This window comes from Luteibacter sp. SVR4-7G (assembly GCF_056755555.1).
The window spans coordinates 55484-160844 of record NZ_JBPGXO010000003.1 but is presented as its reverse complement, the minus strand read 5'-3'; the positions used below and the strand labels follow the sequence as shown (position 1 = coordinate 160844).

86 protein-coding genes and 1 other RNA gene (1 of these 87 only partly in view) are annotated in these 105361 nt (G+C 66.4%); 53 read left to right on the top strand and 34 right to left on the bottom strand.

All coding sequences use genetic code 11. From position 1 onward, the window contains the following. Positions 1–23 precede the first annotated feature (23 nt). Genes ACR9ZH_RS02375 through ACR9ZH_RS02365 form a run of 3 tightly spaced genes read left to right on the top strand, consistent with a single transcriptional unit; the run spans position 24 to position 3768 of the window. The gene (locus ACR9ZH_RS02375; protein WP_481289162.1) at positions 24–1535 is read left to right on the top strand and encodes a B12-binding domain-containing radical SAM protein; all 1512 of its coding nucleotides are present in this window, start codon (positions 24–26) and stop codon (positions 1533–1535) included. A gap of 23 nt (positions 1536–1558) precedes the next feature. Then, entirely contained in the window at positions 1559–2668 is a 1110-nt protein-coding gene (locus ACR9ZH_RS02370; protein WP_481289161.1) for a glycosyltransferase family 4 protein, read from the top strand. Beyond that, entirely contained in the window at positions 2665–3768 is a 1104-nt protein-coding gene (locus ACR9ZH_RS02365; RefSeq protein WP_481289159.1) for a glycosyltransferase family 4 protein, read from the top strand. The genes ACR9ZH_RS02370 and ACR9ZH_RS02365 overlap by 4 nt, the downstream gene beginning before the upstream one ends. A gap of 9 nt (positions 3769–3777) precedes the next feature. Here the strand turns inward: ACR9ZH_RS02365 and ACR9ZH_RS02360 are convergent, their stop codons facing one another. From ACR9ZH_RS02360 to ACR9ZH_RS02350, 3 genes are all read right to left on the bottom strand, one after another. Then, a complete protein-coding gene (locus ACR9ZH_RS02360) occupies positions 3778–4545 on the bottom strand; it encodes a bestrophin-like domain (protein ID WP_481289158.1) in 768 nt (255 codons plus the stop codon). Between the two features lie 88 nt (positions 4546–4633). After that, positions 4634–5857 carry a nucleotidyltransferase family protein gene (locus tag ACR9ZH_RS02355; protein ID WP_481289157.1) on the bottom strand — a complete coding sequence of 408 codons (1224 nt, stop codon included), beginning with the start codon at positions 5855–5857 and terminating at the stop codon, positions 4634–4636. 8 nt (positions 5858–5865) lie between these two features. After that, a complete protein-coding gene (locus tag ACR9ZH_RS02350; RefSeq protein WP_481289156.1) occupies positions 5866–7338 on the bottom strand; it encodes a B12-binding domain-containing radical SAM protein in 1473 nt (490 codons plus the stop codon). A 260-nt stretch (positions 7339–7598) separates the two neighbouring features. On the opposite strand from ACR9ZH_RS02350, the gene ACR9ZH_RS02345 reads away from it, so the two are divergent. The 7 genes from ACR9ZH_RS02345 to ACR9ZH_RS02315 are packed head-to-tail and all read left to right on the top strand — an operon-like array spanning position 7599 to position 16606. Next, positions 7599–8561, top strand: coding sequence for a phosphoenolpyruvate carboxykinase (ATP) (locus tag ACR9ZH_RS02345; protein ID WP_481289155.1), 963 nt, complete (start codon positions 7599–7601; stop codon positions 8559–8561). Position 8562: 1 nt separating this feature from the next. Then, positions 8563–10293: an ATP-binding cassette domain-containing protein gene (locus ACR9ZH_RS02340; protein ID WP_481289154.1), complete on the top strand. Its 1731-nt coding sequence runs from the start codon at positions 8563–8565 to the stop codon at positions 10291–10293. Positions 10294–10330: 37 nt separating this feature from the next. Continuing rightward, entirely contained in the window at positions 10331–12931 is a 2601-nt protein-coding gene (locus ACR9ZH_RS02335) for a glycoside hydrolase family 31 protein (RefSeq protein WP_481289153.1), read from the top strand. Then, the gene (locus ACR9ZH_RS02330) at positions 12932–13837 is read left to right on the top strand and encodes a glycine betaine ABC transporter substrate-binding protein (RefSeq protein ID WP_481289152.1); all 906 of its coding nucleotides are present in this window, start codon (positions 12932–12934) and stop codon (positions 13835–13837) included. Further along, positions 13837–14970, top strand: a complete 1134-nt coding sequence (locus ACR9ZH_RS02325; protein ID WP_481289151.1) for an ABC transporter permease — start codon at positions 13837–13839, stop codon at positions 14968–14970. The genes ACR9ZH_RS02330 and ACR9ZH_RS02325 overlap by 1 nt, the downstream gene beginning before the upstream one ends. After that, positions 14967–15896, top strand: coding sequence for an ABC transporter ATP-binding protein (locus ACR9ZH_RS02320; RefSeq protein ID WP_481289150.1), 930 nt, complete (start codon positions 14967–14969; stop codon positions 15894–15896). Before ACR9ZH_RS02325 ends, ACR9ZH_RS02320 begins: the two co-directional genes overlap by 4 nt. Next, positions 15893–16606, top strand: coding sequence for an ABC transporter permease (locus ACR9ZH_RS02315; RefSeq protein ID WP_481289149.1), 714 nt, complete (start codon positions 15893–15895; stop codon positions 16604–16606). Before ACR9ZH_RS02320 ends, ACR9ZH_RS02315 begins: the two co-directional genes overlap by 4 nt. 193 nt (positions 16607–16799) lie before the next feature. Here ACR9ZH_RS02315 and ACR9ZH_RS02310 read toward each other — a convergent pair whose 3' ends face one another. Next, a complete protein-coding gene (locus tag ACR9ZH_RS02310) occupies positions 16800–18851 on the bottom strand; it encodes a M13 family metallopeptidase (protein WP_481289148.1) in 2052 nt (683 codons plus the stop codon). A gap of 221 nt (positions 18852–19072) precedes the next feature. Between ACR9ZH_RS02310 and ACR9ZH_RS02305 the strand changes: the two genes are divergently transcribed. The 3 genes from ACR9ZH_RS02305 (at position 19073) to ACR9ZH_RS02295 (ending at position 23435) form a co-directional block, all read left to right on the top strand. Then, positions 19073–19849 carry an iron-containing redox enzyme family protein gene (locus ACR9ZH_RS02305; protein WP_481289147.1) on the top strand — a complete coding sequence of 259 codons (777 nt, stop codon included), beginning with the start codon at positions 19073–19075 and terminating at the stop codon, positions 19847–19849. A 59-nt stretch (positions 19850–19908) separates the two neighbouring features. After that, complete coding sequence (locus ACR9ZH_RS02300) at positions 19909–22644, top strand: putative bifunctional diguanylate cyclase/phosphodiesterase (RefSeq protein WP_481289146.1); 2736 nt, start codon at positions 19909–19911, stop codon at positions 22642–22644. A 113-nt stretch (positions 22645–22757) separates the two neighbouring features. After that, the gene (locus ACR9ZH_RS02295; protein WP_481289145.1) at positions 22758–23435 is read left to right on the top strand and encodes an HAD family hydrolase; all 678 of its coding nucleotides are present in this window, start codon (positions 22758–22760) and stop codon (positions 23433–23435) included. Between the two features lie 88 nt (positions 23436–23523). Here the strand turns inward: ACR9ZH_RS02295 and ACR9ZH_RS02290 are convergent, their stop codons facing one another. The 3 genes from ACR9ZH_RS02290 to rsmI all read right to left on the bottom strand — a co-directional run bounded on the left by ACR9ZH_RS02290 (position 23524) and on the right by rsmI (position 26763). Next, complete coding sequence (locus ACR9ZH_RS02290) at positions 23524–23898, bottom strand: YraN family protein (protein ID WP_481289144.1); 375 nt, start codon at positions 23896–23898, stop codon at positions 23524–23526. 29 nt (positions 23899–23927) lie between these two features. Then, complete coding sequence (locus ACR9ZH_RS02285; protein ID WP_481289143.1) at positions 23928–25727, bottom strand: penicillin-binding protein activator; 1800 nt, start codon at positions 25725–25727, stop codon at positions 23928–23930. 190 nt (positions 25728–25917) lie between these two features. Next, a complete protein-coding gene (rsmI, locus tag ACR9ZH_RS02280; protein ID WP_481289142.1) occupies positions 25918–26763 on the bottom strand; it encodes a 16S rRNA (cytidine(1402)-2'-O)-methyltransferase in 846 nt (281 codons plus the stop codon). A 170-nt stretch (positions 26764–26933) separates the two neighbouring features. Between rsmI and rnpB the strand changes: the two genes are divergently transcribed. The 16 genes from rnpB to lpxC all read left to right on the top strand — a co-directional run bounded on the left by rnpB (position 26934) and on the right by lpxC (position 44269). Next, an RNA gene (rnpB, locus tag ACR9ZH_RS02275) (RNase P RNA component class A) lies at positions 26934–27299 on the top strand. A 306-nt stretch (positions 27300–27605) separates the two neighbouring features. Beyond that, positions 27606–28052: a division/cell wall cluster transcriptional repressor MraZ gene (mraZ, locus tag ACR9ZH_RS02270; protein ID WP_481289141.1), complete on the top strand. Its 447-nt coding sequence runs from the start codon at positions 27606–27608 to the stop codon at positions 28050–28052. 63 nt (positions 28053–28115) lie between these two features. Then, positions 28116–29024, top strand: a complete 909-nt coding sequence (rsmH, locus tag ACR9ZH_RS02265) for a 16S rRNA (cytosine(1402)-N(4))-methyltransferase RsmH (RefSeq protein WP_481289140.1) — start codon at positions 28116–28118, stop codon at positions 29022–29024. Next, complete coding sequence (gene ftsL / locus ACR9ZH_RS02260) at positions 29021–29293, top strand: cell division protein FtsL (RefSeq protein WP_481289139.1); 273 nt, start codon at positions 29021–29023, stop codon at positions 29291–29293. The genes rsmH and ftsL overlap by 4 nt, the downstream gene beginning before the upstream one ends. Continuing rightward, entirely contained in the window at positions 29290–31098 is a 1809-nt protein-coding gene (locus ACR9ZH_RS02255) for a peptidoglycan D,D-transpeptidase FtsI family protein (protein WP_481289138.1), read from the top strand. Before ftsL ends, ACR9ZH_RS02255 begins: the two co-directional genes overlap by 4 nt. Beyond that, the gene (locus ACR9ZH_RS02250) at positions 31095–32588 is read left to right on the top strand and encodes a UDP-N-acetylmuramoyl-L-alanyl-D-glutamate--2,6-diaminopimelate ligase (RefSeq protein WP_481289137.1); all 1494 of its coding nucleotides are present in this window, start codon (positions 31095–31097) and stop codon (positions 32586–32588) included. The genes ACR9ZH_RS02255 and ACR9ZH_RS02250 overlap by 4 nt, the downstream gene beginning before the upstream one ends. Next, positions 32585–33949: a UDP-N-acetylmuramoyl-tripeptide--D-alanyl-D-alanine ligase gene (locus tag ACR9ZH_RS02245; protein ID WP_481289136.1), complete on the top strand. Its 1365-nt coding sequence runs from the start codon at positions 32585–32587 to the stop codon at positions 33947–33949. The genes ACR9ZH_RS02250 and ACR9ZH_RS02245 overlap by 4 nt, the downstream gene beginning before the upstream one ends. Then, complete coding sequence (gene mraY, locus ACR9ZH_RS02240) at positions 33939–35021, top strand: phospho-N-acetylmuramoyl-pentapeptide-transferase (protein WP_481289135.1); 1083 nt, start codon at positions 33939–33941, stop codon at positions 35019–35021. The genes ACR9ZH_RS02245 and mraY overlap by 11 nt, the downstream gene beginning before the upstream one ends. Positions 35022–35027: 6 nt before the next feature. After that, positions 35028–36251, top strand: coding sequence for a putative lipid II flippase FtsW (gene ftsW, locus ACR9ZH_RS02235; protein ID WP_481289134.1), 1224 nt, complete (start codon positions 35028–35030; stop codon positions 36249–36251). Further along, on the top strand, positions 36248–37333 hold the full coding sequence (gene murG / locus ACR9ZH_RS02230; protein WP_481289133.1) for an undecaprenyldiphospho-muramoylpentapeptide beta-N-acetylglucosaminyltransferase: 1086 nt from the start codon (positions 36248–36250) through the stop codon (positions 37331–37333). Before ftsW ends, murG begins: the two co-directional genes overlap by 4 nt. Further along, complete coding sequence (murC, locus tag ACR9ZH_RS02225) at positions 37330–38769, top strand: UDP-N-acetylmuramate--L-alanine ligase (RefSeq protein WP_481289132.1); 1440 nt, start codon at positions 37330–37332, stop codon at positions 38767–38769. The genes murG and murC overlap by 4 nt, the downstream gene beginning before the upstream one ends. Then, entirely contained in the window at positions 38769–39743 is a 975-nt protein-coding gene (locus tag ACR9ZH_RS02220) for a D-alanine--D-alanine ligase (RefSeq protein WP_481289131.1), read from the top strand. The genes murC and ACR9ZH_RS02220 overlap by 1 nt, the downstream gene beginning before the upstream one ends. Then, positions 39740–40480 carry a cell division protein FtsQ/DivIB gene (locus ACR9ZH_RS02215; protein WP_481289130.1) on the top strand — a complete coding sequence of 247 codons (741 nt, stop codon included), beginning with the start codon at positions 39740–39742 and terminating at the stop codon, positions 40478–40480. The genes ACR9ZH_RS02220 and ACR9ZH_RS02215 overlap by 4 nt, the downstream gene beginning before the upstream one ends. 7 nt (positions 40481–40487) lie before the next feature. After that, the gene (gene ftsA, locus ACR9ZH_RS02210; RefSeq protein ID WP_331545133.1) at positions 40488–41723 is read left to right on the top strand and encodes a cell division protein FtsA; all 1236 of its coding nucleotides are present in this window, start codon (positions 40488–40490) and stop codon (positions 41721–41723) included. A gap of 128 nt (positions 41724–41851) precedes the next feature. Further along, a complete protein-coding gene (ftsZ, locus tag ACR9ZH_RS02205; RefSeq protein WP_481289129.1) occupies positions 41852–43033 on the top strand; it encodes a cell division protein FtsZ in 1182 nt (393 codons plus the stop codon). 324 nt (positions 43034–43357) lie between these two features. Beyond that, positions 43358–44269, top strand: a complete 912-nt coding sequence (gene lpxC / locus ACR9ZH_RS02200; protein WP_306850862.1) for a UDP-3-O-acyl-N-acetylglucosamine deacetylase — start codon at positions 43358–43360, stop codon at positions 44267–44269. A 224-nt stretch (positions 44270–44493) separates the two neighbouring features. Here lpxC and ACR9ZH_RS02195 read toward each other — a convergent pair whose 3' ends face one another. Next, positions 44494–44952 carry a DciA family protein gene (locus ACR9ZH_RS02195; protein ID WP_481289128.1) on the bottom strand — a complete coding sequence of 153 codons (459 nt, stop codon included), beginning with the start codon at positions 44950–44952 and terminating at the stop codon, positions 44494–44496. A 31-nt stretch (positions 44953–44983) separates the two neighbouring features. Here ACR9ZH_RS02195 and ACR9ZH_RS02190 point away from each other — a divergent pair, with 31 nt between their 5' ends. Beyond that, positions 44984–45916: a M23 family metallopeptidase gene (locus tag ACR9ZH_RS02190; protein ID WP_481289127.1), complete on the top strand. Its 933-nt coding sequence runs from the start codon at positions 44984–44986 to the stop codon at positions 45914–45916. 156 nt (positions 45917–46072) lie between these two features. Next, positions 46073–48787 carry a preprotein translocase subunit SecA gene (gene secA, locus ACR9ZH_RS02185; RefSeq protein WP_481289126.1) on the top strand — a complete coding sequence of 905 codons (2715 nt, stop codon included), beginning with the start codon at positions 46073–46075 and terminating at the stop codon, positions 48785–48787. 231 nt (positions 48788–49018) lie between these two features. On the opposite strand, the gene ACR9ZH_RS02180 is transcribed toward secA, so the two are convergent. From ACR9ZH_RS02180 to ACR9ZH_RS02150, 7 genes are all read right to left on the bottom strand, one after another. Continuing rightward, positions 49019–49870, bottom strand: a complete 852-nt coding sequence (locus tag ACR9ZH_RS02180) for a symmetrical bis(5'-nucleosyl)-tetraphosphatase (protein ID WP_481289125.1) — start codon at positions 49868–49870, stop codon at positions 49019–49021. A gap of 72 nt (positions 49871–49942) precedes the next feature. Beyond that, positions 49943–50326 carry a Co2+/Mg2+ efflux protein ApaG gene (gene apaG / locus ACR9ZH_RS02175; RefSeq protein ID WP_481289124.1) on the bottom strand — a complete coding sequence of 128 codons (384 nt, stop codon included), beginning with the start codon at positions 50324–50326 and terminating at the stop codon, positions 49943–49945. Positions 50327–50379: 53 nt separating this feature from the next. Next, positions 50380–51159, bottom strand: coding sequence for a 16S rRNA (adenine(1518)-N(6)/adenine(1519)-N(6))-dimethyltransferase RsmA (gene rsmA, locus ACR9ZH_RS02170; RefSeq protein ID WP_481289123.1), 780 nt, complete (start codon positions 51157–51159; stop codon positions 50380–50382). Next, positions 51156–52151: a 4-hydroxythreonine-4-phosphate dehydrogenase PdxA gene (gene pdxA / locus ACR9ZH_RS02165; RefSeq protein ID WP_481289122.1), complete on the bottom strand. Its 996-nt coding sequence runs from the start codon at positions 52149–52151 to the stop codon at positions 51156–51158. The genes rsmA and pdxA overlap by 4 nt, the downstream gene beginning before the upstream one ends. A gap of 6 nt (positions 52152–52157) precedes the next feature. After that, positions 52158–53528, bottom strand: a complete 1371-nt coding sequence (locus ACR9ZH_RS02160; RefSeq protein ID WP_481289121.1) for a peptidylprolyl isomerase — start codon at positions 53526–53528, stop codon at positions 52158–52160. A 29-nt stretch (positions 53529–53557) separates the two neighbouring features. Then, positions 53558–56080, bottom strand: a complete 2523-nt coding sequence (locus ACR9ZH_RS02155) for an LPS-assembly protein LptD (protein WP_481289120.1) — start codon at positions 56078–56080, stop codon at positions 53558–53560. Positions 56081–56214: 134 nt separating this feature from the next. Beyond that, positions 56215–56775, bottom strand: coding sequence for a cob(I)yrinic acid a,c-diamide adenosyltransferase (locus ACR9ZH_RS02150; protein ID WP_481289119.1), 561 nt, complete (start codon positions 56773–56775; stop codon positions 56215–56217). Between the two features lie 36 nt (positions 56776–56811). Between ACR9ZH_RS02150 and ubiH the strand changes: the two genes are divergently transcribed. From ubiH to ACR9ZH_RS02135, 3 genes are all read left to right on the top strand, one after another. Continuing rightward, a complete protein-coding gene (gene ubiH / locus ACR9ZH_RS02145; protein ID WP_481289118.1) occupies positions 56812–58020 on the top strand; it encodes a 2-octaprenyl-6-methoxyphenyl hydroxylase in 1209 nt (402 codons plus the stop codon). After that, complete coding sequence (locus tag ACR9ZH_RS02140) at positions 58017–59201, top strand: FAD-dependent oxidoreductase (RefSeq protein WP_481289117.1); 1185 nt, start codon at positions 58017–58019, stop codon at positions 59199–59201. The genes ubiH and ACR9ZH_RS02140 overlap by 4 nt, the downstream gene beginning before the upstream one ends. A gap of 154 nt (positions 59202–59355) precedes the next feature. Next, positions 59356–60150 carry a dienelactone hydrolase family protein gene (locus tag ACR9ZH_RS02135; protein WP_481289116.1) on the top strand — a complete coding sequence of 265 codons (795 nt, stop codon included), beginning with the start codon at positions 59356–59358 and terminating at the stop codon, positions 60148–60150. A gap of 231 nt (positions 60151–60381) precedes the next feature. Here the strand turns inward: ACR9ZH_RS02135 and ACR9ZH_RS02130 are convergent, their stop codons facing one another. Continuing rightward, positions 60382–61380, bottom strand: a complete 999-nt coding sequence (locus ACR9ZH_RS02130) for a polyprenyl synthetase family protein (RefSeq protein ID WP_481289115.1) — start codon at positions 61378–61380, stop codon at positions 60382–60384. A 265-nt stretch (positions 61381–61645) separates the two neighbouring features. On the opposite strand from ACR9ZH_RS02130, the gene ACR9ZH_RS02125 reads away from it, so the two are divergent. The 10 genes from ACR9ZH_RS02125 to ACR9ZH_RS02080 all read left to right on the top strand — a co-directional run bounded on the left by ACR9ZH_RS02125 (position 61646) and on the right by ACR9ZH_RS02080 (position 76798). After that, entirely contained in the window at positions 61646–62200 is a 555-nt protein-coding gene (locus ACR9ZH_RS02125; RefSeq protein WP_481289114.1) for a fimbrial protein, read from the top strand. Positions 62201–62267: 67 nt separating this feature from the next. Then, positions 62268–62984: a fimbrial biogenesis chaperone gene (locus ACR9ZH_RS02120; protein ID WP_481289113.1), complete on the top strand. Its 717-nt coding sequence runs from the start codon at positions 62268–62270 to the stop codon at positions 62982–62984. Between the two features lie 76 nt (positions 62985–63060). Then, positions 63061–65367, top strand: a complete 2307-nt coding sequence (locus ACR9ZH_RS02115; protein ID WP_481289112.1) for a fimbria/pilus outer membrane usher protein — start codon at positions 63061–63063, stop codon at positions 65365–65367. 5 nt (positions 65368–65372) lie between these two features. Beyond that, the gene (locus ACR9ZH_RS02110) at positions 65373–65858 is read left to right on the top strand and encodes a fimbrial protein (protein WP_481289111.1); all 486 of its coding nucleotides are present in this window, start codon (positions 65373–65375) and stop codon (positions 65856–65858) included. Positions 65859–65975: 117 nt separating this feature from the next. Next, positions 65976–66554 carry a single-stranded DNA-binding protein gene (ssb, locus tag ACR9ZH_RS02105; RefSeq protein ID WP_481289110.1) on the top strand — a complete coding sequence of 193 codons (579 nt, stop codon included), beginning with the start codon at positions 65976–65978 and terminating at the stop codon, positions 66552–66554. A gap of 197 nt (positions 66555–66751) precedes the next feature. After that, positions 66752–69223 (top strand): EcoAI/FtnUII family type I restriction enzme subunit R, encoded by a 2472-nt coding sequence (hsdR, locus tag ACR9ZH_RS02100; protein ID WP_481289109.1) that lies wholly within the window; start codon positions 66752–66754, stop codon positions 69221–69223. A 3-nt stretch (positions 69224–69226) separates the two neighbouring features. Beyond that, a complete protein-coding gene (locus ACR9ZH_RS02095) occupies positions 69227–70684 on the top strand; it encodes a class I SAM-dependent DNA methyltransferase (RefSeq protein WP_481289108.1) in 1458 nt (485 codons plus the stop codon). Next, entirely contained in the window at positions 70681–72966 is a 2286-nt protein-coding gene (locus tag ACR9ZH_RS02090) for a restriction endonuclease subunit S (protein ID WP_481289107.1), read from the top strand. Before ACR9ZH_RS02095 ends, ACR9ZH_RS02090 begins: the two co-directional genes overlap by 4 nt. A gap of 3 nt (positions 72967–72969) precedes the next feature. Then, complete coding sequence (locus ACR9ZH_RS02085) at positions 72970–75498, top strand: AAA family ATPase (protein WP_481289106.1); 2529 nt, start codon at positions 72970–72972, stop codon at positions 75496–75498. A 4-nt stretch (positions 75499–75502) separates the two neighbouring features. After that, positions 75503–76798: an McrC family protein gene (locus ACR9ZH_RS02080; RefSeq protein ID WP_481289105.1), complete on the top strand. Its 1296-nt coding sequence runs from the start codon at positions 75503–75505 to the stop codon at positions 76796–76798. 200 nt (positions 76799–76998) lie between these two features. Here ACR9ZH_RS02080 and ACR9ZH_RS02075 read toward each other — a convergent pair whose 3' ends face one another. Beyond that, positions 76999–77460 carry a PA2169 family four-helix-bundle protein gene (locus tag ACR9ZH_RS02075; RefSeq protein ID WP_481289104.1) on the bottom strand — a complete coding sequence of 154 codons (462 nt, stop codon included), beginning with the start codon at positions 77458–77460 and terminating at the stop codon, positions 76999–77001. 175 nt (positions 77461–77635) lie between these two features. Between ACR9ZH_RS02075 and ACR9ZH_RS02070 the strand changes: the two genes are divergently transcribed. After that, positions 77636–78448, top strand: a complete 813-nt coding sequence (locus ACR9ZH_RS02070; RefSeq protein ID WP_481289103.1) for an SDR family NAD(P)-dependent oxidoreductase — start codon at positions 77636–77638, stop codon at positions 78446–78448. Positions 78449–78552: 104 nt separating this feature from the next. Further along, on the top strand, positions 78553–80892 hold the full coding sequence (locus tag ACR9ZH_RS02065; RefSeq protein WP_481289102.1) for a S9 family peptidase: 2340 nt from the start codon (positions 78553–78555) through the stop codon (positions 80890–80892). A 363-nt stretch (positions 80893–81255) separates the two neighbouring features. Here ACR9ZH_RS02065 and ACR9ZH_RS02060 read toward each other — a convergent pair whose 3' ends face one another. Beyond that, positions 81256–81996, bottom strand: a complete 741-nt coding sequence (locus ACR9ZH_RS02060; RefSeq protein ID WP_481289101.1) for an SDR family NAD(P)-dependent oxidoreductase — start codon at positions 81994–81996, stop codon at positions 81256–81258. 185 nt (positions 81997–82181) lie between these two features. On the opposite strand from ACR9ZH_RS02060, the gene ACR9ZH_RS02055 reads away from it, so the two are divergent. Then, complete coding sequence (locus ACR9ZH_RS02055) at positions 82182–82757, top strand: TetR/AcrR family transcriptional regulator (RefSeq protein ID WP_481289100.1); 576 nt, start codon at positions 82182–82184, stop codon at positions 82755–82757. A 152-nt stretch (positions 82758–82909) separates the two neighbouring features. Here ACR9ZH_RS02055 and msrB read toward each other — a convergent pair whose 3' ends face one another. The 5 genes from msrB to ACR9ZH_RS02030 form a co-directional block, all read right to left on the bottom strand. Next, positions 82910–83497: a peptide-methionine (R)-S-oxide reductase MsrB gene (gene msrB / locus ACR9ZH_RS02050; RefSeq protein WP_481289099.1), complete on the bottom strand. Its 588-nt coding sequence runs from the start codon at positions 83495–83497 to the stop codon at positions 82910–82912. Positions 83498–83583: 86 nt separating this feature from the next. Next, complete coding sequence (locus ACR9ZH_RS02045; protein ID WP_481289098.1) at positions 83584–83931, bottom strand: glycine zipper 2TM domain-containing protein; 348 nt, start codon at positions 83929–83931, stop codon at positions 83584–83586. Further along, positions 83928–84845 carry a YihY/virulence factor BrkB family protein gene (locus ACR9ZH_RS02040; RefSeq protein WP_481289097.1) on the bottom strand — a complete coding sequence of 306 codons (918 nt, stop codon included), beginning with the start codon at positions 84843–84845 and terminating at the stop codon, positions 83928–83930. The genes ACR9ZH_RS02045 and ACR9ZH_RS02040 overlap by 4 nt, the downstream gene beginning before the upstream one ends. Positions 84846–84889: 44 nt before the next feature. Then, entirely contained in the window at positions 84890–85594 is a 705-nt protein-coding gene (locus ACR9ZH_RS02035; RefSeq protein WP_481289096.1) for an HAD family hydrolase, read from the bottom strand. 129 nt (positions 85595–85723) lie between these two features. Then, positions 85724–87037, bottom strand: coding sequence for a carbohydrate porin (locus ACR9ZH_RS02030; RefSeq protein WP_481289095.1), 1314 nt, complete (start codon positions 87035–87037; stop codon positions 85724–85726). Between the two features lie 382 nt (positions 87038–87419). Here ACR9ZH_RS02030 and ACR9ZH_RS02025 point away from each other — a divergent pair, with 382 nt between their 5' ends. Further along, complete coding sequence (locus ACR9ZH_RS02025) at positions 87420–87812, top strand: hypothetical protein (protein WP_481289094.1); 393 nt, start codon at positions 87420–87422, stop codon at positions 87810–87812. 9 nt (positions 87813–87821) lie between these two features. Here ACR9ZH_RS02025 and ACR9ZH_RS02020 read toward each other — a convergent pair whose 3' ends face one another. The 4 genes from ACR9ZH_RS02020 to ACR9ZH_RS02005 are packed head-to-tail and all read right to left on the bottom strand — an operon-like array spanning position 87822 to position 92064. Continuing rightward, positions 87822–88586: a carboxylesterase family protein gene (locus ACR9ZH_RS02020; RefSeq protein ID WP_481289093.1), complete on the bottom strand. Its 765-nt coding sequence runs from the start codon at positions 88584–88586 to the stop codon at positions 87822–87824. Between the two features lie 14 nt (positions 88587–88600). Then, complete coding sequence (cls, locus tag ACR9ZH_RS02015; protein WP_481289092.1) at positions 88601–90022, bottom strand: cardiolipin synthase; 1422 nt, start codon at positions 90020–90022, stop codon at positions 88601–88603. Positions 90023–90044: 22 nt separating this feature from the next. Next, positions 90045–91439, bottom strand: coding sequence for an FAD/NAD(P)-binding protein (locus tag ACR9ZH_RS02010; RefSeq protein WP_481289091.1), 1395 nt, complete (start codon positions 91437–91439; stop codon positions 90045–90047). A 46-nt stretch (positions 91440–91485) separates the two neighbouring features. Then, on the bottom strand, positions 91486–92064 hold the full coding sequence (locus ACR9ZH_RS02005) for a cysteine dioxygenase (protein WP_481289090.1): 579 nt from the start codon (positions 92062–92064) through the stop codon (positions 91486–91488). 165 nt (positions 92065–92229) lie between these two features. Here ACR9ZH_RS02005 and ACR9ZH_RS02000 point away from each other — a divergent pair, with 165 nt between their 5' ends. Next, entirely contained in the window at positions 92230–92514 is a 285-nt protein-coding gene (locus ACR9ZH_RS02000) for a hypothetical protein (RefSeq protein WP_481289089.1), read from the top strand. An 87-nt stretch (positions 92515–92601) separates the two neighbouring features. Here the strand turns inward: ACR9ZH_RS02000 and ACR9ZH_RS01995 are convergent, their stop codons facing one another. Together ACR9ZH_RS01995 and ACR9ZH_RS01990 are read right to left on the bottom strand one after the other, a co-directional pair. After that, positions 92602–93261 carry an energy transducer TonB gene (locus ACR9ZH_RS01995; RefSeq protein WP_481289088.1) on the bottom strand — a complete coding sequence of 220 codons (660 nt, stop codon included), beginning with the start codon at positions 93259–93261 and terminating at the stop codon, positions 92602–92604. Positions 93262–93391: 130 nt separating this feature from the next. Then, complete coding sequence (locus tag ACR9ZH_RS01990) at positions 93392–94255, bottom strand: universal stress protein (protein WP_481289087.1); 864 nt, start codon at positions 94253–94255, stop codon at positions 93392–93394. Positions 94256–94316: 61 nt separating this feature from the next. Between ACR9ZH_RS01990 and trhA the strand changes: the two genes are divergently transcribed. After that, complete coding sequence (trhA, locus tag ACR9ZH_RS01985) at positions 94317–94976, top strand: PAQR family membrane homeostasis protein TrhA (RefSeq protein WP_481289086.1); 660 nt, start codon at positions 94317–94319, stop codon at positions 94974–94976. Positions 94977–95102: 126 nt separating this feature from the next. Here trhA and ACR9ZH_RS01980 read toward each other — a convergent pair whose 3' ends face one another. From ACR9ZH_RS01980 to ACR9ZH_RS01970, 3 genes are all read right to left on the bottom strand, one after another. Next, a complete protein-coding gene (locus tag ACR9ZH_RS01980; RefSeq protein ID WP_481289085.1) occupies positions 95103–96866 on the bottom strand; it encodes a DUF885 domain-containing protein in 1764 nt (587 codons plus the stop codon). Positions 96867–96937: 71 nt separating this feature from the next. Further along, positions 96938–97420, bottom strand: a complete 483-nt coding sequence (locus ACR9ZH_RS01975; RefSeq protein ID WP_481289084.1) for a DUF456 domain-containing protein — start codon at positions 97418–97420, stop codon at positions 96938–96940. Beyond that, a complete protein-coding gene (locus ACR9ZH_RS01970) occupies positions 97420–98184 on the bottom strand; it encodes a DUF3298 and DUF4163 domain-containing protein (RefSeq protein ID WP_481289083.1) in 765 nt (254 codons plus the stop codon). The genes ACR9ZH_RS01975 and ACR9ZH_RS01970 overlap by 1 nt, the downstream gene beginning before the upstream one ends. 82 nt (positions 98185–98266) lie before the next feature. On the opposite strand from ACR9ZH_RS01970, the gene ACR9ZH_RS01965 reads away from it, so the two are divergent. Then, positions 98267–98929, top strand: a complete 663-nt coding sequence (locus tag ACR9ZH_RS01965; RefSeq protein ID WP_481289082.1) for an RIO1 family regulatory kinase/ATPase domain-containing protein — start codon at positions 98267–98269, stop codon at positions 98927–98929. A 679-nt stretch (positions 98930–99608) separates the two neighbouring features. On the opposite strand, the gene ACR9ZH_RS01960 is transcribed toward ACR9ZH_RS01965, so the two are convergent. Further along, the gene (locus ACR9ZH_RS01960; protein ID WP_481289160.1) at positions 99609–100385 is read right to left on the bottom strand and encodes a ferredoxin--NADP reductase; all 777 of its coding nucleotides are present in this window, start codon (positions 100383–100385) and stop codon (positions 99609–99611) included. A gap of 142 nt (positions 100386–100527) precedes the next feature. On the opposite strand from ACR9ZH_RS01960, the gene ACR9ZH_RS01955 reads away from it, so the two are divergent. Then, positions 100528–100920 carry a hypothetical protein gene (locus ACR9ZH_RS01955; RefSeq protein WP_481289081.1) on the top strand — a complete coding sequence of 131 codons (393 nt, stop codon included), beginning with the start codon at positions 100528–100530 and terminating at the stop codon, positions 100918–100920. A gap of 99 nt (positions 100921–101019) precedes the next feature. Here the strand turns inward: ACR9ZH_RS01955 and ACR9ZH_RS01950 are convergent, their stop codons facing one another. Beyond that, positions 101020–104046 (bottom strand): TonB-dependent receptor, encoded by a 3027-nt coding sequence (locus ACR9ZH_RS01950; RefSeq protein ID WP_481289080.1) that lies wholly within the window; start codon positions 104044–104046, stop codon positions 101020–101022. 467 nt (positions 104047–104513) lie between these two features. Between ACR9ZH_RS01950 and xth the strand changes: the two genes are divergently transcribed. Beyond that, positions 104514–105361: the 5' portion of an exodeoxyribonuclease III gene (gene xth / locus ACR9ZH_RS01945; protein WP_481289079.1), read on the top strand. 70 nt of this gene lie beyond the right edge of the window; only the first 848 of its 918 coding nucleotides appear in the window; it begins with the start codon at positions 104514–104516; the stop codon falls past the right edge of the window.

Here is a 105361-nt window from a genome sequence, read left to right as displayed (position 1 = left end):
AGATGTGTATAAGAGACAGCGCCATGACCCCGCCCCCGAATACCCTGCTGGTCAACCCGACCATTACCTCGCGTGCCAGCGCGAGGTTTCCGCTGTCGCTGCTGCATCTTTCCGCCGCGCTCGACCGTAGCGGTACCAGCCGCATCGTGGACGGCAACGTGGACCGCGATGTCGTGGGTGCCACGCTCCGGGCGCTGGAGGAAGAGCGTTTCGACGCGGTCGGCCTCAGCGTCATGGGTGGTCCGCAGATGGAGCCGTCGATCGCCGTCTCCAAGGCGATACGCGAGCGCCATCCCCAGCTTCCGATAGTCTGGGGAGGCTACTTCCCCACGCTGTACACCGATACCGCCTTGTCCGCGCCGTACGTCGACTACGCGATACGCGGGCAGGGCGAGGAGAGCCTGCCCGAACTGCTGGCGGCGCTGCGCCGTCCCGGGCGCGACGTGTCGCAGATCGGCGGACTTTCGTGGAAACACGACGGCGTCGCCGTGCACAACCCGAACCGGCGCTTCTCGCTCGGCGACAGCGGCATCGTGCTGCCTTACGACAAGCTCGGCGATCCGCGCCGTTACCTCGCGCGCACCTTCCTCGGCCGGCGCACCGCCGCCCACCAGGCGGCCATCGGCTGCCGTTTCCGCTGCACGTTCTGCGGCGTGGCGGCGATGTTCGGCGGCACGACGGCACTGCCCACGACGGCGCGCCTCGAGCGCGACCTCCGTTATCTCAAGTACGAACTCGGCGCCGATTCCATCCAATTCTTCGACCACAACTTCTTCGACCGCGAGGCGGACATGGTGCCGCTGCTCGAAATCATGGCGAAGCTGGAACTGCCCTGGTGGTGCTACGCGCGTTCCGACGCGCTGCTGAACCTTTCGGAGTCGACCTGGAAGCTGGTGCGCAAGAGCCGCCTGCGCATGGCCTACATTGGTGCCGAGTCGCCCAGCGGGGCGATGCTGAAGGAAATCCGCAAGGGCACGCGGCCGGACCAGACCCTGGAAGTGGCGGAACTGTGCCGGCGGAACGGCGTGATTCCGGAACTCTCCTTCATGGTCGCGCCTCCGGTGAACACCGAGGAAGAAACCGTGCATACCTTCGAGTTCATCCGCGAACTGAAGAAGATCAACCCGCAGTCGGAAATCATCGTCTACATCTACACACCGCTGCCGGAAAGCAGCAAGCACGAGAAGGATCGCGGCAAGCGCGCATCCATGCCGCTGCTGGACCTGAATGGCGAACCTGTGGAATTTCCCTCTTCGCCGGAGGAATGGACGGAGAAGCGCTGGGTCGACTATGCCTGCCATGCGGACGCGCCGTGGCTGAGCGACGACCTGCGCCGGCACATCCAGGATTTCGTCACGGTACTGCGCTGCCGCTTCCCCACGGTGCAGGACCTGCGCTCGCCGCCGTGGGCCAAGCGCGGCCTGAGCGCGATGGCCGCCTGGCGTTATCGCCGGCGCCGCTACGACAAGCCGTGGGAACTCAATCTCGCCAATCGCCTGGTGCGTCTGCGCCTGCCGCAGGTGTCGGGCCTCTGAGGACATGCCGCGTGCACGTCGCGATGGTCAACTTCATCTGCGTCCCGCCGGAGCTGTCCGTAGACGACGTCTTCGGGAACTGGCGCTCGTTGGCCGACATCGCAGACATCGTCGCCAGTGGCGGCCTCCGCGTATCCGTCGTGCAGATGGCGGGATTCGATGCGCGGGTGGAGCGGGCAGGGGTGGACTACCGGTTCGTCGATACGGGGGGTACGCGTAACGCGGGCGAACTGGGCGGTCGCGCCGCCCGGGCTGTCGCTTCGCTTGGCGCGGACATCGTGCACGTGCACGGCCTCGCCTACGCGCGCCATGCAGCGGCCATGGCCCGTGCCCTTCCCGCGCCGCCCATCGTTTTGCAGGATCACGCGGACGGCGCACCTCGCGGCTGGCGGCGTCTGCCTTGGCGGCATTGGTACCGGGTCGCCGCGGGCGTCGTCTTCACGTCGCCGGATCTGGCCGAGCCCTTCATGCGCCGGCGACTGTTCAGCCGCGACACGCGCCTCTTCGCCATACCGGAAAGCAGCAGCCGGTTCACGCCCGGCAACCGCGCGGAAGCCCGCGCAGCGACGGGACTGCATGGCGATCCCTGCGTGCTCTCGGTAGGCCACCTCGCGCCCGGCAAGGACCCCATGACGATGCTCGAAGGCGTGGCGCGTGCCGCCGAACGCCTGCCGGGCCTCCAGTTGTATTGCGCATTCGGCACGGCGCCGCTGATGGCCGAGGTGCAGCAACGGATCGGCAGGGACGCGCGCCTTGCCGGACGCGTGCACCTGCTGGGCAACCTGCCGCACGCGCGGATCGAAGCGCTGATGCGTGCCGCGGACATCTACGTGTCGGCGAGCCTTGCCGAAAGCGCGGGCTACGCGCCCATGGAAGCGATGGCCTGCGGCGCGTCCCCGGTGTTGACGGATATCCCGGCTTTCAGGGCGATCACCGGAAACGGCAGCGTCGGGAAACTGTGGCCGCGGCGCGATGCATCGGCACTGGCCGACGCACTTGTGGCTATCGCGAAGGAGGGCCGCGACCGGCGCGCCGTGCGCGGACATTTCGACAGGACTCTCTCCTTCGAGGCGCTGGGCGCGCGTTGGGCAGACGCCTACGCACAACTGCTCGCGGCCAGGACCTCGCCATGAAGATCGCCATGGTGCTTCCCGGCGGCGTGTCCCGTGACGGCGACGAGCGCGTGATTCCCGCGTTCCTCGCCTTGATCGAACGGCTCGCGCGTGGCCATGAGGTTCACGTGTTCGCGCTGCACCAGGAAGCGGAACCCGGGACCTGGCCGCTGCGCGGTGCCACTATTCACAACATCGGGGCGGGGCGCACCGTGTGGCGCGCCATCCAGGCCATTCGCGCGGAACACCGGCACAAGCCTTTCGACGTGGTGCAGTCGCTGTTTTCCGGGCATTGCGGCTTCATCGCCGTCGTTTCCGCAAAGTTCCTGGGTCGTCCCAGCCTCGTGCACATTGCCGGCGGCGAACTGGTGGCGCTGCATGCGATCGGCTATGGGGGGCGGCGGAAGTGGCGCGGCCGCCTGCGCGAAGCGCTCATGCTGCGCATGGCGGGCGCCGTCACCGCCGCGAGCGCCCCGATCATCCGTTCGCTGCATGCGCTTGGCATTCCGGCGCAACGCATACCCCTGGGCGTGGATACTGATGCCTGGATGCCGCTCGCGCCGCGCCCCCGAGGCACCGGGCCCGCGCGGCTCATCCACGTCGCGAGCCTGAACCGCGTCAAGGACCAGCCGACCCTGCTGCGCGCGATGGCGAAGCTCGCCAATGCCGGCATGGACTTCGAACTGACCGTCGTCGGCGTCGACACGCTGGACGGCGAAATCCAACGGCTGTCATGCGCGCTCGGCCTGGAGAAACGTGTGCGCTTCCTCGGCTTCCGCACCCAGCGCGAACTGCGTCCGCTCATGGCCGCGGCGGACCTGCTCGTCATGTCGTCGCTGCACGAGGCGGGGCCGCTGGTCCTCCTGGAGGCGGCGGTCGCGGGTGTTCCCACCGTCGGCACCGCGGTAGGACATGTCGCCGAATGGGCCGGCACGGCTGCCCTCGCCGTGCCGATGGGCGATGCGAACGCGCTAGCCGATGCAGTCGCCGAGGTCATCGACGACGAACCCTTGCGCCTGCGCCTCGCGGCAGAAGCCCAGCGCCTCGCGCTGGCGGAGAATGCGGATTACACGGTGGCGTCGTTCCAGATCCTCTACGACGAGCTGGTCCGGTCGCGCTAGCTCGCAACGTCAAGGCATCGCAAGCTCTTTCGCCGCCTGCAGCAAGGGCTCGCCCGATACGCGAAGCACGCCGGTATACGGCGCTTCCAGCTCCATGACGATGAAGATCGAGCCGGCGAAGGCCAGCGCCGCGCAGAACATCACCATGCGCACCGATTCGTTATGCATCGCGAAGGCACCCATGCCTGTGAAGATGAGCACGATCCATGCGGTGACCACGATGAGCAGGGCCGTGGGTTCCGATGCGCGCTCGTGCTCGGAGGTAAGGATGCGTCGCATGCTGAGTTCGGTGGTGACCTGGAGGGCGCGATGCTGGAACCATTCCTGTGTCCGTGTCTCCGGTTGCAGGGCGAGGATCGATTGCTGCAACTGCGTGAGCAGGCTCAGGCTGGTGTGCGGCAGGCGGAAAACGATCTCTTTCATTTCGCCGTCCGGGCTGACCCGGGCGGTGGCCCTGGCAAGGAAGGCGCGCAGATCCTTTCGGATGGGGGCCGTCTCCGGGCCGTATCCGGAGAGGGCGCGATCGAGCAGGAGGATCGACGTGGACACGCCGACGACGTCGTCGTTGGCGCGGTCGAAGGTCGCGCGCGCGGAGGTCACCATGAAACCGAGCACCAGCGCGGCGAGGGTCGCCATCATGCTGATGCCGAACTGGGCGGCCTTCTGCGCCTCGTAGACGCGATGATGTTCGGGCAGGCGGGAGGCGATCCAGCCGCCCAGGTAAAGGCTGCCGCATGCGAGCGCCAGCACGACCAGCGAGACGATGATCGGGAACACGGTGGGCCTCCTCCCCAGGGGTTGCGGGGCGGAGTTTGCCACGAGCGGCGCCTGGGTGCTTTCCGATTCGCAGGATGCGCGCGCGCCCTCACACGAAGCGGGTGAGCGGCGTCCCGTGTTCGAGCGCCTTGCGCACCACGTACAAGGTATCCATGCGTGGCACGGGGCGAGTGAGCCAGGTCAGCAACCGGCGCCGGTGGCCGAGGGTGACCCAGTCCTGGCCTTGCAGCCATGCCTGGGTGCGGACCATGTCGGCGCGCTCCTTGACGCTTTCCTGCGTGGGGCGGAGGCGGTTCTTCAGGTAGCGGGCGGCGTCTACGGGAGTGCGCGACCATTCGATGCCGGGAAGCGCATTCAGCCACAGGTTGGAGCAGGACAGGCTGGTGAGCGTCTGGCGCCCGGCGAAGGCGCGCAGGAGAGGCGGGCAGTCGCGTTCCAGGCGCGCGAGCACCGGCCTCGGCACCGCTTCCTGGTAGTAGCGCGCAACGAGCCGGAGCGGCGGCAAGGCCCACCATGGCGTGTTCCCGGCCCACAGCGGCGCCCAGTCGGCCGGAGTCATTCGCGTGGCCAGCAGCGCGATGTCGTTGAGGTGGATGAGGCGCAGGCTCCGGCCGCAAATATTGCCGGCGGCGTGCAGGAGCAGATGGCTCATCAGCGCGCCCATCGAGGGATAGGCGTTGATGCCCGGTTGTGCGCCGTTCGCCCGCACCTGCGCGGTGATGTCGACGGTGGCCACCGGCAGCCGCTCGTGGATGCGCGTATGCAGCTCGATATTGACCGGCGTGTCGCGATGCTCGCCGAGGCCCGTCACCGGCACGACACCGGCAGGCTTGAACACTCGGTGTTTCCACTGCGAGAAGGACTCTTCGTAACCGAGCGACGCCAGCAAGCCGGCGACCGCATCGGCATGCGCGTCGTCGACGAGCAGGTCGATATCGGCCATGGGCCGGTCGCCCGGCGCGTAGAGGCCGAGGGCATGCAACGCCGCGCCTTTCAGCGCCATGATCGGCAGTCCCGCGTCCCGCGCGCCCGCATCGATCCGCTGGAGCATCGCGGCGATCCGCTCATGCCGTTGCACGACATGGCCGCGTTGCTCCACGAGGAACTGCCGCCAGGCCGGCCGTTGCCAGGTAGAGAAGCGGCACAGCAGCGGCGAAATGCCGTGGGCGACCGCCGCGGCGGTCGCAAGGCGCCACTCCAGTTCGCTCCATTGCGGCATCTCGGTGCCGGGCAACGCGAGTGCGAGTTCCGCCGCCAGGATCTCGGTGGTGTCGTGGAGGCCGCGACGAACGAGCTTGAGCGGAGGAGACATGGGTGGCCTCACACGAAGGGCAGGGCGACGCTTTGCATCGCCATGGACGATGGCAGCGTGGGCTGTTCGCTACGGTGCGCGCGTTCGCTTGCGATCAGCGCGTCCCAGCGTTTGCGCAGCGCGGCTTCCGCGGTGCTGCCGGTGACGCCCTGGCGCAGCGTCACCTGTTCGTGCAGCAGGTCGCGGAAGCTTCTGTAGAAGTCGGAGTCGTACGCGCCGCGGAACATCATGGCCAGGTCGGCGCTGTCGTCCCAGTGCGTCTTGTCGCCCAGCTGTGCCTTCACTTCGTCGAAGAACTTCGTGCCGGGCAGCGGATAGGACACGCTGACGCCGATATCGTCCGGTGCGGCTTCCGCGACGAGTTCACGCGTGGCCAGCAGATCCTCGAGCTGTTCGCCGATGTAGCCGAGCTGGATGAAGAAGCCGACGCGGATGCCGTGCGCGCCGAGGCGCTGCCGGGCGCCGATGAGTTCGGGCACGCGGGTGCCCTTGGTCATGCGGTCGAGTACGCGCTGGCTGCCGCTTTCCGCGCCGATCCACGCTTCGGCGCAACCGGCCTTGGCCAGCGCGGCGCACATGCGTTCGCTGGCGAGGTCGGCGCGCGTCTGGATGGTGAAGGGAATGGACCCGTCTTCCTCGTGCAGGTACTGCGCGAATTCGCTCACCCAGTCGGCGCGGAAACCGAAGATGTCGTCGGCCATCCAGATATGGTCGGGTGCATAGGTCCGCTTGAGCCAGGTCATCTCGGCGGCGACTTCCTGGGCGGTCCGCTGGTTGTAGTGGTTGCCCCAGATGGGCTTCGCGCACCAGTTGCAGCGGAACGGGCAGCCGCGCGAGGCGGCCATGTTCAGGCTGAAATAGCCGTGGCGTTCGCGCCAGAACGTGCGATAGCGCTCGATGTCTAGCAGGTCCCACGCCGGTTGCCCCACCACGCGCGGGTCCGGTGGCTGCGGGCCGACGTGGCCCCTGCGGACGGTGCCGTCCACGATGGTGGCGACGCCCGGCAGGCCAGCCGTCCAGGCGTCGTCGTCGATGCCGGGATCGCGCTCGAGCCGCTCCACGAGCGCGGTCAATGCCGCGATGCCTTCGCCGACGAGGACCACGTCGGCACCGGCGGCAAGGAAGGGTTCGGGCTGGTCGGAGGCATCGGAACCGGCGACGATCACGCGGGCGCCGGCGGCGCGGGCCTCGGCGATCATGCGGCAGGCCGCCTCGCGCATGCGTCCCAGGCACATCTTCGTGAGGAAGTTGAAGTTGTCTTCGTAGAAGACGACGAGGTCGGGCGCCGCTTGCCGGAAGGCCGGCATATAGTCCTCGACGCCTTCGGACAGCATGGCGTCGAACAGCGAAAGCTCATGGCCCATGCGCCGCAGCAGCGCCGCGATCTGGATGGTCGCCAGCGGGGGGTAGGGCTTGCCGCGCTCCCATTGTTTCCTGTCATAGCGAAGGAAATAGGAGTGGCCTGCCTGGATCTTCAGCATCGGTTGGAAGCCTCGAACGAACCATCGGGACGCCGCGCGGGCGACGCTGCAATGGTCGTAAGTGCCGTACCCGTCCAGGGAGGTTGCCTCGGCGTGTCATCGGCTGATGCGACAACCATTCCGGTCGCGCGAGGCACCCACGGGTCCGTAGGCTTCGGCCAGAGGATGACCGACCGGCAATGATGTTTCCCAGCGATGTCTCCCTACGTGACGATCCGCTTTCCGATCCGTTCGGAGAGCGCCTGCGCCCGGCCATATGCATGAGCCGGGAAGTCCTCGGTGCCCGCTTCCGCTTCGAGAGTGACAGCATCGCCCTGCTCGAGCTGGTCGAGGCAGCCTACGGCGGCCTTCCCGCGCACCGTTTCCCCGGGCTCTCGCCGGAGTTCCACGTCGAACTGCGCGTGTTGCCGAGGGAGGCGGGAGAAGGTTTTGCCGAACCGCCGCCGGTGCGCATGCAAGGAGGCAGGGGCCTGCTCTGCGGTGTGGTCGACGCGTCGAACTACGTGGTCCTCGCGCCGGCCCAGCGCCGCGGGCTCATCGTCGTCTCCGAAGACATGCTCGCGTTCCCTTATCACGTGCGCTACGAGTTGCTGGAATTCGCCGTATTCCTCCTGGCCCCGCGCGTGCTGAACCTCGTGCCGCTGCATGCCGCGTGCGTCGGCAGGAACGGGCTCGGCGTGCTCCTGCTCGGAGCGAGCGGCGCAGGCAAGTCCACGCTGACGCTGCAAGGCCTGCTCGAGGGCATGGACCTGCTCGCGGAAGACAGCGTCTTCGTGCATCCGGAAAACTTGCTCGCCACCGGCGTGCCCAACTTCCTCCATGTGAAGCACGACACGCTGCGCTTCGTCGACGATCCCATGGCGCGGGAATGGATCGAACGCTCGCCGGTGATCCGCCGGCGCAGCGGCGTCGCCAAGTACGAGGCCGACCTGCGCGAGCGGCCGGGGTTTTCCGCGCAGGCGCCGTTGCACCTGGCCGCCGCGGTATTCGTCTCCAGCGAGTCCGCTGGCGGTCAGGACGACCTGCTCGAATCCGTTCCGTGGGAATTCGTCTCGACGATGCTGTCGGCCGACCAGGCATACGCGGCGGGGCACGCGGGCTGGGACCGTTTCGTACAGCGGATCACCCGGGCCGGCGTTTACCGGTTGCGCCGGGGTCTCCATCCGCGCGACGGGATCCGGGCCCTGGATCGTCTGCTCGATCGCTCCGGGGCGCCGGGCTGACATGGTCGCCGGCCGGACTGCTGGAACTCCGACACCGCTGCGTGCCCTGCTGGACACGCTGCCGCGAGGCGATCGTCCGCGGATCGCGATCTATGTCGCGCTTTCGCTCGGCTCGGCGCTCGCGGGCAGTGTCGCGGCGTTGCTGCTCGCGGCCCTGGTGCAGCCGGCGCACGAGCTCGCCTTGCCGCGCATCCTTCTCACCGCACCAGGCAGCGATGCACCGGCGGCCGTCTTCGCGCTCGCGACCGCGGTGTTCGCGCTGTTGCGCTGGCAGGCCGCGCGGCTCGGCGCGCGACTCACGGCAGGCTACGGCCTGGACCTGCGCCGGCGCGTGCAGGCGCGCCTGGTGGAAGCGTCACTGCCTGCGCTCGCGGATGCCACGTCGGCGGAAATCGCCAACGTGCTCACGCACAACACCGAGATCGCGGTGCAGGGGTTCAGCGCGTGGCAGCAACTGCTCATCGCGGGCACGACCGCCGCCGTGAACCTCGCCTTCGCCTTCTGGGTATCGCCGCCGCTGATGCTCGCCGTGCCGGCGTTCGCGGCGGCAGGCCTGCTGGCCTCGCGGGCCTTTGGCCGTGAGCAGGCCGAGGTGGCGAGAGCCTATGTCGCCGGCATGACGCGCCTGTTCTGGCACAGCGAGGACCTTCCACGCCGGCTGCGTCATGTTCGTTCGTTCGGCCGTGAGGCCGCGGAGAAGGCGAGCTACGGCGAGGTCGCCGCCGGGCTTTGCCACGGCTATGCGCGTCAGCTCGAACTGATCGCGTCCGGCCGGCTGGTGCTCGAGCTGGTATGTGCGGCCGGCATCGCCGGCCTGTTCATGCTTGCGCGGCGCTGGCATGGCATCGACGCCGCGTCGCTGGTGGCGGTGTGCCTGCTGCTGGGACGCCTGCTGCCTTATGTCGCGACCAGCCGGCAGAGCTTCCAGCAGTTACGCTCGGCCTTGCCGGCCATCGAACTGTGGCGACGGTACATGGATCTGGCGGTGGCGCAGCCCGGCCCGCGGAGCGCCATCGAACCGCCGGGCGCGGTGCCCGTCCACATCGAGTACATGCGCATCCGGCCACCGACGCGGGGGATCGAGGTGACGAATCTCGCGCTGCTGCCGGGGGAACTCACCCTTGTCCAGGGCGACTCCGGCATCGGCAAGACCAGTCTCGTCGACGTTCTCGCCGGAATGGCGCCGCCGGAAGCGTTCTCTGCGTATTCGGGCCAGGCCACTTTAGGCTTCGAGGCGTATCGCGCCCTGGTGCGCAAAGGCGCCTATGTCAGCCAGGGCGTCCGTCTCTGGCAGCACTCGGTACGCGAATGCCTGATGTGGGCGGCGCCGGATGCCGATGACGCGGCCTTGCGCAGGGCCCTCGCCGACGTGGGTCTGGATCGCCGCCTGGACGACAGCGCGGAAGGCCTCGATACCGCCCTGGCCGACGCGTCGAGCCGGCTTTCCGGCGGCGAGTTGCAGCGCCTGCTGCTGGCCCAGGTGATCCTGCGCCAGCCGCGGCTGGCCGTGCTGGACGAGGCGACCAGCGCCCTGGACGCGGACTCCGAACTGAACGTCCTGGCGGCGCTGAAGCGGCGCCTTCCCGGCACGATCCTGCTGGTGGTTTCCCACCGCCCCGGTGTCGCGGTCCTGGCGGACCAATCCATTGCCATCGACCGCGACCGCACGGTGGTTTCGCGGGCGCCGCTTAACCGGATGATCAAAGAATGGGGCATCCGGTCTGGGTCATAATGGCCAACCTCCGTTCGCGAAGAGGTGATGCCAGCCCATGGAAGCCACGACAGAGAGCCGGCCGGATACCGGCGCGGCTGCCCGGCCCGAGGCCATCGTCGAGCGCGGCGAGGTGCGCTTCACCGTGCTCACGCCGCGCCTCGTCCGCCTGGAATGGAGTGCCGAACAGGCATTCCGCGACGGCCGTACGCAAGTCGTCGTGCACCGGGCGCTGGATGTCCCGCCGTTCACCGTGGCCGAAGACGGGCACTTCATCGAAATCGACACCGGTCCGCTGCGGGTTCGTTACGACAAGGACAGCGGCCGCTTCAGCGCCGCCAACCTCGCCATCCTCGTCCGCCGCGAAGGCGAAGCGGTCACCTGGAATCCCGGCGACGCGCAGAAGGCGAACCTGGGCGGAACGTACCGGACGCTGGACCGTTACGAGGGCGATACCTGGCAGGACGGCAGCAAGCTGCCGCTGGAAGACGGCCTGATCGCGCGCGACGGCTGGCACGTGATCGACGATACGGACAGCTTCGGCATCGACGACGCCGGCTGGGTGACCGACCGGCCGCGAGGCGAGCGCCAGGACCTGTACTTCTTCGGTTACGGCCGCGACTACCTCGCGGGGCTGGCCGACTTCGCGTCGATCGCCGGTCCGCAACCGATTCCGCCACGCTTCGTGTTCGGCTACTGGTGGTCGCGCTATTGGAACTATTCCGATGAGGAACTGCGCACGCTGGCTGCGCGTTTCGACAAGGAGCGCATACCGCTCGACGTGCTGGTGCTGGACATGGACTGGCACACGACGCCGGGCCTGTCGTTGCGGCCGGGTCACGAGCATAAGGACGCTTTCGGCGAGCCGTCCGGCTGGACCGGTTACACCTTCAATCGCAGCCTCTTCCCGGACCCCAAGGCATTCATGCGCTGGGCGCACGGACAGAACCTGCGCATCACCCTCAACCTGCATCCCGCCTCCGGCGTGCTGCCGCACGAGGAGCGCTACGAAGCGATGGCGAAGGCGCTGTCGTGGGACACCTCGACCCAGGCACCGATACCGTTCGAGGCTGCCTCGCAGCCTTACATGCGCGCGCTGTTCGACGCCGTACTGCGACCGCTGGAAGCCGAGGGTGTCGATTTCTGGTGGCTGGACTGGCAGCAGTGGCCCGAATCGAAGGCCCGCCCCGGCCTCTCCAACACATGGTGGCTCAACCACGTGTTCTTCACCGAGATGCAGCGCGACGGCGACCGGCGCGGTCTCATCTATCATCGCTGGGGTGGGCTGGGCAATCACCGTTATCCGATCGGGTTTTCAGGCGACAGCGTGATCTCCTGGGCGTCGCTTGCCTATCAGCCGCACTTCACTTCGATGGCCTCCAATGTGCTCTACGGTTACTGGAGCCACGACATCGGCGGGCACACCTTCGACAAGAAGATTCCCCGGCCCGAGCGTCACCTGGAGCCCGAACTCTACGCGCGCTGGATGCAACTCGGCGTGTTCAGCCCCGTGCTGCGCACCCATTCGGCAAAGGAAGCGAGCCTGCACAAGGAGCCGTGGCATTTCGGACCGCCGTACGGCGATGCGATCTTCGCGGCGATCCGCCTGCGCTACCAGCTCGCCCCGTACATCTATGCCGCGGCACGCCATGCCTACGATACCGGCGTTTCCATCGTGCGGCCCATGTACTACCACTGGCCCGACCACGAGGAAGCGTATGCGTACCCGGGCCAGTACATGTTCGGCAACGACATCCTCGTCGCGCCGGTGACGGTACCTGCCGGTGCCGACGGCACCGCGCCGTTCCCCGTGTGGCTTCCGCCCGGCCTGTGGTACAGCCGCGACGGCGCCGAGTCCTTCGAGGGCGGCGGCGTGTTCCGGCGCTCGTACACGCTCGGCGAGATCCCTATCTTCGTTCGGCCCGGGAGCGTCGTGCCGCTGTATCCTGAGGGATTGCGCGACCTCGCCAGCGTGCCGGACACGCTGATCCTCCAGGTCTTCCCCGGCGCCGAAGGCTGCACGGCGTTGTACGACGACGACGGCACCAGCCAGGGCTACCAGCGCGGCGAATTCGCGCGTACCCGCGTGCGCAGCCGTCGCGCCGATCAGGTCCATCGCGTGCACATCGACGCCATGGACGGCACGTATCGCGGGCGCCCCGCGTCGCGCGCCTATGTCGTGGAATTCCTCGATGCCGGCATCCCCGAGAGCGTGGAAGTCAACGGCCAGGTCCTGCCATACAGTCCCACGCCGCAACCGCGTACGTGGCTGTTCGACGCGGCCTGGCTGTGTATCCGCGTGGACCTCGGTGCGGTTCCCGTGGACGACGCACAGGACGTCGTCGCCCGTTTCGCGCCCGAGCACGCGCCGCCGGACGGCCTGTTGCATCGCATGCGCCGCGCCGGCGATGCGGTGAAGTACCTCAAGCAGGTATGGAACGACATTTCCGCGCTGCCCGACGACGTCGACCTGGCCGGGCAGGCGGCCCGCGTACTGGCCTACGCCGTGGACGAAGGCGACGACGAGGGCAGGGCGGAACGCTTCGCCGCGGCGGTGAGGGCATTCGAGGCACGCTATGCCGCGTTGCCTGCGAGCGTCGCGGCGACGCCGATCGACGAGGTGTTCAAGCGCGGCTTCAACGACATGCTGGGGCGCTGAGTGCCGCGCCTCCTTGCCGGCGTCTTCCTCGTCCTCATCGCTTGTGCGGTCCAGGCGCAGGCGCCCGTGCGGGTGGGCTCCAAGGCGGACAACGAAGGAGCGTTCCTCGGCCAGGTGGTCCTGCAGGTGCTTCGCCACGAAGGCGTGCCCGTGGTCGATCGCACCCAGCTCGGACCGACGTCCATCGTCCGCCGCGCACTGATCAACGGCGACCTCGATGTCTATCCGGAGTACACCGGGAATGCGGCGTTCTTCTTCCATCGCGAAAGCGATCCAGCGTTCCGCGATGCAGGCAAGGCCTATACGCTCGCCGCTTCGCTGGACCTCGCCGCGAACCGGCTCGTCTGGCTGGCCCCCGCGCCTGCGGACAACCACTGGGCGATCGGCGTGCGCGGCGATGTGGCGAAACGCGAGGGCCTGCGTACGCTGCGCGATTTCGCCCGCTGGGTGGACGGCGGCGGCGACGTGCTGCTGGCCGGTTCCGCGGAATTCGTGGAGAGCGATGCCGCGTTGCCGGCGTTCCAGTCCGCGTATGGCTTCAACCTGCGCGGCGACCAGCTGCTGGTGCTGGCGGGGGGCGATACGTCGGCGACGATCAAGGCCGCGGCGGAAGGCATCTCCGGGGTGAATGCAAGCATGGTCTATTCCACCGACGGCGCGATCGCGGTCACCGGGCTCACGGTGCTGGACGATCCCGCGCACGTGGAGATGGTCTACCAGCCCGCGCCCGTGTTCCGCGACGAGGTGTTGAAGCGTTATCCCGGCGTGCGCGCGCCGCTCGAGGCGGCGTTCCGGCCGCTGACCGTGGACGTTTTGCGCCGGATCAACGCGCGAACGCAGATCGATGGCGAGGACGCCGCGAAGGTGGCGGCGGATTACCTTCGGTCGCGAGGGCTGCTGAAATGATGCCGCGAGCACCCTTCGCGGCGCTGCCCGTGTTCGTGCTGTCCATTGCCGGCGTCGTCGCAGCCTTCCTGCCGGCGTTCCTGCGCGTTGCGCCGAACCGTCTGCTGACCGGCGAGGCGTTCAATCCGCACGCATGGTCCTTGGCCGGCGCCTGGCTTTTCCTCGCCGCCTGTAACTCGTTCGCCTTCCCGGGAAGGCGTGCGTTCTCCGCCGTGCTCGCCTGGATCGGCCTGGTCGGCCTGCCGTTGCTTGCCGGCGCGGATGCTCGCCAGGTCCTCGCGCATGCAAGCCCGTTTACGCGGGTGCAACCCGGTGCGGGCTTCTGGCTCGGCTGGTTGGCCGCCGCGCTGCTCCTGCTCGATCGCCTGCGCGGCATGCACAAAGCCGCGCAGGCCGGGGCGTGGTTCGCCGCGTTCGCGGCCCTTGCCCTGGCATTCGCGGCCCGCGCGTTCGACAGCCTCTCGCTCGTGCGCGAATGGCAGGCCCAGCGCGCACCCTTCGCCGCCGCGGCGGGCGAGCACCTGCGCCTCGCCGCGATCACCCTCGTGCTGGCGCTTGCGATCGGCGCGCCGCTGGGCTGGTGGGTGTGGCGCACGCGTCGGGGCGATGGCGTGCTGGTCGGCATCCTGGCCTTTCTGCAGACGGTGCCATCGTTGGCCCTGTTCGCCTTGCTGATCGGTCCTTTCGCATGGCTGGCACACGCATGGCCCGCGCTCGGGGCGCTGGGCTTCGGCGGCACGGGAGCGGCACCGGCCGTGTTCGCCCTGCTGCTGTACGCACTGCTTCCCGTCGTGCGCTATACCGCCGCCGGACTGGATGCCGTGCCGGACGATGCGCGCGAAGCGGCACGCGGCCTCGGCATGAGCCGCGCGCAGTTGTTGTGGCGCGTGCAGCTGCCGCTCGGATGGCCGGTGCTGCTCGCGGGGCTGCGCATCGTCGCCGTGCAGACCATCGGACTTGCCGCCGTCGCCGCGCTGATCGGAGCGGGCGGGCTGGGCCGGTTCGTCTTCCTCGGCATCGGGCAGGGCGCCATGGACATGGTGATGCTGGGCACGCTCGCCATCATCGTCCTCGCCCTGGCGGTCGACTTTCTTTTCCAGGGGCTGCTGGCCCTGACGGAGCGCCGCGCATGATCGAGTTCGACCACGTCCACAAGCGTTTCGGCGAGCATGTGGTGATCGACGACCTGTCGCTGCGCGTCGAGGATGGCGAGTTCTTCGTGCTGGTCGGGCCGTCGGGTTCGGGCAAGTCGACGTTGCTGCGTACCGTCAACCGCCTCGTCCACGTCGATTCGGGCTGCGTGCGCGTGGATGGCGAGGACGTGGCCACGCGTGACGTCGAAACGCTGCGCCGCGGGATCGGTTACGCCATCCAGTCCGTCGGCTTGTTCCCGCACCGCACGGTGGCCGAAAACATCGCCACTGTCCCGCGCCTGCTGCGCTGGCCGGAAGCCGAAGTCCGCGCGCGGGTCGACGAGCTGATCGCGCTGTTGCGCCTCGACGAGCCCGGCATGGCGCAGCGCTATCCGCATACGCTGTCGGGCGGCCAGCAGCAGCGCGTCGGCGTCGCGCGTGCCCTGGCGGCGCGCCCGCGCATCGTGCTGATGGACGAGCCGTTCGGCGCTCTCGACCCGCTGACCCGCGAATCGCTGCAAGGCAGCCTCAAGGCGATCCAGCGCGACATGGGCACGACCATCCTGTTCGTCACGCACGACATGGACGAAGCCTTCGGCCTCGGCGATCGCGTGGGCTTGATGCTGGAAGGTGGCCTCGTGCAGGTGGGCAGACCGCTGGAGCTGCTCCACGATCCCGTCGACCAGCGCGTGCGCGATTTCGTCGGCGGCACGCGCGCCCGCCTGCGCGAACTCGCGGTGCGCACGGTCGGCGAAAACATGCGCCGTGGCGAGCTGGCGGAAGGCGAACCGGTGGACGCGGGCGCCACGCTGCAGGATGCGCTGGGAGCCATGCTGACGCAGGGACGCGACCGTCTGCCGGTGCACGAACATGGCCAGGCCGTCGGTGCGATCGTGCTCGTCGATCTCGTGGCGCGCGGCGCATGAGGGTTGTCGCGCCCTTCGCGGTGCTGCTCCTGCTGTTGCTGGGACTGCCGCACGCCGGCGGATGGTTCCACGCCTGGCAACCGGAGCTTTCGCATCCGCTGTACACGCGTACCTCGTTCGTCGCGCTGACGCTGGCGCATCTCGGCCTCGTCGCGGCCGCCACGTCGGTGGCGGTCGCCTTCGGCCTTGCTCTCGGCATCGTCGCCACGCGACCGGCGGGCCGCTCGCTGCTGCCCACCGTCCGCGCGGTGGCGGTCATCGGGCAGACCGTTCCGCCGGTGGCGGTGCTGGCGATCGCGGTGCCCCTGCTCGGATTCGGCGCCGCGCCGACCTTGCTGGCGCTGGCCCTCTACGGCGTACTGCCCGTGCTGGGCCAGACCGTGGCCGGGCTGGACCAGGTGCCGCCGGCCGCATTGCACGCGGCGGACGGCATGGGCTACGGACGCTGGCGCCGCCTGCTGGAGGTGGAACTGCCGCTGGCGGCCGGGCCGGTCATGGCCGGCGTGCGCCTCTCCGCGATCGTCGGCGTCGGCACGGCGACCATCGGCTCCGCGGTCGGCGCGACGACGCTCGGCTCGCCGATCGTCGAAGGCCTGGTCGGCAACAATCCCGCCTATGTCGTGCAGGGCGCGCTGCTGGTTGGCGCACTGGCGCTAACGGTGGACGCGGCACTGGCGGCAGTCGAACGCCGCTTGCGCCGCCAGCCCTGACAACACTGTAGGAGCGCGCCTTGCGCGCGACAGCTTTTCGCCACGGTCCCTGGGCTGGCGCGCCCTTATGTAGGAGCGCGCCCGGCGCGCGCCGATCTTTTTGCCCCAGTCCCCAAGCTGGCGCGCCAGCTCCATGTCACGGCCTCAAAAGATGTCGCGCGCAAAGGCGCGCTCCTACACCCCCGCCCTACCCTTACCAGATCCGCACGCGCTGCTTCGGGTCGAGATACAGCTTCTGCCCCGGCTTCGGCTGGAACGCGTCGTACCACGGGTCGAGGTTACGTACGGTCTGCGCGCGGAACTGGCCCGGTGCGTGGCCGTCGCCGATCACCTGCTGGCGCAGCGCGGCGTCGCGGGTCTTGGTGCGCCACGACTGCGCGAAGGCGAGGAAGAAGCGCTGGTCGCCCGTGAGGCCGTCGATCACCGGTGCCGGCTTCCCGCCCAGGCTTTCCTTGTAGGCCGCATAGGCGATGGCGAGGCCGGATACATCGGCGATGTTCTCGCCCAGGGTCTGCTGCCCATTGACGTGCAGGCCCGGCAACGCCTCGTACTGGTTGAACTGCTGGACCAGGCGCTGGCCGGCTTCCTTGAAGTGCTTCTCGTCCGCCGGGGTCCACCAGTTGGCGAGACGGCCCTGCGCGTCGAATTCGGCGCCGGTGTTGTCGAAGCTATGGCTGATCTCGTGGCCGATGACCGCGCCGATCGAACCGTAGTTCGCCGCCGGGTCAGCCTTCGGATCGAAGAACGGTGCCTCCAGGATCGCTGCCGGGAAGTTCAGCGCGTTCTGCAGGGGCAGGTTCACCGCGTTGACCGTCTGCGGGGTCATCCACCACTCGTCGCGGTCCACGGGCTTGCCCAGCTTGGCGACCTGATGCCGGTATTCGGCAAGTTCGGCGCGTTCGTGGTTGCCAAGGGGGTCGTCCGCGCGGATATCCAGCTTCGAGTAATCGCGCCAGGTATCCGGGTAGCCGACGCCGACCTTGATCGTGGCGATTTTCGCCTTGGCCTTCTGTTTCGTGGCGGGCGACATCCAGTCCAGGGTGTCCACGCGCTGGTCGAACGCCTTCAGGATGTTCTTCACCATGTCCTGCACTTCCGCGCGCGACGAGGCCGGGAAGTACTTCTTCACATAGATCTGGCCCACGGCGTCGCCCAGGTCGACGTTCACGCGGCTCAGGCCGCGCTTCCAGCGGTCGCGCTGCTTCGGCGTGCCGGTGAGCGTCTTGCCGTAGAAGCCGAAGTACAGGTCGTCGTACGCCTTGGGCAGCAGGCCGGAGGCGTTTTCATTGATGGTGTGGAAGCGCAGCCAGGCCTTCCAGGTATCCAGCGGTTCGCTGGCGACGAGGGCGGCAAACTTCGTCACGGTGGACGGCTGCCAGACGATGAAGGTGGGCTGGGCGTCGAGGCCGGCCGCCTTGAAGTACGCGTTCCAGTCGATACCCGGGGCCTTCGTGGCGAAGCTCGCCCGCGGCCAGGGGTTGTTGGCCTTGTGGATGTCCTCGCTTTCCACGATGGACAGCTGCGCCTGGGCCAGCTTGGTTTCCAGGGCCACGATGGCCTTCGCTTTGGCCGCCGCATCCGGCGTGCCGGCCTGGGCCAGGATGGCCTGGACGTAGGCGGCGTACTTCGTGCGCGCCTCGACCATGTCCTTGTCGTTCTTCAGGTAGTAGTCGCGGTTAGGCATGCCCAGGCCGCCCTGCAGCAGGTAAGGGACGTTTTTCGTCGGGTCTTCCAGCCCCTGCGCGACGAACAGGCCGAGCAGGTGCTCGGTATCGAGGTGGGTCGCATTGATCGGGTCCACGTCGGCGCGCAGCTGGGCGCCGAGGGCTGTCGATAGCTCGCCCTTGTCCTTGATGGCATCGATCCTGGCCAGGTCCGGCTCGATCGGCTTCAGCCCGGCCTTTTCGATGGCGGCCTCGTCCATGTACGCCTTGTAGTAATCGGCGATCAGGCGCTCGTTGCTGCCTGCCGCGGGATTGCCTTCGCCCGCGGCCTTGACCAGGTCCGCGTTGCGCTTCTCCGCCTTCTGGAACACCTCCAGGAACACGCCCGTGCTGGCGCGATCGGCGGGAATTTCCGCGGTCTTCTTCCAGGCGCCGTTGGCGTAGCCGTCGAAGTCGTCGCCGGGCTGGACCGAGTGGTCGATGCCCTTGAGATCGATGCCGGCGGGCTGGGCGGCGACCGCGCCGGTGGAAGCCAGACCGCAGGCGATCGAGACGGCGAGAAGCCGGTGAATGGTGGCCATGGAGGGACCCCTCGGTGATTGGTACGCCCACGATAGTCGCCGCCGTCGGACTTGTGTCCATGACCGATGGACTAGGCGCAAGGCCATCCCGGGCTTCCGCGAAGCCGCTTGGACGATGTGAGCTAATGGCCATCGGTCCCGCAACGGGGCCGTATCGGGGTGGGTCGCGGGTCGCCCGGGCCCGCCCGACCATCCTTGGCAGATCTTTAGGGAGATCTATGATGAACGCACGTTTCGAACTCACCGGTCCGCAGACCGATATCGCCAGCTATCCGATCTGGGCACAGGACATGGTCGCGTCCTGTGAGGATGCCCGTCGCGGTATCGTCAGTCATGAGATGTGGACGGCGATGTGTGCCGCCACGCTCGACCGGCAGACCACCCGCAACTTCATGGTCGGAGTGTGGCCCGTGATCGAGCGCTTCCCCGGCTACATGTCGCACAGCCTGCTGAAGACCCGCTACGGCCGCAGCCCGGGCGACGACCTCGCCCGGCGCTGGCTGGTCCGGAACATCCGGGTGGAGCAGAACCACGCCGAGTACTGGCTCAACTGGGCCGAAAGTGCCGGCGTATCCCGCGAGGAGGTGTTTGCCGCCGAGCCGCCGAAGGGCAGCCAGGCCCTGGCCGACTGGTGCGAGGAGGTGAGCCGCAACGACTCGCTGGCCGCGGGCATCGCCGCGACCAATTACGCGGTGGAGGGGGCGACCGGGGACTGGTCGCAGCTTGTCTACGAAAGCACGACCTATGCCGAAAGCCTGCCGGTTTCCGGCCGGAAAGCCGGTCTTCGCTGGCTCCAGCTTCACGCGGCCTATGACGATACCCATCCCTGGGAGGCCCTGGAAATCGTCTGCACGCTGCTCGGCGGGAACCCGCCGGTTGACCAGATCCAGCACATCAAGGAGTGCGTTCGCCGGAGTTACGTGAGCATGAGCATCACGCTCGACCGCTGCATGGATGCCGTGGGTTCCGTCCGCAAGTGGAACGAGGCGGCCGCGTGACTCGCAAGTTGGGCGCCAAGTAGCGCACTATCGGTCGGGTCCGGGAACCAGAGGATCCGATGCGCCTCGAGGCCAGCCACCAACAACTCCTGTCGCGGCGCCTTAGGCCCCTGGCCTATGCGCTCGTGGCGGTCGTTGGGCTGGTCCTTGCCCTGACATGGGTCGCACTTCAGACCCAGGTGACCCTCGCCGGTTTCCTCAACGGCGAGAGTCTCTGGTCCAAGGCGCAGAAGCAGGTGGTCATCGACCTGGACCGCTATGCCGCCCATGGCCGGCCCGGCGATCTTGCCGGCTTCCGGCGCAACTACGCCGTGCTCATGGCCGATCGCGAAGCCCGCGACGCCATCGCCAGCGGCGATTTCTCCCATGCCGCGGTCGAGGACGCCTTTGCGCGTGGCGGGGTCATCCGCGAAGCCATCCCGGGCATGGTCTTCATCTTCCAGTACTTTTCCGGCATGCCCTACGTGCGTGAGGCCGTGGCCGAATGGCGCTCGGTCGACACCAGTCTCATGGAACTGGCCGGCATCGCCGATCATCTCGAAACCGGGTATCGCTCGGGCACCCTGAAAGCCGGCGAGGCCGACGGCGAACGCGAGCGCATCGCCGCCCTCAACGATTACATCGAGCCCCGGGCCAAGGCGTTCTCGCTGGACATCGCCAACGGCGCGTCCTGGCTGGGCCGCGTGCTGTTCTTCACCGTGCTCGGCGTGGCCGCGCTGGCATCGCTCCTGTGGCTGCGCATGGCCCAGCGCATCCTCGCCGGCATACGCGGCACGGAGGAGCGCTACAGCCTGCTCTTCGACAGCGCGGCGGACGCCATCTTCATGGTCGACCGCGAAAGCGGCCGCATCCTCGACGCCAACGACCGCGCGGCCACCTGGCTGGGCTGCACGCGTGCCGAGCTGACCGGCGTGGAACTTGCCAGCCTGTTCGTGGAGGGATCGCCGGAATCCGGCGAGGGACAGCTGCGCAACCCCGACGGCGGCACCCGCCCGGTCGAGACCCAGAGCAGCCTCGTCGTCTGGGGCACCCGCCAGGTCTCGCAGGCCATCGTGCGCGACGTCTCCGACCGCGTGGCGATGGAGCAGGAACGCAAGATCGCGGCCGAGGCGCTGGCCAGCATCGCCGAGGGCGTCATCATCGCCGATGCCGACCGCCGGGTGACGACCGCCAACGCGGCGCACGCCAAGCTCACGGGCTTCCCCGCGCAGGCCCTGCGCCGCACCCGCTTCGATAGCACGCGCACGCTGCCCGATGGACGGCCGTTGCCGCAGACGCTGTGGGACGACATCGCCGCGGGCGACAACTGGCTGGGCGAGGTGGAGAGCCGCCGTGCCGACGGCACCACCTATCCGGAGCTGATGAGCATCAGCACCATCCGCGATCGCGACGGGCGCCCGCAGCATTACGTGGCCGTGGTATCCGACATCACGGCGCGCAAGGCGGATCGCCAGCGCCTGCAGCACCTGGCCACGCACGATCCGCTCACCGGGCTGGTCACGCGCTCCGAATTCGAACGGCGCTGCGCGGAAGCCATCACCCGCGCGGCACACGAACGCGGGGCGGTGGCCGTTCTCTTCGTCGACCTCGATGCGTTCAAGGTGGTCAACGACAGCTACAGCCACGCGATCGGCGACGCCCTGCTCATGCGCGTCGCCGAGCGCATCCGTGCCCAACTCGCGCCGCACGACGTGGCGGGCCGCATCGGCGGCGACGAGTTCACCGTGCTGCTCGCCGACCTGCGCTCGCGCGAGGAGGCGCTGCTCGTGGCCGAGGCGATGCTGGCCGCGCTGGCGCGCCCGTTCGATCTCGGCGACTACGAACTCTTCGTCAGCGCGAGCATCGGCATCGCAGGCTATCCGCTGGACGGCAACGACGCGGTGACCCTCATCGCCAACGCCGATGCCGCCATGTACGTGGCCAAGACCGAGGAGCGCAACGCGCTGCGCTTCTACACCCCGAAGATGCACGCGGACGCGCGGCGCCGCCTCAAGCTCGCCTCGGAACTGCGCCAGGCACTCGCGCGCAACGAATTCCACCTGGTCTACCAGCCCAGCGTGGAGATGAAGAGCGGCCGCATCGTCGCGGTCGAGGCGCTGATCCGCTGGCGCCATCCGGAGCGCGGGCAGATCGCACCGGATGAGTTCATCCCCATCGCCGAAGGCCTCGGCCTCATACGGCAGATCGACCAGTGGGTGCTCGAGAGCGCCTGCCGCCAGCTCATGGCCTGGGACAAGGCGCACCTGCCCGCGCTGCGCATGGCGGTGAACGTTTCCGCAGGTTCGTTCGGCCATCCAGACTTCCTCCATGGCATCAGCGAGGCGCTGCAAGCCAGCGGCGTGGTGCCGAAGCGTCTGCTCATCGAACTGACCGAGAGCGCGATCCTGCGCGTGGGCGAGGACACGCAGCGTGCGATGCAGGCCCTGCACAACCTCGGCGTGGCGGTGGCGATCGACGATTTCGGCACGGGGTATTCCTCGCTGGCCTACCTGAAGCTGCCGGCCGTGGCCTACCTGAAGATCGACCGTTCCTTCGTCACCGGCCTGCCGGCCAACGCGAACGACGTGGCGATCACGGAGGCGATGGTGGCGATTGCACGCAGCCTGGACCTGCACACGATCGCCGAAGGCATCGAGACCGAGGGGCAGCACGAATTCCTGCTCCGCGCGGGCTGCCAGGAAGGGCAGGGCTTCCTCTATTCCCGTCCGCTCCCTCCCGACGAGATCGAACGCCTGCTCGCGCCGAAGACCACGGGCGGCAAGCGCCTGTCACTGGTGCCCCCGAAGCGCGCCTGAAGGGAAAGCCGTGGGAAGCGCGCCGGCGCGCTTCCACAAGACAGACATGGCACCTGTAGATCAGGCTGGCCGCCCCCATCTGGCCTTCAATGCCTGCCATGCAAGGATCCATCGTGCCGACCCACGACTCCATCGTCTTCCTCTTCGACGTCGACAACACCCTGATCGACAACGACCGCTTCAGCGCGGACCTCGCCGCACGCCTGGAGCGCGAACTCGGCGCGGAAGGCCCGGCGCGCTATGCCGCCGCCGACAAGGAAATCCGCGCCGAGGTCGGTTACGCCGATTACCTCGGCGCCCTGCAGAGGTTGCGTGGGAAGGGCGGAGACCCGGCCTACATGCGGCTTTCGTTTTTCCTGCTCGACTATCCATTCGACGAACGCCGCTTCCCGGGCGTGCCGGAAACCATCGCGCACCTGCGCACGCTGGGGCGTCCGGTCATCCTGTCCGATGGCGACACGGTGTTCCAGCCGCGCAAGATCCGCCGGGCGGGTCTGTGGGACGTGTTCGAAAAAGACGTGCTCATCTACGTGCACAAGGAAGACATGCTCGACGACGTGCGCTCGCGGTATCCGGCGGACCATTACGTGATGGTCGACGACAAGCCGCGCATCCTCGTCGCGATGAAGAAGCTGCTGGGCGAGAAGGTGACGACCGTGTTCGTGAAGCAAGGCCACTACGCGGCTGCCGCGGGCAAGGAACTCGAGGAGACCCCGCCGGACATCACGGTGGCCACCGTGGCCGAACTGGCGAAGATGCGGCGCGAGGACTTCCTCGCCACAATCCTGTAGGAGCGCGCCTTGCGCGCGACAGCCTTTCGCGATCAGGCAGCGGGGCCAGTAGCTCCTCGCGAGAAACTGTCGCACGCAAGGCGCGCTCCTACAGGGTCTCGAACGCCGAGCGGACCCATTCCACGGCGTCGCCTTCGAACGCGAGCACGTCGAAGCGGCTCGGCCGTCGCGCGTCGCCGGGATGCCAGGCCATCCAGATGTGTGCGGCGCTGATCAGCTTGCGCCGCTTCGCCATCGTGACCGAGCCCAGGGCGCCGCCGAATGCGCCGCTGCGGCGGTAGCGCACCTCGACGAAGACGAGCGTCTCGCCATCGCGCATCACCAGGTCGATCTCGCCATGCCGGCAGAGGAAGTTGGCGCGCACGAGGCGCAGGCCGCGCGCTTCGAGGTATTCGCGGGCTGCGTCCTCGAAGCGGTTGCCGGTGGCGCGGAGTGGCGTGGTTTTCTTATCGTGCGGGGCCAAGCGAACCTTCCCTGTTCGCGCCCGCCGGATCAGCCGCCGCCGCTTTCGACGTCCGGAGCCGTGGCAGGCGCTTCGAGTTCGAGGCTACCCGCGACCGGGCGGGCCACGCCGTCGGCGAAGCGCGCCCAGATGAGTACGCGACGCACCCGGCCGAACTCGTCGGCAACCAGCTGGCCGGTGGCGCCGGGCAGATAGCTGCCCGGATGACCGCGCATCCAGTCGATGTACGGCACGAGGCCCCAGGCATCCATGCCGAAGGCGAACAGCCGCGCGGTCACGCCCTTGGTCGCCGGCAGCGCGTCGGCGAGCGAGGTGCGGCGAGGCAGGCCGGGCTGCGCATCGAACAGCCACGGCGCGTCGCAGAACTCCACGCCGTCGAGGTCGCGGTCCGCCGTGGGGTCGTCGCCGCCCGAGTACACGTGCGATGTCGCGAACACCGGCAGCGTGTTCTTCGCGAGGCGCAGCTGCGGAACCAGCAGGCGGGCCTGCTGGGGCTTCATGCTGATGAAGACGCCGCTGGTAGCCGGATCCTGGCCCACCGGCTCGGTGAGCTGCGAGGCGAAGTCGATGCTGCCCGAGTCGAGCGTGACCTGGTTCGCCAGCGTGCCGCCACGCGCCTGCCACTCGGCCTTGAACGCGTTGCCCGCGCGGCGGGCGAAGTCGTCGGTGGAAACGATCACCGTCGCCGTGCGCATGCCGCGGTCGGCCATGTGGTCGGCCACCTGCGCACCCTCGGTTTCCGGCAGCAGGCCGAACTCGTTGGCACCTGCGGGCGGCAGGTTCTTGTTGTCGTTCGGATAGTTCAGCGTGAGCATCGGCGCGGGCAGGGCGCCCTTGGCGAAGATGGCGGAGACGCCGTCGCGGTTGAGCGGGCCGACGACGAAACGCGCTCCTTCCGCGACCGCCTTGTCGTAGGCCGCAACCACGTGCTGCGCATCGTTGCCGGAGTCGTACACGGCGATTTCCGGGCGCGGCGCGCCGTTGTGCGCCGCTTCGAGGTAGTTGGCGAAGAAGCCGTCGCGGATCGCGGCGCCGGCGCCGGCAAGCGGGCCGGACAGCGGCAGCAGCAGGGCGACCTTGGTCGGCACCTTGTAGCCTTCGCGCACACCCTTGTCGCCGGTGACGGTACCGACGGCCTGGTCCAGCACGGCGGGCGAGCGGTTGACGCTGCCGAGCTGCGCCTGCGCCTCGACGACCCAGGGCTTCATCGGGTCGTTGGCTTCCAGGGTGCCGCCGCGGTCGGCGAGCTGTGGCGCGCCGAGGCCGGTGAGCAGCGTGAGGATTTCCCGGCGGTTCTGCTCGCGATCGATCCCGCGCAGCTGGTTGTCGAGTTCGATGCGCGTCCGTGCCGCGCTCCACGGATCGCCTGCGGCGGCCTGGGCTCTTGCCCTCAGTTCGGCCAGGCGCTGGTCGATCTGCGGCGATACGCGGGCGGAAGGCTTGCCGGTAAGCGACAGCGCGGTTTTCGCGTCGTTGTTCTTCAGCGCGATCTCGGCCCGGAGAGCGTCCAGACGCAGCGCATCCTCGCCTTCGAGGCGCGAGCGGCGGATGTCGGCGACGACCGGAGCGGCGCGATCCAGGGCGCCTTCCTGCCGGTAGGCCTCCGCCGCCAGCAGCTTGTAGTAATCGCTATGGCTGCCGTCCTGGCCGGCCAGGGCGAGGTAGGCCTGCGCGGCCTGGTCGAACTGGCCCTTGGTGTAGAGGGCCTGCGCCGCCTGCGTGGCCGCGCCCGACGGGGGCGTGCCGTGCTGCACGCCGCCCTGGGTCACGCAGCCGGCGAGGCAGGCGGAAAGCAGGAGGCCGAGGGTGGCCGCATGGATCGATCGCATCGGGAACGGTTCCTTGACTGCACAGGCGCCCTCGGGCGCCGAAACGTCCGGATCATAGCCCATCGATTCGCGAGGCCAATGTGAGCCACCCCCGAATGTAGGAGCGCGCCTGGCGCGCGACATCTTTTCGCGAGAAGCAACAGGCCCTGCTGCTCGAGGCCTCAAAAGCCGTCGCGCGCTTCGCGCGCTCCTACAACGAGCTGGAGGGGTCGGCGCCGTAGAGCGCCTTGCGCGGCGCCCCGGTGATCGCCGCGGCGAGCTTCGCCGCCTTCGCCGGCGGCAGTTCCTCCTTGAGGATCGCAAAAACGCGCAGGCCTTCAGCGAGGCGCTCGTCCTCTCCCGCTTCCCGTCCGGCCACCATCACGACGAATTCGCCCTTCTGCTGGTTCGGATCGGCGGCGACCTTGCGGATCAGGTCGCCGAGCGTACCGTCGAGCACGGTCTCGAACATCTTGGTCAGTTCGCGGGCTACGACGGCCTCGCGGTCCGCGCCGAAGGCCTCGCGCATGTCCTCGAGCGACTCGAGGATGCGATGCGAGGACTCGTAGAAGATCAATGTGCGCGCCTCCCCGGCCAGTTCGCCGAGGCGCGAACGGCGCGCACCGGCCTTCGCAGCGAGGAAGCCTTCGAAGACGAAGCGGTCGCTGGGCAGGCCCGCGACCGACAGCGCCGCGACGACCGCGCTTGGCCCCGGCACCGGACTGACCCTGAGCCCGGCGGCACGCGCGGCACGGACCAGACGGAAGCCGGGATCGCTGATCAGCGGCGTTCCCGCGTCGGAGACCAGCGCGACGTCCTCGCCGCCGCGAAGGCGCTCGACGAGCCCGTCGACGGCGGTGCGCTCGTTGTGGTCGTGCAGTGCGACCAGCGGCGTGTCGATGCCGAGGTGCTGGAGCAGCGGCCGCGTATGGCGGGTGTCCTCCGCGGCGATCACCTTCACCCGGCGCAGTGTCTCGATGGCGCGTGCGCCGATGTCGTCGCGGTGGCCGATGGGCGTGGCGACGACATGGAGGATGCCGGGGCGGGATAACGACATGGGGCGGCCGGAAAGGGTAAGCAGGCCATTCTAACCACTGTAGAGGCGCGCCTCGTTCGTTCATGGCCGCGTCGGGTACGGCATCTTTGACGCCGTGAGCATCAGGGCCTGTTGCTCCTCGCGAAAAGATGTCGCGCGCTCTGCGCGCTCCTACAGCTATACTCCGCCACGGAGTCGGCCGGACAGTCGCGTTGCGCCTCGTGCGCATCGAGGAAAGTCCGGGCTCCACAGGGCAGGGTGCCAGGTAACGCCTGGGCAGCGTGAGCTGACGGCCAGTGCAACAGAGAGCAGACCGCCGATGGCCCCGCAAGGGGATCAGGTAAGGGTGAAAGGGTGCGGTAAGAGCGCACCGCGTGCGGGGCTAACGTCGCACGGCACGGTAAACCCCACCCGGAGCAAGACCAAATAAGGGAACCATGACGCGGCCCGCGTCGTTCCCGGGTAGGTTGCTAGAGCCTGGCGGCGACGCCAGGCCGAGAAGAATGACTGTCACGTCGCAAGACGCACAGAACCCGGCTTACAGGCCGACTCCTTTTCTTCTTCGTGTGCTTTTGTGGGGAGCGCGCTGGCGCGCTCCCCACAATCGTTTGTTGCGGATGAACGCGGATTCATCCCTGGCTCGCCGATTTCACATCCAGCAGCGCCTGGAAACGCGAAGCCCATCGCAAAAAAACCCAGCGATTCAATCACCTTCCACCAGTTCCTCATAAATGGCTGGAAATAGCGACGAAGGTGACCTTTCTCCTTGATTCACAAGAAAAATTTCCTTGACAGTCTCAAGGGGCGAGACTATTGTGGGCCTCGGTGAGAAATCGTGGGATTTGGTGGGGCGGCCAGTAAACATGTTCCAAGGCGAGACAGCCATCACGGTCGACGACAAAGGTCGTCTGACGATTCCGACCTCGTATCGGGATGTGGTGGCTGGCGCCTGCAAGAACCGGCTGGTCGTCACCTACAACCCCTTCGAAACCGGGTGTCTCTGGATCTTTCCGTATGCGGAGTGGGAGCAGGTGCGCGACCAGGTCAACGCGCTTCCCAGCGTGAAGGCCGTCCACCGTGCGCTGCAGATGAAGCTGGTGGGTGCCGCGGCCATCGTCGAACCCGACGGGGCTGCCCGCATCCTCCTGCCTTCCAGCCAGCGCGCGGCCGCCGGGATAGAGAAGAAGGCCGTCCTGCTGGGCATGGGCAACAAGTTCGAGCTTTGGAGCGAACAGGCCCACCTCGCGAAGATCCGCCAGACGATCGGCGAGGACGAGATCAGCGACGACATGACGGACCTGCGGTTGTGACGACGAACTAATTCGAGGTTTTTGGTGGAACGGGAGCGGGATGTGGCGACGGCGGGGCGCGATGTGCACATCCCTGTGATGCTCGACGAAGTGTTGGAGGGCCTCGCCTTGCGCGAGAACGGGCGCTACCTGGATGGGACTTTCGGCCGCGGCGGGCATGCGCGGGCGATCCTTGCCCGTCTCTCGGAAGACGGCCGCCTGTTCCTCATGGACCGCGACCCGGCCGCCATCGCCGTGGCCGAGACCGGCCTCGCCACCGATCCGCGTGTTTCCTTGCGCCACGACAACTTCGCCACCATGGGCGAATGGCCCGCGCTGCAAGGCGGCCTTGACGGCATCCTGCTCGACCTCGGCGTGTCCTCGCCACAGCTGGACGACGCCAGCCGCGGTTTCAGCTTCATGGCGGATGCGCCTCTGGACATGCGCATGGACACCACGCGCGGCACCAGCGCCGCCGATTTCCTTGCCGAGGCCGGCGAGGCGGAGATCGCCGACGTGCTCTGGACCTTCGGCGAGGAGCGCTTCAGCCGCCGCATCGCCAAGGCCATCGTGGAACGCCGGGCCACGGCGCCGATCACCCGCACGGGCGAACTCGCCGAACTGGTCGCGCGCTGCGTGGGCCGCCGCGAGCCGGGCAAGAATCCCGCCACCCGGACCTTCCAGGCTTTGCGCATCCGCGTGAACGCCGAGCTGGAATCGGTGGACCGCGGTCTCGACGCCGCGCTCGACCTGCTCAAGGTCGGCGGCCGCCTCGCCGTCATCAGCTTCCATTCGCTGGAAGACCGCACGGTAAAGCAGTTCATCCGTGGCCACGAAGGCCGCGTCCAGGGCAGCCGCCGCGCGCCGCCGGCGGAAGCGAAGACCGCGCGCCTGAAGCCGGTCGGCAAGGCGATCTTCCCGTCCGCGGCCGAAGTGGCCAGGAATCCGCGCGCGCGGTCCGCCGTGCTGCGCGTCGCGGAGAAGCTCGCATGAAAGTGTTCGGCGCCATCTGCCTCTCGATCCTCCTGCTGGCGGTCATCGCCAGCGCGATCGGTGTGGTGTGGACGCGCCACGAGAGCCGCGTGCTGTTCGTCGAGCTGTCCCGCCTGCAGGCGCAGAAGGACGACCTCGGCGTGGAATACGGCCGCCTCGAACTGGAGCAGGCGACGTACGCCGAGCCTGCCCGCATCGACGCCGAAGCCCGCGGCAAGCTCGGCATGTTCACGCCGAAGCCGCAGGACATCCAGCTGGTGCGTCGATGAAGGCCCGCTACGGCAAGCCCGTCGTGCCCAGCCGCCGCCGCGGCCAGGGCCCCAGCCCGCGCAAGCGCATGACCGTCGTGGTCGCGCTGCTGTGCGTCGCGGCATCGGGCCTGGTCGTCCGCGCCTTCGACCTGCAGGTGGTGCGCAAGCAGTTCTACCAGGACCAGGGCGACGCGCGCTTCCTGCGCGAGATGCCCATCGCGGTTTCGCGCGGCACCATCTTCGATCGCAACGGCGAGCCGCTCGCGGTCTCCACGCCGGTCGCCTCGATCTGGGCGAACCCGCCCGAAGTGCTGGAGAACGAGGACCGTATTCCGGAACTCGCGAAGGCCCTCCACGTCGATGCCGAGGATCTGAAACAGAAGATCGTGCAGCGCGCCGACAAGGAATTCATGTACATCGCGCGCCAGATGCGGCCGGAAGACGCGCAGGCCATCGTCGACCTGAAGATCCCGGGCATCGCCGCGCAGCGCGAATACCGCCGCTATTACCCGTCGGGCGCGGTGAACAGCCACATCCTCGGCTTCACCAATATCGACGACCACGGCCAGGAGGGCCTCGAACTGGCCTTCGACGACTGGCTGGCCGGCAAGCCGGGGGCGAAGCGGGTCATCCGCGATCGCATGGGCCACGTGGTCGAGGACGTGGAACTCGTGCGCGAACCGCAGCCCGGTCGCGACCTCACGCTGTCGATCGACCGCCGCATCCAGTACCTCGCCTACAGCGCGTTGAAGGACACGCTGGAGAAGAACAAGGCCGACTCGGGCTCCATCGTGATGATGGACGTGCATACCGGCGAAGTGCTGGCGATGGCAAACCTGCCCTCGTTCAACCCGAACGCGGTGCGCGGCAGCACGCCCTCCGAGCGGCGCAACCGCGCGGTCACCGACGTGGTCGAGCCGGGCTCGACGATGAAGGCCTTCACCATGGCCGCGGCCCTCATGAGCGGCAAGTACACGCCCACCGCGCCGCTGATCGAAACCTCGCCCGGCACCTGGATGATGGGCGGCCACCCCGTGCGCGACACGCACAACTGGGGCACCCTCACGCCGACCGGTGTCATCACCAAGTCGTCGAACGTCGGCGCCGCCAAGATCGCGATGACGCTGGACACCGACTTCCTCTACGGCGTGTACAAATCCTTCGGCCTCGGTAACAGCACGGGCAGCGGTTTCCCGGGCGAGGCCGCCGGCTACCTGCCGGTGGGACGTACCTGGAAACCGATCGAAAAATCGCGCCTCGCCTACGGCTACAACCTCAACCTGACGCCGCTGCAGCTGGCGACGGGCTATGCGGCGCTCGGCAACGGCGGCGCCCTGCGGGCGCCGAGCTTCATCAAGGGCGCGGACAATCCGCCGGCCCAGGTCGTGACGCCCGAAGTGGCGCACGAGCTCGTGCGCATGCTCGAGACTGTGGTGGCCCCGGGCGGCACCGGTTACGGCTTCGCCTCCGTCGCCAACTACAGCGTCGCCGGCAAGACCGGTACGTCGCACAAGAACTCGGTGGGCGGCTATTACTCGAACAACTACATCTCGCTCTTCGTCGGCATGATTCCGGCGAGCGCGCCGCGCCTCGTCACGGTGGTGGTCATCAACGATCCGAAGGGCGGCCGCTACTACGGCGGTTCGGTGGCCGGTCCCGCCTTCGCCCAGGTGATGACCGGCGCCGTGCGCCTGCTCGACATTCCGCCGGACAACGTGGGCCGCTGGTACGCGGGCGGGCCCAGCCAGGGCGGGCTGATCGGCACGAGCAATGCGCCACCGCCGCAAGCGGACGATAGCGCGGCGGAAGAGGTGGTCCCATGACCATGCGCCTCGCCGACCTGCTCGACGGATTCGCCGACGCCCCGGGTGCCGGCGACATCGTCGTTTCGGGGCTCAACCTCGATTCGCGCGAGATTTCGCCGGGCGATGCCTTCGTCGCGCTGCGCGGCACGAAGGGCCACGGCATCGACTTCGCCGCCAAGGCAGCGGAGCAGGGTGCGGTCGTCGTCCTTGCCGAGCCGCCCTTCGAGGCGGTCGACGCGGACGTGCCCGTGATCGCGGTGGACGGCCTGCGCGAGAAGGCCGGTCCGATCGCCGCGCGCTACTTCGGCGATCCGTCCGCCGCGCTCGACGTGATCGGCGTGACCGGCACCAACGGCAAGACCTCCACGGTGCAGCTGATCGCACAGGCGTTAGCCTTCCTCGGCCGCAAGCCGGCCACGGTGGGTACGCTGGGCGCTGGCCTGCACGGCGCCATCGCCGAAGGCGAGCGGACCACGCCGGACGCCATCAGCATGCAGGCGCTGCTCGGCGAATTCCGCGACGCCGGCGCCACGCACGTGGCGATGGAAGTCTCCTCGCACGCGCTGGAGCAGGGCCGGGTGAACGCGATCGCCTTCGACGTGGCGGTGTTCACCAACCTCACCCGCGACCACCTCGACTACCACGGCACGATGGAAGCGTACGGAGCGGCCAAGGCGAAGCTGTTCGCCTTCGAGAGCCTGCGCGCCGCCGTGATCAACATCGACGACCCGTTCGGCGCCAGGCTGGCGAAGGGCCTGCGCGAGGGCGTGGCGAAGCTGCGCACGTCCATGGCGAGTGACAGCACCGAAAAGGACGCCGAGGTGCGGGCCGACATCATCGTGACCTCCGCCAAGGGACTGTCGTTCAATCTCGACACGCCCTGGGGCACGCGCACGGTGCGCAGCGCGCTGCTCGGCCGCTTCAACGTCGCCAACCTGCTTGCCGTTGCGGCGGTGCTCGGCGCGCTGGGTGAGCCCTTCGACCGCATCCATGCGGCACTGGAATCGTTGCAGCCGGTGAACGGCCGCATGAGCCGCCTCGGCGGCGACGGGCGCAAGCCGCTGGTGGTGGTCGACTACTCGCATACGCCGGATTCGCTGAAGCAGGCGCTGCTGGCGCTGCGTTCGCACACCAAGGGCCGCCTCATCTGTGTCTTCGGCGCCGGTGGCGACCGCGACCAGGGCAAGCGCCCGATCATGGCCGGCATCGCCGAACGCCTCGCCGACGTCGTCATCGTCACCGACGATAACCCGCGCACCGAGGACGGCGACGCGATCGTCGCCCAGATCATGGCGGGCTTCAGCCATCCCGGTAGCGTGATCGTCGAACGCGACCGGGCTCAGGCCATCGCCCTGGCACTTGCCGATGCGAAGGCCGACGACGTGCTGCTCATCGCCGGCAAGGGACACGAAACCTATCAGGAAGGTCCGGAGGGCAAGCGTCCCTTCGACGACCTCGCCGTCGCCCGCGAGGCGATGGAATCCGGCAAGAAAGGAGTTCGCGCATGATGCGCCTGTCCGCCGTCGCCCTCTGGACCCGCGGCCGCCTGCACGGCGCCGATACCGAGGTGACAGGCTTTTCCATCGACACCCGCACGCTGAAGGCCGGCGATCTGTTCGTCGCGCTGCCGGGCGAGCGCGTCGACGCGCACGACTTCGTGGCGGCCGCCGCCGAACGCGGTGCCGTCGGTGCCCTGGTCACCCGGCCCGTGGATGCGCCCATCGCGCAGGTGATCGTCGACGACACCTCGCTCGCGCTCGGCGATCTCGCCAGCGCCGTGCGCGCCCAGCGCGACGTGCGCGTGATCGGCATCACCGGTTCCAACGGCAAGACCACAGTGAAGACGCTCACCGCCTCGATCCTGTCGCGTCATGGCCGCACCCACGTGAACGCGGGCAATTACAACAACGAGATCGGCATGCCGCTGACCCTGCTGGCGATGCCGCAGGACACGCGCTACGCCGTGCTCGAAATGGGCGCCGGCAAGCCGGGTGACATCGACTACCTGGCCGCCATCGCACGGCCCGATATCGGCCTCGTGAACTCCATCGCGGCGGCGCACCTTGAGCGCATGGGCACGATCGAAGGCGTCGCCGAAACCAAGGGCGCGCTCTACCGGTCACTGCCGCCCGACGGGGTGGCCATCGTCAACGCCGACGACGAGCGCTTCGCGGGCTTCTTCGCCAACCTGGCCGGCACGCGGCGGATCCTGCGTTATGCGCTGGAGCATCGCGCGGATATCGGTGCCGACATCGTCGAGGAGCGCATCGAGGGCACGCACTTCGTCCTGTCCACGCCGCACGGCGACGGCGACGTGCACCTTCCGCTGCCGGGCCGGCACAACGTGTCGAACGCGCTGGCCGCCGCGGCGATCGCCGTGGCGCTGGGGGTGCCCGTCGATCTCATCGTCGAGGGGCTGGAGCAGGTGCCGCACGTGCCCGGCCGGCTCGACCTCGAGCCGATGCCCGGCGGCTGGACCCTGATCGACGACAGCTACAACGCGAACCCGGGCTCGGCCGCCGCGGCGATCGACACCCTCGCGCTGGCGCGCGGCGAGCGCTGGCTGGTGCTCGGCGACATGGCCGAACTCGGCGCCGACACGCTCAAGCTGCACGCCGGCATCGGCCGCCTCGCCCACGAGCGCGGCATCGAGCGCCTGCTCGCCACCGGCGTGAAGAGCGCGGCGGCGGTCGAGGCCTTCGGTCCGGGCGCGCAGCATTTCGCATCGCAGGAAGACCTCATCGAGGCCGCCTGCGCGCAGATCCACGAGGGCGTCACCTGCCTCGTGAAGGGGTCGCGTTCCTCCGCCATGGAACGGGTCGTGGCCGCAATGAAGAAATACGCTGAAGGAGCATCCGATGCTGCTTGAACTGGCGGAATGGATGGCTCGGCACTTCACGTCGCTGCATCTGTTCCAGTACATCACCTTCCGCGCGATCATGGCGGCGCTCACCGCGCTGGCCGTGTCGCTCCTGCTCGGCCCCAGGCTGATCCGTCAGCTGGCCGCGCTGAAGGCGGGCCAGGTGGTGCGCAGCGACGGTCCGCAGACCCATCTTGCGAAAGCCGGCACGCCGACCATGGGCGGCCTGCTCATCCTGTTCGCCGTCGCCATCGCCACGCTGCTCTGGGCCGACCTCGGCAGCCGCTACGTATGGGTGGTGCTGCTGGTCACGATGCTGTTCGGCGTCATCGGCTTCTACGACGACTACCGCAAGCTGGTGCTCAAGGACAGCCGCGGCCTTGCCAGCCGCTGGAAGTATTTCTGGCAGTCCGTGTTCGGCTTGGGCGCCGCGGTGTTCCTCTACCAGACCCACCAGCTTCCGGCCGAGATCGCGCTCTACGTGCCCTTGTTCAAGCAGGTGGCGATCCCGCTCGGCCTGTTCTTCGTGGTGATCGGCTATTTCATCATCGTGGGCTTTTCCAACGCGGTGAACCTCACCGACGGACTGGATGGCCTCGCGATCATGCCGAGCGTGCTGGTCTCCGGTGCGCTGGGCATCTTCGCCTACCTCGCCGGCAACAAGGTCTTTTCCGAATACCTGGGTATCCCGTCGATCCCGGGAGCGGGCGAGCTGGCGATCTTCTGCAGCGCACTCGCCGGAGCGGGTCTCGGCTTCCTCTGGTTCAACACCTATCCGGCACAGGTGTTCATGGGCGACGTGGGCGCACTGGCCATCGGCGCCGCGCTCGGCTGCGTGGCGCTGATCGTGCGCCAGGAGATCGTGCTGCTGGTGATGGGCGGCGTGTTCGTGATGGAAACCGCCTCGGTGATGCTCCAGGTCGGCAGCTTCAAGCTGCGCGGCAAGCGCATCTTCCGCATGGCGCCCATCCACCATCACTTCGAATTGAAGGGCTGGCCCGAACCCCGGGTCATCGTGCGCTTCTGGATCATCAGCGTGGTGCTGGTGCTCATTGGTCTGGCTACCTTGAAGGTGCGTTGAGGAAGCATGTTCGGCATCGGCAACAAGCAAGCGAAACGCCGCCAGGGCCCGCGGGGGAGCTTCGACCTCCCGTTGCTCGTGGCCGCGCTCGCGCTGGCGGCGCTGGGCGTGGTGATGGTCACCTCCAGCTCGATCGCCGTGGCCGACGGTTCGCACCAGGGCGCGTTCTATTACCTGAAGCGGCACCTGGTCTTCCTCGTGCTGGGCGCCTGCCTGGCCGGCGCCGCCATGCGCACGGAACTGAAGACGCTGGAGAAGCACAGTTTCCTGCTTCTCCTGATCGGCATCATCATGCTGCTGATGGTGTTCCTCCCGGTGTTCGGCATGCGCATCAACGGCGCCCGGCGCTGGGTGAACCTGCTGGTCACCAGCTTCCAGCCGGTGGAAGCGGTGAAGGTGATCCTCGTGGCCTACCTCTCCAGCTACCTCGTGCGCCATCGCGAGGGCGTGGAGTACGAACTGTTCGGCGTGGTGAAGCCCGTCGGCGTCGCCGGCTTCATCGTGCTGCTCCTGCTCGCGCAGCCCGACTTCGGCTCGGCGGCGCTGGTCGTCGCGACCACGGTCGGCATGGTCTGGCTGGCCGGCGCGCGCATGCGCAACCTGCTCCTGCTCGGTACGCCGCTGGTACCCGCGCTGATCTACGCGGCCACCGCCGAGGACTACCGCATCAAGCGCCTCACCTCCTTCCTCGATCCGTGGAAGGACCCGTTCAACGACGGCTTCCAGCTTACCCAGGCCCTGATTGCGGTGGGCCGTGGCGAATGGACCGGCGTCGGCCTCGGTTCGAGCGTGCAGAAGCTGTTCTACCTGCCGGAAGCGCACACCGACTTCATCCTGGCGGTGCTGGCCGAGGAGCTCGGCCTCGCCGGCATCATGCTGGTGATCTTCCTCTACATCATGCTAGTGGGCCGGGGCCTGTACATCGGCCTGAAAGGCGTGGAACTCGGCCATCGCTTCTCCGGCTACGTGGCCTACGGCATCTCGCTGATGATCGGCTTCCAGGCCATGGTCTCGATCGGCGTGAACCTGGGCGTGCTGCCGACCAAGGGCCTCACCCTGCCGCTGATCAGCTCGGGCGGCTCCTCGGTGCTGATGACCTGCGCGATGGTAGGCGTGCTGTTGCGCGCGACGTTCGAGATCAACCGTGCCGAAGACGCGCGGCAGACCGCCGTGCGCCTGCCGGCGAATGCCGTCCCGGATTCCGCCGCGGCGGCCGGAGGCATCGCATGAGCGCGCCGGTGCTGATCATGGCGGGCGGCACGGGCGGTCACATCTTCCCGGGCCTCGCGGTGGCGGACGAACTGCGCTCGCGCGGCGTGCCGGTGGCATGGCTCGGCGCCGAGGGCGGCATGGAAACGCGCGTCGTGCCGGCGCATGGCCTGGAGCTGCACACGGTGGCGGTCGGCGGCCTTCGCGGCAAGGGCATGAAGACGCGCCTGCTGTCGCCGTTGATGCTCGCCAGCGCGCTGTTCGCCTCGCTGAAACTGCTGCGCCGCCTGCGCCCGCGCTGCGTGCTCTCGATGGGCGGCTACGTTGCCGGTCCCGCCGGCGTGGCCGCGCGCCTCGCCGGCATTCCGCTGGTGGTGCACGAGCAGAACGCCGTCGCCGGCTTCACCAACCGCAAGCTGGCCTCTTTCGCGAAAAAGGTGCTCACCGGCTTCCCCAACGTATTGCCGAACGGCGAGTGGGTGGGCAATCCGGTGCGTGCGCGCATCGCCGCGCTGGCGCCGCCGGCGGAACGCTTCGCCGCGCGCGACGGCCGTCCGCGCCTGCTCGTGCTCGGCGGCAGCCTGGGCGCGCGCACGCTCAACCTCGCCGTGCCGCGCGCGCTGTCGCGCATGGCCGCGGCGGGCGCGACGATGCCCGAAGTCGTGCACCAGACCGGCGAGCGCGGTCTGCAGGAAGCCCTCGACGCGTACACCGAAGCCGCCGTGGCGGCGAGCGTCGTGCCCTTCATCGAAGACATGGCCGGTGCCTACGAATGGGCCGACGTCGTGGTCTGCCGCGCCGGTGCGCTCACCGTGGCGGAACTCTGCGCCGCCGGCCTCGAGGCCTTGCTGGTGCCGTTCCCGCACGCGGTGGACGACCACCAGACGGCCAATGCCCGCGCCATGGTGGACGCGGGCGGTGCGCGCATCGTCGCCGACGCCGTGCTCGCAAAGAACGATTCGCCGGATCTGCTCGCGAAGATGCTCGACGACCTGTTGGGCGACCGCGCACGGATCCTGTCCGCGGCCAACGCGTCCCGCACGCTGGCCAAACCCGACGCCGCAGCAACGATTGCCCGTCATTGCATGGAGGTTTCCGCATGACGCCCGGTCGTTTGCGTGCCCACGAAGATTTCATGACCTCGTTCCGCCGCGTCCACTTCATCGGCGTGGGCGGCGTCGGCATGAGCGGCATCGCCGAAGTGCTCTGCAACCTCGGTTACAGCGTGTCCGGTTCCGACCGCGCGTCGTCGTCGACCACCGAGCGCCTCGCGAAGCTGGGCGTGGACGTCCATATCGGCCACGAGGCGTCCAACGTGGACGGCGCCGACGTGATCGTGACCTCGAGTGCCATCCGCCCGGAGAACCCGGAACTGGTGGCCGCGCGCGCCGCCCGCATCCCCGTGGTGCCGCGCGCGGAGATGCTTGGCGAGCTGATGCGCTTCCGCCGCGGCATCGCCATCGCCGGCACGCACGGCAAGACCACCACCACCAGCCTGGTCGCCAGCGTGCTCGCGGAAGCCGACTACGATCCCACCTTCGTCATCGGTGGCCAGCTCAATGCGGCGGGCGCGAATGCACGTCTCGGCACGGGCCAGTACCTGGTGGCCGAAGCCGACGAATCCGACGGCTCGTTCCTGATGCTGTCGCCGGTGATCGCGGTGGTGACGAACATCGATGCCGACCACCTCGAGAACTACCACGGCGACTTCGCCCTGGTGAAGAAGGCCTTCGGCGACTTCCTGCATCGCCTGCCGTTCTACGGCATGGCCGTGCTGTGCATCGACGACGAGGAAACCGCGAAGCTGGCGCAGGACACCTCGCGCCGCATGCTCACCTACGGCATCGATCATCCGTCCGCCGACGTCACCGCGACGAACGTACGCCAGGTGGGCTTCCAGATGCACTTCGACCTGCGCCTGCCCGGCATGGCCGGGGCGCTGCCGGTGACCTTGAACCTGCCGGGCCGGCACAACGTGCAGAACGCGCTCGCCGCCGCGGCCGTGGGCTGGCAGCTCGGCGTCGACGCCGAGGCCATCGCGCATGCGCTGGCCCGCTTCGAGGGCGTCGGCCGCCGCTTCCATCGCCGTGGCGAGATCGCCCTCGATACGGGCAGCGCCTTGCTGGTGGACGACTACGGCCACCATCCGCGCGAGCTTGCCGCCGTGTTCGCCGCGGCGCGTGGCGGCTGGCCGGAGCGCCGGCTCGTGGTGGCTTTCCAGCCGCATCGCTACAGCCGCACGCGCGACCTCCTCGACGACTTCGCCAACGTGCTCGCCGAAGTGGACGTGCTGGTGCTGACCGAGGTCTACCCGGCCGGCGAAGCACCCATCCCCGGCGCCGACGGCAAGGCCCTGGCGCGCGCCATCCGCGCGCGCGGCAAGACCGACCCGGTGCTCGTCGACCACCCGCGCGACCTGCGCGACACGCTGCCCGCGCTGGCGCGCGACGGCGACCTGATCCTGCTGCTCGGTGCCGGCGACATCGGCGCGGCGGCCATCGAGCTGGCCCGTGCCGGCAACCTGAGGACCCAGAAGTAATGAGCAGTACACGTTTCCCCCGCACCGTGACCGACGCCGCCGACTTCGGCCGCGTCGCCGTGGTCATGGGGGGTCAGTCGGCCGAACGCGAGGTGTCGTTGAATTCTGGCCGCGGCGTGCTCGAGGCGCTGCGCGCCAGTGGCGTCGACGCGCATCCCATCGACGGCATTCCGGCACTGCTCGATGCGGTGCGCGCGGGACACTTCGCGCGCGTGTTCAACATCCTGCATGGCGCGGGCGGCGAAAACGGCGAGCTGCAAGGCGCCCTGCAGTCGCTCGGCGTGCCCTACACCGGTTCGGGCGTGCTCGGCTCCGCGCTCTCGCTGGACAAGGTGCGTGCAAAGCAGGTGTGGATCGCCCTCGGCCTGCCCACGCCGAAGTTCAAGGCGCTGCCGCGCGGTGCCGACGTGCATGCGGCGGCGCGCGAGATCGGCTACCCGCTGATCGTGAAACCCGCATGGGAAGGCTCGAGCGTGGGCATCACCCGCGTGTTCGACGAGGCCGGCCTCGACGCCGCCATCGAGCTCGCCCGCCGCTATCCCGGCGACCTGCTGATGGAAACCCTGATCGAAGGCGACGCGGCGGAAGGCGGCGAGTTCACCGTCGGCATCCTCGGCCGCGAGGTGCTGCCCACGATCAAGATCGTGCCGAACGCCGCCTATTACGACTACAACGCGAAGTACGTCGCGGAAGACACGCAGTACATCATTCCCGGGCTCTCCGGCACGGCGGAAGACGAGATGCGCGCGCTCGCCCTGCAGGCCTTCGACACGCTCGACTGCTTCGGCTGGGGCCGCGTCGACGTGATGCGCGACCGCCACGGCAAGAACTGGCTGCTGGAAGTGAACACCGCGCCGGGCATGACCTCGCATTCGCTCGTGCCGAAGGCCGCCGCCGCCGCCGGCCTGGATTACCAGGCGCTGTGCTGGCGGATCCTCGAAACCTCGATGCAGCGGGAGGGCGCGAAGGCATGAAGGGAGCCGCCGCCACGCGGATCGTCGCCTGGGGTATCGCCATCACCTTGGTGGTATTGCCCGTGGTCGGCGTGATGCAAGGCTGGTTCGCCGCGGGCCGCTGGCCCGTGACGCAGCTCAAGGTCGAGGCGGAGTTCGCGCACGTCAGTGCCGAGCAGATCCGCAGCGCCGTGCTGCCGCGCCTCGGCAAGGGCTTCTTCGCCACCGACCTGGAAGACGTGCGCCGGGCGATCGGCGCGCTGCCCTGGGTGGAGTCGGTGGAAGTGCGCAAGCGCTGGCCGGACACGCTCCTGCTGCGCGTCTACGAGCGCCAGCCCTTCGCGCGCTGGAACGAGAACAAGCTCATCAGCCGCCAGGGCCTCGTGTTCGATGCGCCGGGCGCCGACCAGATGGGCGACCTGCCGCGGCTGAACGGGCCGGATTCGCGCCTGGCCGAGGTGGTGAGCTTCTACGCGCAGGCACGCAAGGCCTTCGAGGGCAGGGCACAGCTGTCGATCGTCGGCGTCTCCCTGAGCGAACGCGGCAGCTGGAGCGTCACCACGGACAGCGGCGCCGAGATCGTCATCGGCGATCGCGACCAGGCCGACCGCCGCCTCGCCCGCTTCCTCGACGTCTACCCGCAACTCGTCGCCGGTCGGCATGGCGGTTTCGCCTATGCCGACCTCCGTTACACCAACGGATTCGCCATCCGGTGGCCGGAAACCGAAACCACGGCCACACCCAAGGTCGGAAGCTGAGTCAACCATGAGAAACAAGAACGACAAACAGCTCGTCGTCGGCCTCGATATCGGCACCTCGAAGGTCGTCGCGATCGTCGGCGAATACGAGCCCGGCGAACCGATCGAAGTCATCGGCATCGGTACCCACGTGTCGCGCGGCATGAAGCGCGGCTCGGTGGTCGACATCGAATCGACGGTGCACTCCATCCAGCGCGCGGTGGAAGAGGCCGAGCTGATGGCGGGCTGCGACATCCGTTCGGTATATGCCTCGATTTCCGGCAGCCACCTGGAAACGCGCAACTCGCACGGCACCGCGGCGATCCGCGACCGCGAGGTGATGGCCGCCGACCTGGAGCAGGTGCTGGAGGCAGCCAGCGCGGTCGCCATTCCGGCCGACCGCAAGGTGCTCTACAAGGAGTCGCAGGAATACCGCATCGACGGCCAGGACGGCATCCGCCATCCGGTGGGCATGAGCGGCGTGCGCCTCGAGGCCAGCGTGCACCTCGTGACCGGTGCGGCGAGCGCGGTACAGAACATCTCCAAGTGCATCCAGCGTTGCGGACTCTCGGTCGACGAGCTGGTGCCCGCCGCGGTGGCGAGCGCGAAGGCCGTGCTGACCGAGGACGAACTCGAGCTCGGCGTGTGCCTGGTCGACATCGGCGCCGGCACGACCGACATCGCCATCTACACCCAGGGCGCGATCCGCTACACGAAATCGCTGCCGGTCGGCGGCGACCAGGTCACCAACGACATCGCCTACGGCGTGCACACGCCGACGGCGCATGCCGAGGAGATCAAGATCAAGTACGCCTGCGCGCTGGCGCAGCTCGCGCATGCCGAGGAGACCATTCAGGTCCCCAGCGTGGGCGACCGCCCGCCGCGCCGCCTGGCCCGCCAGGCGCTCGCGCAGTCGGTGCAGGCGCGCTACGAGGAGATTTTCGAGATGGTGCAGGACGAACTGCGCCGCTCGGGTTACGAGAGCCTCGTCGCCGCCGGCATCGTGCTGACCGGCGGCGCGTCGCGCATGGAAGGCGCGCTGGAGCTGGCCGAGGAGATCTTCCACAAGATGGTCCGCATCGGCGTGCCGCAGCACGTGTCCGGCCTGGGCGACGTGGTCTCCAGCGAACTGCACTCGACCGGCGTGGGCCTGCTGCTGCACGGCTCGAGGTCGAGCGGCGGTGTTCGTCACACCGGCTCCGCCGTCGGCAACGTCGGCAGTGTCGTGGAGAAGTTCCGAAGCTGGTTCACCAAGAATTTCTGATTTACCGGATTGCCGGTGCCCGATGGAATGGGGGCGCCGGGGCAAGAGGAAGGCCCGCAACCCGCGACCGACAGGAGTCGGTCGCGGGACATAAACCAATAAAACAAAAGTTCTGCGGAGGACGGGAAATGTTCGAACTGATCGAAAAACTGGCACCGAATGCGGTCATCAAGGTCATCGGCGTGGGTGGCGGCGGCGGTAACGCCGTGGCACACATGGTCAATGCCAACATCGAAGGCGTCGAGTTCGTCGTCGCCAACACCGACGCGCAGGCCATGAAGAGCTGCGCCTCGCGTACGCACCTCCAGCTCGGCGGCAACGTCACCAAGGGGCTGGGCGCCGGCGCGAATCCGGAAGTGGGCCGCCAGGCCGCGCTGGAAGACCGCGAGCGCATCGAGGAAATGCTCGAAGGCGCGGACATGGTCTTCATCACCGCCGGCATGGGCGGCGGCACGGGTACGGGCGCCGCACCGGTGGTGGCCCAGCTGGCCAAGGAGAAGGGCATCCTCACCGTCGCGGTGGTGACGAAGCCGTTCCCGTTCGAGGGCCGCCGCCGCATGCAGGTAGCGCTCAAGGGCATCGAGGACCTGTCCCAGCACGTGGATTCGCTGATCACCGTGCCGAACGAGAAGCTGCTCTCGGTGCTCGGCCGCGAAGTGACGCTGCTGAACGCCTTCAAGGCCGCCAACGACGTGCTCCAGGGCGCGGTCCAGGGCATCGCCGACCTGATCACGGCCCCGGGCCTGATCAACGTCGACTTTGCCGACGTCCGCACAGTCATGAGCGAGATGGGCATGGCGATGATGGGCTCGGGTACCGCCCGCGGCGACGATCGCGCCCAGGCCGCCGCCGAAGCGGCGATCAACAACCCGCTGCTCGAGGACGTGAACCTGTCCGGCGCCTGCGGCATCCTGGTGAACGTCACCGCCGGGCCGAACCTCACCATGCGCGAATTCGACGAGATCGGCCGGGTGATCCACGACTTCGCCTCGGAGGATGCGACCGTGGTGATCGGCACCTCGCTCGACCCGGAAATGCAGGACGACGTCCGCGTCACCGTGGTGGCCACCGGCCTCAACCGTGGCATGTCGGCCAAGCAGCCGGCCCGCGCGCCGGTGCAGCAGCATGTGGAAATGCGCCAGCGTCCGCGTCCGGTCGTGCTGCGCACGGGCACGGGCAATGAAGTGGTCGACTATGCGACGGACGTCGCGCCGTCCGTCCGCTCCGAGCCGGCCCAGCCGCAGAAGAATGCCGAGCCGGCGATCGATTACCTGGACATCCCGGCGTTCCTGCGCCGCCAGGCCGACTGAGCGGCACTCACGCAAGCCACGTTAAGGAAAACGTGAGGACGCTCCGGCACGAAGCCGGGGCCGTCCGGGGCTCCCCGCCGCCGTCCCGTCCGGGCGGCGGGGCGCTTCCGCGTCGCTGCGGAAAGCTTCAAGGGATATCAGATACTTGCAAGTGCTTGATAGGGCGAGGAATCATCCGGAAGCCGTTGAGAATGGCTCTCGGCTATTGCTGAAGGAATGGTGAAGCCGGGTGCTAGACTGTACCGTCCGGTTTGTTTATTCCGAGGTTAAGACTGTGTTAGCATGTCGAACACTCAAGGCTGCTGCCACAAGGTTTCGCCCAACATGATCAAGCAGCGCACGCTCAAGAACATCATTCGCGCCACGGGCGTCGGTCTCCATACCGGCGACAAGGTGTACATGACTCTTCGTCCTGCGGCGCCGAATACGGGCATCGTATTCCGCCGTACCGATCTGAATCCGCCGGTCGAGTTGCACTCGCGTCCGGAGAACGTCGGCGACACGCGTCTGTCCACCACGCTGATCAATGGCGACGTCCGCGTGTCCACCGTCGAGCATCTGCTCTCGGCCATGGCCGGTCTCGGCATCGACAATGCCTACGTCGACCTGTCGGCGCCGGAAGTGCCGATCATGGACGGCAGCGCGGGCCCCTTCGTGTTCCTGATCCAGTCCGCGGGCATCGAGGAACAGGACGCAGCCAAGCGCTTCATCCGCATCAAGAAGCCCGTTATCGTCCAGGACGGCGACAAGTGGGCCAAGCTCGAGCCGTTCGACGGTTTCAAGGTGGGTTTCTCGGTCGAGTTCGACCACCCGCTGTTCAACAAGCGCAACTCGCAGGCCGAGATGGATTTCTCGACCACGTCGTTCGTCAAGGAAGTCAGCCGCGCCCGTACGTTCGGTTTCATGCGCGACATCGAAATGCTTCGCGAGCGTAACCTCACGCTCGGCGGTTCGATGGACAACGCCGTGGTGCTCGACGACTACCGCGTGCTGAACGAAGACGGCCTCCGTTACGACAACGAGTTCGTCAAGCACAAGATCCTCGACGCCATCGGCGACATCTACATGCTGGGCCACAGCCTGATCGGCGCGTATTCCGCGCATAAATCCGGCCACGAGCTCAACAACAAGCTGCTCCGCAGCCTGATGGCCGACGTCACCGCGTGGGAAGAGGTCAGCTTCAAGGACCCGGCGAAGGCGCCCATCTCCTACGCCCATCCCGCCCAGGCCGTCTAAGCGCCCCAGGCAGCACGAAACGGAAGAGGCCGCGCATGTCGCGGCCTTTTTGCGTTCCCCATTCCCCATCCCCACCCACTGCGCCGCCAGCGTGAATCCGGTCACGCTGGGTGAAATTTACGTGCATTTTCGGTGCTCGCCGGCTTCATGCGTGCTATAAAGTTCGCCACCTCAATCGGTCCGTGGGTGCTTACGGACTGTTCGGGACGGACGTAACCATAGGATTAATCTGAATTTTCGGCCTGGGAGGCCAAATAAAGGAACAGATCCCGCAATGTGGGGTCGGAGAGTGACGCGGCGGCGCCTCGCAGGTGGCGGGCGGCCGAGGCGGAAAGCGGTTTGTGCCGGTCGGGGATGACTTCCTCGGGTGGCAGGGGGGCCACTTTCACGGCAACCGAGTGGGCTTTCGCGCCGATGGCGCGGGCGGCCTCGAGGATCTGCGCCTGGTACAGGCGCACCCGCGAGGCCCAGGCCGACGAGGGCGCAAGGAAGACGAGCCTGCCGTCGCGCAGGTCCGCGAAGCGGATCTGGTCGCACAACGGCGAAGGCAGCGTCGCGCGCAGCTGGCGGTCCAGGCGGTCGAGTTCGCGGGCCCGTTGGGCCAGCGACGCGACGGGCCCGACTTCCCCGACGGACTTCAGTCCGTTGGTGGAACGGCGGGACGGGCTGGACGGTGGTGGCATGGGCCGGCTTTAACTATTCGATGTGGAACGCATGCAGATCATACTCGTGTCTCGTGGCCAGAAAGGGCCGAAAACGCTCGACCTGACGTGCCGGCGCCTGCGCTGCAAAGTCATGGTGATCGGCCTCGCCGGCTTCCTCGGTATCGCCGGCATCGGTGCAGGTGTCGCCCTCGCGGTGGCAGGGCCCAAGGCCGGTGCCCTCGGCGACATCGGCCATCTCAAGCAGGAGGTAGGCGACCAGGACGCCCGCGTCGCCGAGATCAAGCGCGATGCCCAGCGCGACCTCGACGCCCTGGCCGTGAAGCTTGGCCAGCTGCAGGCCCAGTCCGTGCGTCTCAATGCACTCGGAGAGCGGCTGACCCAGGTCGGCAAGCTCGACGACGGCGAATTCGACTTCGACGAGGAGCCCGGCCAGGGCGGACCTGAAGTCACCAGCGATGTGCCCGCCTACACGATGCCGGCGTCACTCAGCGAGAGCATCGACCGGCTCTCCGGACAATTCGACAGCCAGCAGGCCCAACTCGAGGCCCTGCGCGACATGCTGATGGACCGCAGCATCGAGTCCAGCCTCCGCCCCACGGGCATGCCCGTGAACGGCTATATCTCCTCGTATTTCGGTGGCCGTCCAGACCCTTTCAGCGGCCACGCCGCCCGTCACACAGGTATCGATATCGCCGCCCCCAAGGGTACGCCGGTGACCGCCGTGGCCGAGGGCATGGTCACCTTCGCGGGTCAGCGTTCCGGCTATGGCAATGTCGTCGAAATCGACCATGGCAACGGATACATGACCCGCTACGCCCATAACAGCACCGTCGTCGTGCAGCCCGGGCAGCGTGTCCGCGTCGGCGACACCATCGCCAAGGCGGGGTCCACCGGCCGTTCCACGGGCTCCCATGTGCATTTCGAGGTCTGGTACCGCGATCGCGTGGTGAACCCCCTGGCGTACGTCCGCAGCCACCGCTGAGCGGAGGGACGCTGGCCAACGGGCACGTCCCTTGAATCGGACCGGCGGCGCCGCCACCCCGAGGAAAGCCTGGGGCGCCCGTAGTATGATCGTCCCTTCGTGCCGGCCGGCTCCGCGCCTTCCGGCAACCTTTTTCGTTTCAGATCCGGATGATCGATGTTCAATCGTGCCCTGACGAGTATTTTCGGCAGCCGTAACGAGCGTGTGTTGCGCGACCTGTCCAAGACGGTGAAGCGCATCAATGCCCTCGAGCCGGAATTCGAAAAACTTTCCGACGACGCCTTGCGCGGCAAGACCGACGAGTTCCGCCAGCGCCTCGCCGCGGGGGAGACACTCGACAAGCTGCTGCCCGAAGCCTTCGCGGTCACCCGCGAAGCGGCGAAGCGCGTCCTCGGCATGCGTCATTACGACGTGCAGCTGATCGGCGGCATGGTGCTGCACTCCGGCCGTATCGCCGAAATGCGCACGGGCGAGGGCAAGACCCTGGTCGGCACGCTCCCGGTCTACCTGAACGCCCTGGAAGGCAAGGGCGTGCACGTCGTCACGGTCAACGATTACCTGGCACGGCGCGACTCCGCGCAGATGGGCAAGCTGTACAACTTCCTCGGCCTCACGGTCGGCGTGGTGTACCCGGGCATGGACCATGCCGACAAGCGCGGCGCCTACCAGTCGGATATCACCTACGGCACGAACAACGAATTCGGTTTCGACTACCTGCGCGACAACATGGCGCTCAGCAAGGAGCAGCGCAATCAGCGCGGCCTGCATTACGCCATCGTCGACGAGGTCGACTCCATCCTGATCGACGAGGCGCGCACACCGCTGATCATCTCCGGCCCGGCCGAGGATTCCCCGCAGCTGTACATCGCGGTGAACAAGGTGGTGCCGCACCTAACCCGCCAGGAAAAGGAAGACGGCCCCGGCGACTACTTCGTCGACGAGAAGCAGAAGCAGGTGCACATGTCCGAAGAGGGCATGGAGCACGCCGAGCAGCTGCTGCGCGACGCGGGCGTCATCGATCCGGATAGCGGCCTGTACGATTCCAAGAACCTCGCCGTCGTGCATCACCTGAACGCGGCGCTGCGCGCGAACGCCATCTACCAGCGCGACGTCGACTACATCGTGCGCGACGGCGAAGTCATCATCGTGGACGAGTTCACCGGCCGTACCCTGGCCGGCCGCCGCTGGTCGGACGGCCTGCACCAGGCGGTCGAGGCGAAGGAAGGCGTGCCCATCCAGCGCGAGAACCAGACCCTCGCCACGATCACGTTCCAGAACCTGTTCCGCATGTACAAGAAGCTGGCCGGCATGACCGGCACGGCCGATACGGAAGCCTACGAGTTCCAGACCGTGTACGGCCTGGAAGTGGTCGTCATCCCGACGCACAAGCCGATGATCCGCGTGGACAACCCGGATTCGGTCTTCCTCGGCCCGGAGGCCAAGTACAAGGCTGTGATCGCCGACATCCGCGCATGCCACGAACGCGGGCAGCCGGTGCTGGTGGGTACCGCCTCCATCGACGTGTCGGAGCTGGTCTCGGGCCTGCTGCGCAAGGAAGGCATCCCGCACGAAGTGCTCAACGCGAAGCAGCACGAGCGCGAAGCCCACATCGTCGCCCAGGCCGGTGCGCCGGGCGCGGTGACCATCGCCACCAACATGGCCGGCCGCGGTACCGACATCGTGCTCGGTGGCAGCCTCGAGGCTGCCCTCGCGGCGCTGCCGGAAGGCGCGTCGGAGGCCGAGCGCCAGAAGGTGCGCGACGACTGGAAGAAGCGCCACGAGCAGGTGCTCGCCGCCGGCGGCCTGCACATCATCGGTACCGAGCGCCACGAGTCCCGCCGCATCGACAACCAGCTGCGCGGCCGTTCCGGCCGCCAGGGCGACCCGGGTTCCTCGCGCTTCTACCTATCGCTGCAGGACAACCTCATGCGCATCTTCGGCGGCGAACGCATCGGCCGCTGGATGCAGATGTTCGGCATGAAGGAAGACGAGGCGCTGGAAGACCGCCTCATCACGCGCCAGATCGAGAAGGTGCAGCGCAAGGTCGAACAGCACAACTTCGACATCCGCAAGAACCTGCTGGAATTCGACGACGTTGCCAACGACCAGCGCAAGGTGATCTATGCGCAGCGCGACGAATTGCTCGAGATCGACGACATCTCGGACATGATCGGCGACATCCGCCAGGACGTCGTGACCGCGCTCGTGCGCAAATACGTGCCGGCCGACAGCATCGACGACCAGTGGGACATCGCCGGCCTCGATCGCGAACTCGCCAGCGAGCTGAACCTCCGCCTCGACGTGGCGCACTGGCTCGAGGGACAGCAGGACGCGGATGCCGACAGCATCCTGGAGCACGTTCGCGAAGCGGTCGATGCGCTGTTCGCCGAGAAGGAAGCCCAGATCGGTGCCGAGACGATGCGCTCGCTCGAGAAGCACGTGATGCTCTCGGTGGTCGACAACGCCTGGAAGGAGCACCTCGCCAGCATGGACTACCTGCGCCAGGGCATCTACCTGCGCGGCTACGCGCAGAAGCAGCCCAAGCAGGAGTTCAAGCGCGAGTCGTTCGAACTGTTCGCCGAGATGCTCGACCGGATCAAGGGCGAAGTGGTCCAGATGCTCGCCCGCATCCGCATTCGCAGCGAGGAAGAAGTCGCCGCGATGGAAGCGGAGCAGCAGCGCATGGCCGAAGCACAGCGCCTGCAGTTCCAGCACGCCGATGCGCAGGCGCTGGGCCAGGACCGCGGCGGCGTAGACACCGCGCAGGCGGTGGCGCCGATGTTGAGCGAAGGGCCGAAGGTGGGACGCAACGATCCCTGCCCCTGCGGGTCCGGCAAGAAGTACAAGCACTGCCACGGCCAGCTGAGCTGAAACGAAAAGACGCGCCGAGAGGCGGGTTTCTTTTTACCTGCGAAAACGGATGTTCCGTTGTAGGAGCGCGCCTCGCGCGCGACAGCTTTTCGCGCCAGTCCCCAAGCTGGCGCGCCAGCTCCAAGTCACGGCCTCAAAAGCTGTCGCGCGCAAGCACGCTCCTACGCCGCGCAACCGCATTCATACAGAGCGCAAGCGCGTTCATATGGCGCGCGAGGCACGTTTATGCAGTCAGTCGCCGCCGCCTTTGGGCTTCTGGCGGTAGGGCTCTGCCTCGACGGTGACGTAGACCGGTTCCGGCGAGTCCAGGCGCAGGGCGGTGAGCTGCCCGCCCCAGACGCAGCCGGTATCGATGGCGTATACGCCGAGGCCGGCGAAACGGCCCAGCGCCGACCAGTGGCCGCAGACGATCTTCGTCTCGCGGCGGCGCATGCCCGGTACTTCGAACCACGGATACAGGCCCGGCTTCTGCGTGCCGGGCACGCCCTTGCCTTCGAAGTCGATCCGGCCGTTGACGTCGCAGTAGCGCATGCGCGTCAGCGTGTTGATCGTGGCGCGGTGCCGTTCCACGCCTTGCAGGCGGTTGTTCCAGCCGGGCGGACGGTTGCCGAAGAGGTTCTTCAGCAAGCGCTGGTGCCGGGGGCCGCCGAGTTCGCGTTCCACTTCCAGCGCGGCACGCTGGGCCTGGCGCAGGGTCCAGATGGGGGCCAGGCCCGCGTGGACCATCGTCCAGCCCAGTGCCTCGTCGTGGTGCAGCAGCTTCTGCATGCGCAGCCACTCGAGCAGCACGGGGGCGTCGTCGGCGAACAACACTTCGCGAAGTTCGGGGTTCACCCGGGCCTGCGCATCCTCGCGCCGCTGACCGATGGCCAGCAGCGAGAGGTCATGGTTGCCGAGCGTGATGACCGCCTGGTCGCGCAACGAGTGGATGAGCCGCAAGGTGGCGAGGGACTCGCCGCCACGGTTCACCAGGTCGCCGCAGAACCAGAGCTTGTCGGCGGCCGGGTCGAACCGGAGTTTGTCCAGCAGGCGCTGGAGTTCGGGGTAGCAACCTTGAACGTCGCCGATCGCGTAGACGGCCATCAGTCCGGTCGCTCCAGAATCAGGGTTCCCTCGTGGCCGTTCCCGGCGTGCGCGCAGTCCATGGTTCCGATCCTAGTGGAGCGTGCGGGGTATCGATAGCACGAATGTGGGAATGGGCGCATCGAAGTGCGTGCCATCGTCGGCCACCATGCGGTAGCTGCCTTCCATCGTGCCGACGGCCGTCTCGAGCACGGCCCCGGACGTGTACTCGAACGAATCGCCCGGACGCATCCACGGCTGTTCGCCGACGACGCCGTCGCCGCGCACTTCCTCGACCTTGCCATTCGCATCCGTGATGACCCAGTGGCGCGTGAGCAACTGCGCGCCAGTGTCTCCGGCATTGCGCAGCGTGATCGTGTAGGCGAACACGTAGCGGTTATCCGTCGGCTGCGATTGGTCGGGAACGAAGCGGGTTTCGACCTCCACGTCGATCGTGTAGGGGGATTTCGAATTCATGCTGGGATTGTCGGGGACGGGGAGGGGGTGGGCAAGTGTGCCCTAAAACACGCTCACATCATGTTTGCGAGCTTCACGAAGTCCCCGGGCGCCAGGGTCTCCGCACGCGCGCGGGGATCGATGCCCGCTTGGCGTATGGCGGCCTCGTCGACCATGCCCTTCAACGTGTTCGAAAGGGTCTTGCGGCGCATGGCGAAGGCCGCCTTCACGACGGCGTGAATTTTGGCCGGATCGCCTGCGGGAAGGTGCTCCGGGGGCAGCGGAACCAGCCGCACGACGGCAGAGTCCACCTTCGGGGGCGGACGGAAGGCCCCCGGCGGCACGGTGAACAGCGGCGTGACCCGGCACGCCAGCTGGAGCATCACGCTGAGACGCCCGTACACCTTGCTTCCCGGCTCTGCGGCCATGCGGTCCACCACTTCCTTCTGCAGCATGAAGTGCATGTCCTGGATGGCGGCCGCATGCTCCACGCAATGGAACAGGATGGGACTGGAGATGTAATAGGGCAGGTTGCCGGCGATGCGCAGCCGTTCGGCGCCGAGTTCCCGCGCCAGCGCGCTGAAGTCGACCTTGAGCACGTCCGAATGAACGATGCGCAGTTCCCCGATCGGCGCGGCGCGCTCCTGCAGGCCGGGGATGAGGTCGGTATCCAGCTCGATCGCCGTCATTTTCTTCGCCACGGCAAGCAGCGGCATCGTCAGTGCGCCTTCGCCCGGGCCGATCTCGACCACCGTATCGCCGTCCTTCGGCGCGATCGAGGAAACGATACGCTCGATGTAGCGCTTCTCGTGCAGGAAGTGCTGGCCGAAGCTTTTCTTGGGGCGTGCGTTCATGACGGGTGGCGGTGCCTCACGAAGTCGATGGCCAGGCGCGCGGCCGCGAACAGGCTGGCGGGATTGGCCTTGCCCGTGCCGGCGAGGTCCAGCGCGGTACCGTGGTCCACCGAGGTCCGGATGAAGGGAAGGCCGAGGGTGACGTTGACCGTGCTGTCGAAGGCTTCGCTCTTCAGTACCGGAAGCGCCTGGTCGTGGTACATCGCCAATACGGCGTCGTAGCGCCCGCGCATGGCGGGTACGAACGCGGTGTCGGCCGGGAGCGGACCGAGCAGGTCCATGCCCTCGGCGCGCAACCGCTCCAGCAAGGGAATGATGGTGTCGATTTCCTCGCGGCCCAGGTGTCCGCCTTCGCCGGCATGCGGATTGAGTCCGAGCACGGCGATACGCGGGCGGGCGAGGCCGAACAGCGACGCGAGGGCACTCGCGACGATCCGCAGCGTGCCTTCGAGCCGTGCCGGCGTCACCGCGGCCGGTACGGCCGAGAGCGGCAGATGGGTAGTGGCCAGCGTAACGCGCAGGTCGGGGCTGGCGAGCATCATCACCACCTCCGCCGAGGTCCGCTCGGCGAAGAATTCCGTGTGGCCGCTGAAGGGAATGCCGGCTTCGTTGATGCTGGATTTCTGCACCGGGCCGGTGACGAGCGCGTCGAAGTCGCCGCTGACACAGCCATCGGCGGCCGTGGCGAGCATCTCCAGCACATGCCGGGCATTGCGCGGGTCAGGCTGGCCCGGTGTCTCGGTGGCGCCGAGGGGCAGGTGGCGGACGCGGAGACGGCCGGCCGGGCGCGCCGTGGTCCGTTTGCCGTCGTCGTCGACGAGGTCGAGTTCGATGCCGCAGACGCGCGCGGCACGCAGCAACAGGTTGCGATCGGTGACGGCGACGAGGTCGGCGGCGATGTCGCTGGCCGCGAGGCGGACGATGAGCTCGGGTCCCACCCCGGCAGGCTCACCGGCGGTAACGGCGAGCCGTGGCAGGGTGGTCGCGTCCATCGGGGATTACGGAGTGGCCGAAGCCTGCTTGTCGTCCGGATCCTTCAGTTCCGGCACGCGGATATCCACGAACGAGGTCGAACGCAGTTCGCGCAGGTAGTTCTCGTAGGCTTCGTCGGCCTTGCGGTTACCGATGGCCTGGCGGGCCTGGTCGCGCTGGAGCTGGTCGGTCAGGTCGCTCTGGCGCGAGCCGAGGCGCTGCAGCACGATCCAGCCGGCGTCGGTCTGAATGGGGTGCGACACCTCGTTGTCCTTCAGCTGTTCGATCTGCGTGGCGATCGCCTGGCCCCATGCGTCCTTCGCGAACCAGCCCATGTCGCCGCCGTTGTTCGCCGTGGTCGTGTCCTTGGACTCGTCCTTGGCCAGCTTGGCGAAGTCTTCCTTCTTGTCGACGATGCGGGTGTACAGGTCCTGGGCCTTCTTCTCGGCCTGCTCCGGAGTGACGATCTCGGAGGGTTTGATCAGGATCTGGCGGGCGTGGTATTCGGTGACGATCTGCCGGCCCGGCTGGCGGGTCTCCACGAGCTTCAGGATGTGGAAGCCGGTGGGACCGCGCAGGGCGGGCGTGGTTTCGCCGGCCTTGAGCGAGGACACCGCGTCGGCGAACGCCGGCGGGACCTCATCGAGGCGGCGCCAGCCGAGGTCGCCGCCGTCGAGCGCGTCGGGCGCGTCGGAATAACGGATGGCCGCGGCGTTGAAGTCCATGCCGCCCTGGATGGCCTTGATGGCTTCCTCGGCCTTGGCCTGTGCCTGCGCGATGTCGTTGGGGCCGCCGCCGGACGGGGTGCTGACCTGGATGTGCGCGAGGTGGACCTCGCCCGCCTTGTAGGTGGGACTGGCGAGCAGGTTGTTCACTTCCGCGTCGGTGACCGTCACCTGGTCGCGGACCACGCTCTCATGCAGCTTCTGCGCGATGATCTGGTCCGACAGCTGCTGGCGGAAGGCCGCATAGCTGAAGCCGTCCTGTTCCACGGCAGCGCGCAGCTGGTCGAGGCTCATCTTGTTCTGCTGGGCCACGTTGCCGGCCGCCTGGTCCACGTCCTGGTCGGACACGCGGATGCCCTGGTCGTTCGCGCGCTGGACCTGCAGGCGCATCAGGATGAGGCGGTCGAGCACCTGGCGGGCCAGGACGTCCTTGGGCGGCAGCTGGCCGGGGTTGGATGCGTACTGGCGGACGATGGTGTTGATGGCCTCGTCCAGCTCGCTCTGCAGGATGACGTCCTCCTCCACGACCGCCACGATGCGGTCGAGCGAGCCGTTACCCACGCTCATGCTGCCCGGCGAGGGCTGGGCCGAGGGGATCAGCTGGGCCTGGGCGGGAGGCACGGCCACCAGGAGCGAGGCGGCCAGCAGGGAGTAGGCGAGGATCTGCTTCATCGAGTAAGGAGCCCGGGGCGCGCGCCCCATTATTGATAGCCAAGGATAGCACGGCGCAGGTAGGCGCCCGATTGCGGGTTGAGCGAGCCCAAGCCCTTGAATTCAACCTCGAACATGACCGCGTTGTCGGTCTTCCGCAGGTAGTCGTGTACGTAGTGCCGGCCGAGTACGCGGAAGGCGACGCAGCAGCTGTCGTACTCCACGCCGGCAGCGGCCTCCAGTGTCCGGTGCGAGAACGTGAACGCGCTGAAGGTGAGGCCGTTGTAGGTGACCGGGAGGACGTCGCGCCGGGCGAAGACCCACCGCGCCAGCGCCCGCCAGCGTTCCGAGACGGGAAAGACCACGGACGTGTCGAATTGTTCCATCACGTTGCGGCGGTAGCGGTACGAGAAATTGAAGATGCCGTCGCCCTGGATCCGGCGCTGGACCTGCACGGTGGCCAGGTCGGTTTCCCGTCCCTGGAAGTACACCTGGGCCTGGTCGTTCAGGAAAGGGCTTTGCCGCTTGTTCGGGTTCCACTGGTAGGAACTGTTCAGGCGCCACTTGTCGTTGAGCTGGATGCCCAGCTGGGCGACGTAGTTCGACTTCGTGAAGTCGGTCGGCGCCACGCCCGGCATCTGCACCTTCTGGTCGCTGAAGTACTTGATCTGGCCGATGCTGGCGGAAAGGCGCTCCACGCCGCTGTCGTCCAGCAGGCGGGTGGTGAGGGCCGCGGTGAGGTTGTTCGCGTCCATCTGGCGGTCGGCGCCGGAGAACCGGTTGGTCGTGAACAGCTGCCAGAAATCGAACGACATCTCGTTGGTGTCGAAGGTCGGAAGGTCGTTCTGGTTCCGGTAAGGCACGTACAGGTAGTACAGGCGCGGCTCGAGGGTCTGCGTGTAGTTGTTCCCGAACAGATTCGTGGAACGGTCGAAGATCAGTCCGGCGTCGAGGCTGCCGATCGGCACCGACCGCGACGGGCTCTGCTTCGTGTAGTTGAAATGCTGGTAGTCCGAATCCAGGCGGTAGTCGGTGTAGCGGTACTCGATGCGCGGACGGACGAACCAGGAGGCGCCCGAGAATTCGGCCGCGAGGTACGGCGCGAGGTCCAGGCGGTTGCCGTCGACCTGGCCGGGGAACGTCCCGGACACGGGGGCACGATCGACCTTGCGGAAGGCCACCGCTTCGCTGTCGATGCCGACGTCGAGCCAGTCGGTCCACGGCGCCTCGAGATTGAAGGTGGCACGCGGCCAGCGGCGGTAAGGCACCACGTAGTTCGGCAGGCCCGCATCGACGTTCTGGTAGTCGTCCGCGCCCAGGGCGGCACTCCAGTACTTGCCTCCCTTCGTGACGTAGGCGCTCGACGAGAGGATGCCGATGGCGGACTGGTAGAGGTCGTTGCTGAAGTCGCGGAAATACTGGTTGTCGGACGCGCGGTTGATGTTGGCCGCGAAGCTGAAGCCGTCGCCGAGCGCCGTGGAGTTCGTGATGTGCACGAAGTAGCGCTGCTTCGAGCCATCGCGGTCGCTGGTTCCGCTCTCGTCGTCGTCAGGTCCCTTGTCGCGGGCCATGTACTGGACGTCGAACGTGCCGTTGGAACGCGGGAGCAGGTAACGGAATTCCGCGCCCAGCATGAAGCCGCGGTCGCTGTAATAGCCCGGCGTGATCGTCGCGTCGTAGTTCGGCGCGAGGTTCAGGTAGTACGGCAGGTTGAGGAACATGCCCGAGCGGCTGTTCGATCCGAAGGTCGGATAAAGGAAGCCGCTCTTGCGCCGGTCGTCCAGCGGAAAGGTGAAGTACGGCAGGTACATGAACGGCACGCCCTTGAAGCGCATGGTCGCGCTGCGCGCTTCGCCGACGCCCGTTTCCTTGTTGAGGTTCATCGTCTTCGCGCGGAACTCCCACATGCGGCTGCCGACGTCGCAGGTGGAATAGGTCGCGAGGGTGAAGCGCCCGTGCTGCGGGTCCGTCACCTTCGCATGGTCGGCGACGCCATTGCCGCGCGATTGCAGGAGCTGGTAACGGACGTTGTACGCATCGCCCTGGTTCGGCGTAGTGGTACCGGTGATGCGGTCGGCGGAGACCAGCATGCCGGCTTCCTGGTACTTCACGTTGCCCTTGGCGTCGTAAGCTGTGGAGTCGGAGTTGTAAGTGACGTCCTGCGCCCTCAAGACCTGGTCCGCGCGTTCCAGCCGGACGCCGCCGGTCATGTGGTACACGTTCGGCTCGGGGCTCTCCACCTTGACGCCCGCGGTGTTGCCGTCGTCGAGACCCGAATGGATGTCGGTGACCGCGGTCTCGCGGAGCGAGGTGTCCTTGGTGATCGACGGCTCGTAGAAATCGAGCATCGCGTTCGGCCGGCACTGGGCGTAGCTGACCGGACGGGGCGGGCAGATGAACGAACCGAGCGGGCAGGTTTCCGCGGCTACCGGCGCGGCGGGCGCGACGGCCCGGGTCTCGCCCTGGGTGGGCGCACTTTGCGCCTGGGCCGCGAAAGCCTGGCCCGACACAATGAAGGCGACGGCGGTCGCCAGCAGGCGGCGTTTAGGCAGGATGCTGATGCGTGTCGTCACGGGCTCGGTCTTATCCGGTCGAAAGGCCGCCAACTTAGCAGAATCGCCAACCCCACCGCACGATGGCACGTCGCCCATGAGCATGATTCCTTGGAAGCCCCGGCGAGCTTACACCGGAGGGGCAGCGGTATGGCTCAGCCGCGCGGGCGGCGTTCGTGCTGCCAGAGCACCTCGCCGTGGCCGCTGCGCCGCGCGATCACGCGGGCCAGCACGAAGAGCAAGTCTGAAAGGCGGTTCAGGTAGCGCTGGGCCTCGGGCCGGACTTCTTCGGTCCGCCCGAGGGCGACCACTTCCCGCTCGGCACGCCGGCAGATCGTGCGGGCGAGGTGGCAGGTCGCTGCCGCCATGCCGCCGCCTGGAAGGATGAAGTCCTTCAGCGGCGGGAGATCGGCGTTGAAACCGTCCAATACCCCCTCGAGGCGGTCGATGTCCTTCGCCTGGATCATCGCCATGCCCGGAATGCACAACTCGCCGCCCAGGTCGAACAGCTCGTGCTGGATCTGCGCCAGCGCCTCGCGGATGTCCTCGCCCAGCCCGGGATCGGCGATGACCATGCCGATGGCGCTGTTCAGCTCGTCCACGGTGCCGTAGGCGGCGACCCGAAGCGAATCCTTGCCGGTACGGCTGCCGTCACCCAGGCCCGTGCTGCCGTCGTCGCCCGTGCGCGTATAGATCTTGGAAAGTCGGTTACCCATCCCGGGATTCTAACGGGAGGCAGGTATCATTCGCGCATGAGCCAGTCCGAACCCATCCTCATCGTCGGCGGTGGCCTGGTCGGCGCCAGCCTCGCCATCGCGCTCGACGCCGCCGGCCTCCCCGCTGTACTGGTCGAGGCCGCCGCGCCACGTGTCGACGAACAACCCAGCTACGACGAGCGCAACCTCGCCCTTGCCCGTGCGACCGTGAACGGGCTGGACGCCATTGGCGTCTGGGATTTCGCCCGGCAGCGGGCGACGCCGATCCTGCACATCCATACCAGCCGCGCAGGCGATTTCGGCAGCGTGCGGATGGACGCGGCCAGCGAAGGCGTCGATGCGCTGGGCTGGACGTTGCCGGCCCGGGAGCTCGGTGCGACACTGCTGCGGCGGCTGGAGAACTGCCGGCACCTCGTCCGCATGGCGCCCGCTCGCGTGGAGCACATCGAACCGGCAGCCAACGGTTGGACGGTGACGGTGGCGAGCGGCAACGAGCGTCGCCAGCTCACGACGCCTCTTCTGGTCGGCGCCGACGGCACGGCCTCGGGCGTGCGTACGCAGCTTGGCATCGGCACCCGCGAACACGATTACGCGCAGGCCTTGTTCGTCACCACGATGGTGCCTGAGCGCGATCCGCGGGGACGCGCCTTCGAGCGCTTCACCGACGAAGGTCCGGTGGCCGTGCTGCCGCTTGCCGAGCGGCGTGTCGGCGCGATCCTCACGGTAGACGCGGCACGGGCTGCGGAGGTGGCCGCCATGGACGATGCCGCGTATCTCGCACTCGTGCAGGAACGCTTCGGCTGGCGCCTCGGCCGTCTGAGCCGGCCGGGCAAGCGGGTGCCTTACCCGATCCGCCGCGTCGCAGCGGAATCGCTGACGGCCTCGCGGGCAGTGCTCGTCGGCAATGCGGCACAAACCGTCCACCCGATCGGTGCGCAGGGCTTCAACCTGGGCCTGCGCGACGCGCTCACCCTGGCCGAACTGGCGACCGCCGCCACCGATCCGGGCGATCCCGCCGTGCTCGCGGAATACGTCCGCCGCCGCATGCCGGATCGCGAAGGTACGATGGCCATGAGCCACGGCCTCGTGCGCCTGGCCTGCATGGACCAGCCCCTGCTCGGCCCGTTGCGCTCGCTGGCCATGCTGGCGCTCGACCGCGTGCCGCCGCTGCGGCATGCCTTCAGCCGTCGCGGCATGGGCTTCCGTCCCAACGCACCCCTGGCCGTCAGGGAGAAAACGCCATGAATCGCCGCGGCAACCTGCTCGACGTGGCGGTGGTCGGTGGCGGCATGGTCGGCGCCGCCGCGGCGCTGGCCCTCGCACGTACCGGATTCTCGGTTGCCCTCGTCGATGCGCGCGAGCCCGCGCCCTGGGCGGTCGCCGCGGAAGTGGACCTGCGGGTCGTCGGTCTCGCTCCGTCGTCGATTGCACTGCTGGATCAGTTGGGCGTCTGGCAGGCCATCCGTTCCGCCCGCGCCTCCGGCTATGACCGGATGGTGGTATGGGACGCCGAAAGCGGCGCCACGATCCGCTTCGACGCCGCCGACGAAGGCCGGGACGTGCTCGGCTACATCGTCGAGAACTCGCTCGTGCAGGCCTCCCTGTGGCATGCGCTCGAAGATGCCGGCGTCCGCCGCATCGTTCCCGCCCAGGTGGTGGCGCTGTCGCAACGCGATGACCGGGCCCAGCTCGAGCTCGCCGACGGCGAGGTGCTGGCCGCCCGCCTGGTCGTCGCTGCCGACGGTGCCGAATCGCCGTTGCGCGAGATGGTGGGCATCGGCACGCATGGGCGCGACTACGCCCAGCGCGCCGTGGTCGCCCATGTCGAAACGGCGCGACCGCATGAACGTACGGCCTGGCAGCGCTTCCTTCCGACCGGTCCGTTAGCCATGTTGCCGCTGGCCGATGGGCGCAGTTCGATCGTATGGTCGCTGCCCGATGCGGAGGCGCAACGCATCCTCGCGCTCGACGACGACGGTTTTCGCGAAGCGCTCGGCGTCGCCAGCGATTTCCGGCTCGGCCCCATTGGGGCGGCGACTCGCCGTGCCGCCTTCCCGCTGCGACTGAAGCTCGCCGACCGTTATGAGGCCGACCGGCTCGTGCTCCTGGGCGATGCCGCGCATGCCGTCCACCCGCTGGCCGGGCAGGGCGTGAACCTGGGTCTGCGCGACGTCGCCGAACTGCGCGACACCTTGCGGGACGCACGCGACGCCGGGCGCGACATCACCGCTGCCCACGTCCTGCGCCGCTACGCGCGTCGCCGGCGCAGCGCGGACGGACTCGACGCGTGGTCGTTCGACGCGCTGGCGCGCATCTACGCGTGGCAGGCGGCGCCCCTGGTCGCCGCACGCGCCGCCGGCGTGCGCCTGCTCGATGTCTTCGGACCGTTGAAACGCCGCATCGCCCGCCACGCCGCCGGCCTCTGACCGTAGCGCAGACTTCTGTAGGAGCGCACCTTGTGCGCGCTGAGCTTTTCGCGTGAGGGCAACAGGGCCTGGAGCTCCTGGGCGACAAGCTGTCGCGCACAAGGTGCGCTCCTACGCATAATGCGGGTCAAACCCCTCCGCCGGAGTCACGCCGATGCGCCGTTCGCTGCTCGTCCTGTCCTTGCTGTTTTTCGCTCACGTGGGTGCCGCCGCGGCGGCGATGGTCGCCAAGCCGGTGCAGTGGACCGATAACGGAGTGACCTACAAGAGCTTCCTGGTCTACGACGACGCGGTCACGGCCAAGAGGCCCGGCCTGGTCATGGTGCCGAACTGGTTCGGCGTGAACGACATGGCAGTAGCCAAGGCGAAGGAAATTGCCGGCAAGGATTACGTCATCCTGCTGACCGACATGTATGGAGGCGACAAGCGTCCGGCGAACGAAGGCGAGGCAGGCGCCGCGGTGAAGCCGCTGTACGCCGATCGCAAGCTCATGCGCCAGCGCGTATCGCGTGCCTTCGCCGAACTGAAGGCGCAGGCGAAGAGCGCGCCGATCGACATGACGAAGCTGGGCGCCATCGGCTTCTGCTTCGGCGGCTCCGCGGTGCTCGACCTGGCGCGCGAGGGCGCGGACCTGGCGGCCGTGGTCACCTTCCACGGCATCCTCTCCACGGACGAGAAGCTTCCCTCGAACATTCATGCCAGCGTACTGGCCCTCAGTGGCGCCGACGACCAGGGCGTGCCGATGGAACAGCGCGCCGCGTTCGAGGCGGAGATGCGCGCCGCGAAGGCAGACTGGGCCCTGGAGACGTTCGGCGGCGCGGTGCATTGCTTCACCGAGAAAGAAGCGACCGCGCCCACCGGGAACTGCCGCTACGACGCGAAGGTCGCGCATCGCGCCTATGCCGCGATGCACGCGTGGCTGGCCGAAGCTTTCGCGAAGCGGCAGTAGGAGCGCGCAACGCGCGCGACATCTTTTGAGGCCGTGCCTTGAAGCTGGCGCGCCAGCCGGCGGACTGGCGCGAAAGTCTGTCGCGCGCAAGCACGCTCCTACAACGCGATCTGCGAATCGACCCTTTCCGCTGTAGGAGCGCGCCCCGCGCGCGACATCTTTGGAGGCCATGAGCAACAGGCCCTGCTGCTCGCGAAAAGCCCGGCGCGCGCAAAGTGCGCTACTGCACCCTCAGAAGCGGCGTTCGACCGAGTAGTCGGCGAGCGCCGCGAGGGCGTCGCGGAAGGTCGACGGCGCGAGTTCCGCCAGGGCTTCGCGTGCGGCCGTGGCATGGGCCACGGCTTTTTCGTGAGTGCGCTCCAGCGCACCGGAGTCGCGGATGGCGGCAACGATGCGGTCGAGCGAATCGAGTCCGCCGTGCTCGATCGCGTGGCGGAGGGACTTCAACTGCTCCGCGTCCGCCGCCTGCATGGCATAGATCAGCGGCAGGGTCGGCTTGCCTTCGGCGAGGTCGTCGCCGATGTTCTTGCCCAGGGTTTCCGCGTCCGAAACGTAGTCGAGCAGATCGTCCGCGATCTGGAAGGCGTAGCCGAGTTCCATGCCATAGCGGCGCAGCGCGGCGACCTGCGCATCGGGCAGGCCGCCCAGCACGCCGCCGAGTTCGGTGGCGGCGGCGAACAGCACGGCGGTCTTGCGCTCGATCACGGCGAGGTAGGCTTGTTCGTCGACATCGGCATTACCGATGTTCAGCAACTGCAACACTTCGCCTTCGGCGATCGTGTTGGTGGTATCGGCGAGGATGCGCATGATCCGCATGTCGTCCAGTTCCACCATCAGCTGGAACGAACGCGAATAGAGGAAATCGCCGACCAGCACGCTGGCCGCATTGCCCCAGAGGGCGTTCGCCGTCTTGCGCCCGCGGCGCATGTCCGACTCGTCCACCACGTCGTCGTGCAGCAGGGTCGAGGTGTGGATGAATTCGATGATCGCAGCGAGCTTGGCGTGTTCCTTGCCGTCATAACCCGCTGCCCGTGCGGCAAGCACGTGGAGCATCGGCCGCAGCCGCTTGCCGCCACCCGCGATGATGTGGTCGGCGATGCGATTGATGAGCACCACGTCCGACGAGAGACGGTGCCGGATGAGCGCATCGACCTCCTTCATATCGTCTGCCGCCAGCACGCGGACGCCGGCGAAATCGAGGGGGGTGGAGCGGGCTGCGATGGAGGACATGGACCGGGTCGCGTTCGACGTATTCAGTGAACATTATACGGGCTGGGCAGGCCATATCGACGTGTATAGCGCGCTCGCCGACTGGCTGGGCGCTTACAGGACAGGTTGGCACGAGTCGCCCCATGGACGCGGCGGCCCCCGCGAAAGTGCCTGTACCCACTCGATTTTTCAGATTTTACTGATGTAAGAAGTGCCGTGGCTGTGTCCAGACTGGCTGCGCACGCCACTCGTCGGCGTGCGTATCCCGCCAACCAAGGAAGCCGCCATGCACAAGAGATTCATCGCAGCGAGCCTGTTCGTTTCCGCTGTTGCCGCCGCGCCGGCCGCCCCCGCCGCGAACGACGGCAGCATCGACATCACCGGAAGGATCACCTCCACCACCTGCAATGTGGAAGGCCAGCAGCCCGGCACCGGAGGGGTCAAGAAGAACGTCGCCCTCGACACCATCAGTTCGGGTGCGCTTGCCCAGGTCGGCCAGACCCACGGCGATCGTGGATTCCTGATCCAGGTCGGCGGCAACGCCGAATGCGAGAACGATACGAAGGTGAAGGTTCGCTTCGACCCGGCCAGCCCGTCGCTCGACCGGCTTACCGGCCGCCTGAACGTCGACCAGGGTGCCGCGGCGGCGACCGGCGTGCAGATCCAGATAGCCAATGACGACGGCGTGCCGATCAACCTCTTCACGGAGGATTCCAAGGTGGTGGTCGTGGCCGGCAACAAGGCGGAGATCGGCCTCATCGCGCGCTATTACCGATCCGGCAACACAGTCACGCCGGGGGCGGCGAACGCGCGGGTCGGGTTCCAGGTCGTCTACGAATAAACCCGCAGGGATGCGCCGGCCGGGCCGCGGGCCCGGCCGGTCACGGAAACGCACAAAGGAAGGCAGCATGTTACGAACGCTATCGGCGGTGGGCACCGCCGTTCTGCTCGCGTGGACCTCCGTGTCACACGCCGCCGTCGTCATTGCCGGCACGCGCGTGGTGTTTCCCGCGCAGGCACGCGATGTGTCGTTGCGAGTGGAGAACAAGGGAAGCGAACCGGCCCTGGTCCAGGCCTGGATCGACGATGGCGACGAAGCGTCCTCGCCGACCACCGCGCGGGCGCCATTCGCGATCACGCCGCCGGTCTTCCGGATCGACCCCGGCAAGGCGCATACGCTGCGCATCGTGCATGTCGGCCGCGACACACCGCAGGACAAGGAAAAACTGTATTGGTTGAACGTGCTCGAGATTCCGCCCAAGCCGGCCGATGCCGAGGGCAAGAACATCCTGCAGTTCGCGTTCCGTCACCGGCTCAAGTTGTTCCACCGTCCGAAGGATCTTTCCGTGCTGCCGGAACGGGCCGTTGCGAGCCTGCGCTGGTCGCTCGAGCGCGAAGGCGGAAAGCGCCAGTTGCGCGTCGACAATCCCTCGCCTTACCACGTCTCCTTCAATGCCGTCACGCTTCCAGCGGCCGATCTGGGTGGCGGCATGGTCGGGCCGGGGGCGTACACCCGCTTTGCGCTTCCCGATGCCGCCCGCGATATCGCGAAGGCGAACGTGTCCTTCGTGACCATCAACGATTTCGGCGCCGCGATCCCCGGCTCCGCGGCCGTCGAGCCGTGACCGCGGGCGCGTGTCCATGCCGTACGGGAGTGCCGCGAAGCGGCTCGCTTGCCATGTGTTCGCGGGAGGGCTGCTGATGGCGTCCCGCTTGATCCAGGCGCAGGACGCAGCGGTCGTCTTCGATCCCGCATTCCTCCCGGCGGAAGAGGCGGCCACCCTCGACATGTCGCGCTTCGCTCGCGGCAACCCCGTGCTGCCGGGCCATTACGACGTCGACATCTGGATGAACGGCGAGTGGCAGGCGCGCAAGCCGGTCCGCTTCCTGGCGAGGGACGATCACGCCGACGCCACGCCCTGCATCGGGCGCGACGAACTCATCGTATACGGCCTCGACCCGTCCGTACCTTCCACCGGCGACAAGGACCCATGTGCTCCGCTGGAGCGGCGCATCGATTCCGCGGCGGCGCGCTTCGACGTGAGCGAACAGCGCCTCGACATCGAGGTGCCCCAAGCCGCCATGGCACGCCGGAGGTCAGGCGCGGTGCCGCCCGCACAGTGGGATCGCGGCGTGACGGCAGGCCTCCTCGCCTGGCGCGCCAGCGCACGCCGCGCGACGTCGGCTCATCGCAGTTCCAACTCGTTCCACGCCGCTGCGGATGCGGGGATCAACGCCGGCGCATGGCGTCTGCGTCACGCGGGTTCCTGGGCCGGCAGGAAGTACACCGCGCGGCATACCTACCTCGACCGCCCGTTGGCCGCGTGGCGTTCGCAGCTGCGTATCGGAGCCTTTCCCCTCGCCGACGACATGTTCGAACCGGTGCAGCTGCGCGGCGTCTCGGTCGCCAGCGACGCGCGCATGTCCGCCGACGCGCTGAGCGGCTATGCGCCGAGAGTGAAAGGCGTGGCGGCGGCCCGCGCCACCGTCCGGATCACGCAGGGCGGCATCCTGCTGCGCGAACTCGTCGTACCGCCTGGCCCGTTCGAAATCGACGACCTGTACGCGGCGGGGCGCGGCGGCGACATCGAGGTCGACATCGAAGAGCACGGACACCATCGGACGTTCCGGGTGCCCTTCTTTCCCGTGCCCGAACTCCTGCGCGAAGGACGTACGGCCTATGCGCTCAGCGCGGGTTCCCCGGGCATCGTCCAGGCCAGCTGGCGGCACGGCTTTCCAGGAGATGCCACGGCTTATGCCGGCGGGCGGCTGTCGCGCGGAGAACGTTCCGTAATGGTCGGTGCGGCGATCGCCAGCCTGGCGGGGGCGTTCTCGCTCGATGTCACCCGTGCCCGTTCGGGTGCCATGCTCTGGCGTGCCCGGCACGGCAAGCTGTGGGCCGAAGGAACGCTCGTGTCGCTTGGCGTCGCGCACGGCCGCGAGCGCGGTCGCGATCGGGCAAGAGCGTGGAGCGGGCCGGTGCGGCGGGTCGACGTGCTCGTACAGCGGGATCTGGGCAGCCAGGGCAGCCTCGGGCTGAACGCTTCGCACCTCGCCTATGGCCGCGGCCACGGCGGCGCGTTGGAGCAGGCGCTGTCGTGGGCTCGCGCGTGGGGGCTGCTGAGCATGGACCTCACATTGAGGCGGTCGCGCCGGCACGGCTTCGCCGGCAGCGACAGTGACATGTCAGGGCAATTGTCGCTGTCCATGCCGCTCGGTCTCGCGGCTGCCGCCCCAAGGGTGCACGCGACGATCCTAGGCGGCGCCCACGCCAGCGGAGGACGCCTGGCCCTGCATGGGCATGCCGGGGAAGAGGCCACGACGCAGTACGGCGTCGCGGTCGGGAGGAGTCGCAGCCAGGGTAGCCGTATCGACGCCTCGCTCTCGCAGCGCACGGCAGCGGGCGAGTTCAGCGCGGCGATCGATCGCTCGCCCGGGACGCAGGCCGCTTCGGTCTCCGCGTCGGGTGGCCTCGTCATCCATCGCGGCGGCGTCACGATGGCCCAACGGCTGGGAGACGCGGTCGCGCTGGTTCAGGCCGGCGGCGCGCATGGCGCCGGCGTCACGGGAGGCACGGGCGTCCGGATCGGCCGGCGCGGCTATGCGGTCGTCCCTTATGTGACGCCTTATCGCTGGAACGCCATCGATCTCGACCCGGCCGGTACGTCCCTCGACGTCGGGTTCCTTTCGACCCATCGCCGTGTGGCTCCCACGGCCGGTGCCGTCGTTCTCGCGACCTTCGAGACGGAACTGGCGAAGACCTTCCTCGTGTCGGGCCGCCTCGCGGACGGCCGTCCGCTGCCTTTCGGAGCCGAAGTGGTGGATGCGGCCGATCGCTCGGCAGGACTCGTCGGCCAGGGAGGGCGGATCTTCCTGCGGAGCGAGCACACCAGCGGCCAGTGGACCGTGCGCTGGTCCAGCGAAGGGGCTGGCCAATGCGTCCTCCGCGTCCAGGCCAGCGAACCAACCGCCACCGGCGATCCGGGACTCACGGGAGTATGTGAATGAACAGGATGAAAGTCTTAGTCGCCGCATGGCTGCTCGCATGCCCGGCTATTCGCGCCGACGACCGTCTCGCTTTCCAGGTTCGCGGGGCCGTCACCCCGTCCTGCAGCCTCGTGTCCGACCGCATTCGCATCGACCTAGGCACGGTGACCGCCAGCGAACTCGCATCGGTGGGCTCGGTCAGCCGCTGGCGCCGTTCCCACTTCACGGGCACGGGGTGCGTCGGGGCGACGAGGGCGTCGGTCACGCTCCGGGCTACGCCTTATGCGCCCAATCCTCGTTATATCGCCCCGGTCGGCGACGCGAGGGGCGTCGTCATCGAGATGCAATCCGCGGGCGGACAGGCCCTTCCTCCCGATGGGACGACCCCGGTTCAATTCGCCTGGAGCAGCGGCGTTCCGGAACTGGGCTTCCGAGCCCGCTACGTCCGCGTCGGCGGCCTGCGGTCGGGCAGCGCGGGGGCCACGGCCCAGATCCAGATTCGTTGGGAATGAGGGCTGACGGCCTATGCGGCGGCATCCGGCGCCTGGTTTGCCAGCCGCCTGGCCTTCGACGAAACTACACGGTCCGTCCCGCTATGATGGGCGGGTACACGCACACGAGGTAAATCCATGGCACGCGGCATCAACAAGGTCATCATCGTCGGCAACCTCGGCGCGGACCCGGAAACCCGCTACACCGGCAGCGGCACGGCGATCACGTCCTTGCGCATCGCCACGTCGGAAAACTGGACCGACAAGCAGTCGGGCGAAAAGCAGGAACGCACCGAGTGGCACCGCGTGAAGCTGTTCGGCAAGCTTGCGGAAATCGCGGGCGAATACCTCAAGAAGGGCCGCCAGGTCTACATCGAGGGCTCGCTACGGACGGACAAGTACACCGACAAGGACGGTATCGAGCGCTACTCGACCGACATCATCGCGAACGAAATGCAGATGCTCGGTGGCCAGGGCGGCGGTGAGGGTGGCGGGTTCGGTGGCGCCCAGGGCGGCGCACGTCCCCAGCAGGCGCGCGGCGGCCAGGCGGCCGGTGGCGGCGGCAACTGGAGCAGCGGTGGCGGCCAGCAGCGCAGCGGCTATGCGGGCGGCTCGCGCGGTGGCGACGACTATGAGCAGCCGCGCGGCGGCAATGCGCCGCAGCGTTCGGTGCCTCCGGCCAACGAAGGCTTCGACGATGACGATATTCCGTTCTAGGCCATACGTTAAACTGTCCTTGTACGGTTTTAGCTTGCAAACCCCCGATTTGTCGGGGGTTTTTCTTTTCCAGAATGAACGTTGCACGTAATTCAATCGCGTCAAAGCCCGGTGTGGCTCCCGCAGCAAGGGAAGGTAGCTGTTTGTTAAGCTCTCGGAACCGCCTCTTTCTCTGAGGGGTATTCAGGGGCTCAGCAGTGGCTACAGAGGCGAAACTTAGCGAACGCGATATCTGCACGAAGTTCATCACGCCGGCACTCATAGCCGCCGGTTGGGATGTGCAGACGCAGATCCGAGAGGAGGTCAGCTTCACCAAGGGCCGCATCATCGTGCGGGGCAGGCTGGTTACTCGCGGCAAGGCCAAGCGAGCCGATTACGTCCTCTACTACAAGCACCTGCCGCTGGCGCTTATCGAGGCCAAGGACCACTCTCATGCCGTCGGCGACGGCATACAACAGGCCTTGGGCTATGCCGAAACGCTTGACATCCCCTATGTGTTTTCGTCCAACGGTAAGGGTTTCGTTTTCCACGACCGCAGTGGCGTATCGGCACAGCCCGAGCAGTCGCTGGCAATGGGCGACTTTCCGAGTCCCACCGAGCTATGGAATCGCTACCGCGCCTGGAAAGGACTGGCACCGGACGAAGAGAGCACCATTCTCCAGGCATATTACGAAGACGGTAGCGGCAAGGAGCCTCGCTACTACCAGCGCAATGCCATCAACGCAGCCGTCGAGGCCATCGCCAAGGGGCAGAACCGGATCCTGCTGGTCATGGCCACTGGCACTGGTAAGACCTATACCGCCTTTCAGATTATCTGGCGGCTGTGGAAAGCCGGGCAGAAGAAACGCATCTTGTTCCTTGCCGACCGCAATGTGCTGGTCGACCAGACCATGGTCAACGACTTCCGCCCGTTCGGGCCGGCCATGGCAAAGCTGAGCACCGCCAGCAAGACCATCGAGCGCGCGGACGGTAGTGAGGTCGAGCTCACCCTGGCGCTGGACAAGAAGCGCCGAATCGATCCCGCGTACGAAATTTATTTGGGCTTGTACCAAGCCATCACCGGACCGGAAGAACGGCAGAAGCTGTTCCGCGAGTTCTCCCCGGACTTTTTCGACCTGATCGTCATCGACGAGTGCCACCGCGGCAGCGCCGCAGAGGATTCTGCCTGGCGCGAAATTCTGGAGTACTTTGGCAATGCCACCCAGATCGGCCTTACCGCCACGCCGAAGGAGACCGAATACGTCTCAAACATCCACTACTTCGGCGAGCCGGTGTACACCTACTCGCTCAAGCAAGGCATCAGTGACGGCTTTCTCGCGCCGTACAAGGTCATCAAAGTGCATCTGGATGTCGATGTGCAGGGCTACCGGCCCAAGGCGGGCGAGACCGACAAGCATGGCTATCTCATCGACGACCGGCTCTACAACGAGAGGGACTTCGATCGGACCCTGGTGATCGACGAGCGCACCCAGCGCGTGGCGAAGTGGATCTCCGACTACCTCAAGCAGAGCGGCGACCGCTTCCAGAAAACCATCGTGTTCTGCGTCGACACCGAGCACGCCGCGCGCATGCGCCAGGCGCTGATCAACGAGAACGCCGACCTGGTGCAGCAGAACGCCCGCTATGTCATGCGTGTCACCGGCGACGATAGCGAGGGCACCGCCCAGCTCGGCAACTTCATCGATCCGGAGTCCACCTATCCGGTCATCGTGACTACCTCGCGTTTGCTCTCCACCGGCGTGGACGCGCAGACCTGCCGCCTGATCGTGCTGGACCGCGAAGTCGGCTCCATGACCGAGTTCAAACAAATCGTCGGGCGTGGCACCCGCGTGCATGAGGACACCCACAAGTACTACTTCACTCTGGTGGATTTCCGAAAGGCTACCAACCATTTCGCCGATCCCGATTTCGATGGCGAGCCGGTGCAGATCTACCAACCCACCGAATACGATCCGCCGGTGCCGCCCGACGATGTCCCGCTTGATGACGAAGGCATGCCGTTGCCACCGAGGCCCACCGACGAAGAAACCATCGTCGACCAGCCAACGCCCGAAGTGCCGCCTCCCGGTACCAGAGAGGACCCACCGCGCAAGTACTACGTCAGGCAACGCCCGGTCACTGTGGTGCTGGAGCGCGTGGAATACCTCGACGACTTCGGAAAGTTGGTTACCGAGTCCCTTAGGGACTACAGCCGCAACACTATCCGCCGCCACTTCACCAGCCTGGACGCCTTTTTGCGTCGCTGGCGCGAAGCCGAACGCAAGGAGTCGGTCATCGCCGAGCTGGCCGAAGAAGGTCTGCTGCTGGAGCCACTGCAGGAAGAAGTCGGCAAGGATCTGGACCCATTCGACCTGATTTGCCACATAGCCTTCGACCAGCCTCCACTCAGTCGCCGCGAGCGCGCTAACAATGTGACCAAGCGCGACGTGTTCACCAAGTACGGCCCCCAGGCACGCGTGGTGCTGGAAGCACTGCTCGACAAATACCGGGATGAAGGCGTGGTCGCCGATATGGATAATGTGCGGGTTCTGGAGGTCCCACCCTTCAACACGATGGGCACGCCCATCCAGCTCATCAAACCCTTCGGCGGCAAGGCCGGCTTCGAGCACGCCGTGCACGAGCTGCAGAACGCGCTTTACGCCAGCGAGACACAACAGGAATCCGCGTAACCCATGTCAATCCGCACCACTGTCAAGTCCATCCAGGATCTCATGCGCCAGGATGCCGGCGTCGATGGCGATGCCCAGCGCCTTTCCCAGCTATGTTGGATGTTCTTTCTTAAGATCATCGACGACCAGGATCAGCAGCTGGAGTTGATGCAGGACGACTACAAATCGCCGATTCCGCCACGCCTGCAGTGGCGCACCTGGGCTTCCAATCCCGAAGGTGACACAGGCGAGGCGCTGATGACCTTTGTCAACAACGACCTGTTCCCCTCGCTCAAGGACATACCAGCGCGGGGCAAACAAGCCAATCGCGCACGAGTCATACGTGAGGTGTTCGAGGATGCCCATAATTACATGAAGTCTGGCCACCTGATGCGTCAGGTGATCAACAAGATCAACACCGTGGACTTCAACGATCTGGCCGAGCGCAAGCACTTCGGCGAGGTGTACGAGCAATTGCTCAATGACTTGCAGAGCGCGGGCAATGCTGGCGAGTACTACACGCCACGCGCGGTCACAGCCTTCATGGTCGACCGCATCGACCCACGCCCCGGCGAAAAGCTGTTCGACCCGGCCTGCGGCACCGGCGGCTTTCTCACCTGCGCCATACGTCACATGCGCGACCGCTACGTGAAAACCGTCGCCGACGAGAAGGCGCTACAGGCCGGCCTACGCGCGGTCGAAAAGAAGCCGCTCCCGCACATGCTCTGCGTCACCAACATGCTGCTGCATGGCATCGAGGACCCCAGCTTCGTGCTGCACGACAACACTCTGGCCCGGCCCTACATAAGCTGGGAGAAGAAAGAGCGCGTCGACATCATTCTCGCCAACCCACCCTTCGGTGGCAAGGAAGAGGACGGTATCGAGTCCAACTTCCCCCCGCACTTCCGCACCAAGGAAACCGCCGACCTATTCCTGGCGCTGTTTATCCGTCTGCTCAAGACGAACGGTCGCGCTGCCATCGTGCTACCCGATGGCTCGTTGTTCGGCGAAGGCGTAAAGACGCGGCTCAAGGAGCACCTGCTGGAAGAGTGCAACCTGCACACCATCGTGCGGCTGCCCAACAGCGTGTTCAAACCCTACGCCAGCATCGGCACCAACCTGCTTTTCTTCGAAAAAGGTAGTCCCACGCAGGACATCTGGTACTACGAGCACCGCGTGCCCGAAGGCCAGAAGGCCTACTCAATGACCCGGCCAATCAAGATCGAGCACCTACAGGACTGCGTTGATTGGTGGGGCGGCGCCAGCCGCGAAGGCCGTTTCGAAAACCCGCAGGCGTGGAAGGTCACGGCGGAGGAAGTCAAAGCCCGCGGCTACAACCTCGACATCAAGAATCCGCATGCCGAGTTCGAGGACCACGGGGACCCGGAAGCCCTGCTCGCCGAACTGGATGCGGTCGAAGCGGAGACGGCGCGGTTGCGCGATCAGCTCAAGGCGATTCTGGCTGAGGCGCTGGCGCGATGAATGTAGAAGGTTTGTTGGCTCACTACGCGCGGATTGCGGATGCGCCAAATGCGATCGCAAAGCTCCGTCGGCTGGTAGTGGATTTGGCGGTGCGCGGAAGGCTCGGGACTCAAAAGGCCGGCGAATCCGTGGCCGGCGCACTGGGGCGACTAGCTGTAGAAAACGCCAAGCGAGCCCAAAAGATATCCAATTCAAAAAAGCTGTTTGGTACGCCGGGGAGCATCATAAGGCAGCTACCGGTACCTCCGCGATGGGCAATAGTTCGCTTGGGTGAGGTATTGCAGATGTTCAATGGGCGTGCTTTTAAGTCGACCGATTGGATTGACGAAGGGCTCCCCATTGTACGGATCCAAAATCTGAACAATCCAAGCGCGCCATACAATTACTGCGACCCCAGCTCCGTCGATTCGCGTCACCTGATTCACGCAGGCGAGTTTCTTATTAGCTGGTCGGGAACGCCTGGCACCTCGTTTGGCGCCTTCATCTGGAAGCGTGGTACCGCTGCGTTGAATCAGCATATCTTTCGCTGCGTCCAGGTTGGAGAAGTCTACGCGAAGGAGTTCCTTCGCTTAGCTATCAACAGCCAACTTGACCTGCTGATTAGTCAAGCACAGGGAGGTGTGGGGCTTCAGCACGTCACGAAGGGCACCCTAGAATCTTTACCCTTACCGCTGCCACCACTTGAAGAACAGCTTCGCATCGTCACGAAGGTCGATGAGCTGATGGGGCTGTGCGACCAGTTGGAAGCGGCGCGGGCTCAGCGCGAGGCCACTCGCGACCGACTTGCGGCGGCCAGCCTGACCCGCCTCAACACCACCGATCCCAACACCTTCGCCGCCGACGCTCGCTTCGCCCTCGACGCTCTCCCCGCCCTCACCACCCGCTCCGACCAGATTAGGCAGCTCCGCCAAACCATCCTCAACCTCGCCGTCCGCGGCAAGCTCGTACGGCAGTTTGCTTCGGAAAGCCTCGCCTTAGAATTAGTCGAGCTTATCAAAGCAACGGGGCGCAAAAGCAGGCTCGCGTTGCCAGCCGATGATGATGCGTATCCGTATGAAATTCCGGCGTCGTGGTCTTGGTGTCGTCTAGGGGCGCTAACAACGTCCGGCCCACAAAATGGAATATCTCCCAAGCCGACGAAAACGCTGGGTGCGACGAAAGCTATAACTCTTACCGCCACAACTCGCGGAACTTTTGATAGGACGCAGTTCAAGCATGTGGAAGGGAGTTTTTCGGCTGACAGTGAATACTGGCTGAGGGAAGGAGACCTACTTTTTCAGCGAGGCAATACCCGAGATTACGTTGGCATTGCTGCGATCTACGATGGCCCGCCGCAAGCGTTTGTGTTTCCAGACTTAATTATCAGGGTAAGAATAAACAAATTGGTAAATCTTCGATTCATTCATCTTGCATGCGTCGCACCACCTGCAAGAGGCTATTTTTCGCACCGAGCATCTGGGGCGCAATCGACGATGCCAAAGATCAACCAAGGGATCCTTGTTTCGCTCCCAATTCCTCTCCCTCCGCTCGCAGAGCAACAACGAATAGTTTCGAAAGTTGATGAACTCATGGCGCTGTGCGACCAACTTGAGAACAGCCTCGCTACCGGCGAAACGACCCGCCTCCGCCTGCTCGACGCTCTGCTGCAAAAGGCGCTTGCCCCTGTCGCCATGGTGCGCAGCGAGTATCCGCGCGCGGCGGTGAGCGGTTACGTGATCTCTCGCCTCGCGTCCAAGCGCAACTTCGGCCGCACCGCGCACATGAAGTACCTCTTTCTTGCCGAGGCCCGTCTTGGTATGAAACTGGGCGGTCGCTTCATGCGCGAGGCCGCCGGCCCCTTGGACACCGGCATCTACGAGCTAGAGAAGCAGGCCGAGGCTGCTGGCTGGTACACCCATCGCTTCGAAAAGCTCGCGTCCGGCAAGGAGAAGGTGAGCTACCAACCGGGCAAAGCGCTCGATGCGTTGGTGGAGGAAGGTATCGCTGTGCTCGGTCCAGTACGCGCTGAGATGGATCGCCTGATCGAGCTCCTGGGTGGTTTGAAGACCGAACAGGTGGAGATCATCGCCACGCTTTTCGCCGCTTGGAACGACGCCCTGCTCGACGGCCACATTGCGGACGATGACTGGATCGTCAAAGAGGTACGCGAGCACTGGCATGCCAGCAAGCAGCGCTTCGCGCCTGCCGAGCTGCACAAGTGGCTCGGGTGGATGCGCCAGAACGATGTCGTTCCGCTCGGCCACCCGCCTCGCACGATGCAACAAACCACAATGGAGCTGTGACCCATGGCCTTCAGCACGGACGACATCTTGTGGCGCGAGTTTCTTCAGGTGTGGCCGCTGGAACGGCTACGGGACATGACCCTGGCCGAGTACACCACGGCGGGAGACAAGGACTGCTTCATCTACTGGCTGGAGTTCCGGCTTATTGATTACGGCAGCATCGCCGGGGGTTCCGCCTTCAAGTTTGGAATCTTTTCCCGCAAGGACACTGGCGCGCGCGAGGGCGACACGTCCTTGGCTTACGACGACCACTACGGCTGGTACCGCCGATTCGGCAACTCTCCCGAAGAGGCATTTCGGGCCATCCATGGACATGTGGTAGCCGTCGCTGAAGCTTCTCGTGACGGCCGACTGGACGAAATCGACAGCAGCCCGCTCGGCGCGGCCTATCGCTGGAAGATCGCCTTTCACTATCAGCCGCTGCAGAACCCTAGCATCCCCTGCGTATACGTGCGCAAACCTCTTCTGCACTTTCTCGGCCTGCCGGCTTCGGATAGTACGACACCTCAAGCTGAGCTCTACCGATCCCTCGCAAAGTTGCGCCAGATGGATGAAAGCATCTTCGCGTTCAGCGAACGGCTCTGGAAGGACTGGGTGGCCAATGTACCGTTTGTCGTCAAGCTGAGCGAGGGAGCCATCAAGCACGGCTATCTCCCAGTCAATCTCATCTCCGCCCCCTTTCCGGAGACCATGTACGGCGGCAAGACGCAGGACGCCGCCGCCGACATGGCCCGCTTCCGCACCGACACGGGCCTGGAGTTCGACACCGACATACGCGTCTCAAGCCCTGGCAGCGGTCGTCTGCGTCACCGGCTGGGCAGCTACTTCAAAGACATTGGTGCAGCGGCCGGGGACGTCATCACTGTTACCCAGGACGGCGAGGGGACCTACCTTTTGCTTTCCAAGGTGGCGGCCCATCCAGCCGGTCCGGCGGCACCGGCAGCAACAACCTCCGCTCCGGCATCGGCGAAGGAGGCCGCCGCCGAGCGCCCCCCTTTGAATCAGATCCTTTTCGGACCGCCGGGGACGGGAAAGACCTACCAGGCCATCGAGAAGGCTCTGGAGATCCTCGACCCTTCATTTCTCTTGCAGTTGGGCGATGACGAAAGCGACGAGCGCCGGAAGGCGCTCAAGCAGCGCTACGACGAACTGGCAAAGGAAGGCCTTGTGCAGTTCGTCACCTTCCACCAGAGCTTCAGCTATGAAAACTTCGTTGAGGGCTTGAGCGCCAGTTCCGATCCGGACACCAGGCAGGTCCGCTATGACGTGGAGGACGGTGTCTTCAAGGAGCTCTGTGAGTCGGCACGCACCCGATTGGTACGCAGGAGCGATGACGCCTCACTGGAACTTTCGGGTCGGCGCATCTGGAAGTTTTCGTTGGGCGACTCGAGCACCGAGGGACACATCTACGAGGAATGCATGGAGAAAGGCCTTGCCCTGATGGGCTTTGGCAACAACGCAGACTTTTCTCACTGTCAGTCCCGCGAAGATATCCAGAAGGTGTTTGCTGCCTCCGGAGATCCCCTCTCGCTTGGCGACTATCCAATCACGGCGATCAACACGTTTGTCCGCCAGATGAAGAGAGGCGACCTCATCGTCGTCAGCGAAGGCAACTTAAAGTTCCGCGCCATTGGCGAGATTACCGGCGACTATCATTTGGTCGCTCGCGACGGTGACGACTACTCTCAGGCACGAACCGTACGCTGGCTTCGTGTCTATAAACCCGCGCTACCCTACGGCGCGCTGATGGAAAAGCGCTTCCAACAAAAAACGACTTACGAACTGCACCCAGGCTCGATCAACCATGACAAGCTCCGCGCGCTGCTGAAAGCGGAGGACGGTGCGGCGGGCGCCGATCATCCACGTGTATTGATCATCGACGAGATTAACCGAGGCAACGTCTCGCGAATCTTTGGCGAGCTGATCACGCTGATTGAACCCTCTAAGCGCTCAGGTGCTGCCGAGGCGCTGGAGGTACTGCTGCCCTACTCGAAAGATCCATTCAGCGTGCCGGACAACGTGTACCTGATCGGCACCATGAATACGGCAGACCGTTCATTGGCCGGCCTCGACATAGCGCTTCGTCGACGCTTCGACTTTGTGGAGATGCCCCCTAGGCCGGACAAGCTGACTGGCATCAAAGTGGCCGGGATCGACATTTCGGCTGTACTTGAGACGATGAACCGCCGTATCGAGGTCTTGCTCGATCGCGACCATCAGCTTGGCCATGCCTATTTCATGTCACTCGAGAATAGCAACGACCTGTCGAGGCTGTCGAGCATCTTCCGTCAGCAGATCATCCCGTTGCTTCAGGAATACTTCTTCGAGGACTGGCAGCGCATTGCGTGGGTACTGAACGATCATCGCAAAAACGAGCGATTCCGTTTCGTCGTGCCCGCCGCTTATTCCATGGACTCGTTATTTGGCGACACCGGTCAGGTGGCGCAGGAAGCCAAGGCATGGCGGATGAACGAAGACGCCTTCGGCAGACCGCAGAGCTATCTGGGCATTCTCGGCGTAGGCAAGGTCTGAACAGGTGCGCGAGCCCGTCGTCGTCAGGGAATACGCTCGGCTAACCACGTCCGCCGTCACCGACGAATCCCTCGACATCGCCCGTGTGCCGGAATCAGCGTTTGATTGGCTGTGCCAGGAAAGTGCTCGACTGCAAAAGTCGGGTGCCGCTCTGGTGCAGGTGGACGACCGCCGATGGTTGCGGCTGGACAGCTATGTTGGGGTGATCGAAACACCCTGCGGTACGCGCATCGAGGTCCTGCCAAAAACAGTGGAGCATGGCGACAACAGGGGCGCGGCGCGTCGGCTGCTGCGCAAAATGCTGGCTCGCTGCCTGGAGGTGCCTGCCCGTAAGACGTCGCCGACCGATATCCAGACCTTCGATGCGCCGCTAACCGAATGGGTGATGCGTCAGTTCCTGGAGGCGCTAGACCGGCTGGCAAGACGCGGCCTGCGTTTTGACTACCACCGCGTACAAGAGGAGCAGCGCTTTTTGCGCGGCCGGTTGGAGGTCCCGCGCCAGCTCCGCCAGCCGCCTGGACGCGACCACTTCTTCCAGGTCGAGCACGACGTGTTTGACGCGGACCGCCCCGAGAATCGGCTGTTGTGTCTGGCGCTGGATCGTGTCTGCAGGTTTACCCGCGACGCCGATAATTGGCGTCTAGCTCACGAGCTGGCGACCCTGCTCGCACCGGTGCCACGCAGCCGCAACGTCAACGACGACTTCCGCCATTGGCGCCGTGATCGTTTGCTGGCGCACTACGAGCCTGCACGCCCGTGGTGCGCCCTGATTCTCGGCGAACAGACCCCGTTGTCGGTATTAGGGGAGTGGCATGGCACCAGCTTGCTTTTCCCGATGGAAAAGATCTTCGAGCGCTATGTTGAAGCCTGTCTACGAAGGACGCTTCCACCGGACGCAACGCTCAAGACGCAGGTATCCAATCAGTACCTGTGCGGTCACGACAATCAGCAATGGTTCCAGCTCAAGCCCGACTTCCTCATCAAACGGGGCGAGCAAACCTGGGTGCTGGACACCAAATGGAAGCTGCTCGACCAGTCCGTGGGTGGCAATAAGGATAAATATGGGCTCAGCCAATCTGACTTCTATCAGCTGTTCGCCTATGGTCATCGTTACCTACCCGCCGCGGGAGAGATGTTGCTGATCTACCCATCAACAGCCCGATTCGATCGCCCGTTGCCAGCGTTCGCCTACTCCTCTCTACTGCAGCTAAGGGTGGTGCCGTTTCATCTTGAGCGAGGTTGCATCGCGGTCGGGCAAGAAGAGGCTTGGTGTCCTCCTTGGATCCGACCGTCAGCCTGATGCCCTGCCGCGAGAGCGACCGCTTCTGTAACCTGATCATCAATCTGAAATTGGATGCCGGGGATCAGGCCGGCAAACTCATAATCCAGCCGTGCTGGAAACTGGTAGGTCGGAGCACAAAAAAGCCCAGAAGCCGGACGTGAGTCCAACTCCTGGGCGCACTCACTCTTCGTGTGACTTCCCTGTTCGAGACGCGCCTATCAGTGCGTCCCGTGCAACGAATGCTTCAGATCGCGCATCTGGTCATGCCCGGTCTTCACCGAAACATACGCTTCGTTGATCGCCGAGCGCGTGCCTGCGCTGACGTCGTTGTCCTTCAGCGCATCTTCGTACTTGTGCTTGATATGGTCCTCGCCACGCTCGACTTCGTCGACGATGGCGGTGTCGTCCTTCGAGCTCATCTTCGCCCGCAGTTCCACGAACATGCGGTGGGCCTTGGCGAGCACGGTGCCGTCGTCTTCCGGATTGCCGCCGAGCGAACGGACCTGCTGCTGCAGGCGCTGGGCGACCTGGCGCCGCTCGGCGGCGCGCTGCTGGAACAGGGCGGCATAACGGGTGTTTTCCGCATCCTTGGCAGCTTCGCCATAACCCTCGGCGCTGTCGATCGTCGTCTCGATCAGGGTGTTGAGGACCTTGATGTCGTGGTCGGTGCTGCTGCTCATCGTTCTGGGCTCCTTGGTGACTCACGGAGAGTCGTTCTGGGAGGTGCAGCTTCGCGGTTGGGACGTGCAGCGGTTCGTGAAGAGCGTGTCTGGCCGGCGACCACAACTCTTTCTCGTTCATTCATGCGAGGCCATTGCATACTCGCCAGTCACGTTTCTGCTACGAGGTAAACCCATGGCATCCAATCGCCGCGCGCTGGTCACCGGCGCATCCGCCGGTATCGGTGAGGCCTTCGCTCGCGAACTCGCCCGGCGCGGTCACGACCTCGTCCTTACCGCGCGCCGGGTCGATCGCCTGGAGACGCTGGCCAGGGAACTGCGCGACCGCCACGCCATCGAAGCGGTGGTCGCGCCGCTGGACCTCGCAAGGACCGATGGGCCCGAAGCCCTCGTCGCGGCCCTGGAGGCGCAAGGGCTCTCGATCGACGTGCTGGTGAACAATGCCGGATACGGCGTGCCGGGTTACTTGGAAGAGCAGCCCTGGGCTACGCATGCGGCGTTCATCCAGGTGCTCATGACGGCGCCGACGGAACTGGCCTGGCGCCTGCTGCCGGGCATGAAGGCGCGCGGCTACGGACGGATCCTCAATATCGCGTCGCTTGCAGGCCATATCCCTGGTTCGGCGGGACATACCCTGTACGCGGCTTCGAAGGCCTATCTCATCAAGTTCTCGCAATCTCTTGCGCTCGAGTGCGCCGGCACGGGCGTGCACGCCACCGCCGTATGCCCCGGTTTCACCTGGTCCGAGTTCCACGATGTCACGGGCTCGCGCGAGCTGGTCTCGAAAATGCCTGGATTCATGTGGATGGACGCCGCCACGGTGGCCCGCCAGGGGCTGGACGCTGCGGACGCCGGCAAGGCCGTCTACGTGAACGGGCGGGTCAATCGCGCGATCAAGAGCCTGTTCAAGCTGATGCCCGACGCCCTGGCCCTGAAGATGGTCCAGCGGCAAGGCCGCCGCTTCCGCACCGGCCCCCAGCACGGCTGATCCGTTATCCGTGACCTTTGGCATACGCCGGGCAAGGCGCCGGGGGCTAGCCTCGTCCGGTTTGCGGTGCTTCCCGCGCCGCCCTGCCGTCACGGGGACCATCGATGTCGACCAAACGTAACGCGGCGCTTTCCGGCGCCGTTCTCCTCAGCCTGATCGGAGCCTCTGCCGCGAGCGCGGCAGTGACCACCGACGATTATCGCCGCGCGGACTCGTTCCTCGCCAACAACACCATGCCGCTGGTGGACCATTCCGTCCAGCGCGTCACCTGGATCGACGACGGCCATTTCTGGTACCGCGACCATGATAAGGACGGCGACCAGTTCATCAAGGTGGATGCCGCCACCGGCGAAGCCACGCGTGCGTTCGACCGCGACAAGATGGCCGCTGCGCTTTCCGCGGCCACCGGGAAGAAGGTGGACGCGAGCAAGCTGCCGGTCACCGGTTTCGTCGTCCGTCCGGACGATGGCCTGGACGTCACCTCGGGCGGCAAGAACTACGTTTGCGACAAGGCTGTCGGCAAGTGCGAACTCGCCGCGGTGAAGAAAGACGCGAAAGGCAAGGAGTACGGCAGCGAGCCCGGCCTGAAGTCTCCCGATGGCAAATCCGAGGCCTTCATCCGCGACTGGAACCTGTGGGTTCGCGACGTGGCCACGGGTGCCGAAACCCAGCTCACCACCGATGGCGTGAAGGACTACGGTTACGCCACCGACAACGCCGGCTGGAAGCACACCGACGAGGCCATCGTCGTCTGGTCGCCGGACTCGAAGAAGATCGCCACCTTCCAGCAGGACCAGCGCAAGACCGGCGAGATGACCCTGGTGAGCGTCAACGTGGGCCACCCGAAGGTCGATACCTGGAAGTACCCGTTGCCGGGCGACAAGGACGTGACGATGATAGAGCGCGTCGTGATCGACGTGCCGACGAAGAAGATGGTCCGCTTCAAGATGCCGGCCGACCAGCATCGCTCGACCATCTGCGACGACATCTCGTGCAGCCCGGGCGTGTGGGACGACGTGCGCTGGGCCGCCGACGGCAAGAGCATCGCCTTCGTTTCCACCGCGCGCGACCACACGCACGAGTGGTTCCGCATCGCCAATCCGGAAACCGGCGAGGTACGCACGGTCTTCGACGAAAAGGCGAAGACCTATTTCGAAGGCGGCAACGACAAGGCCAACTGGCAGTACGTGCCCGAGACCGACGAGGTCATCTGGTTCTCCGAGCGGAGCAACTGGGGCCACCTGTACATGTACAGCCTGAAGACCGGCAAGCTCGAGCACCCGATCACGTCGGGCGACTGGAACGTCACCCAGGTGCTCCACGTCGATCCGAAGACGAAGACGATCTGGTTCCGCGGCGTCGGTCGCGAGAAGGGCGTCGATCCGTACTACCAGCAGTTCTACAAGGTGGGCTTCGACGGCAAGGGCCTGACCCTGCTGACGCCGGAGAACGCCGACCATAGCGTGTCGATGTCGAAGGACGGCACGTACTTCTTCGATTCGTATTCGACGATCGACACGCCGCCCGTGGCCGTCGTGCGCCGTTCCGACACCGGCGCCACGGTGAAGGAAATTGCCCGCGCCGACATCTCGCGTCTGAAGGCCAAGGGCTGGGTGCCGCCGACCGCGTTCACGGTGAAGGCGCGCGACGGCAAGACCGACCTGTACGGCCAGATGTTCAAGCCCACGAACTTCGATCCGTCGAAGAAGTATCCGCTCGTGGTCTATATCTATCCGGGTCCGCAGACCGGTTCGGTGCGCACGCGCAGCTTCATTCCGTCGCACGGCGACAACCAGGCGCTGGCCGAACTCGGCTTCGTCGTGGTCGCAGTCGACGGCATGGGCACCCCGTGGCGTTCGAAGGCCTTCCATGACGCCTACTTCAAGAACATCGGCGACAACACGTTGCCCGACCAGGTCGCGGCGGTGAAGCAGCTGGTGCAGAAGTACTCCTGGCTGGACGGCGACCGCGTCGGCATCTGGGGCCATTCGGGTGGCGGCAATGCCACGGCCACCGCGATGTTCCGCTACGGCGACGTGTTCAAGGTCGGCATCTCGGAGTCGGGCAACCACGACAACCGCAATTACGAGGACGACTGGGCGGAGAAGTGGCAAGGCCTCCTGGTGAAGGACAAGGACGGCAATTCCAACTATGACGACCAGGCGAACCAGAAGTGGGCGTCGGGCCTGAAGGGCCACCTGATGCTCGCGCACGGCACCTCGGACGATAACGTGCCGCCCTACGAGACGCTGCTCGTGGTCGACGCGCTGATCAAGGCGAACAAGGACTTCGACCTGGTGATGATCCCGAACGCCCACCACGGCTACGGCGCCGCCACGCAGTACATGACGCGCCGCCGCTGGGATTACTTCGTGCGCTACCTGAAGGGCGAAACGCCGCCGAAGGAATTCGAACTGACGCCAATGACCCCGCCGGGTCATTGATCCAAAGAAACCCCGCTCTCGCAGCGGGGTTTTTTTTCACCTGTAGGAGCGCGCCTTGCGCGTTTATGCCCGCGTCGGGTACGACCGCCTTTCGCGTCGGTTGCCCCGCTTGCGCGGGCCCATGTTCTAAGCGGCTTCGCCGCATGGAGCGTCGCGGGCCCGACGCCTCTCCGCTCACGGAGGGGGTTTGTGCGAGTTCAGAACAGTCAGAACCGCGACACCGATGCTCTCCAAATCAAGCTCGACGAAATTCGCGAACTTACTTGGCTAAGGCGGCCAGCACCCGTCGGGAAGGACGAGACCAGCGACCGGGCAAATGGGGGTAATAAGCCGTCATCGCAGGCGGCCCAAGTGGCGGCCGGCTCAGGCCAGAAGCCCACCGTCCACGTTGACGATAGTACCGGTGAGTTGCCTGGCCGCCGGGCTGGCGAGGAATACGACGGCGGCGGCGACATCAGCCGGGGTGGCGTAGCGACCCAGGGGCGCGAGGCTTCGCTGGAAGTCCGAACTGTCGCCGTCGGCGGGATTCATGTCAGTGTCAGTGGACCCCGGTTGGACCAGGTTGGCGGTGATGTCCCGCGGGCCCAATTCGTGCGCGAGGCCACGCGTAAAGGATTGCAGCGCCGATTTCGTCATGTAGTAAACCGTCCCCGGTGCTCCGACGATGCGGTCCGCACCGGCGGAGCCGATGGTGATCACACGGCCGCCAGTGCCCAGATGCGGAATGGCCGCCTGGGTAGTCAGCACCGGCCCGCGGACGTTGACCGCGAGAAGCGCATCGATGTCTTCCAGCTTGAAATCCGCAATGGTGTTGTAGAGCGCGATTCCGGCGTTGTTGACGAGAATGTCCAGGCCACCAAGTGCGGCGACGGCTTCATCGACCGACCGTTTGTTGGCGGCCGGGTCGGCGCTGTCGGCTTTGATCGCTACGCCACGTCGGCGGAGCCGTTCGATAGACGCCACGACAGCCTGCGCCCGGTCCGCGGAATGCTGATAGGTCAGTGCGACGTCGGCACCGTTTTCCGCCAACATCAAGGCGATGGCGGCGCCGATACCCCGGGAGCCTCCGGTCACGAGCGCACGTTTTCCTTCGAGAATAAGCATGGTCAGTCTTTTTTGAAGTGATCGTTGCAATAATGTAGAATCCTCTTCGGCCCGTCGTCAAGATAATTTTGTAGCGATCCATGCAAAAAAAATCTCCGTCAGATACCGCGGCGCACGCGGCTCGTCTAAAGCGTGGCCGCGGCCGTCCACGCGAATTCGACCGCGCGACCGCGTTGGTGCAGGCCATGAGGCTCTTCTGGGTCAAGGGTTACGAGGCAACGTCTGTCGCCGACCTGACCCAAGCGTTGGGCGTCGGACCCACCAGCCTATATGGTGCTTTCGGCTCCAAGGATGCGCTATACGCTGAGGCGCTGCGGTATTACTCCGTGACCTACGAAGACCTCGTCTTGGGACGGTTTCGCAAGGCGACAACCGCGCGAGAAGCGCTGTTCGCCTATTTGTCGGACTCGGCGGCCGCGATGACCGGTTCCGATTGCGATCTTCCGCGCGGTTGCATGGTCACCTTGGGCACCGTCGGTAGCGATGGCCATGATGATGTCAATAATCTTGTGAGGCAAGCTCGGGCAACCGCCTTTGATGTGCTCGTTTCGCGTCTGCAGCGGGCCGTCGCCGAGGGCGAACTACCCAACTCCCTGGACGTCACCAAGCTCGCCAGGTATGTGCAGACAGTGCAGAGCGGGATGGCTATCCGAGCACGAGACGGTGCGGACCGAGAAGAACTGCAAGCTGTCGCCGAGATCGCCATGGCGGGATGGGACAACTTGGTGCAGCGAGAACGAGCGGAACGATCTCACGTCTAAGTCACGATGCGTTGCGGGTAGCTTTCGTCTCGAGGCGAACGGCGGCCGCTTCTGCTCCACCACAGCGACGAGCTCGTCCATGACGCTCCGGCGAGGAAGTCGCTGGGCCCCTGCTTCGCAGGGGCGACGATGCATACGCAGTGCGATGATGCTTAGGCCGTTGCAGGTACGAAGTGCATCGCTGCGGCGTTCATGCAATAGCGGAGGCCTGTCGGGTCCGGGCCGTCGTCGAAGACGTGGCCGAGGTGCGCGTCGCAGCGTGCGCAGTTCACCGCCGTGCGTTCCTCGATGAGGCTGCGGTCGGTCTTCTCCGTGATGTTGCGCTTCGAGATCGGCTGCCAGAAGCTCGGCCAGCCCGTACCGGAATCGAACTTCGTCGCCGAGTCGTAGAGCGCGGTGTCGCAGCCGATGCAGCGATAGATGCCGTTGTCGTGGCGATCCCAGCCGTCTCCGGTATACGCAGGCTCGGTGCCGTCATGGCGCGTCACGTAATACGACTTGGTGCTCAGCTTCGCCTTCCACTCGTCGTCGGTCAGGACAACGCGCGGCTCGATACAGGTGCCCAGCGGCTTCTTGTCATTGGCGAAGCAGTCGAGCGTGACATTGCCACGCTTCGGCACGGGCGCATCGGCGGCCATCGAGGGCCGCGTGTAACGCAGGATAAAGGGCAGGCTGGCCGCCCCGCCCACGGTGGCGGCCAGGACACCCAGGAAACGCCGGCGGTCGGGATCGTTGCGCATGTTGCCTCCGGAAGCGGGAAAGGCGCCAGGAGGCGCCCTTCCTTTAAGACCGGGGCCGGGCTTCCCGGCTTACACCGGGAACGGGCTCAGTCGTCCACCCAGTGGCAGCGGCGTTCGGTGTGGTAGGTCGCGTTCTTGTCCTGGTGGCTCTTCTGGATCCGGTTACCGGCATAGCCGCCACCGACCGCGCCCGCCACCGTGGCGAGGGTCTTGCCCTTGCCGCCGCCGACCTGGTTGCCGAGCAGGCCACCCGCGACGGCGCCCACGCCCGTACCGATCAGGCGATTGTCGTCCTTCGAATTGATCTGCTTGACCTGCACGTTCTCGCAGACCTGGTGCTGGCTGCGCCGGGACTGCGCTTCGGCCGGCGGCGTGGAAATGGCGGCCGCACTCGCGAGGGCAATTGCGGCAACGGCGAGCAGTTGGCTCTTCATGTCGTGTCCTCCTTCTTTGTGGCCTCCAGGGATACCTCCGGCCTCGTGACGGAGGGGTCAATCCAGGGCGCCGCGGCGGGCCTCGTCGACATCGCGTATGGCCGCGGTTTAATCGGCGTGCCTCGCGCTTCCGCGACGGCCTCGGTCAGTTCGGCACCGAGGAGCAGGATCAGCGCGGAGTAGTAGACCCAGACCAGCAACACCACCACGCCGCCCGCCGGCCCATAGGGTCCGCCGACATTGCTCCGGTCGAGGTAGATGGCGATGCCGAACTTGCCGACGGCGAAAAGCAGGGCGGTGAGCGTCGCCCCGACCATCGCGTCGCGCCATTCGATGATGGCGTCCGGCAGCACCTTGTAGATGGCGCCGAAAATGAGGACGAACACCAACAGCGAGATCGCGATCTCGAGGATCTGCCAGCCCGTGGTGCCGCCGCGCACGAAGACGGCGATGAACGCGCTGGCGGAGAACGAAATGACCAGGAGGAAGGCAAGCGAGAGCAGCAGGCCGAGCGCGTGCATGCGCGCCCGCAGCCAGCCCAGGATCGCGCCCCTGGTGGAGCCGGGGCGCGGCTGGAGACTCCACACCCGGTTCAAGGCGCCCTGGAGCTGGGCGAACACGGCGGAAGCGCCGATCAGGGTGACGCAAAGCCCCACCACGCCCGCCATGCTGCCGACGCTGGGGCGCTGCTTCGCGTTCTCGATCACCAGCTTCACGGCCTCGGAAGCCCGCGGACCGACCAGGCCGTTGAGGCTATCCACCAGCTGCGCCTGCCACTCCGGGCGCAGCGAGGCGACGATCCAGAGCAGGAGGACGAGCAGGGGCGCGAAGGAGAGCGCCGAATAGAACGCCAGCGCCGCGGCCCGGGTCATCAGTTCGTCGTCGCTGAAGCCCTTCGCGGTGGTCTTGACCACGCGCCACGCCATTCCCAACCTCGAGTCCACGGGCCCTCCTTCGATCAGATGGCGTGCATCCGCGCGATCGCCGCGGGGATGCCCTCGGCAGAGGCTACCTCGACCACTCGCTCGCCCATCGTGAAGTCGCCGACCAGTTCGTGCGCCCAGGTGCTGTGGTACGGCATATACACTCCCCAGCCGCCCAGTTCCACCACCGGGACGATGTCCGACTTCAAGGAGTTGCCGACCATGGCGAAGCGCTCCGGCGCCACGCCGAATTCGGCGAAGAGCCTGGCGTAGGCGGCGGGATCCTTCTCCGAAACGATCTCGATGCGATGGAAGATGTCGGCCAGCCCGCTGCGCGCCACCTTGTATTCCTGGTGGAACAGGTCGCCCTTGGTGATCAGTACCACGCGGTGCGAGGCGGCGACGGCGGCCACCGCCTCGCGGATGCCGGGAAGCAGTTCGACGGGGTGGGCGAGCACCTCCTTGCAGAGAAGGACGATGCGGTGGATGTCGCGGGCCTCGATGCGGCCTTCGGTCAAGCCGATGGCCGATTCGATCATCGACAATGCCATGCCTTTCGCGCCGTAACCGAACAGGGCGATGTTGCCGCGTTCAGTCGCGAGGAGGGCTTCGCGGAGGCCCTGGCTACCGAGATCCACGTACCGGCCCAGGATGGCTTCGAATGCTTCCTGGGCCTGGTCGTAGAACTCCTGGCTGCGCCAGAGGGTGTCGTCGCCGTCGAAGCCGACCAGGTCGATCATGATGCGTGGATCCTGTAGGAGCGCGCCGGGGCGCGGCGCCGCTCGGGCAGTGAATGCCCAAGACTGGCGCGAAAAGCTGTCGCGCGCAAGGCGCGCTCCTACAGCGCGTCCGGGATCTACGGACCTGCCTCAGAACGCGATGCTTGTCTTCAGGCCCAGCACGAAGGCGTCGTCGTTCTGCTTGCTGCCGCCCGGATCCTTGATGTACTGGAGGTTCGGGCGGATCGCGATCGAGGGTATCGGCGACCAGCTGTAGAAGACTTCGGCCACTTTCTCGTACCCGTCGTTGACGATGCCTTCCTGCCCCGGATGCGTTGCGTTGAACAGGCGCTGGTTCCTGGCGGCGTAACCGTTCGCGTGGGTGCCGGCGATGGCCGCACCGACGAAATCGTTCGGACGGCCGAAGATTCCCTTGTATTCCATGCCCAGCGCGATCTGGTTGTTGGTGGGCGACGTTGCGTGGTCGGCGGAGGTGACGTTCAGGAACACCGTGGCGCCCCTGCCGCCGGCTTCGCCCGTCACCTGCTGCTGGAACGTGATCCATGCGCCCTTGCGCGAGCTGCGCTGCAACGGTTCCCCGCCGGCTGTCGCAAGCGGCTGGCGGTCTTCGTTGAGGTAGAGGTCGTCACCCTTCGAGGTGTTGTACCAGACGCCTGCGCGATAGGAGCCGGGCAGGCCGTTGATCGTCGGCTTCCAGCCGAACTCCAGCGGAATGAGCGCACCGGTGGTGCCGCTCGGGAAGTCCGGCTCGAGGCCATGGTGCCGCGCGTACGAATCGTCGACGTACTTCGGGTTCACCTGGTAGGCGGCGATCTGCACGAAGGTGTCGCTCGTCGTGTTCAGCTTGAGCACCGTGGCCCAGAGGCTGGTGGGCCAGTTGACCCAGTAGTCGCCGACGACGTTGCCCGGCTGCGCGCCGCAGAAACTCAGGTTCATGAAGTCGCACGAGAAGTTGTTGATGTCCTCGCCGACCGGCATGCGGCCGATCTTCCAGGTAAGCCTGTCGTCGAAGAACTTCTGTTCCAGCTGCAGCATCGTCAGGTGCCAGGTCTGACCGCGGCCGTACACTTCCTGGATCAGCTGGTTGTTGCCGATGTTCGCGTCGGCGCCGATGTCGCGGCCGTTGCGGTCGGTGATGATCAGCTTGAACGTCGCGCCATGCCATCCCCACAGCTTCTCGAGATCGAGAGCGGTGCCGAACTTCCACTGGTCGGTATAGCGCGTGATCTGCCGGTCGCCGCCGGAGTAGTTGTGCGCGGCTTCGAAGCCGTAGCCGAAGTCGAAGGTGATGCCCTTGTCGGCGAGCCGGGTACGTTCGCCGTTCCAGTCGCCGAAGAGGTATTTGCTGCCTGCCGCGTCGTCAGCATGGACGATGCTTGCGCCGGATGCGAGGAAGGCGAGCGCAGCTGCAGCGAGGGGGCGCTTGATGGATGGAATGCGCATGATCTTCTCCCTGAAGACGGTGATTATGTTTTTTGCTATTTCGTTTTTGATTAAACAGGTTGCGATGCAGCACGTCATACCATGCGTGCAACCGGAGCATCATAGTGACTTTGTTTCGCTAAAACGGCCGCATCGCGAATGCGCGAATGGCGCTTTCGCCAATGTTCAGCAGCCGCGGTGTAATGGGCCGGCGTTGTATGAGAAAGCTCGTAGGTCGACACGCGCACACTTCCATCGTGCGTGAAGGGCCCAACGACTTTGCCGAACTTGCACCGCCGTTGATTGAAAGGGCTTGTCGTGGCCGCGGAGGCTCGCCTGTCCCGGCTCCCGGAGTGGCCGCGGCACGGGCATAATGCGCATCCGGTCCTTTAAGAGTTTTCGCATGCCATACGATCGCAGCTGGATGGGCTACGGCATCGTTGGCGCCCTTGAAACAGGCGCCATCGCCCTGCTCGTGGGCATCGTCGTGTATGGACTGCTGCGTGCCTTCGGCAAGGGCAGCGGCTGGAGCCACGGCAAGGAACTGGCGATCGCCTATGTACTCGCCGTGGCGCTGTCGGCGGGCCAGGACCTGTGGGACCTGTTCTACTTCAACATGGCACCGTTGCAGTCGCTGACCCTGCTCAGGGTGAAGCTCGCCGCCGTGCACGACCCGGACGCCATCGGCCTCCGGGTCTTCTTCGAGTTCGTGGGAGCGCTGGCCGGCGTGTGCATCGGCTGGGCGATGTTTTCCGGCGGGTTGAAGAAACTCTTCGCCGGCCTGCGCAATCCTTGAAGGATTCGCTTACCGCTTGTGGCTGAACATCCAGTCCCATAGGCCGGGCGTGGCATAGGCCTTTTCCCAGGAGCCGTGCCCCACGCCGGGAAACTCGGTGTATTTCACTTCCTTCCCGCGTTTGACGAGTTCGGCGTTCATCTTGCGCGACTGCTCGGTGGGTACGACATTGTCGTCGCCGCCGTGGAATATCCAGACCGGCAGGTTGCCGATCTTTTCCGCCACCCGCGCGAACGGGTCGTCGCCCTTCGGGACGCCATGGACGTACAACCGGGCGCGGTCGTCGTCGTCCGAGGTGACCCCGCCGCAGATGATCGCGGCGGCCGCGAAAGTATTCGTATGATCCACGGCGAGCTGCCATGAGCCATAGCCGCCCATGGACAGCCCGGTGAGATAGAGACGCCGGCGGTCGCCGTCGAATTCCTTGACGCTCTTTTCCAGTGCCGCCATGGCCAGGTCGGCATCCGCCGGATCGGTCCACTCGGTGTCGTCGGGCGCCTGCGGGATCACGACCACGGCGGGAAAATCCATGTGCTGCTTCAGCCAGGGCGGAAGGCCCTGGGTCATCTGCTTCTGGTTGTCGCTGCCGCGTTCACCGCTTCCGTGCAGGAACAGCACCACGGCCGGGTGCTTCGTCGCCGCGTCCGCCGGAACGAAGACCTGGTAGCGGTAGGTCTTTCCGTGGACGTCGACACTGCGCTCGACGAAGCGCGCGGGATCGGCAGAGGCGGCACCGGTAAGGACGATGGCGAGGGCGGCAAGGGCACGGAGCATCGTGGGAAATCCTTCTACAGGATGGGGTCGAAAAGACGGGCGACGTGCAGGGCCACCCGGCGGAAATAGGAGAGCCGGCGGTAATCGTTCGGATTCACTTCGTCGCTGTTGGCGAAGTCGTCCAGCAGCATGGCTTCCACGGCGGAGGCAAAGGCCTCGTCCACGTTCAGCGCGGCGATCTCGAAGTTGAGGCGGAAGCTGCGGTTGTCGAGGTTCATGCTGCCCACCACCGCGGTGTCGTCGTCGATCAGCATCACCTTCTGGTGCAGGAATCCCTGCTGATAACGGAACATGCGGATGCCGGCGGAGGCGGCTTCGTGTGCATACAGCGTGGAAGCCATGAATACGGTACGGTGGTCCGGACGGCAGGGGATGAGGATGCGCACGTCCACGCCGCGGAACACGGCCAGCCGCAAGGCGCCGAAAACGGCCTGGTCGGGAACGAAGTAAGGCGTGGTAATCCATACGCGCTTCGTCGCCGCCTGGATGGCCTGGGTGAAGAAGAGGGAGCAGCTTTCCTGGCGGTCGGCGGGGCCGGTGGCGACGATCATCGTCGCGGCACGCCCGCATCGCTCGGGTGGAGGCAACGAAGGCGGCCGCTCGCCGGTGACCCAGTACCAGTCTTCCGCGAAAACGCGTTGCAGGTCGGCCACCGCGGGGCCTTCGATCTCCATGTGCGTATCCCGCCACGGCGCCAGCGGTGGCTTCTTCCCGAGGTATTCGTCGCCGGCGTTAAGCCCGCCGACGAAGCCGCGCACGCCGTCCACTACCAGCACCTTGCGGTGATTGCGGAAATTGAGCTGGAAGCGGTTCTGCCAGCGCCGCGTGGCGAAACGGCGGACGAGCACGCCGCCGGCCCGCAGCAGGTCCACGTAGGCATCGTCGAGCGAATGGCTGCCGATGCTGTCGTAGAGCAGGCAGACCTCCGCGCCGGCTGCGGCGCGTTCGAGCAAGGCATCGCGCAGGCGCCGGCCGAGCACGTCGTCGTGGATGATGAAGAACTGCACGAGCACGTAGCGCTCTGCCCGGGCGATGGCGGCGAACATGGCGTTGAAGGCGGCTTCGCCGTCGACGTGGAGGAGCAGCGCGTTTCCGCCGTGCATGGCCGTCTGCAGCATCCTCCCGATCGCGTCGTAGCGCGGATCCTGCACCGGACGGGAATGCGCCAGCAGGCCGAGCCTCCCGCGGTGCAGCGCTTCCTCGTGGAGCATGAAGAAGCGCGCCTGGCGCTGGCGATGCAGGTCCACGTAGCCGCCGAAGTGGCTGGCGCCAAGGAAAAGGTAGGGCACGAGCGTGAAGTACGGGAGCAGGACGAGTCCGAGCACCCAGGCAAAGGCCCCCTGCGCCGTGCGGGTGTGCATCACCGCGTGCATGGCCGCGAAGACGCCCGCGACATGCAGGCAGAGCGCCCCGGCGGCGACCAGGCTGGCGATCATGCGAGCCCGGTCTCCATGGAACTTACCTCGCCACCGCCCGCCGGCTTTCTTCCGCCAGCAGCATATCCGCCACGCCCTGGGCCTGCTTCCGGATCTCGGGTATCGCGGTGGATTCCCATAGCGCCCCACGCAGCAGGCTGCCGATGGCGAACATGTTCGATCGCGGCCGGCCGTGTCCGTCGAGCAGGTGACCGTCCGGCAACGCGGCGAAGCCGAGGCCGAGCGGGTCGGGCGTCACCAGGCCGTCGATTACCAGCTGGCGAACCAGGCGGTGCTCGGTGCGCTGGGTATCGGTGTTGAGGCCCACCGTCTGGATCACGACGTCGTAGGCGTCGGTCGAGTCGGGTGCCGCGGGCAAGGCATGCACGACGTCGAGCGAGCCTTCGAGCGAGAGGTGCACCGACCTCATCCGTCCGCGCGCCCGGGTAAAGCGGCCCTGCGCTTCGAGCTGTGCCACCTGGGCGGCTACCTGGGGAGGCATGCGGTGGCGTGCCCGTTCCCATGCCCAGCGGGCATGACGGAGGAAGCGCGCGCGCTCGCGCGCCGGCAGGTCGCGCCACAACGATTGCGTATGCGGCCGCATGCCGTCGACGATCGTGCGCCAGTCCTCGGCCAGCCCGGTGGCATCGCGCAGCCGCCGCATCCAGACCCGCAGGTTGGGGTCGTCGCGCATCGACTCGATCAGGTCGCCACCGTCGTCGCGCGGGGCGGAAGCGTTGGCCAGGTGCGGTTCCGGCAGCTTGCCGTGGCGCGACAGCGCATCGAAATGCGCGTTGGGCCAGCGCGCCGACAGTTCCAGCAGGACGTCGACGGCGGTGAGGCCGAGTCCGATGATCAGCACGCGCAGCGGACGATCGTCGGACTCCGCGGAGGCGAGGAAGGGCCATGGATCGGTGACGTACCGGCCGCTGGCGATCGCCGCGTCCTCCACGCCGGCCAGGGGGCGCGGCGGCAACGAGCCGATCGCGAGCACCGCCGCATCCGCGCGCGACGATTCGTCGCCATAGCCGATGACGATGCCGTCGTCGGACGGCATGACGGACTCCGCCGCGAACGGGACGACGTTGACGTCGTGGCCGAACGATCCGGCGTTCTTCACCGCCTGTTCCACGCGCGACTGCAGGAAATCGCCGTACATGCGCCGAGGCAGGAAATCGGAGCCCTTCACGGAAGGATCCAGCGACTGCGCGTACTCGAGGAAGCCGCCGGGCTTGCTGACGAACATGCCCATCGACGCGGCGCGCACGTTGAGCAGGTGCCGGTGGGAAGGCGTGCCGTAGGCCACGCCGCGGCCGGCTCCCGGACCGCCCGTGTACCAGTCGAGGTGGAGCGGGTGCTGCGTGCGCCGCTCCAGCAACTCGCTTGCCAGCGTCGCCGCTGCCGCGCCACCGCCGATGATGGCGACTTTATGAAACATGCGTTGGTCCTTCGCCCGTTGGGTGGGGTGGAGGGCCGTGAGACCGTCAGGCCGTCAGGCGTCCCGCGATGATCGATTGCCTCGGTCGTGCGATCCAGTGTCCGGAGGGACCGGGCTGCTCATACGCGAGGTACTGTGCCAGATCGCCACCGTACACGTGAAGTGTGAGCGCCGTGTCATGCCGCGACAAATTGCGGCAGCGGTGGGCATGGGTGTCGGTGGCTTCGAACCAGGTGGCATCGCCCGGGCCGAGCCAAGTGCGGCCTGTGCTGCGCAGCGACTGGCCGCCCTCGTCCTTGTCGAACGATTCGACTTCGAGCGCACCGGACAGGGTGGCCTCGAGGCCCCAGAGGCCGCCATGGTCGTGCACGGGAGTGGCATAGCCGGGCGGCCAGGCGAGGATCAATACGCTCACCGGCGGCCGCGCGCGCTCGGCCAGGATCCAGCGCTCGAAGCCGCGCCGCCGCTCGCGCAGCGGCCCGAGCGTGGAGGCAAGCTCTGCGCTGCGGCCGTGCAGGACGCTGCCGATCTCCCGCCCCATGGAGGCGAGGTCCGGATGCGCCACGTCCGACAGGTCGAACGCGATGTCCCGCAAGGTCCTGATGATGGAAAAACGCTTACCCATGGAGGGCGGGCCCTGGAATCAACTGGCGGGGAGTGGACCACGCGGGTCGTTAAAGGGTCGTAACCCCGGCCTTTCCAAAAGTGCTTAAACCCTTTCACGGACCGGGGCATCGAAGCTGCGACCGCCACCCCCGGGGCGGTCGTCCCGACCACGGAGAGTCCCGTCATGATCTTCCTCACCTCGCTCGTCGTCCTCGCCGTCGGCTTCTGGCTCGTCTTCGCCGTCGTCGGCACGCTGCTGAAGCTGGTCTTCGGCATCATCGGCGGGATGTTCAGCCTCGTCGCCACCATCCTCGGCGCCGTGATCGGCGGCGTGGTGATGCTGGCGGCGGCTCCCGTGATCGCGCTGGCCTTGCTGCCCGTCCTGCTGCCAGTGGGCCTGTTGGCCCTGATCGTCTGGGCCATCGCCCGGGCGACGCGCAAGCCGGACGTCGTGGTGATGCCACGCTGAGGCGGCAGGAAGCGCGCTGGCGCGGGAGCGGGGTGCCTCAGGCTCCGGTTCGCGCCAGCGCGCTTTCCACAAGGACGGGGTGTCGCGCTAGATTTTCCTCAGATCGAAGGTGAGCGGGATGCGTGCCCACGCGCGTACCGGCTGTCCACCGGCCGTCGCCGGCTGGAATCGCCACTTCGACAGCACCTGTTCGCGCGCGGCCTTGTCGAGAACGGCATGGCCGCTGCTGCTTTCGACGATCACGTCGAGCGGCTTCCCTGTTTCGTCCACCAGCACGCGGAGCGTCACCGTTCCTTCCATGTGGGCGGCGATCGCCGTGCGCGGATACGCGGGCGCCGGTGCCGAGACGTAGGCCAGGTGCGCCTCTACCGGCGTGGCGGCAGCGACGGGCGGTGCGACATCGACAGGCAGTGACGGGGTGATCGGTGCCGAACCTTCGTCCGTCGGCGCCGCCTGCACGGCGGGCGGCGGAACCTCGACGGGTTTTACGCTCCGGGCCGGTTGCGGCCTCCGGACAGGTAACGGTTTGAGGTCGATGGGCGGCGGCGGGATCGCCTTCGGCTCCGCCGGATGATCGATCAGGCGGATGGCCGGGGCCGCGGGCGAGGACAGCGATAACGTGGCGACCATCGGTCGCATGACGGCGATGAGCGCGGCGGCATTGAGGGCGATCGCCGCGCTCATGGCGACGATACGGACGGTATCCGGATGGACTCCGGCGGCGGACTGCGGACGAACGAACGACATGAGCCACCTCCTGCAACGTGGGGGAAGGTGATGCGCGGTCGGGAACACGGCCGGTGGGGACCGGCGGGGATCGTGTTCGCGTCCGGGACCAGATTAGGCCGGGTCAACCGGACGTTGCAATGGAGCGGCGTTAATGCGCGACAAGCATCGGCACGTCGGACTGCATGAAGAGGAACCGCGTGGTTCCGCCGAGTACCATTTCGGAAAGGCGCGAGCGGCCCCATGCGCCCATGACGATCAGGTCGGCGCCTTCGGCGTGCGCCGTGTCGAGCAGGGCGGGACCGGGCGCGGCGAAGGCTTTTTCGTCGAGGCGGCGAACCTCCGCCTTGACGCCATGCGAGTCCAGCCAGCCGCAGATGTCGGTGTCGGGCAGGGCACAGGTGCCGACGTCCTCGTCGCGGCTGCCGTCGATCACGGTGACTCGGCTGGCCTTCCGCAAAAGCGGCAACGAGGAGCGCACCGCGAGGGCGGATTCGCGGCTGCCGCTCCAGGCTACCAGCACGTGTTCGCCCAGCGTTTCCACGGGCGCGGCCTCGGGCACGACGAGCACGCCGCGGCTCGAGGCGAATACGGTGCGCGATACCACGCCGAAACCGACCGGCGCGTCGCCGCGCATCGTCGAGGAACGCTCCATCACGATGAGGTCGTAACCGGCGGAGGCATGTGCGAGCAGCGACACCGTGTCGCCGTTGCCGACGCGCCAATTGCCTTCGAGGTGGCGCGAAGCGAGCAGGGTGGCCCAGTCGCCCGCGACCGCCTTCGCGTCGGTGGCCCGCTGGCGGACGGCGTCGAGTTGCATGGGCACGGCTTCGGGCACGGTATAGGCGGCGGCCGGAAGGTCGACCACGTGCAGCGCATCGAGCCGCGCACCCAGGCGCGTGGCCATGGCCAGCGCGGCGCGGAGTCCCGCACCCTGGGGCGGAAGACGGCCGATGTGCACGAGCAGTTCAAGGAGCATGTCCCCATGGAACAACGGCGGGGATGGCGCGGTCAATGGGCGGATCGCCCGTCATAGGCTACCCTCGACGACCGAGTCCCCTCCCCAGGAGCGCCCCATGGTCCTCGACGGCACGCAGCCCCGCTATCCCCTCGGCGAGGAAGTCGCCAGCAGCGTGATCCACGGCATCGGGCTGGTGCTCAGCATCGCCGGACTGGCCGTGCTCGTGGCGTTTTCGGCCATGTACGGCGGCGCCCGCGCGGTAGTGGCCAGTTCCGTGTTCGGCACGGCGCTGATCCTGCTCTACACCGCGTCGACGCTCTACCACTCGATTCCCGGCGAGATGCCCAAGCGCATCCTGCGCACGCTGGACCACATCGCCATCTTCCTGCTGATCGCCGGCACCTATACGCCGTTCACCCTGCTGGTCCTGCCGGGCGCCTGGGGATGGGGGCTGTTCGCGACTATCTGGACGCTGGCGATCCTGGGCAGCGCCGCGGAACTCGGCCTGCTCAAGCGCTACCGCAAGCTCGCCGTGGCCATCTACGTGGCGATGGGCTGGGTGGCGGTCGTCGCCATCGAGCCCCTGCGCAATAACCTGTCCACCGGTGGCCTCCTGCTGCTCTTCGGCGGCGGCGTGGCCTATACGGCCGGCGTGCCCTTCTATATGGCGCGGAAACTGCCATACCACCACGCGATCTGGCACTTCTTCGTCCTCGCCGGCAGCGTGCTGCACTACCTGGCGGTGCTGCTGTACGTCATTCCTGGCGCCCCCTAAAGCCCGAATGTAGGAGCGCGCACCGCGCGCGACAGCCTTTCGCCGCTGTTCCAAAACTGGCGCGCCAGCTTTGAGGACGGAGGCGAAAGGCTGTCGCGCGCAAGGCGCGCTCCTACACCTCTACGGTTATTTCTTTTCCTGCGCCGGAATGAAGCGCGTGCGCACGGCCTCCGCCAGCAGGTCCGGCGGCAGCAGGCCCTGGGCGATCAGGAAATCGTTGAACGCCTTGCGATCGAACTTGTCGCCGAGCCGCGTCTGCGTTTCCGCACGCAGTTGCAGGATGCGCGTGTACCCGTAGAAGTAGGCGGTGGCCTGCCCCGGCGAGTTCAGGGTGTAGCGGTCCAGTTCCTGGCGCGCCATCGGTTCCGAGAGACCTACGTCGTGCACGAGGATGTCGTGCGCGCGGTCGCGCGTCACCATGCCGAGGTTGAGCATAGGATCGAGGAAGGCGCGGGCGGCGCGCAGCAGGCGGAACTGCAACGCGATGAACTGCCCCGCAGGCGGCTCGTACGGCAGCATTTCCGCTTCGGCATAGAGTGCCCACCCTTCCACGTTCACGCTGTTGAAGGCGAACAGGCTGCGCGTGAGCGAGACCCCCTGTTCCACCATCGCGGCGAACTGCAACTCGTGGCCCGGGCGGCCTTCATGGGCGGTGAGCGTCCAGGCGGCGGCTTCGAAGGTGAAGTCGTCGTACGTCTGGGTCTTGTCGCCGTCGGCGGGCGGATTGCCCGTGGTCAGGACGAAGGTGCCGCGTTGACCGGTGTTGCCGATGAAGGGCGGAGGATCCATGTGCGGTGCCGGCGTGCGCGCGTTCTCGGCTTCCGAGGCAAGGCGCATCGCCATCTCGCGCTTGGGCAGCTCCACGATGCGCTGCGTGCGGATGATGTCCTCGATCTTGGCGATCACCGCGTGGTACGCCGGCTCCACCTTGTCCTTCGCGAGCTGTTTCTTCTTCAGCGCCTTGAGCACGTCGCGATAATCGCCGTTCGGCAGGCCTTCGGCCTTGGCAACCACGGGCGCGAGCATCTGCATCGCATAGGTGGTTTCCATGAACTCCAGCTGCGCGCGGTCGATGAGGTCGCGTGGCGAGATGTCGAGGCCCACCTGCTCGAGGTTGTACGCGTAGAGCGGCTCGGGCAGGCGGAAATCCGTGCGCGCGCGTGGCAGCACGACCTTCCTCACCCAGGCGTTGTAGTCCTTGAGCTGCTGGTCGAGCTTCGCCATCGCTTCGTCGGAGCCCGCGATCTTCTTTTCCGCGAAGAGCTTGCGGATGCCGTCGACGTAGCGCTGCGTATTGCCCAGCTTTTGTTCGACGTCGGCTTTCACCGGCCCGAGCAGCGACTTGTCGCCGAGTTTCTCGGTGGTGCGGGCCTTGGCCTGCTCCACCAGCGGCGTGCAGCCCGGTGCCATGCCCACATAGCACTTCAGGCGGCCCAGGGCGGCCTTGTTCTGCTCGGGCTTGCTCTCGGCATTGAGCAGCGAGAATTCGCCGCTGAAGACGATCTGCCCCGCATCGAACCACGGCAGGAGGTACTTGGTGTTGAGGTCGATGCCCTTGATGCTGCCGTCGATCTGTTTGAGCAGGATCTGAAGATCCTGCTTCACGTTCGGATCCTTTTCTTCGGCCAGGCGCTTGTTCACCGTCTCGCGCACCTGGACGAGGGCGGCGCGCTGGCGCTTGTCCACGTCCGGGCCCAGGTCGACGGTCTTTTCGTCGAAGCCCTTGAGGCCGATATCGGTGGCGGATTCGGGGCTGAAGCGGGCGGTGACGTCGAGCAGGGGCTGGGCGTCCGCATTGCTGCGGGCGATCCAGGCCGGCTGGGTGGCGGGTTCGGCGTGCAGGCAGCCGGCTGCCAGTGTGACGGCCGCAAGCGTGAGTCGTCGGAACATGTGTATCTCCCCGTGGCAATCAGCCGAGACTAGCGGCAGGGACGGGGCGCGCCAAGGTGACTGATGGCCGATCAGCTGAAAAGCAGGGCCAGGCCCGCCATTCCGATCATCAGGAACGAGATCACTACCTTGGCCAGGATGCCGACCAGCATGCCCACCCACGTGCCCACGCCGACGTGGGCGGAGCGCAGCACGCTCGTGCCGGACCAGAGCTCGCCGGCCATCGCGCCGGCGAATGGCCCGATGATCAGGCCGGGGATACCGAAGAACATGCCGGCAACCGTGCCGATGCCGGCGCCCCAGAGTGCGCGCGGGCTGGCGCCGATCTTCTTCGCGCCGAGCGACGCCGAGACGAAGTCCAGGGCGATGCCGATGGCGCCGACGATGCCGATCGCCACGAGCCAGCCCCATCCCAGATGGCGATACTGGTCCACGGCCGCGGCCAGCCAGATGCCACCGAAGATCATCGGAATGCCGGGCAGGATGGGCAGGATGGCGCCTGCCACGCCGCCTGCGATGAGCGCGGCGGCGAGCAGGTAGAGGAACAGTTCCATCAGCGGAAGGCCTCGCGGTATTCGGGTTTGAGGTAGGCGGCGAAAGCCTCGCTCGGTACGTCGACCGCCTGCGGACCCGCGGCATAGGACGCCACCTGGTAGGGCGGAAAGATGAAGGTGAGGCCGTGCACCTTGTTGTCCGGGCCGGTGAGCAGGCTGAAGACACGGTAACGGCCCTTGCCGGGCGCGGTGCCGTCCTCGATCTGTTCGCTGTTCGAGGCCAGGGGCTCGTCCTGGTCGTCGAGTGCCGTGAGCAACTGGCGGCGCGCTTCGGTGGCGAAAGCGTTCTCGGCAGCCCGCGGATCGGCGAACAACTCGTCGATGTCCACCACCTGTTTCTCTTGGAGGTCGTAGGTGAAACTGTCGATGATCGGCGCGGGATGCGCACCCCCGGTGAATGCGGAGCCGTCGACCTGCACGTTCACGAAGCGGTCGGTGCGCGAGGCGACGGCGATGTCGAGGTTGAGGTCCCAGGGCAGTTCCCGCGCCCGCGCGCGGGCGGCCGGGGTATCCAGGCTGGCGAGGAAAGCGCGCTTCTGCGCCTCGACGTATCCGTCGATGGTCTGGCGCAGGCCCGGAGCCGACGGGGGGAGCTCGGGCAGCTTCAACTCCATCGTGTAAAGGCCTTCGCGCGCCGATTGGGTATGCTTGTCGACACCGGCCCGCGCGGGCGGCGTGTCCCCTCCCTGCGTCCGGTCGGCGTCGTGGCAGGCGGTAAAGCCAGCCGCGGCAAAGGCCAGCGACAGAATACGTCGCGACAGCATCGTGCGTTCTCTCCCTGCGAAGCTCGCATCTTAGCGTAGCTGCCGGAAGGCGGAGAGCGTGTCAACGTAATGAAGGAAGAGCGTGCCGAACGCGACGACGGAATCCATCACCCTGCTCAAGGCCGACGAACTCGGTCGTATCGAGCATGTCCAGCGCGATGGCGTCTCACTGATCCGGCGGGATATCGGCGCGGCGCGCTGGTGGGCGCGCGGGTTCGCGCGCCGTGCCGCTGCACGCGAAGCCCGCGCGCTCGCGCGGCTGGAGGGCGTGGATGGCGTCCCGAGGCTGCTTGCATGGAACGGACGCGTGCTGGAGCGCAGCTACATGGCGGGCCGGCCGATGCAGCTCGGCAAGCCGGTGGACCCGGGGTACTACCGTGCCGCGCTGCGCCTGCTGGCCGTGCTGCATCGCCACGGCATCGTGCACAACGATCTCGCGAAGGAGCCGAACTGGCTGGTCCGCGAGGACGGCACGCCGGGCCTCGTGGACTTCCAGATCGCCTGGACCCGTGGTCGCCGCGGCGCGCTGTTCCGCCTGTTGGCGCGGGAGGACCTTCGTCACCTGCTGAAACACAAGCGCACCTACGTGCCCGAGGGTCTCTCCACGAGGCAGCGCGCCATGCTTGCCCGGCCCGCCGCGCATTCGCGTCTCTGGCGTGCCACCGGGAAGCGTCTGTACAAGTTCGTCGCCCGCCGCATCTTCGGCTATTGGGACAACGAGGGGCAGGGCAGGATCAGGCGCTGACCTTTGGATACGAAAACTCGCAGTGGCGTAATGATGACCTCAACTAAAATGCCCTCATTACTTCGAGGGCACCCTATCCGCAACATCAACGGCGACAGCGGTCGCTGTCCTTATTCTTTGCGTTTTCCTAAGAGCAGGAGAAAACCTGATAAATAGGGTCGACTAAGGTGCAGTTATGAAACCAAGTGGGAAGTGCGTCTTGGGGATTGGCGTCGGGAGCATCTCCGGTACATGAAACCTGTACAGATACAACGTAAGGAGTCGATTGGCCGGTGGCCTGACTCCCAGCCCGGCAAAAATAGGTTGTCTCGCCCAAAATAGGGCCCTGGTGCGACTCGTCACCATAGAAATAATCAGTAATTTGAAACGCACGCCCTGCCATGGCTTGTCCCGACAGCCCTGCCAGAGTCACCGCCACTATGGCGCCACACAGCCATTTTCCATTCAATTTACCCGCCATGAGAAATCCTCGTTCACGCTAGTTGGAACCGCTTCTGGAGCGGAATTAGCGCCTCCCCCGAGACCAAGGCCACCCGAACATAACAAATGATTGGCAGTACATTCTGTGACGCGTCCTGCAGATAAAGATGTCGATCTGATCGGAAGGGACGAAAACATCTCTTTTTTGGGCGCGCCGATGGAGGCCTCTTCGGCAGGACCTGGAAATATGATTAACCGATCACTTCTCGACGAAAGCGCGCTCGATGACGTAATCGCCCGGCTCGCGTGTGCGCGGCGAGGCCTGGAAGCCTTCTCCGTCGAGCAGCACGCAGATGTCGTCAAGCATGGAGGGGCTGCCGCAGAGCATCACGCGATCCTCGGCGGGATTCAATTGCGGAAGACCGATGGTCCGGGCCAGCTCGCCGTCGGCGATCGCATCGGTGATGCGGCCGCGATTGCGGAACGGTTCCCGGGTGACGGTCGGGTAGTAGATCAGCTTCTCCCGGATGAGAGCGCCGAGGTATTCGTGCTGGGGCAACTCCTTCTCGATGTAATCCGAGTAGGCCAGGTCGTTCACGTGGCGCACGCCGTGCGCCAGCACCACCTTGTCGAAGCGCTCGTAGGTGTCCGGATCGCGGATGATCGACAGGAACGGGGCGAGCCCGGTGCCGGTGCCCAGCAGGTACAGGCGCTTGCCGGGCTTCAGGTCGTTGAGGACCAAGGTCCCCGTGGGCTTGCGGCTGACGATGATGGGATCGCCCGGCTTCAGGTGTTGCAGCCGCGAGGTGAGCGGGCCGTCTTGCACCTTGATGCTGAAGAACTCCAGGTGTTCTTCGTAGTGCGCGCTGGCGATCGAATAGGCGCGCATCAGCGGCCGGCCGTCGACCTCCAGGCCGATCATCACGAAATGCCCGCTTTCGAACCGGAAACCCGGGTCGCGCGTGGTGCGGAAACTGAACAGGCTATCGTTCCAGTGGTGCACGTCGATGACGTGCTCGGTCGCCAATGCCACCATGATCTGCTTGTACCTCGAATACGGAGTGCGCCGCACCGTGGGTGCGCGCCGGAGACCTGCAAGTTTAAGGCATCCGGGAACGGGGCGCCCGAGGCCCCGCTGCTAAGATGCGGGACCCGTCTGGAAGAAGAGGAGAAACCCGGTGAGCAAGCCCGACTACGCCGTGGGCCAGTCCTGGACGTATCGAACGCGCCCGGGCGAGGAAGCGTCGCGCGTGGCCATCCGGCGGATCGATATCGAGCCGGAGGACGGCCAGGTCTTCCACGTCTCCATCCTGGGCGTGAAACTGCGCAACCACCGGCTCCCGGGCGGCCTGCAACCGGCCATGCACCACGCCGCGGTCTCCCGCGCCAGCCTTGACGCGAGCCTTCTCAAGGTCGACGGCGAGGCCGATGCCGAGGAAAGCTGGCGCGATGGCTATGGCGTCTGGCGCCAGGCAAACGACAACGGCGATGCAGGCGTTTTCGACCTCCCCCTGGCCGAGGTGCTCGGCTATATCGAGAAGGTCGTGGCCGCCTCGGGCGAGGCGCGCTAAAAAAAAGAGCGCCCGGTCCACGGGAAACGGCTGGGGAGGAGCCGGTTCCCGTGGAGGGGCGCAAGTGTCACACAGGGATCTTGCTTGGTTTAATGCACCTTAGAAGTCGTAGCTGACTGCCAGGCGGGCGTAGCGCGGGTCCTGGGTGTACAGCGGGACGCGGTAGATCGGATGCGGCGTACCACGCGACTCCCACTCGGTCGGGTAACGGAACGTCGGACGCTGCTGGTTGAGCACGTTGAAGACGTTCGCGGAGAACGCCAGCTTCGAGCCGGCCCAGTCCGGCCGGTAGGTCAGGCCGAGGTCCAGCTGGAACGTCCACGGCAAGCGGCCCTTGTCGCCCGGGGGCGAAGGCTGCCCGTCGCACCAGTGGTAGGAGCTGTTGTAGTGAGCGGGGTCTTCCTGATCCGGGCCCCAATAGCCGAGGCAGACTTCGGGCGCGCCGGAGATTGCCTGCAGGTTGCCGGACAGCTGCCACTCGGGCGCGAACTGCCAGTAGCCATAGGCTTTGAACACATGGGTGTGGTCATTGCCGAGCGGGCCGTTGGCGTAATCCATTACCCAGTGGTTGTCCCAATCCACGCTGCCGGCGGCACCGGACTGGCGCGTATCGGTACGGGCCTGCCCTTCGGTGTTGCCGTAAGAGTGCGACCACACGTAGTCGAACTTGCCGTACCAGGTGCCGTCGAACTGGTGCTCGGCGTAGAACTCGGCGCTGAGGTACCGGCGCTTCGTCTTCGGCATGCCCATTTCTTCGCGGCTGAGCGGCACGACGAACGGATTGCCCGCGGAATCGATGAGCGTGAACTTGTTCGAGTGGCCGCCGTTGACGAGGTAGCAGCTATTCGTCGAGCCCACCGTGTAGCCGAGGGCCGCGGCCTTGTCCGTGACCACGCCAAGATCGCAGAAGTCGTCGATGACTGCGTTGAGCTTGCGCTGGGTCAGCTTGACGCCGTAGGTCCAGTTCTCGTTGAAGGTCTTGTCGAAGCCCAGGATGAATTCGTCCTGGTTCTCGGACTTGAGGTCCTTCGCGGCCACGGTGCGTGGGTCGGGCGGGATGCCATACGAGTTGTTGCCCGAGACCACGCCGCTGAACTGGGTGAGACCCGTCGGATTGCCGGTTACCGGATCGATGCCCGAGTAGGTGAAATACTGCTGCGTGGCGGTGTAACCGGCAGCCGCACCCGTGGCCGGATTGAGCGGCAGGCCGAGGTAGTAGCGGCCGGCGTTGGCATAGACCTTGAAGCTGCCGTCACCGTTCACGTCCCACGATGCGCCGAGGCGGGGCGCCCACTGCGGACGCGTCTGTTCGATGAACGGCTGGCCGAACTGGTTGTAGTCGGTGAACTGGTCGTTGCGCAGGCCGATGGACAGCAGCACGCGGTCGTTGATCTGCCACTTGTCCTCGATGTACTGGGCTTTCTGGTCCGAGCGCACGTTAACCAGGTTATTGACCACGTTCTTGCTGACCCAATAACCGCCGGCACCGTTCGGGAACAGGGCAGGGGCGGGCACGAAGTTGCGGCCAGGCGTGCCGTCGATGGCCTCGTTCGGGTCCTTCTGGATACCGTAGCTCCACACATACCCTGGACCCGGGCTTTGCGTCCCGAAATCTTCGACGCGAGAACGTACGTTGTCGATACCGACCGAGATCGTGTGATCGCCGAGCACGTAGGCGACGTCGAAGCGCAGGTTTGTCGACTTGTTGCCACGGCCCGGCGAGCTGATGTCCGCCACCTGGTTGTTCTGGATCGGATGGCCGCCGTTCAGCGCCGGGTTCTGGCGCGCAGAATTGTCGACGCGGACGAGGTCCGGGTCGTAATCGGCCGCCTGATCGTAGTTCTTGCTCGACATCTTGCCGTACATGGCGCTCACGGTGAGGTTGTCCGTGATGTAGCCCGTGTACTTCGCCACCCACAGGTCGCCACCTTGCTTAGTGTCGTTGAGGTCGCCGATGCGTGCGGTGCGCGAGAGGTTCGCGTAGTCGTAGCTGTAGCGGGTGCCCGAGCCTTCCCGCTTGTCGCCGGCGCTGGTCAGCTCGAGGATGTTGCTGTCGTTGATGTTCCAGTCGACCTTGCCGTACCAGCGCGGATTGCGGTAAGTCTTCGTGTCGGCGGGCGTGTTGCTGCCCACGCTGTTGACTTCGCGCAGACCCTGCTTCTCGAATTCGCCGGCCAGGAAGAAGAACAGCTTGTCCTTGATGAGCGGGCCGCTGGCATACGCGCTGACCGTGGTGGTCCACTCGTCGTTCTGGCTCTTCGGCTGGTACAGGTCGCCGGCCGGAGCGGATTCCGGGGTGTTCGCGTAGTGCAGGTTCGGACCCGAGGCGCGCGCCCATGCCGGCTCCCACAGGACCTGAGCACCGAAGTGCCACTGGTTCGAACCGCGCTTGCCGACCTGGTTGATCACGCCGCCGTCGGAGCGCCCGTACTGCGCGCTGTAACCGCCGGTGTAGACCTCCTGCTGGTCGATCGCACCGTAGGGAAGCTGCAGGCCGCCAAGCGCGTTGAGCGGGTCGGTGGTGTTGAAGCCGTTGACGTAGTATGCGTTCTCGTTCGCCGCGGCACCGCCGAAGCTGGCGACCGAGCGGCCGGTATCGCTGGTGAAGCCGCCGCCGTTATTCACGACACCCGGCGCAAGGCGCGCGATGTCTTCGGCGGAGCGGCCGAGCGGGATCTTGGCGAGCTGTTCGGAGGTGATGACGGTGCGCGAGTCGACCGCGGTCACGTCGATGCTGGGCAGCGCGGTGCCGGTCACGGTCACGCCTTCCAGGCTCTCGGCGTTCGCCGAGGTTGCCGGCGCGGCGTTGAACGACACGTCGGTGCTCGCGCCGACGCGCAGGGAGACGTTCTTGCGGGAGTCGACGACGGCGCCGTCGCGCATGAGGGTCACCGAGTAGGTGCCCAGGGGCAATTGGGAGACGGCATAGCGGCCGCGTTCGTCGACCTGCACCTCGCGGCGGAAGCCGTTGCCGCTCTCGATCACTACCGTTTCATTTCCCGCCACGGGCGCCGAGCCATTGATGGCGCCGGTGGTGGACTGTGCATAGACGCTCGAAACGCCGCTCAGGCAGGTACAGACCGCCAGTGCAAGTGCGCTCCTGCGAGAGAGAAACTGCTTCTTCATGCTTTCCCCGAAAAAAAAGTGATGCCCCAGATATGACGATCACGCGGGAAGCGCGGCGCGGGCGCCCCTGCCCGGCACTACGACGCGGAGCCCTCGAAGACCCCTCCCGCGCTCCGTCGCTTGCTATCCATTTGCCTCGATCCAAATGGAATGAATCGAAGATTTACAGCAGGCAGCAGGGGTTGTCCAGCGGCATGCACGTCCGATTGCCGTCCCTGCGATTCAAACGCATGTACTGCTGCTATGCAGCAAAAAACGCAGTAACCATATGTATTTATGAATATTGTCGGCGCCGCTGACGCTTGCCGAAAACGTGCATTTTCGGCACCAGGCAGGACCGCAAAAAATTGTTGCTCCGACCATGTCAACGACGCCCGTGGCGACCTTTTTGGATCGAGGCAAATGTCGTGCCAACCATATGGACGTCCATCACCGTGTCTCCACCCGCGCTGCCGGAGAGTCGCGCGATGAAAATTGCCACCTACAACGTCAATGGTGTCCGCTCGCGATTGCCGAACCTGCTCGAATGGCTGGAGCGCGAGGCGCCCGACATCGCGTGCCTTCAGGAGCTGAAGGCGATCGACCAGGGATTTCCGATCGATGCCATCAACGATGCGGGATACGGCGCGCTATGGGCGGGCCAGGCCTCGTGGAACGGCGTCGCGATCCTGGCCAAGGGCGTCGATCCTGTAGAGAGCCGCCGCGGGCTGCCGGGCGATGCCAAGGACACGCAGAGCCGCTACCTCGAGGCGATGGCGCACGGCATCCTGGTCGGCTGCATCTACCTGCCCAACGGCAATCCCTGGCCCGGCCCCAAGTTCGACTACAAGCTCGCGTGGTTCGAGCGCCTCCTGCGCCATGCGCAGGGTTTGCTCGATTCGGGGCAACCGGTCGTCCTCGCCGGCGACTACAACGTGGTGCCTACCGACGAAGACATCTACGACCCGAAACACTGGCGGCGCGATGCCTTGCTGCAACCCGAGAGCCGGGAAGCCTATGCGCGCCTGCTTGCCCAAGGCTGGACCGACGCGCTGCGCGAGTGCCATCCGGACGAGCGGATCTACACGTTCTGGGACTATTTCCGCCAGCACTGGCCCCGTGACCGGGGCCTGCGCATCGATCACCTGCTGCTGGCCCCCGTCCTAGCGGGCCGGCTGAAGGATGCCAACGTCGACCGGTGGGTTCGCGACCGGCCCAAGGCGAGCGACCACGCGCCGACCTGGGTCGAACTGGCGCCGCCGCCGCGAAAGCGGGCTCCGGCGAGGAAGACCACGACAAAGCAGGCTGCCGCGAAAAAGACCGCCGCCAGGAAGAC

What these genes read in the sequence shown, in the direction of transcription:
- ACR9ZH_RS02310 (WP_481289148.1), bottom strand. Translation starts at nt 18,851, where the DNA reads ATGGCCACCATTCACCGGCTTCTCGCCGTCTCGATCGCCTGCGGTCTG.
- ACR9ZH_RS02325 (WP_481289151.1), top strand. Translation starts at nt 13,837, where the DNA reads ATGCCGCGAGCACCCTTCGCGGCGCTGCCCGTGTTCGTGCTGTCCATT.
- ACR9ZH_RS02340 (WP_481289154.1), top strand. Translation starts at nt 8,563, where the DNA reads ATGGTCGCCGGCCGGACTGCTGGAACTCCGACACCGCTGCGTGCCCTG.
- ACR9ZH_RS02030 (WP_481289095.1), bottom strand. Translation starts at nt 87,037, where the DNA reads ATGCGCATTCCATCCATCAAGCGCCCCCTCGCTGCAGCTGCGCTCGCC.
- ACR9ZH_RS02115 (WP_481289112.1), top strand. Translation starts at nt 63,061, where the DNA reads ATGGCGTCCCGCTTGATCCAGGCGCAGGACGCAGCGGTCGTCTTCGAT.
- ACR9ZH_RS02130 (WP_481289115.1), bottom strand. Translation starts at nt 61,380, where the DNA reads ATGTCCTCCATCGCAGCCCGCTCCACCCCCCTCGATTTCGCCGGCGTC.
- ACR9ZH_RS02305 (WP_481289147.1), top strand. Translation starts at nt 19,073, where the DNA reads ATGAACGCACGTTTCGAACTCACCGGTCCGCAGACCGATATCGCCAGC.
- ACR9ZH_RS02090 (WP_481289107.1), top strand. Translation starts at nt 70,681, where the DNA reads ATGAATGTAGAAGGTTTGTTGGCTCACTACGCGCGGATTGCGGATGCG.
- ftsZ (WP_481289129.1), top strand. Translation starts at nt 41,852, where the DNA reads ATGTTCGAACTGATCGAAAAACTGGCACCGAATGCGGTCATCAAGGTC.
- ACR9ZH_RS02365 (WP_481289159.1), top strand. Translation starts at nt 2,665, where the DNA reads ATGAAGATCGCCATGGTGCTTCCCGGCGGCGTGTCCCGTGACGGCGAC.
- ACR9ZH_RS02335 (WP_481289153.1), top strand. Translation starts at nt 10,331, where the DNA reads ATGGAAGCCACGACAGAGAGCCGGCCGGATACCGGCGCGGCTGCCCGG.
- ACR9ZH_RS01980 (WP_481289085.1), bottom strand. Translation starts at nt 96,866, where the DNA reads ATGTTCCGACGACTCACGCTTGCGGCCGTCACACTGGCAGCCGGCTGC.
- ftsL (WP_481289139.1), top strand. Translation starts at nt 29,021, where the DNA reads ATGAAAGTGTTCGGCGCCATCTGCCTCTCGATCCTCCTGCTGGCGGTC.
- ssb (WP_481289110.1), top strand. Translation starts at nt 65,976, where the DNA reads ATGGCACGCGGCATCAACAAGGTCATCATCGTCGGCAACCTCGGCGCG.
- ACR9ZH_RS02375 (WP_481289162.1), top strand. Translation starts at nt 24, where the DNA reads ATGACCCCGCCCCCGAATACCCTGCTGGTCAACCCGACCATTACCTCG.
- ACR9ZH_RS02070 (WP_481289103.1), top strand. Translation starts at nt 77,636, where the DNA reads ATGGCATCCAATCGCCGCGCGCTGGTCACCGGCGCATCCGCCGGTATC.
- ACR9ZH_RS02135 (WP_481289116.1), top strand. Translation starts at nt 59,356, where the DNA reads ATGCGCCGTTCGCTGCTCGTCCTGTCCTTGCTGTTTTTCGCTCACGTG.
- ACR9ZH_RS02255 (WP_481289138.1), top strand. Translation starts at nt 29,290, where the DNA reads ATGAAGGCCCGCTACGGCAAGCCCGTCGTGCCCAGCCGCCGCCGCGGC.
- murG (WP_481289133.1), top strand. Translation starts at nt 36,248, where the DNA reads ATGAGCGCGCCGGTGCTGATCATGGCGGGCGGCACGGGCGGTCACATC.
- ACR9ZH_RS02220 (WP_481289131.1), top strand. Translation starts at nt 38,769, where the DNA reads ATGAGCAGTACACGTTTCCCCCGCACCGTGACCGACGCCGCCGACTTC.
- ftsA (WP_331545133.1), top strand. Translation starts at nt 40,488, where the DNA reads ATGAGAAACAAGAACGACAAACAGCTCGTCGTCGGCCTCGATATCGGC.
- ACR9ZH_RS01960 (WP_481289160.1), bottom strand. Translation starts at nt 100,385, where the DNA reads ATGGTGGCATTGGCGACCGAGCACGTCATCGACGTGCACCACTGGAAC.
- ACR9ZH_RS02095 (WP_481289108.1), top strand. Translation starts at nt 69,227, where the DNA reads ATGTCAATCCGCACCACTGTCAAGTCCATCCAGGATCTCATGCGCCAG.
- msrB (WP_481289099.1), bottom strand. Translation starts at nt 83,497, where the DNA reads ATGCGCAACGATCCCGACCGCCGGCGTTTCCTGGGTGTCCTGGCCGCC.
- ACR9ZH_RS02075 (WP_481289104.1), bottom strand. Translation starts at nt 77,460, where the DNA reads ATGAGCAGCAGCACCGACCACGACATCAAGGTCCTCAACACCCTGATC.
- ACR9ZH_RS02160 (WP_481289121.1), bottom strand. Translation starts at nt 53,528, where the DNA reads ATGAAGCAGATCCTCGCCTACTCCCTGCTGGCCGCCTCGCTCCTGGTG.
- apaG (WP_481289124.1), bottom strand. Translation starts at nt 50,326, where the DNA reads ATGAATTCGAAATCCCCCTACACGATCGACGTGGAGGTCGAAACCCGC.
- ACR9ZH_RS02020 (WP_481289093.1), bottom strand. Translation starts at nt 88,586, where the DNA reads ATGCTCCGTGCCCTTGCCGCCCTCGCCATCGTCCTTACCGGTGCCGCC.
- rsmI (WP_481289142.1), bottom strand. Translation starts at nt 26,763, where the DNA reads ATGTCGTTATCCCGCCCCGGCATCCTCCATGTCGTCGCCACGCCCATC.
- ACR9ZH_RS02125 (WP_481289114.1), top strand. Translation starts at nt 61,646, where the DNA reads ATGCACAAGAGATTCATCGCAGCGAGCCTGTTCGTTTCCGCTGTTGCC.
- murC (WP_481289132.1), top strand. Translation starts at nt 37,330, where the DNA reads ATGACGCCCGGTCGTTTGCGTGCCCACGAAGATTTCATGACCTCGTTC.
- ACR9ZH_RS02215 (WP_481289130.1), top strand. Translation starts at nt 39,740, where the DNA reads ATGAAGGGAGCCGCCGCCACGCGGATCGTCGCCTGGGGTATCGCCATC.
- mraY (WP_481289135.1), top strand. Translation starts at nt 33,939, where the DNA reads ATGCTGCTTGAACTGGCGGAATGGATGGCTCGGCACTTCACGTCGCTG.
- ACR9ZH_RS02110 (WP_481289111.1), top strand. Translation starts at nt 65,373, where the DNA reads ATGAAAGTCTTAGTCGCCGCATGGCTGCTCGCATGCCCGGCTATTCGC.
- ACR9ZH_RS02195 (WP_481289128.1), bottom strand. Translation starts at nt 44,952, where the DNA reads ATGCCACCACCGTCCAGCCCGTCCCGCCGTTCCACCAACGGACTGAAG.
- ACR9ZH_RS01975 (WP_481289084.1), bottom strand. Translation starts at nt 97,420, where the DNA reads ATGGAACTGTTCCTCTACCTGCTCGCCGCCGCGCTCATCGCAGGCGGC.
- ACR9ZH_RS02315 (WP_481289149.1), top strand. Translation starts at nt 15,893, where the DNA reads ATGAGGGTTGTCGCGCCCTTCGCGGTGCTGCTCCTGCTGTTGCTGGGA.
- ACR9ZH_RS02180 (WP_481289125.1), bottom strand. Translation starts at nt 49,870, where the DNA reads ATGGCCGTCTACGCGATCGGCGACGTTCAAGGTTGCTACCCCGAACTC.
- ACR9ZH_RS02060 (WP_481289101.1), bottom strand. Translation starts at nt 81,996, where the DNA reads ATGCTTATTCTCGAAGGAAAACGTGCGCTCGTGACCGGAGGCTCCCGG.
- pdxA (WP_481289122.1), bottom strand. Translation starts at nt 52,151, where the DNA reads ATGGACGCGACCACCCTGCCACGGCTCGCCGTTACCGCCGGTGAGCCT.
- ACR9ZH_RS02370 (WP_481289161.1), top strand. Translation starts at nt 1,559, where the DNA reads ATGGTCAACTTCATCTGCGTCCCGCCGGAGCTGTCCGTAGACGACGTC.
- ACR9ZH_RS02300 (WP_481289146.1), top strand. Translation starts at nt 19,909, where the DNA reads ATGCGCCTCGAGGCCAGCCACCAACAACTCCTGTCGCGGCGCCTTAGG.
- ACR9ZH_RS02000 (WP_481289089.1), top strand. Translation starts at nt 92,230, where the DNA reads ATGATCTTCCTCACCTCGCTCGTCGTCCTCGCCGTCGGCTTCTGGCTC.
- ACR9ZH_RS02055 (WP_481289100.1), top strand. Translation starts at nt 82,182, where the DNA reads ATGAGGCTCTTCTGGGTCAAGGGTTACGAGGCAACGTCTGTCGCCGAC.
- ACR9ZH_RS02320 (WP_481289150.1), top strand. Translation starts at nt 14,967, where the DNA reads ATGATCGAGTTCGACCACGTCCACAAGCGTTTCGGCGAGCATGTGGTG.
- ftsW (WP_481289134.1), top strand. Translation starts at nt 35,028, where the DNA reads ATGTTCGGCATCGGCAACAAGCAAGCGAAACGCCGCCAGGGCCCGCGG.
- ACR9ZH_RS02190 (WP_481289127.1), top strand. Translation starts at nt 44,984, where the DNA reads ATGCAGATCATACTCGTGTCTCGTGGCCAGAAAGGGCCGAAAACGCTC.
- ACR9ZH_RS02085 (WP_481289106.1), top strand. Translation starts at nt 72,970, where the DNA reads ATGGCCTTCAGCACGGACGACATCTTGTGGCGCGAGTTTCTTCAGGTG.
- mraZ (WP_481289141.1), top strand. Translation starts at nt 27,606, where the DNA reads ATGTTCCAAGGCGAGACAGCCATCACGGTCGACGACAAAGGTCGTCTG.
- ACR9ZH_RS02150 (WP_481289119.1), bottom strand. Translation starts at nt 56,775, where the DNA reads ATGGGTAACCGACTTTCCAAGATCTATACGCGCACGGGCGACGACGGC.
- lpxC (WP_306850862.1), top strand. Translation starts at nt 43,358, where the DNA reads ATGATCAAGCAGCGCACGCTCAAGAACATCATTCGCGCCACGGGCGTC.
- ACR9ZH_RS01950 (WP_481289080.1), bottom strand. Translation starts at nt 104,046, where the DNA reads ATGAAGAAGCAGTTTCTCTCTCGCAGGAGCGCACTTGCACTGGCGGTC.
- ACR9ZH_RS02285 (WP_481289143.1), bottom strand. Translation starts at nt 25,727, where the DNA reads ATGCGATCGATCCATGCGGCCACCCTCGGCCTCCTGCTTTCCGCCTGC.
- trhA (WP_481289086.1), top strand. Translation starts at nt 94,317, where the DNA reads ATGGTCCTCGACGGCACGCAGCCCCGCTATCCCCTCGGCGAGGAAGTC.
- rsmA (WP_481289123.1), bottom strand. Translation starts at nt 51,159, where the DNA reads ATGAACGCACGCCCCAAGAAAAGCTTCGGCCAGCACTTCCTGCACGAG.
- ACR9ZH_RS02245 (WP_481289136.1), top strand. Translation starts at nt 32,585, where the DNA reads ATGATGCGCCTGTCCGCCGTCGCCCTCTGGACCCGCGGCCGCCTGCAC.
- ACR9ZH_RS02250 (WP_481289137.1), top strand. Translation starts at nt 31,095, where the DNA reads ATGACCATGCGCCTCGCCGACCTGCTCGACGGATTCGCCGACGCCCCG.
- ACR9ZH_RS02025 (WP_481289094.1), top strand. Translation starts at nt 87,420, where the DNA reads ATGCCATACGATCGCAGCTGGATGGGCTACGGCATCGTTGGCGCCCTT.
- ACR9ZH_RS02120 (WP_481289113.1), top strand. Translation starts at nt 62,268, where the DNA reads ATGTTACGAACGCTATCGGCGGTGGGCACCGCCGTTCTGCTCGCGTGG.
- ACR9ZH_RS02010 (WP_481289091.1), bottom strand. Translation starts at nt 91,439, where the DNA reads ATGTTTCATAAAGTCGCCATCATCGGCGGTGGCGCGGCAGCGGCGACG.
- ACR9ZH_RS02355 (WP_481289157.1), bottom strand. Translation starts at nt 5,857, where the DNA reads ATGTCTCCTCCGCTCAAGCTCGTTCGTCGCGGCCTCCACGACACCACC.
- ACR9ZH_RS02345 (WP_481289155.1), top strand. Translation starts at nt 7,599, where the DNA reads ATGAGCCGGGAAGTCCTCGGTGCCCGCTTCCGCTTCGAGAGTGACAGC.
- ACR9ZH_RS02350 (WP_481289156.1), bottom strand. Translation starts at nt 7,338, where the DNA reads ATGCTGAAGATCCAGGCAGGCCACTCCTATTTCCTTCGCTATGACAGG.
- ubiH (WP_481289118.1), top strand. Translation starts at nt 56,812, where the DNA reads ATGAGCCAGTCCGAACCCATCCTCATCGTCGGCGGTGGCCTGGTCGGC.
- cls (WP_481289092.1), bottom strand. Translation starts at nt 90,022, where the DNA reads ATGATCGCCAGCCTGGTCGCCGCCGGGGCGCTCTGCCTGCATGTCGCG.
- ACR9ZH_RS02035 (WP_481289096.1), bottom strand. Translation starts at nt 85,594, where the DNA reads ATGATCGACCTGGTCGGCTTCGACGGCGACGACACCCTCTGGCGCAGC.
- ACR9ZH_RS02065 (WP_481289102.1), top strand. Translation starts at nt 78,553, where the DNA reads ATGTCGACCAAACGTAACGCGGCGCTTTCCGGCGCCGTTCTCCTCAGC.
- secA (WP_481289126.1), top strand. Translation starts at nt 46,073, where the DNA reads ATGTTCAATCGTGCCCTGACGAGTATTTTCGGCAGCCGTAACGAGCGT.
- ACR9ZH_RS02045 (WP_481289098.1), bottom strand. Translation starts at nt 83,931, where the DNA reads ATGAAGAGCCAACTGCTCGCCGTTGCCGCAATTGCCCTCGCGAGTGCG.
- ACR9ZH_RS02005 (WP_481289090.1), bottom strand. Translation starts at nt 92,064, where the DNA reads ATGGGTAAGCGTTTTTCCATCATCAGGACCTTGCGGGACATCGCGTTC.
- ACR9ZH_RS01995 (WP_481289088.1), bottom strand. Translation starts at nt 93,261, where the DNA reads ATGTCGTTCGTTCGTCCGCAGTCCGCCGCCGGAGTCCATCCGGATACC.
- ACR9ZH_RS01970 (WP_481289083.1), bottom strand. Translation starts at nt 98,184, where the DNA reads ATGCTGTCGCGACGTATTCTGTCGCTGGCCTTTGCCGCGGCTGGCTTT.
- ACR9ZH_RS02140 (WP_481289117.1), top strand. Translation starts at nt 58,017, where the DNA reads ATGAATCGCCGCGGCAACCTGCTCGACGTGGCGGTGGTCGGTGGCGGC.